Annotated in this window: 69 protein-coding genes and 1 tRNA gene (2 of these 70 running past the window's edge); 47 read left to right on the forward strand and 23 right to left on the reverse strand. The window is 72.2% G+C overall.

What is annotated here, in order from left to right; translation table 11 throughout:
* Both BZB76_RS11225 and BZB76_RS11230 read right to left on the reverse strand, forming a co-directional pair.
* On the reverse strand, positions 1-233 hold the beginning of the coding sequence (locus BZB76_RS11225) for an aminotransferase family protein (RefSeq protein ID WP_121434197.1). The gene continues 1,108 nt to the left of window position 1, outside the view; the window shows 233 of its 1,341 coding nt (coding positions 1-233); it begins with the start codon at positions 231-233; the stop codon falls past the left edge of the window.
* Between the two features lie 51 nt (positions 234-284).
* Positions 285-1,733, reverse strand: coding sequence for an NAD-dependent succinate-semialdehyde dehydrogenase (locus tag BZB76_RS11230; protein ID WP_121434198.1), 1,449 nt, complete (start codon positions 1,731-1,733; stop codon positions 285-287).
* Between the two features lie 135 nt (positions 1,734-1,868).
* Here BZB76_RS11230 and BZB76_RS11235 point away from each other — a divergent pair, with 135 nt between their 5' ends.
* The 8 genes from BZB76_RS11235 (at position 1,869) to BZB76_RS11270 (ending at position 9,865) form a co-directional block, all read left to right on the forward strand.
* The gene (locus BZB76_RS11235) at positions 1,869-2,360 is read left to right on the forward strand and encodes a MarR family winged helix-turn-helix transcriptional regulator (protein WP_121434199.1); all 492 of its coding nucleotides are present in this window, start codon (positions 1,869-1,871) and stop codon (positions 2,358-2,360) included.
* Between the two features lie 111 nt (positions 2,361-2,471).
* Positions 2,472-3,443: a hydroxymethylglutaryl-CoA lyase gene (locus BZB76_RS11240; protein WP_121434200.1), complete on the forward strand. Its 972-nt coding sequence runs from the start codon at positions 2,472-2,474 to the stop codon at positions 3,441-3,443.
* Positions 3,436-4,176 carry an enoyl-CoA hydratase/isomerase family protein gene (locus tag BZB76_RS11245; RefSeq protein ID WP_121434201.1) on the forward strand — a complete coding sequence of 247 codons (741 nt, stop codon included), beginning with the start codon at positions 3,436-3,438 and terminating at the stop codon, positions 4,174-4,176. The genes BZB76_RS11240 and BZB76_RS11245 overlap by 8 nt, the downstream gene beginning before the upstream one ends.
* Positions 4,173-5,360 carry a CaiB/BaiF CoA transferase family protein gene (locus BZB76_RS11250; RefSeq protein WP_121434202.1) on the forward strand — a complete coding sequence of 396 codons (1,188 nt, stop codon included), beginning with the start codon at positions 4,173-4,175 and terminating at the stop codon, positions 5,358-5,360. Before BZB76_RS11245 ends, BZB76_RS11250 begins: the two co-directional genes overlap by 4 nt.
* Positions 5,361-5,362: 2 nt before the next feature.
* Entirely contained in the window at positions 5,363-6,154 is a 792-nt protein-coding gene (locus BZB76_RS11255) for an enoyl-CoA hydratase/isomerase family protein (protein WP_121434203.1), read from the forward strand.
* A 39-nt stretch (positions 6,155-6,193) separates the two neighbouring features.
* On the forward strand, positions 6,194-7,804 hold the full coding sequence (locus BZB76_RS11260; RefSeq protein ID WP_246006879.1) for an AMP-binding protein: 1,611 nt from the start codon (positions 6,194-6,196) through the stop codon (positions 7,802-7,804).
* On the forward strand, positions 7,801-8,835 hold the full coding sequence (locus tag BZB76_RS11265) for an NAD(P)H-dependent flavin oxidoreductase (RefSeq protein ID WP_121434205.1): 1,035 nt from the start codon (positions 7,801-7,803) through the stop codon (positions 8,833-8,835). The genes BZB76_RS11260 and BZB76_RS11265 overlap by 4 nt, the downstream gene beginning before the upstream one ends.
* Positions 8,836-8,899: 64 nt before the next feature.
* A complete protein-coding gene (locus BZB76_RS11270) occupies positions 8,900-9,865 on the forward strand; it encodes an alpha/beta fold hydrolase (protein WP_211342941.1) in 966 nt (321 codons plus the stop codon).
* An 82-nt stretch (positions 9,866-9,947) separates the two neighbouring features.
* On the opposite strand, the gene BZB76_RS11275 is transcribed toward BZB76_RS11270, so the two are convergent.
* Together BZB76_RS11275 and BZB76_RS11280 are read right to left on the reverse strand one after the other, a co-directional pair.
* Complete coding sequence (locus BZB76_RS11275; RefSeq protein WP_121434206.1) at positions 9,948-10,859, reverse strand: LLM class flavin-dependent oxidoreductase; 912 nt, start codon at positions 10,857-10,859, stop codon at positions 9,948-9,950.
* A gap of 9 nt (positions 10,860-10,868) precedes the next feature.
* Positions 10,869-11,504, reverse strand: a complete 636-nt coding sequence (locus BZB76_RS11280; protein ID WP_121434207.1) for a nucleotidyl cyclase domain-containing protein — start codon at positions 11,502-11,504, stop codon at positions 10,869-10,871.
* 311 nt (positions 11,505-11,815) lie between these two features.
* On the opposite strand from BZB76_RS11280, the gene BZB76_RS11285 reads away from it, so the two are divergent.
* Both BZB76_RS11285 and BZB76_RS11290 read left to right on the forward strand, forming a co-directional pair.
* Complete coding sequence (locus BZB76_RS11285; RefSeq protein ID WP_147449406.1) at positions 11,816-12,940, forward strand: DUF5753 domain-containing protein; 1,125 nt, start codon at positions 11,816-11,818, stop codon at positions 12,938-12,940.
* Positions 12,941-13,062: 122 nt separating this feature from the next.
* Positions 13,063-13,905 (forward strand): SAM-dependent methyltransferase, encoded by an 843-nt coding sequence (locus tag BZB76_RS11290; RefSeq protein ID WP_121434645.1) that lies wholly within the window; start codon positions 13,063-13,065, stop codon positions 13,903-13,905.
* A 65-nt stretch (positions 13,906-13,970) separates the two neighbouring features.
* Here BZB76_RS11290 and BZB76_RS11295 read toward each other — a convergent pair whose 3' ends face one another.
* Positions 13,971-15,614: a carboxylesterase/lipase family protein gene (locus BZB76_RS11295; RefSeq protein WP_121434209.1), complete on the reverse strand. Its 1,644-nt coding sequence runs from the start codon at positions 15,612-15,614 to the stop codon at positions 13,971-13,973.
* 537 nt (positions 15,615-16,151) lie between these two features.
* Between BZB76_RS11295 and BZB76_RS11300 the strand changes: the two genes are divergently transcribed.
* From BZB76_RS11300 to BZB76_RS11350, 11 genes are all read left to right on the forward strand, one after another.
* Entirely contained in the window at positions 16,152-17,984 is a 1,833-nt protein-coding gene (locus BZB76_RS11300; protein ID WP_211342942.1) for a CocE/NonD family hydrolase, read from the forward strand.
* Between the two features lie 363 nt (positions 17,985-18,347).
* Positions 18,348-18,629 (forward strand): FmdB family zinc ribbon protein, encoded by a 282-nt coding sequence (locus tag BZB76_RS11305; protein ID WP_121434210.1) that lies wholly within the window; start codon positions 18,348-18,350, stop codon positions 18,627-18,629.
* Between the two features lie 9 nt (positions 18,630-18,638).
* Complete coding sequence (locus BZB76_RS11310; RefSeq protein WP_121434211.1) at positions 18,639-19,268, forward strand: AmiS/UreI family transporter; 630 nt, start codon at positions 18,639-18,641, stop codon at positions 19,266-19,268.
* 105 nt (positions 19,269-19,373) lie between these two features.
* Positions 19,374-20,621: a formamidase gene (gene fmdA, locus BZB76_RS11315; RefSeq protein WP_121434212.1), complete on the forward strand. Its 1,248-nt coding sequence runs from the start codon at positions 19,374-19,376 to the stop codon at positions 20,619-20,621.
* Between the two features lie 222 nt (positions 20,622-20,843).
* Positions 20,844-21,839, forward strand: coding sequence for a selenide, water dikinase SelD (gene selD / locus BZB76_RS11320; RefSeq protein ID WP_121434213.1), 996 nt, complete (start codon positions 20,844-20,846; stop codon positions 21,837-21,839).
* A 131-nt stretch (positions 21,840-21,970) separates the two neighbouring features.
* Positions 21,971-22,975 carry a permease gene (locus BZB76_RS11325; protein WP_211342943.1) on the forward strand — a complete coding sequence of 335 codons (1,005 nt, stop codon included), beginning with the start codon at positions 21,971-21,973 and terminating at the stop codon, positions 22,973-22,975.
* A 103-nt stretch (positions 22,976-23,078) separates the two neighbouring features.
* A tRNA-Sec gene (locus BZB76_RS11330) sits at positions 23,079-23,171 on the forward strand.
* A gap of 63 nt (positions 23,172-23,234) precedes the next feature.
* The gene (locus tag BZB76_RS11335; protein ID WP_121434215.1) at positions 23,235-24,206 is read left to right on the forward strand and encodes a carbohydrate ABC transporter permease; all 972 of its coding nucleotides are present in this window, start codon (positions 23,235-23,237) and stop codon (positions 24,204-24,206) included.
* Between the two features lies 1 nt (position 24,207).
* Positions 24,208-25,053: a carbohydrate ABC transporter permease gene (locus tag BZB76_RS11340; RefSeq protein ID WP_121434216.1), complete on the forward strand. Its 846-nt coding sequence runs from the start codon at positions 24,208-24,210 to the stop codon at positions 25,051-25,053.
* A 2-nt stretch (positions 25,054-25,055) separates the two neighbouring features.
* Positions 25,056-26,231 (forward strand): ABC transporter ATP-binding protein, encoded by a 1,176-nt coding sequence (locus BZB76_RS11345; protein WP_121434217.1) that lies wholly within the window; start codon positions 25,056-25,058, stop codon positions 26,229-26,231.
* Positions 26,228-27,181: an NAD(P)/FAD-dependent oxidoreductase gene (locus BZB76_RS11350; protein ID WP_121434218.1), complete on the forward strand. Its 954-nt coding sequence runs from the start codon at positions 26,228-26,230 to the stop codon at positions 27,179-27,181. Before BZB76_RS11345 ends, BZB76_RS11350 begins: the two co-directional genes overlap by 4 nt.
* Positions 27,182-27,435: 254 nt before the next feature.
* Here BZB76_RS11350 and BZB76_RS11355 read toward each other — a convergent pair whose 3' ends face one another.
* Positions 27,436-28,719 carry an ABC transporter substrate-binding protein gene (locus BZB76_RS11355; protein ID WP_121434219.1) on the reverse strand — a complete coding sequence of 428 codons (1,284 nt, stop codon included), beginning with the start codon at positions 28,717-28,719 and terminating at the stop codon, positions 27,436-27,438.
* Between the two features lie 51 nt (positions 28,720-28,770).
* Entirely contained in the window at positions 28,771-30,441 is a 1,671-nt protein-coding gene (locus tag BZB76_RS11360) for a UGSC family (seleno)protein (protein WP_420534771.1), read from the reverse strand.
* Positions 30,442-30,630: 189 nt separating this feature from the next.
* Between BZB76_RS11360 and BZB76_RS11370 the strand changes: the two genes are divergently transcribed.
* A complete protein-coding gene (locus BZB76_RS11370) occupies positions 30,631-31,428 on the forward strand; it encodes an IclR family transcriptional regulator domain-containing protein (protein WP_121434222.1) in 798 nt (265 codons plus the stop codon).
* A 53-nt stretch (positions 31,429-31,481) separates the two neighbouring features.
* Positions 31,482-33,269 (forward strand): selenocysteine-specific translation elongation factor, encoded by a 1,788-nt coding sequence (gene selB, locus BZB76_RS11375; protein ID WP_121434223.1) that lies wholly within the window; start codon positions 31,482-31,484, stop codon positions 33,267-33,269.
* An 854-nt stretch (positions 33,270-34,123) separates the two neighbouring features.
* Here the strand turns inward: selB and BZB76_RS11380 are convergent.
* Positions 34,124-34,819 carry a GntR family transcriptional regulator gene (locus tag BZB76_RS11380; protein ID WP_121434224.1) on the reverse strand — a complete coding sequence of 232 codons (696 nt, stop codon included), beginning with the start codon at positions 34,817-34,819 and terminating at the stop codon, positions 34,124-34,126.
* Positions 34,820-35,165: 346 nt separating this feature from the next.
* On the opposite strand from BZB76_RS11380, the gene BZB76_RS11385 reads away from it, so the two are divergent.
* Positions 35,166-35,498 carry a hypothetical protein gene (locus BZB76_RS11385; RefSeq protein WP_147449407.1) on the forward strand — a complete coding sequence of 111 codons (333 nt, stop codon included), beginning with the start codon at positions 35,166-35,168 and terminating at the stop codon, positions 35,496-35,498.
* 149 nt (positions 35,499-35,647) lie between these two features.
* Here the strand turns inward: BZB76_RS11385 and BZB76_RS11390 are convergent, their stop codons facing one another.
* The 3 genes from BZB76_RS11390 to BZB76_RS11400 all read right to left on the reverse strand — a co-directional run bounded on the left by BZB76_RS11390 (position 35,648) and on the right by BZB76_RS11400 (position 38,770).
* Complete coding sequence (locus tag BZB76_RS11390; RefSeq protein WP_121434647.1) at positions 35,648-36,553, reverse strand: PhzF family phenazine biosynthesis protein; 906 nt, start codon at positions 36,551-36,553, stop codon at positions 35,648-35,650.
* Positions 36,554-36,617: 64 nt separating this feature from the next.
* Positions 36,618-37,121 (reverse strand): pyridoxamine 5'-phosphate oxidase family protein, encoded by a 504-nt coding sequence (locus BZB76_RS11395; protein WP_121434226.1) that lies wholly within the window; start codon positions 37,119-37,121, stop codon positions 36,618-36,620.
* Positions 37,122-37,219: 98 nt separating this feature from the next.
* Positions 37,220-38,770, reverse strand: coding sequence for an alpha/beta hydrolase (locus BZB76_RS11400; RefSeq protein ID WP_121434227.1), 1,551 nt, complete (start codon positions 38,768-38,770; stop codon positions 37,220-37,222).
* A 230-nt stretch (positions 38,771-39,000) separates the two neighbouring features.
* Here BZB76_RS11400 and BZB76_RS11405 point away from each other — a divergent pair, with 230 nt between their 5' ends.
* The 4 genes from BZB76_RS11405 to BZB76_RS34725 all read left to right on the forward strand — a co-directional run bounded on the left by BZB76_RS11405 (position 39,001) and on the right by BZB76_RS34725 (position 42,286).
* The gene (locus BZB76_RS11405) at positions 39,001-40,269 is read left to right on the forward strand and encodes a sensor histidine kinase (protein WP_147449408.1); all 1,269 of its coding nucleotides are present in this window, start codon (positions 39,001-39,003) and stop codon (positions 40,267-40,269) included.
* Entirely contained in the window at positions 40,266-40,967 is a 702-nt protein-coding gene (locus tag BZB76_RS11410) for a response regulator (RefSeq protein ID WP_121434229.1), read from the forward strand. Before BZB76_RS11405 ends, BZB76_RS11410 begins: the two co-directional genes overlap by 4 nt.
* Before the next feature lie 678 nt (positions 40,968-41,645).
* A complete protein-coding gene (locus BZB76_RS11415) occupies positions 41,646-41,927 on the forward strand; it encodes a hypothetical protein (protein ID WP_121434230.1) in 282 nt (93 codons plus the stop codon).
* 191 nt (positions 41,928-42,118) lie between these two features.
* The gene (locus BZB76_RS34725; protein ID WP_170180585.1) at positions 42,119-42,286 is read left to right on the forward strand and encodes a hypothetical protein; all 168 of its coding nucleotides are present in this window, start codon (positions 42,119-42,121) and stop codon (positions 42,284-42,286) included.
* Positions 42,287-42,398: 112 nt separating this feature from the next.
* Here BZB76_RS34725 and BZB76_RS11420 read toward each other — a convergent pair whose 3' ends face one another.
* The gene (locus BZB76_RS11420) at positions 42,399-42,809 is read right to left on the reverse strand and encodes a VOC family protein (RefSeq protein WP_121434231.1); all 411 of its coding nucleotides are present in this window, start codon (positions 42,807-42,809) and stop codon (positions 42,399-42,401) included.
* Positions 42,810-43,046: 237 nt separating this feature from the next.
* Here BZB76_RS11420 and BZB76_RS11425 point away from each other — a divergent pair, with 237 nt between their 5' ends.
* Complete coding sequence (locus tag BZB76_RS11425) at positions 43,047-43,496, forward strand: hypothetical protein (protein ID WP_147449409.1); 450 nt, start codon at positions 43,047-43,049, stop codon at positions 43,494-43,496.
* A 152-nt stretch (positions 43,497-43,648) separates the two neighbouring features.
* Here BZB76_RS11425 and BZB76_RS11430 read toward each other — a convergent pair whose 3' ends face one another.
* The 5 genes from BZB76_RS11430 to BZB76_RS11450 form a co-directional block, all read right to left on the reverse strand.
* Positions 43,649-45,382, reverse strand: coding sequence for a glycoside hydrolase family 9 protein (locus BZB76_RS11430; RefSeq protein WP_246006880.1), 1,734 nt, complete (start codon positions 45,380-45,382; stop codon positions 43,649-43,651).
* A gap of 182 nt (positions 45,383-45,564) precedes the next feature.
* Positions 45,565-46,683, reverse strand: a complete 1,119-nt coding sequence (locus BZB76_RS11435; RefSeq protein ID WP_121434234.1) for an acetamidase/formamidase family protein — start codon at positions 46,681-46,683, stop codon at positions 45,565-45,567.
* 64 nt (positions 46,684-46,747) lie between these two features.
* Complete coding sequence (locus tag BZB76_RS11440; RefSeq protein WP_121434235.1) at positions 46,748-48,847, reverse strand: MMPL family transporter; 2,100 nt, start codon at positions 48,845-48,847, stop codon at positions 46,748-46,750.
* 101 nt (positions 48,848-48,948) lie between these two features.
* Complete coding sequence (locus tag BZB76_RS11445) at positions 48,949-51,600, reverse strand: LuxR C-terminal-related transcriptional regulator (protein ID WP_121434236.1); 2,652 nt, start codon at positions 51,598-51,600, stop codon at positions 48,949-48,951.
* A gap of 21 nt (positions 51,601-51,621) precedes the next feature.
* Entirely contained in the window at positions 51,622-52,755 is a 1,134-nt protein-coding gene (locus BZB76_RS11450) for a methyltransferase (RefSeq protein ID WP_121434237.1), read from the reverse strand.
* Positions 52,756-53,001: 246 nt separating this feature from the next.
* Between BZB76_RS11450 and BZB76_RS11455 the strand changes: the two genes are divergently transcribed.
* From BZB76_RS11455 to BZB76_RS11485, 7 genes are all read left to right on the forward strand, one after another.
* Positions 53,002-54,573: an MFS transporter gene (locus BZB76_RS11455; RefSeq protein WP_121434238.1), complete on the forward strand. Its 1,572-nt coding sequence runs from the start codon at positions 53,002-53,004 to the stop codon at positions 54,571-54,573.
* 240 nt (positions 54,574-54,813) lie between these two features.
* Positions 54,814-60,774, forward strand: a complete 5,961-nt coding sequence (locus BZB76_RS11460; protein WP_170180586.1) for a non-ribosomal peptide synthetase — start codon at positions 54,814-54,816, stop codon at positions 60,772-60,774.
* The gene (locus BZB76_RS11465) at positions 60,771-68,150 is read left to right on the forward strand and encodes a hybrid non-ribosomal peptide synthetase/type I polyketide synthase (protein WP_121434240.1); all 7,380 of its coding nucleotides are present in this window, start codon (positions 60,771-60,773) and stop codon (positions 68,148-68,150) included. The genes BZB76_RS11460 and BZB76_RS11465 overlap by 4 nt, the downstream gene beginning before the upstream one ends.
* Positions 68,151-68,166: 16 nt before the next feature.
* Entirely contained in the window at positions 68,167-71,370 is a 3,204-nt protein-coding gene (locus tag BZB76_RS11470) for a non-ribosomal peptide synthetase (protein ID WP_121434241.1), read from the forward strand.
* A gap of 11 nt (positions 71,371-71,381) precedes the next feature.
* Positions 71,382-72,590 carry an FAD-dependent monooxygenase gene (locus BZB76_RS11475; RefSeq protein WP_170180587.1) on the forward strand — a complete coding sequence of 403 codons (1,209 nt, stop codon included), beginning with the start codon at positions 71,382-71,384 and terminating at the stop codon, positions 72,588-72,590.
* Positions 72,577-73,725, forward strand: coding sequence for an acyl-CoA dehydrogenase family protein (locus BZB76_RS11480; RefSeq protein ID WP_121434243.1), 1,149 nt, complete (start codon positions 72,577-72,579; stop codon positions 73,723-73,725). The genes BZB76_RS11475 and BZB76_RS11480 overlap by 14 nt, the downstream gene beginning before the upstream one ends.
* A 614-nt stretch (positions 73,726-74,339) precedes the next feature.
* Complete coding sequence (locus BZB76_RS11485) at positions 74,340-74,726, forward strand: hypothetical protein (RefSeq protein ID WP_211342944.1); 387 nt, start codon at positions 74,340-74,342, stop codon at positions 74,724-74,726.
* Between the two features lie 12 nt (positions 74,727-74,738).
* Here BZB76_RS11485 and BZB76_RS11490 read toward each other — a convergent pair whose 3' ends face one another.
* The 4 genes from BZB76_RS11490 to BZB76_RS11505 are packed head-to-tail and all read right to left on the reverse strand — an operon-like array spanning position 74,739 to position 78,978.
* Complete coding sequence (locus BZB76_RS11490) at positions 74,739-75,404, reverse strand: isochorismatase family protein (protein ID WP_121434244.1); 666 nt, start codon at positions 75,402-75,404, stop codon at positions 74,739-74,741.
* A gap of 7 nt (positions 75,405-75,411) precedes the next feature.
* Entirely contained in the window at positions 75,412-77,031 is a 1,620-nt protein-coding gene (locus BZB76_RS11495) for a (2,3-dihydroxybenzoyl)adenylate synthase (RefSeq protein WP_121434245.1), read from the reverse strand.
* The gene (locus BZB76_RS11500) at positions 77,031-78,200 is read right to left on the reverse strand and encodes an isochorismate synthase (protein WP_246006881.1); all 1,170 of its coding nucleotides are present in this window, start codon (positions 78,198-78,200) and stop codon (positions 77,031-77,033) included. Before BZB76_RS11500 ends, BZB76_RS11495 begins: the two co-directional genes overlap by 1 nt.
* Before the next feature lie 19 nt (positions 78,201-78,219).
* Positions 78,220-78,978 (reverse strand): 2,3-dihydro-2,3-dihydroxybenzoate dehydrogenase, encoded by a 759-nt coding sequence (locus BZB76_RS11505; protein ID WP_121434246.1) that lies wholly within the window; start codon positions 78,976-78,978, stop codon positions 78,220-78,222.
* 174 nt (positions 78,979-79,152) lie between these two features.
* Between BZB76_RS11505 and BZB76_RS11510 the strand changes: the two genes are divergently transcribed.
* The 10 genes from BZB76_RS11510 (at position 79,153) to BZB76_RS11555 (ending at position 109,462) form a co-directional block, all read left to right on the forward strand.
* Positions 79,153-79,383: a phosphopantetheine-binding protein gene (locus tag BZB76_RS11510; protein ID WP_121434247.1), complete on the forward strand. Its 231-nt coding sequence runs from the start codon at positions 79,153-79,155 to the stop codon at positions 79,381-79,383.
* 38 nt (positions 79,384-79,421) lie between these two features.
* On the forward strand, positions 79,422-80,387 hold the full coding sequence (locus tag BZB76_RS11515; RefSeq protein ID WP_121434248.1) for an ABC transporter substrate-binding protein: 966 nt from the start codon (positions 79,422-79,424) through the stop codon (positions 80,385-80,387).
* 5 nt (positions 80,388-80,392) lie between these two features.
* Positions 80,393-92,455, forward strand: a complete 12,063-nt coding sequence (locus BZB76_RS11520) for a non-ribosomal peptide synthetase (protein WP_121434249.1) — start codon at positions 80,393-80,395, stop codon at positions 92,453-92,455.
* Positions 92,452-102,357 (forward strand): non-ribosomal peptide synthetase, encoded by a 9,906-nt coding sequence (locus tag BZB76_RS11525; RefSeq protein WP_121434250.1) that lies wholly within the window; start codon positions 92,452-92,454, stop codon positions 102,355-102,357. Before BZB76_RS11520 ends, BZB76_RS11525 begins: the two co-directional genes overlap by 4 nt.
* A complete protein-coding gene (locus BZB76_RS11530; RefSeq protein WP_147449410.1) occupies positions 102,354-104,003 on the forward strand; it encodes an ABC transporter ATP-binding protein in 1,650 nt (549 codons plus the stop codon). Before BZB76_RS11525 ends, BZB76_RS11530 begins: the two co-directional genes overlap by 4 nt.
* Complete coding sequence (locus BZB76_RS11535; RefSeq protein ID WP_121434252.1) at positions 103,996-105,765, forward strand: ABC transporter ATP-binding protein; 1,770 nt, start codon at positions 103,996-103,998, stop codon at positions 105,763-105,765. Before BZB76_RS11530 ends, BZB76_RS11535 begins: the two co-directional genes overlap by 8 nt.
* Positions 105,708-106,532, forward strand: a complete 825-nt coding sequence (locus tag BZB76_RS11540) for a siderophore-interacting protein (protein WP_121434253.1) — start codon at positions 105,708-105,710, stop codon at positions 106,530-106,532. The genes BZB76_RS11535 and BZB76_RS11540 overlap by 58 nt, the downstream gene beginning before the upstream one ends.
* 74 nt (positions 106,533-106,606) lie before the next feature.
* Positions 106,607-107,584 carry a FecCD family ABC transporter permease gene (locus BZB76_RS11545; RefSeq protein WP_246006882.1) on the forward strand — a complete coding sequence of 326 codons (978 nt, stop codon included), beginning with the start codon at positions 106,607-106,609 and terminating at the stop codon, positions 107,582-107,584.
* Positions 107,581-108,621 carry a FecCD family ABC transporter permease gene (locus BZB76_RS11550; protein ID WP_121434255.1) on the forward strand — a complete coding sequence of 347 codons (1,041 nt, stop codon included), beginning with the start codon at positions 107,581-107,583 and terminating at the stop codon, positions 108,619-108,621. Before BZB76_RS11545 ends, BZB76_RS11550 begins: the two co-directional genes overlap by 4 nt.
* The gene (locus tag BZB76_RS11555; protein WP_121434256.1) at positions 108,614-109,462 is read left to right on the forward strand and encodes an ABC transporter ATP-binding protein; all 849 of its coding nucleotides are present in this window, start codon (positions 108,614-108,616) and stop codon (positions 109,460-109,462) included. The genes BZB76_RS11550 and BZB76_RS11555 overlap by 8 nt, the downstream gene beginning before the upstream one ends.
* Positions 109,463-109,500: 38 nt before the next feature.
* On the opposite strand, the gene BZB76_RS11560 is transcribed toward BZB76_RS11555, so the two are convergent.
* Both BZB76_RS11560 and BZB76_RS11565 read right to left on the reverse strand, forming a co-directional pair.
* Positions 109,501-110,304 carry an SAM-dependent methyltransferase gene (locus BZB76_RS11560; RefSeq protein ID WP_246006883.1) on the reverse strand — a complete coding sequence of 268 codons (804 nt, stop codon included), beginning with the start codon at positions 110,302-110,304 and terminating at the stop codon, positions 109,501-109,503.
* Positions 110,305-110,373: 69 nt separating this feature from the next.
* The gene (locus tag BZB76_RS11565) at positions 110,374-114,510 is read right to left on the reverse strand and encodes a Pls/PosA family non-ribosomal peptide synthetase (protein ID WP_211342945.1); all 4,137 of its coding nucleotides are present in this window, start codon (positions 114,508-114,510) and stop codon (positions 110,374-110,376) included.
* Positions 114,511-115,143: 633 nt separating this feature from the next.
* Between BZB76_RS11565 and BZB76_RS11570 the strand changes: the two genes are divergently transcribed.
* Positions 115,144-115,343, forward strand: partial view of a M28 family peptidase gene (locus BZB76_RS11570; protein ID WP_211342946.1) — the 5' end (the start) only. Its footprint extends 745 nt past the window's final position; only the first 200 of its 945 coding nucleotides appear in the window; its start codon is at positions 115,144-115,146; its stop codon lies off the right edge, out of view.

Raw genomic sequence — 115,343 nt, forward strand, 5'->3', positions numbered from 1 at the left:
CCGACGGGGCACTGCCAGAGGCCGCAGGTCCCGTCGATGTAGGCCTTGCCGGTCACGTCCCAGACCACGGCACCGTCCCCGCGTTCGAGGATCAGCGGTTCCTCCGGGGCGCCGATGACGCTGTGCGGGTGGATGACCGTCCGGACGTCCAGCTCCGCGAGCCGCCCGGCGCGGTCGTCGTGCTCCCGTCCGGACGGCCCGGTCGAGGTGGTGGTCTGCTGTTCGATCGCCATGGTTTCGCCTTCAGAGTTCCTTCAGCGCGATGTCGTCGGGGACGGCCCGCTTCAGAGCCGGACCGCCACGGACTTGGTCTCCAGGTAGGCGTCGATGCCCTCGCTGCCGCCCTCGCGTTCCAGCCCGCTGTTCTTCACACCGCCGAAGGGGAGTTCGGGACGGACGGGGAACGCCTCGTTCACCGACACCACGCCGAAGCTCAGCCGGTCGACGGTCCGCCACACCCGGGCGAGACCGCCGCCGAAGACGTAGGCGGCGAGCCCGTAGTCGGTGGCGTTGGCGCGTTCGATCGCCTCGTCGTCATCGTCGAAGACGTAGATCGGCAGGACGGGGCCGAAGGTCTCCTCCGAGCTGATCAGCATGGTGTCGTCGGCGCCGGTGAGGACGGTCGGCTCGTAGAAGGCGCCGGTGAGTTCGGCGTTGTCGGGCGTCCAGCGTCGTCCGCCCGCCGCGACCGTGGCGCCGCGCTTCACCGCGTCGGCGACATGCCGTTCGACCTTGTCCAGCCCGCCGAAGTCGATCAGTGGCCCGGTGGTGGTGCCCTCGGCGGCGCCGTGCCCGAGGCGCAGGGCCGCGACCTTCTCCAGGAGCAGCGCCAAGAACTGGTCGTGCACCGCCCGGTGCACGAAGAGCCGGTTGATCGCGATGCAGCTCTGGCCCGCGTTGGCGAACTTCGCGGCGGCGACCGCCGCTGCCGTGGCGGATACGTCGACGTCGTCGAACACGATGGCGGGGGAGTGCCCGCCCATCTCCAGCGACGTCCGGCGCAGGTGGTCGCGGGTCGAGGCGAGCAGGCTGAGGCCGACCTCGGTGGAGCCGGTGAAGCTGACCTTGCGGAGCCTGCGGTCGGCGAGCAGCGCGCCCGCCACCTCGCCGGGACGGGACGTGGTGAGCGACTGGAGCACCCCGGCGGGCAGCGCCCCGGCCTCGTTGATGATCCGGACGAGTTCGGTGCCGACCAGCGGGGTCTGTTCCGCGGGCTTGACGATCACGGGACAGCCGGCGGCGAGGGCGAGGCCGGCCTTGCGGACCAGCATGCTCGCCGGGAAGTTCCACGGGGTGATCGCCAGCGTCGGGCCGATCGGGACGCGCAGCACCATGCCGGGGCCGCCCGGACCGTCCGGCGTCGTCCGGCCGTTGGCCCGCCGGCCCTCCTCGGCCGCCCATTCGAGCATCCGGGCCGAGCCCAGGACCTCGCCCTTGGCCTCGGCGAGCGGTTTGCCGTTCTCGCTGGTCATCAGGGCCGCGAGGGAGTCGGCCTGGGCGCGGATCCGGCCCGCCGCCGCGCGCAGCGCGTTCGAGCGCTCCTCCGCGGTGGTGCGCCGCCAGGTCTCGGCGGCCTTGTCGGCGGCGTCGAGGGCCGCGAGTGCCTCCTGCGGTCCCGCGTCGGCCACCTGGGCGATGACCTGGAGCGTCGCGGGATCCGTCACGTCGAAGGTGGCGGTTCCCGATCGCCAGGTTCCGTCGATGAGCAGAGTGGCGGACGGGTCTGCGGGCATGTTGCGGACCTCCCTGTGCCTTCTGTTGCGCCGACCGTAATCCATTTCGCAGCAGTCTCATCGCACGGTGTTGTGTTTGTCAACACCTTCCCATGGGGGAGCGTCGGATTGCTTTCTCCGCCTTACAGTGGGGGCATGAACGCCCTACCGTCACGCTCGGCGGACCCCGCCGCCGAGGAGTCCGAGCTGATCCCGATCAGGGAGTTGCTGTCCTACCGGTTGCACCGGGTGGCGAACGCGCTGTCCCGCAGCGCAGCCGTGCGCTACCGGCGGGAATTCGACGTCAGCCTCCAGGAGTGGCGCACCATCGCATTGTTGGGAGCGGACGAGCCGCTCACCGTGAATCGGCTGGCTCGGCTGGCCGGGCTGGACAAGGCGCAGATGAGCCGGGTCGCGGCCAAGCTCGCCGAGGCCGGTCTGGTCGAGCGTGAGCCCGGTCCGGGCCGCACGACCCAGCTCACCCTGACCCGTAACGGACGCTCCCTCTACCGGGGTCTCATCGCCGCCGCCAACGAGCGGAACAACGCCTTCCTCGTCTGTCTTACCCCGCTTGAGCAGGAAGTTCTCGACTCGGCTCTGCGTAAGCTGGCCACGCTGGCCAAGGCGCTGGAGCGCTCCGAGCGCTAGTTTCGGCCCGCCGTCGGGAGTCCGTCACCGAGGCCGGGTGTTGATGTTGTCAACAGTAGGTTATATTCCTTGCTGTGATGACCTCGACGCTCCCCTGGGAGGCGGACTCGCATGGCTGACCGCGTCACGATCTGCGAATGCTTCGCCCGTGACGGGCTCCAGCACGAGGAGACCTTCGTCCCGACCGAAGTCAAGATCGACCTGATCGGCGCCTTCGCCGCGGCCGGTTTCACCCGGATCGAAGCGACCAGCTACAGCCATCCCGAGCGCGTGCCCGCCTTCCGCGACGCCGGCGCGGTACTGGCGGGACTGCCCCGTCCCGCCGGCGTGGCCTACAAGGCCACCTGCCCCAACCCCCGCGCGGTGGAACGTGCCATAGCCGACCTCGACGCCGGGCACGGCGCCACCGAACTGAGTTTGCTGGTGTCGGCGACCGAGTCCCACACCGAGCGGAACATGCGCACCACGCGCGCCCGCCAGTGGGAGCGGGTCGCCGAGATGGTACGGCTGGCCGCCGGCCGGTTCCGGCTCGTCGGCGTGATCTCCGTGGCGTTCGGCTGTCCCTTCGAGGGCGCCGTGGACCCCGGCGTGGTCGCCGACGACGCGGCCCGGTTCGCCGACCTCGGCGTGGACCTCGTGACCCTCGGCGACACCACCGGCCTGGCCACCCCGACGACGGTCAAGGACATGTTCCGGCGGGTCACCGGACGGATCGCCACGACGGGCGCGCGGGCCCCGGCGATCGTCGCGCACTTCCACAACACCCGCGGCGGCGGGCTGGCCAACTGCGTCGCGGCGCTGGAGGCCGGCTGCCGCGACTTCGACAGCTCCCTCGGCGGGGTCGGCGGCCACCCGGCGCAGATCCACTACGGCGGCGGCATGACCGGCAACGTCTGCACCGAGGACCTGGTGAACCTCCTGGAGTCCGAGGGCATCGACACCGGCCTCGACCTCGACGCGGTCATGGCGGCCTCGCGGCGGTGCGAGGAGGCACTCGGCCGTCCACTGCACAGCATGGTCGCCCGCGCCGGATTCGGCCTGGTCGGCGGGAAGACGGAGGAGAAGGTGGCGCACGATGCCTGAGCCCGGCGTACTGATCGTCGAAGACCACGGCGCGGTTCGGCTGCTGCGGCTGAACCGGCCCACCAAGCTCAACGCGCTCAACACCGAACTCACCCGCGCCCTGCACGACGCGCTGCGCGCCGCCGACGAGGACTCCGCCGTCCGCGCGGTCGTCCTCACCGGCGCCGGCCGCGGGTTCTGCTCCGGCGCCGACCTGTCGGAGTTCGCCGACCTCACGCCCGCCGACCAGCACGCCGTCATCCGGCGGGCCGAGCTGACCACCCGCACCCAGATGCTGCTGCAACAGCTCACCAAGCCCATCGTGTCGGTGGTGCGCGGCCCGGCCATGGGCGGCGGCGCCGGGCTCGCGATCGGCTGCGACATGATGGTCGCCGCGACCGACGTGAAGTTCGGCTACCCGGAGGCGCGGCACTCGATCGTCCCGGCGATCGTGATGACCGGGATCCAGCGCAACCTCGGCCGCAAGCTCGCCTTCGAGCTGATCAGCACCGGCCGCACGCTGGGCGCGGCGGAGCTGGCCGAGTACGGCCTGGCCAACCGGGTCGCCGAACCGGACAAGGCCGAGGCCGTCGGGCTGGAGATCGCGGCGGGCTGGGCCGAGGTGAACCCGCTCGCCATGGCGGCGGCCAAGGACCTGTTCTACCGCGTCGCCGACCTGCCGTTCCCGGAGGCCATGCGGACCGGCGGCGACATCAACACGATCATGCGCGGATTCCGGGGGGCCGGCGCATGAGGCCGCTGGACGGGATCACCGTCATCGAGTTCTCCCGCGTCCTGGCCGGTCCGTTCGCCACCCAGATCCTCGCCGACCTCGGCGCCGATGTGATCAAGATCGAGCGGCCGGGCGGCGGCGACGAGTCCCGAAGTTTCGAACCGCGCCTTCCCGGCGGCGAGAGCGCCTACTTCTTCGCCTTCAACCGGGGCAAGCGGTCGGTGACGCTCAACCTGCGGACCACGCGCGGGCAGGAGGTCGCCCGCGGTCTCGCCGCCGGCGCCGACGTCCTGGTCGAGAACTTCATGCCCGGCACGATGGACAAGTACGGGCTCGGCTACGAGGCGCTCGCGACGCTGAACCCCGGCCTGGTCTACATCTCCAGCACCGGGTTCGGCCAGTCCGGGCCGTACGCCGACCGCAAGGGATACGACACGGTCTTCCAGGCCCTGTCCGGGATCATGTCGCTCACCGGGCACCCGGACACGCCGCCCGCCAAGGTCGGCATCCCGGTCTCCGACATGACCTCGGGCCTGTGGATCGTCATCTCGGCCCTGACCGGGCTGTTGGAACGGAACAACAGCGGCCGGGGCGGGCATGTCGACCTGGCGATGATGGACGTCCAGGCGAGCCTGCTGGCCCTCGCCGCCGCCCGGATCTTCGCCCTCGACGAGGACCCCGGACGCACCGGCACCGCCCACCTCGGCCGAGTGCCGTCGTCGGCGTTCGAGTGCGCGGACGGAGGCTGGCTCCACATCAGCGCCAGCGACCAGCACTGGAAGCCGCTGTGCGAGGTCCTCGGCCTGGACGAGCTGGCCGCCGACCCGGCGCTCGCCGCCAACGAGGGCCGCCTCGCCCAGCGCGAACGGGTGACCACCGCCCTCGCCGAAGCCGTCGCCCGCCGGCCGCGCGACGAGCTGGCCACCGCGCTGCGCGCCGTCGACGTCCCGGCGGGCGAGGTCAAGACCGCCCGCGAGGCGCTCGCCGACCCGCACACCGTCGCGCGGGGCATGGTCGGCCACTTCGACCACCCCACCGAGGGGCGGTTCTCCGCGCTGCGGACGCCGCTGCGCCTGGACGAGACCGAATACCCCGAACCCGGCGTCCCGCCGCTGCTCGGGGCCGACACCGAGGACGTGCTCACCGAACGGCTGGGACTGGACCGCGACGAGCTGGCCCGGCTCCGCGAAGAAGGGACGATCTAGCGTTGAGCGACGACGATCCGGTGCTGGTGCGCGCGGCCGATGGTGTCGCGCACGTGGTGCTGAACAGGCCCGAGGCGCGCAACGCGCTGAACCTTCCCATGTGCCGCGGGCTGAGCGACGCGTTCGCGCGCCTGGACGCCGACGACTCCGTCGGTGTCGTCCTGGTGCGGGCGAACGGGCCCGCGTTCTGCGCCGGCGCCGACCTCAAGGAGCGCGAGGGCCGCGACGAGGCCTGGGTGCGCAACCGCCGCCTCGCGTCCTTCGCCGCCTACGAGGCCATCGAACGGTGCTCCAAGCCCGTGGTCGCGCTCGTGCACGGCCCGGTCGTGGGCTCGGGCGGGGAGATCGCCATGTCGTGCGACTTCATCGTCGCCGCCGACGACGCCACCTTCCGTTTCCCCGAGCCGCACTGGGGCACGGTCGGCGCCACGCAGCGGCTGCAACGCGTCATCGGCAAGCGGCGCGCCAAGGAACTGCTGTTCACGGCCCGGACGATGCCGGTGGACGAGGCCGCCGCCGTGGGGCTGGTGGCGCGGATCGTCCCGGCCGCCGAGCTGCTCGCCACTGGCGCGGAACTCGGCGCGACGATCGCGAGCGCGCCCCGGCTGGCGATGTCGCTGACCAAACAGGCGATCGACCTCGGCTCGGAGACCGACCTGGCCAAGGGCATCCGGATCGAGATGGCCGCGATCGAACGCTGCCTCGCCGACGGCGCGTGGCGCGGCGGCGTGGCGGACTTCGCGACCGCCATGCGGGAGAACCGGGCACGAGCGGCGACGCAGGAGGGGAACTAGTCGATGGAAGGGACCCACGGACCGGCCGGGGTGTGTCCGGTGACCCTCCACGACGCGCTGCGTCGTGCCGCGGTCATCGGCCCGGACGTCGAGGCGGTCGTCGCCTCGCACGGCCGGATCACCTATGCCGCGCTGGACGCCGAGGTCGCCGCGGTCCGTGCCGCGCTGTCGGCCGCCGGGGTCCGGCGCGGCGACCATGTCGCCGTCTGCCTGGGCAACGGCCCGGAGTGGGTCACGCTCTTCCTGGCCATCGGGTCGCTCGGCGCGGTGACCGTGCCGATCAACACCCGGTGGCGTCCCCCCGAGATCGCGTACGCGCTGCGGCAGTCGCGGTCCTCGCTGCTGTTCGTCGCCGACCGCTTCCTGAACATCGACTTCATCGCCATGCTCCGGGAGATCTGTCCGGGCGTCGACACCGGGCTGCCGGACGCCGAGCTTCCTGACCTGCGGTCGGTGGTCGTGCTCGGCTCCGGCGGTTCCGCCGCTCCGGCCGTCGTTCCCGAGGCGGCACGGTCGTGGGAGGACTTCCGGGCGGCCGGGACGACCCCGGTGGAGCCCTGCGGGACGCCCGACGACGTGGTGCTGATCCAGTACACGTCCGGCACCACGTCCCGGCCGAAGGGCGTGCTGCTGACCCAGCTCAACATGTGCGGGGACGCGTTCTTCTCCGGGGCGCGCCTCGGGCTGCGGCCGGGCGACCGGTTCCACAGCGTGCGGCCGTTCTTCCACGCCGCCGGCAGCACCCTGACGGTCCTGGCCTGCCTCCAGCACGTCGCCACGGTGGTGACCATGGACCGGTTCGAGCCGGGCGAGGCGCTGCGGCTGATCGAACGCGAACGCTGCACCCATTTCTCCGGCAACGACACCATCGCCCTGATGCTGCTGAACCATCCGGACCGGCCGCGGCGCCGGCTCCGGCTGCGCGGCGCGTGGGCGGCGGCGTCGGCCGCCGTCGTCCGGCGGATCATCGACGAGCTGGGCGCCACCGAGTGCGTCGTCGGCTACGGGCTGTCGGAGGCGTCGCCGAACGTGGCGCAGTCGGCGTGGTGGGAACCGGAGGACGTCCGGGCGAGCGGCCGGATGCTGCCCGAACCGGGCGTCGAGGTCCGCGTCCAGGACGCCGAGACCGGACGGGACGTCCCGACCGGGGACGTCGGCGAGATCTTCGTCCGCGGCTGGAACGTCATGCGCGGCTACTACGCCATGCCCGCCGAGACCGCCGAGACGCTGTCGCCGGACGGCTGGCTCCGCACCGGCGACCTCGGCCGACTCGGCGACGACGGCCGGCTCGAGTTCGTCGGACGGGCCAAGGAACTCATCCGCGTCGGCGGCGAGAACGTCTCGCCCACCGAGGTCGAGGACGTCCTGCACGGCCACCCCAAGATCAGGCAGGCGGCGGTGGTCGGGGTGCCGGACGAGCGCCTCATCGAGGTCCCGTTCGCGTTCGTCGTCCTCGCGGAGGGCTGCGCGGCCGACCAGGAGGAGATCACCGCCTGGGCCGCCGAGCGCCTCGCCCGGTTCAAGGTGCCGCGCCACATCCGGATCGTCGACGACTTCGAGCGGTTCGGGATGACGGCCAGCTCGAAGGTCCAGAAACGGCACCTCGCCGCCCACGCGCGGCGGCTGCTCGACTCGGTGGAGGCGGGATGACCGGCCGCGCGCGCGCCGGTCGGGCGCGCATCGACACGGCCGTCACCCGGCTGCTCGGCTGCGACCTGCCGATCGTCCAGGCGGGCATGTCCTGGGCGTCGTCGGACTCGCGGCTGCCGCTCGCGGTGTCCAATGCCGGCGGTCTCGGCGTGATCGCCGCCGGTCCCATGCGGATACCCGACCTGGACCGCTCCATCACCGAGGTCGCCGAGGGCACCGACCGTCCCTACGCGGTGAACCTGCCGCTGTACCGCAAGGGCGCGGACGAGGTCATGGACCTGCTCGTGGCCCGGCGGATCCCGATCCTCATCGCCTCGCAGGGCGGCCCGCGCCGCTACCTGCCGCGCTTCCGGGACACCGGGACGATCTGCCTGCACGTCGTGGCCACCGAGGAGCACGCGGCCAAGGCGATGGACGCCGGCGTGGACGGTCTCGTCGTCGTCGGCGCCGAGGCGGGCGGCCATCCGCCCGCCGGGCTGGTGTCCACGCTGGTCACGGTCCGGGCCGTCGCCCGGCGTTTCCCGGACGCCCCGATCATCGCCTCCGGCGGGTTCGCCGACGGCTCGGGACTCGCCGCCGCCCTCGCCCTCGGCGCCGGGGCCGCGCAGTTCGGCACCCGCTTCCTCGCCAGCGCCGAATCGAACCTGCACCCCGCCTACAAGGAGGCCGTCCTCGCCGCCGGCACCGGCGACACCCGGACCGTGGGCCGCGACCTCGGCATGATCCGGGTCCTGGCCAACGACTTCGCCGACCGCATGACCGAGCTGGAGCGCACCGGCGCCGACCTGGAGCGGCGCCGGGCGGAGTTCACCGCGACCAGCCTGCGGACGGCCGCCGTCGACGGCGATGTCACCGGAGGAAAGGTCGAGATGGGCCAGTCGGCCGGGTTGGTCGACGCGCTCCTGCCCGCCGCCCGGATCGTCGAGCTGCTCGTCGAGGAGTACGCCGCCACGCTCACCCGCCTGCCCGAGGTCCGCCCCGCCGAGGACCTGCCCGCCCGCCCCGCACCGACACCGCTTCCCGCCTCCTAACCCGCCACCCGCCACCAAGGACTCGGGGGAAAGTCAGCCGACATCAGGATCTGGGAGGTCTTGAGTGAGGACGAACGACACGGACACGCGGACGGCGTCCGGCCCTAGAATCGGGCGAAGAGGACTTCTAGGAGGTGCCACCCTGCTCGCGGCCAGCGGTGCGACATTCGTCGCCGGTGGCGGGACGGCCCTCGCCGGCGACCCGCGCACCGACTCGCCGCTGCCCATCATTCCGATCCCGAAGCAGGTCCCGGCCAAGGAGGGCTACGTGCCGGTGCCCGGCGGGCGCCTGTGGTACTGGGACACCGGGGGCCGCGGCACCCCGATTATCCTGATGCACCCCGGAAGCGGCAGCGGCGAGATTTGGCCGTACCAGCAGCCCTACTTCGCCAAGGCGGGCTACCGCGTCATCGGCTGGTCGATGCGCAGCAAGTACAAGTCGAGCGCGGCGGACCCGGACAACCCGGGAACCGGCGCGGAGGACCTGCACTCGCTGGTCAAGTTCCTTCGCATCGACAAGTTCCACCTCGTCGGCGTCGCGTACGGCGGCGGAGTCGCGCTCGACTACGCGCTGCTGCACGAGGAGAAGCTGCTCAGCCTTTCGATCAGCGGCAGCCTGACGAGCGTGACGAACCAGGACTACGTCGACATGCTCCGGCGGCTCCGGCCCCAGGGCTTCGGCGACATGCCGGCCAGCTTCATCGAGCTGGGGCCCACCTACCGGGCGATCAACCCGGCGGGCATGGCGGCCTGGGACGCGATCCATGACCGGGCCTCGCACAGCGACGTCGGGCAGCCGTACGCCACCAAGCCCACCTGGGCGGACGTGGAGCGGCTGAGGGTGCCCACCCTACTGCTGTGGGGCGACGGCGACCTCTACAGCCCGCCGTCGGTGCAGCGCATCATGGCGAGCCATTTCCGTAATGTCACCACGGTCGTCGCGAACGAGTGCGGTCACGCGCCGCACTGGGAGCGTTCGGACGTCTACAACCCCACCCTGCGCAAGTTCCTGCGCAGGCACTCGCGGTAACGACCGCCTGAGAAACCGGGGAGCCCGATCCCGTTCGAGGGCTCCCCGGCCCCGCCAATACGAGCGGGTCGAACAGCCCGTGTCAGGTCAGGTGGGGCATGACCTCGGCGGCGAGCCGCTCCATCTGCTCCGCGTCGTCGAACAGCGGAGTGAACAGGACCATCTCGGCGCCCGCGTCGACCACCTCGCGAACCCCCGCCACGCACGCGTCCGCGGATCCGCAGACGGCGACCGGGGTGAGATCGCTCCGTCCGTAGAACCGCTCCAGGGTGTCGGCCCCCCTCTTCCAGGCGCGGGCCTCGTCGTCGTCCACCCCGATGTAGACGCGTTTGGCGATCGAGAAGTCGGCGGCGTCCCGTCCCTGTTCCGCGAGCGCCTCCCGGACGACGCCCACCTGCTCGGCGAACTGCGCGGTCGTCGCCGACCCCGCGCCGAAGAACCCGTCGCCGAGCCGCACCGCGCGCCGCAGCGCGTTCGGGTGGCGGGCGCCGAACCAGACCGGCGGATGCGGCTTCTGGAACGGCTTGGGTTCCATCGCCGCGTCGTCGAGCCGCCAGAACCGTCCGTCGAAGGTGATGCGGGGACGCGTCCAGCACGCCTTCATCAGGTCGAGTCCCTCGGTGAGCCGGGCGACGAGTTCGTCCGGTTCGGCGCCGAACGCCGACAGCGACCGGTCACGGGCGCCGATACCGATGCCGACGTCGACGCGGCCCCGGCTGAGCTGGTCCAGCGTGCTCAGGCTCTTGGCCAGGTGGACGGGGTTGTGTCGCGGGGTGACGAACACCGCGCAGCCCAGCCGGAGCCGTTCGGTGCAGGCGGCGGCGTAGGTCAGGGTCTCCAGCGGGCTCGACCGCGCGGCCGTCCCGAGAACCTGCTCCTGCGTCCAGGCGCCGTCGAAGCCGAGCTCCTCGGCCCGCCGGAGGAAGGCGCGGAAGGCCGCCGGGTCGAACTCGCCGTCGTCCAGGTCCTGGGGGATGGAGATCGCGAACCGCATACCCCCAACTTATCGATCTTCCAGCCCGCTGACCAGGCCGGATGACAGCCAGAGCCAGGCCCGGACGTCCCTGACCTCCTTGCGGCTCACCCAGAGCCTCCGGTATGCGGAGGGCGGGACGGGACCGCCGCCGCGCAGCACCGCGTCGGAGTGCAGCGAGTCGGACGTGATCAGGCCGAGGTCGGCGTCCGACGCCCGCAGGACCTCCCGGAACGCGTCCGCGTCCAGCAGGCGGTAGAGGAAGATGGCGGCCGAGCCGAAGACGCCGTAGGCGTCCCGTTCCACGTCGCCGTGGTGGACGGCCACCCGCAGCCGCAACCTGTCGCCGTCGCCGGCCGGCCCGTTGTGCCGCCGCAGCGCGACCGTCAGGTTGTGCCCCAGCCGGCCGAGGAACGCGACGGGATCGACACCGGGCGGCGCGACGACCAGGACCCCGTCACCGCGGTCCCCATGGTCGCAGGTCGCCCAGGACACCCCGGCCAGGTCGAACGCCGCGCGGAGCATGCCGTACAGCTCGCGGCGCTCCCGCCGCTGGGACGCGGTGTCGGGGCAGCGCCGGCCGAAGTCGACGATGTCGACGGCGACCAGCGTCCTGTACGGCGACCACGACGGCTCGAGAGGCCGGGGCGGCGACAGGTCGAGCATGTGGGATTCTCCTCCCTCGGTTCTTCTGCACCGGAATGGCGCGCGGATACCACTGTGGCGGTGTTCCCCACACCTGCATACCGATTGGGATGAGTTGGGACGCCTTCCCCAGCGAAGATCGCTGGTGATAGGGAAACCCGGCTACATAATGGCGGTTGTCATATTTGTCCGGCTTGTCCCTACGGCATTTGTTGGGGCTTGGGCCTATGTGGAAGCATGTGAAATGTGTACGGTTCGCCGGTGTTGCGGCGGATGAGTGGCGGAGCGTGCCGTCCGTTGAAGATCATTAATTCGGCCGGGGTGAACGGATCATGAAAACATCTGGTAATGACCGAGCGGTCATTCTCCGTCGCTTCATCGACCGGCTCAACGACACTTGGATCAAGGCGGGCCCGCCCAGCCTTCAGGAGGTGGAGGCGCTGTCCCGGAAGTTCGCCACTCCGGTGGGGGGTCTGGCGGTACGGAGACTGGCGACCTCCACGCTCCAGGGCATCCTGAACCACCAGAGGAAGAGGTTGCCCCAATGGTCGTGGGTGGCCTCCTATGTGATCGTCCTTCGCGCGATCGCGGCCCGCAACGGAAGGGACCCCGACACCCTCGGCACCCTGGACGAGTGGAAGGCCACGTACGACGAGGCGTTGCGGCGGTTCGACGGAGCGCCCCCGAACGCGGCCGATGCCGAGGTGGAGGAGGAGGCCGCGGCGGCCGGTGCGGCCCGGCGCGCGAGGGCGCGCCTCGCGAGGCTTCCGGTCGCGGCCGGTGCCCGGGCCCCGCGCGGTGGCCCCGGCCCGGACGAAGCCCTCGACGCGTTGACGCGGCGTTTCGGGACGGCCGGCTGGTGGCGCCGTGACTACCGGGACGTCGTCGCCCCCTGGGTGGCGCCCTACCTGGAACTGGAGCAGGCGGCACGGGTGATCTGGTGCTACGAGCCCCAGTTCGTCCCCGGACTGCTCCAGACGCCCGCCTACGCCAGGGCGGTCATCGCGTACGAGTACGGAACATCCCCCGAGGCGCAGATGAGGCGCCGGGTCGGGCTCCGGACGCGGCGGCAGCAGCGGCTGTCGGGGCCGAACCCGCCGCGGCTGTGCGCGATCCTGGACGAGACGGTGCTGCACCGCGACCACGGGGGCGCCGAGACCATGCGCGCCCAACTGGACCATCTGCTGGAGGTCTCCCGCCATCCCAACGTCAGCATCCAGGTGATGCCGCTGGCCAGTGGCGGATACGCGGCGGCGGGCGGCCCGATCACCGCGCTGCGGTTCGCCGCGGCGGAACTTCCCGATGTGATCTATCTGGAACATCTCGGCAGCGCCGACTACCTCATCGACCCCGAGGACCGATTCTGTTTCGGTCAGGTTCTGGACCGGCTCAAAATCGAGGCCGCAACTCCCGAGCAGAGCCGTGACATGCTGCGCCGTCTTCGCACGGAGCACTGACCGCGCAGCGGGTTGTCCGGTGGTCGATGGACTGATTTCCTGTCCGCAGAAACTTTTTCCGTGAAGCGCGCCCTGCGCTTCACCGAGTGGAAGGCAGCGGGGCCGCACCGATGGAGGTCGTGATGGGTTCCGGCGATGCCTCGTACTCCTGGCGGGATGCCGAGAAAGATCTCATGGCGGGGATCGACACGTCCGTGCCGCACTCCGCCCGCATCTGGAACTACTGGATGGGCGGCAAGGACAACTACCCCATCGACCAGGAGGCCGGGGAGCAGTTCGCCGCGATCTATCCGGGCATCCGGGACATGGCACGGGTCTCGCGTTACTTCATCTCCCGTATCGTCCGCTATCTGGCGGGAGAAGAGGGAATTCGCCAGTTTCTCGATATCGGCACGGGACTGCCGAGCCATGACAACACCCATGAGGTCGCCCAGCGCGAGGCGCCCGACAGCCGCATCGTCTACGTCGACAACGACCCCCTGGTCCTCGCCCATGCGCGCGCCCTGCTGACCAGCAACGACGTGGCGGGCACCGACTATGTCGACGCCGATCTGAACGAACCGCGGGCCATTCTCGACATCGCGCGGACGAAGCTCGACTTCGACCGTCCGATCGCGCTGATGCTGATGGGCGTCCTCGGGCACCTGCCCATCACCGAGGACGACGAGCAGGCCCGCTCGGTCGTCGACCGGCTCAAGGCCGCGCTTCCCGTGGGGAGTCTCGTCGCCGTCTACGACGGTACGAACACCGACTACGCCTATGTCGAGGCCACCCGCCTGTACAACGAGGGCGGGTCCGTCCCCTACCACCTGCGCAGCCCGGTTCAGATCACCCGTTTCCTGGACGGTCTGGAACCGGTGGAGCCCGGCGTCGTGCGGCTCGACCGGTGGCGTCCGGACCCCGCCCCCCTTGGCCTGTCCGTGGCCGTGGACGCATGGGGCGGCGTGGCGAAGAAGACCGCCTGAACGCCCCTGCGGCGGCCCGTCGGGGCGCCCGGCGGTGGGGTCGGGCGCCCCGAGCGGGATGCGCGTCAGTCGTTGTACGGGGTGAGGCGGTCCCAGAAGCCGCAGTGGTGCTGGCGGCCGATCTCCCTGGTCAGCTGGCTGTCACCGGCCGGGGCCAGGGACATCACGTCCGGGTTGTGGCGGGTGAACCGGGGCCACAGCGGCGCGCCCTCGACGGTCGGGTCTCCGGTACGGGCGAAGCCGGTCCACTGGGCGGTGATCTGCGCGCCGAACGCCTGCTGGTTCGGGGTCAGTTGCTGCCCTGGGCGCGGCGAAAGGAACTGGTTCAGCAGGACGTGGTAGGCCCCGTTCGGTTTGGTCTGGTCGAGCCAGGTCGCCGGCGGGGCGTCGGCGTTGTCGGACTGGTAGGCGTACACCGGGATGTGGCGCGACATTCGCCTGTGGTTGAGCAGGGACGGGCAGACGGAGTTGGAGTCGGCCACGATCGTCCGGTAGGCGATGAACGCCGAGGGCGTCGGGAAGCGCTCCAGCGGGTAGCGGGCGAACACCTGGTCCGCGTACCGCCCGTACTGCTGCCGCACCAGCCTCCGGTAGTCGTCGGGGGTGTCGGCGGAGGCGAGCTGGGTCTCGTCGCGGTCAACGCCGTGCATGAGCGTGACGTCATTGACGCGGCCGGTGGCGAACGCCTTCGCCGGGGACATCGTCAGGGTCTTTCCGTCGACGATCGGCGCGATCGTGCCCTGGTCGGGGCCCATCCCGTCACCGGACTTGTCCAGCAGCGTCTTCACCGGCACCTTGCGCAGGCAGGCGGCGGTGTCGGCGGCGTCGCCGCAGCCGACCGCCGCGGCGAAGCGGTCACCGGTGCGGTGCGCCTCCTTCGCGGTGGGCAGTTCGGACTTGCAGTCCTGCGGCTGCCAGGACGTGTTCGTGCCCAGCAGCGAGTTGTACTCGCCGCTCTGCACGATTCCCTTGTGGAAAAGTCCCTTGGCGGTGGGGGAGACGGCGTTGGCGCAGACGCTCGACCCGCCGGCGGAAGCGCCGAAAATGGTCACGTTTCGCGGGTCGCCGCCGAATCGGGCGATATTCCGCTGCACCCAGCGCAGTGCCGCCTGCTGGTCCTGGAACGCGTAGTTCCCCGAGTTCCGGCCGAGGTCCCGGTGCGCCATGAATCCGAAGATGCCGAGGCGGTAATGAACCTCCACCGAGATGACGTTCCCGGACCGGACGAGGTGGCTGCCGTCGGCGGGGGTGCCGAACCGGAACCCACCGCCGTGGATCTGCACCATGACCGGCAGCCGCTTCGAGCCGGCGTTCTCCGGCGCCCGGACGTTCAGGTTGAGACAGTCCTCGATGGTCGATCCGGAGCCGAGACCGTCCGCCTGCGGGCAGTTGGCGCCCCGCTCGGTGGCCGGGAACGTCGAGGTCCAGGGGCGTGCGGGCGCGGGCGGCGCCCAGCGCAGGTCACCGACCGGCGGGGCGGCGTACCGGATCCCGAGCCAGGACGTGACGCCGCCGGTGACCGTTCCGCAGACGGCGCCCTTGTCCGTCCGGACCGTGGTGCCCGGCGCGCACTCGGGCGCCCCGGACTCCGGCGCGGCGAGCGGCGCCGAGCGCGGCGATACACGCGCCGCGGACGCCGGGGAGGTGAACGTCAACGCCGCCACGGCCGCCACGACCAAGGCGGGCCATCGCAGTTTCTTCGGCTCCATACCGACCTTCTCTCTCGCGGGAAAGGGAAAAACTCGCGGGGAAGTGGAGACGCCGTCGGGAGCACGGAAAGGCGCCGGGATCGTTGGCTTGCGGACGGCGACTACGGTGGCGCCGTTGATTTTCCGGATGGTGCGCACACCCATCGTGATCACGGATGAACCGAAGATTAAAATGGTCGTGTGGGGCCGCACAGAGTTCCCCGGCGCCGCGATCGGCCAGCGGCCTTGATCGCGCGGCGACCGGCGTGTGGGGTCGATGAGCGGTCGGATCTCTGCGACCGGCGGTCGGTGTTCCTCGCAGGTTCCCCACCCGCCCCACCAGGCACAGCAGAGTGCGACATTCGGCGCAAAGTCTCCTGTTCATCGTGTGTTTCGAACCATTCGCCGCAGGGCCCGGGGTTGCTCGACGCGTCGTGTCGGCGGTTCACCGCAGTGACCGGCCGGGCCCCCTGACCACCCGGCGTGATCATGTGATGCTCCGCCCGACGACGTCCGATGCTCGATCGAAGGGGAGCGGCGATGAGAACGAGACGGCGCATGACGAGACGGCGGGTGTCCCTCGGGGCCGCCGCGGTGGTACTGGCCGGCGCGGCGGCCGTCCCCGGGGCGAGCGCCGCGAACAGCGCCGGGACGAACGGCGACCGCTGCGAGTTCACCGTCCGGAAGGACGTCCCCACCACGATGCGGGACGGGACCGTCCTGCGGTCCAACGTGTTCACCCCGAAGGGGGACGACGACTTCCCCGTCATCCTGATGCGGCTGCCGTACAACAAGGAGCGGGCGGAGAACATCTTCTACGCCGACCCCGACTTCTACGCCAAGGCGTGTTACCTGGTCGTGGTGCAGGACGTCCGCGGCCAGTACAAGTCGGACGGAACCTTCTACGCCTACCGCGACGAGGCCACCGACGGGTACGACACCATCGAGTGGGCCGCGCGGTTGCCGCACTCGAACGGCAAGGTCGGCATGTACGGCTTCTCCTATCCCGGGCTGACGCAGTGGCTCCCGGCCACGCTCCGGCCGCCGCATCTCGTCACCATCGTGCCGGCGTTCACCTCGTCCGACATCTACGACGGCTGGACGTACGAGGGCGGGGCCCTGTACCAGTCGTTCACCCAGTCGTGGCCGCTGACCTCCCTCGCCAACAGCGCGGTCGACCGGCTGCCCGACGGCGAGAAGCTGAGCGCGGAGATGAACCAGGCGTCACGGGACCTGTTCCGCGAGTGGTACCGGTACCTGCCGCTGAGGAAGTTCCCGCCGCTGTACCCGAAGGACGAGCGCGTAGCGCCGTACTTCTACGACTGGATCAAGCACCCCAGCTACGACTCCTACTGGAAGCGCTGGGCGATCCGTGACCGGTACCCGCAGGTCCAGGTGCCGTCGCTGAACTACGGCGGCTGGTACGACATCTTCCTCGACGGCACGGTCGAGAACTTCGCCGGAATGCGCGCCAAGGGCGGCACGAAGACGGCCCGGCAGGGCACGAAGATGCTGATCGGACCGTGGACGCACGGCGGCTCCGGCCGCAGGACGGGCGCGGTCGACTTCGGTCCCGACGCCGTCGTGTCGATCGAGGAGGTCCAGCTCCGCTGGTTCGACCACTGGCTCAAGGGCGCCCGCAACGGGGTCGACAAGGATCCCGCCGTCAAGATCTTCGTGATGGGCGCGAACCGGTGGCGCACGTCCGACAGCTGGCCGATCCCCGGCACCGCGTACACGAAGTACTACCTACACAGCAACGGCGACGCGAACACCATCACCGGCGGCGGCACGCTCAGCACCAGCCCGCCCGCGGGGCGGGAGGAACCCGACCGCTACCGGTACGACCCGGACGACCCGGTGCCGAGTTTCGGCGGACGGTTCCAGGCCTCGGTGCCCGGCGGCCCCCACGACCAGCGGATCATCGAACAGCGGCCGGACGTCCTGGTCTACAACACCCCGGCGTTGCAGCAGGACACCGAGGTCACGGGGCCGATCTCGGTGACGCTGTACGCGTCGTCCTCGGCCCGCGACACCGACTGGACGGCGAAGCTCACCGACGTCCACCCGGACGGAAGTTCGATGCTGGTCCGCCACGGGATCCAGCGGGCCCGGTACCGCGTCTCGCTGGAGAAGCCGTCGCTGATCCGTCCCGGCAAGGTCTACAAGTACACGATCAAGCTGTGGCCGACCAGCAACGTGTTCAAGGCGGGCCACCGCATCCGGCTGGAGATCTCCAGCAGCAACTTCCCGATGTTCGACCGCAACCCGAACACCGGTCACGAGTTCGGCACCGACCACCGGACCAGGACCGCCGACCAGACGATCCACCACGACCCCGAGTACCCGTCGTCGATCACACTGCCGATCATGCCGCGTCCGATCGACTGAACGTCAAGCCGGCATCGGGCTGAAATCTTTACGCAGACAGTACTTAGCGAGTCGAACGACCTCCATGGCCGGTGCTCCGGCGGGCGCGTCACTCCAGCTGACGCCTGCCGGAGCACCGGCCGTGGCCACATCCGGACCGAGTTTCGCACTCGGTCCCCGGTCGCCGTCGACCTGCGGTCGGACGTCGGGGAACGCCGCCAGCCCCGGTGCCGTGGGCGGTTCGACCCCCCACCTCCGAATCCTCGGCAGGCGGAGGTTTAGCGCACACGGATCGGGAAGGTCCAGCAACACGTCATTGACGGATGCTTCCGGAAGAAATACTTTTCTCAGAAAGTAAGAGACCAGGTGGCCGGGAGGCCCGTCATGGTGACTTATCAGTACCGCTGCGCCCAGTGCGGACCGTTCGACCTCACGCTGCCGATGGGCGAGGCACGACCCGAACAGCGCTGCGCGCAGTGCGAAGGCACGGCCCGCCGTGTGTTCACCGCGCCGGCTCTCACCCGTCCCGGCGCCCCGCTGACCCGGGCGCTCGACGCCCAGCAGGCGAGCCGGCACGAGCCACAGGTGGTGACCGCGCCCCCTCCGGCGCGACGCAGTCCGGCGCCGCCGTCCGATCCGCGCCACGCGCTGTTGCCACGGCCTTAGGGGGATCTCATGGGAAGCGTGGGCCTGCTCTACGTCGGCGCGGTTCTCTTCGTCAACGCGATGATGCTGCTCGGACGCGTCGATGCGCGTGCGGCCGCACCCATCAACCTGTTCGTGGGCGCGATGCAGGTCATCCTGCCCACACTGCTGCTGGTCGCCGCGGGAACCGACGTGAAGTTGATCAGCGCGGCGGCGGGCATCTACCTCTTCGGCTTCACCTATCTGTACGTCGGCATCGGCCTGCTGGCCGGTCTCGACAACACCGGCGTCGGCTGGTTCTCGCTGTTCGTGTCCTTCTCCGCAATCATCTTCGCGCTCATCAACTTCTTCGACGTGGACGATCCTCCGTTCGGGGTCATCTGGCTCTCCTGGTCGTACCTGTGGTTCCTGTACTTCCTCCTCTTCGGACTCGGTCGTGAGGAACTGACCTCGTACACGGGATGGATGACCCTCGTCAACGCGCTGGGCACGGTCACGATGCCGGCGTTCCTGCTGCTCACCGACAACTACACGACGGACACCTGGTTCGCCGTGACCCTGGCGGTCTGCGTCGTGGTCCTCGCCGTCGCGCTGTGGCCCCTGTCGCGTCCCGGACGCGGCGGGACCCCCGCGCCCGGCCAACCTGCCACCGGTCCCTGACCGCCCGCCGCGCCGGGCGTCGCGCTCCGGCGCCCGCGCGGCCCGCGCAAATCCCGAGAACCCGCAATTCCGACAAGTCCAAGGCACCAATCTCTGGGAGGACTCATGCCCGAAGTCGTGTTCAGTGTCGACCAGGCCCGTTCGATGAAGGATCAGGACGTGCCCGGCCACAACCGGTGGCACCCGGACATCCCGGCGGCGGCGACCGTGCGTCCGGGATCGGAGTTCCGCGTCGAGTGCCGCGAGTGGACCGACGGCCAGATCGGCAACAACGACTCGGCCAACGACGTGCGCGACGTGAACCTCGCGCCCTGCCACATGCTGAGCGGACCCATCGCCGTCGAGGGCGCCGAGCCCGGCGACCTCCTCGTCGTCGACATCCTCGACATCGGCCCAGTCCCGCAGGAGACCGGGTCGGTGCCCGGGCAGGGATGGGGTTACACCGGCATCTTCGCCAAGCAGAACGGTGGCGGCTTCCTCACCGACTACTACCCGGACGCCTACAAGGCCATCTGGGACTTCCACGGTCAGCAGGCGACCTCGCGCCACATCCCCGGCGTGCGGTTCACCGGCATCACCCACCCCGGGCTGTTCGGCACGGCCCCGTCCCCTGACCTGCTGGGTCGGTGGAACAGCCGGGAACAGGCACTGATCGACACCGACCCGACCCGGGTGCCGCCGCTCGCGCTGCCACCCCTGCCGGACGGGACACTCGCCGGGACGCTCACGGGGGACGCCCTGGCGAAGGTCGGCGCGGAGGGGGCCCGTACCGTCCCGCCGCGCGAGAACGGCGGTAACCACGACATCAAGAACTTCACGCGCGGCGCCCGCGTGTTCTACCCGGTGCATGTCACGGGCGGCCTGCTGTCCGGCGGTGACCTGCACTTCAGCCAGGGCGACGGAGAGATCACCTTCTGCGGCGCCATCGAGATGGGCGGGTTCATCGACTTCCACGTCGACATCATCAAGGGCGGCATGGAGAAGTACGGCATCACCAACAACCCGGTCTTCATGCCCGGCAACGTGGAGCCGCGCTACTCCGAGTTCGTGTCGTTCATCGGCATCTCGGTCGACCACGACTCCAACACCAACTACTACAACGACGCCACCATCGCCTACCGCAACGCCTGCCTCAACGCCATCGAGTACCTCAAGACGTTCGGCTACAGCGGCGAGCAGGCGTACCTGCTGCTCGGCGCCGCGCCGATCGAGGGACGCGTCAGCGGTGTCGTCGACATCCCGAACGCCTGCTGCTCGCTCTACCTGCCCACCGAGATCTTCGACTTCGACATCCGTCCGACGGCCGAGGGCCCGCGCCGCGCCGACCGCGGTCAGTGCGCCGTCTCGTCCTGACACACACCTGGTGAGGGCGTGTGGCAGGTCCAGACGCCGCGCCGCCCTCCGTCATCGCGGCCCGGTCCCATGGGGGGGACCGGGCCGCTCCCTTGCTCCCGTCATTGCGGCGCGGGGCCGGTTGTGCTCCGCTGGAGACAGGGCGTCACCGTCAGCGACGCCTCGAATGCTGTAGGCTCCGAATTGTATTGAATATTTCCTGCATAAGATGTGGGGTCGGCAATGCGCGACGTACGGCGGCTCACCCAGTACGCGCACGGCGGCGGATGCGCCTGCAAGATTCCGCCCGGCGAACTGGAGGAGGTGGTCGCCGGGCTCGGCGCGGACGGCGCGGGCGATCGGAACGACCTGCTCGTCGGGCTGGACTCCGGCGACGACGCCGCCGTCGTGCGGATCTCCGGTGACACGGCGGTGGTGGCGACCGCCGACTTCTTCACCCCCGTCGTGGACGATCCATACGACTGGGGACGGATCGCCGCCGCCAACGCGCTGTCGGACGTGTACGCGATGGGCGGCCGCCCCCTGGTGGCGGTGAACCTGCTGGCCTGGCCCCGGGAGGTGCTGCCGTTCGACATCGCGCGCGAGGTACTGCGGGGCGGACGGGACGTCGCCGCCCTCGCCGAGTGCCATCTCGGCGGCGGCCACAGCGTGGACGACCCCGAACCCAAGTACGGAATGGCGGTCACCGGGATCGCGGAGGCCGCGCGCCTGCTCCGCAACGACCGGGGGCGGGCGGGAACGCCCCTGTCGCTCACCAAGCCTCTCGGGCTCGGGGTGCTGAACAATCGGCACAAGGCCACCGGTGAAGTGTTCGACCAGGCCGTCGCCGTGATGACCGAACTCAACCGGGCCGCCGCCGAGGCGGCGCTGAAGGTCGGCGCGACCTGCGCGACCGACGTGACGGGATTCGGACTCCTCGGCCACCTGCACAAGCTCGCGCGGGCGTCGGGCGTGTCGGCGGTGGTCGACGCCGCCGCCGTCCCCTATGTCGACGGCGCCCGCGAGGCGGTCCGCGACGGCTTCGTCAGCGGCGGGACCAGGCGCAACCTCGACTGGGTCGCGCCGCACACCGACTTCGGCTCGGCGGACGAGGACACCCGCCTGTTGCTGGCCGACGCGCAGACGTCCGGCGGGCTCCTGGTCGCCGGCGAGGTACCGGGCGCGCCGGTCGTGGGAGAGCTGGTCGAGGCCGGAGAACACAGCCTGCTGGTGCGCTGAGACTTCACCGCTCTTGCGGGTGCGCCGAGCGAACAGTCTCTCTCCCCGGGAGGTACCAGTTGGTCGGTCGGGACGCGGTACGGACTTCGAGTCGGTGGAACCCTTGGACGGCGCTCACGCTCTTCGCGGCGGTGGCGGCGGTGGGCCTCCTGTGGGCGAAATGGTGGCCGTACACCCAGAAAATCGACGGACTGCTGGACACGCCCACATGGTCCGGCGGCTCGATCCTCGACAAGGCGGGCGACCCCGGCGCGGGCCCCTCGCTGTCCGGTGGCCGGGAGTTCACCGAGATCTATGTCGTCGCGGTGTGGAAGGCGCTGGTCGTCGGCCTGGCCGTGGCGGCGGCGGTGGAGGCGCTGGTCACGCGCCGGTGGCTGCTGCGCGTGCTCGGCAGGGGACACGGCCGTTACCGTGACTCGTTCGTCGGCGGGCTGCTCTCCCTGCCGAGCATGATGTGCACGTGCTGCACCGCGCCGGTGGTCACCACCCTGCGGCGGCGCGGCGCGTCCACCCCGGCGGCGCTCGCCTACTGGGTGGGCAACCCGACCCTCAACCCGGCCGTCCTGGTCTTCCTGGCCTTCGTGGCGCCCTGGCAGTGGACGTTCACCCGGCTCGCCGTCGGCGCGCTGCTGGTGTTCGTGGTGACCGCGCTGGTGAGCCGGCTCGCGCCGCGCGACGCGCGGGCCCCGTTGCCCGCCGCCGCGCGGGAGGCGGACGACGACGTCGCGCTCCGCGACGCCCCGCGCCGGTTCGGGCGCGCGCTGCTGCGTATGTCAATCACGCTGGTGCCCGAGTACCTGGTCGTGGTGTTCGCGATCGGCATGTTCCGCGGCTGGCTCTTCCCGCTGGACGGCTCGGCCGCCGACTGGGGCGCGCTCGCCGTGCTCGTCGCCGCGATCGTCGGCACGCTGGTCGTGATCCCCACCGCCGGCGAGATACCGATCGTCCAGGGGCTGACGCTGGTCGGGGTGGGCGCCGGGGTCGCCGGGGCGCTGCTCATCGCGCTGCCCGCGCTGAGCCTGGTGTCGATCGTCATGGTGGGACGGGCGCTGTCCTGGCGCGTCACGATCGCCATGGCGGGCGCGACGGCCGCCTGCGCCGTGCTGGCCGGCGCCCTTCTCTGGACGATCGGCTGAACGAAGTTTCCGAGATCAGACATATTCTATTTTCTATTGACTTTTCTGATTTCGTATATGATCCTGGATCCAGGAAATTCCGCGGGTCGCGACGAAGCACCTGGGAGGCGAATCCGGTCTGGTGACCGGCCCGGTCTTCAAAACCGCGGAGGCCCGGACCACCGGGCCTGGCGGGTTCGATTCCCGTCCGCCTCCGCGATCGGCGACAGAGCCACCGAGAGAGCACCGAACAGCAGACTCCGGACGAAGGGCTCGCGAGATGAGCCACGAGATCGTCACGCCACCCGCCGCGAATCCGGGTTCCGAACTCCCACCGTCCGCGTCCACGCCCTGGTGGCGTCGGCGCCGGGCGGACGGCCCGGCGGGTGGCGCCCGCAAACCGCCCTGGACACTGGCGATGCTGGGCATCGCCCTGCTCATCGGAATGCATTTCGTCGCCCCGCTGGCGGGCGGCGTCTACGCGTTCACCGACTGGGACGGCTTCAACAGCGCCGAGTTCGTCGGGTTGGAGAACTTCCGTGAGATCTGGGGCTCGGACGTCCAGCGCGGCGCGCTGACGCACACGTTCGTGCTGGCGGGCTCGTATCTCGTGCTCGTCAATCTGGTGGGCCTCGCGCTGGCCCTCGGGCTGAACCGGACGCTGAAGTCCCGCAACCTGCTCCGGACGATCTTCTTCGCGCCCGCGGTGCTCAGCCCCCTGGCCGTCTCCTACATCTGGCAGTACATGTTCACCTACGACGGCGCGATCAACCGGATGCTCGGCGGGATCGGGCTCGGCTCGCTCCGCCACGAATGGCTGGGCGATCCGTCGACGGCGATCTGGTGCGTGCTGGTGGTCATGGTCTGGCAGCACGCGGGCCAGGCGATGATCATTTACCTTGCCGGGCTCCAGGGCGTCCCCGACGAACTGGAGGAGGCGGCCGTCATCGACGGGGCGCGGATGTGGATGCGGCTGCGCCGCATCACGCTGCCGCTGCTGGCGCCCGCGTTCACCATCGTCTCCACGCTGATGCTGATCTCCGGGCTACGGGTCTTCGACCAGGTGTTCGCGCTGACGGGAGGCGGGCCCGTGTACTCCACCGAGACCCTGGCGACCCAGGTCTACCAGCAGACGTTCGTCGAGGGCAGGTTCGGTTTCGGCGCGTCCATCGCGATGGTGATGACCGTGCTGATCTCGATCCTCGGCATCGCCAACATGATGTACCAGCGACGCCGGGAAAGGCGGATGTGAGATGGGTGCCTTCCGGTACACCTGGCGGTCCTTCGTCCGCGAAACGGTCATGATCGTGGCGGCGATGCTCTTCGCGCTGCCATTCTATTTCCTGATCATCATCTCTCTCAAAAGCGACCAGGACCTCACACTCGAACCGTTGACCCCACCACTGGCCGATCCGAACTGGGGCAACTATTCCGACGCCTGGTCCAGCGGCGGGACGACCGGCGGCATGGGGCGCGCGTTCCTCAACAGCGTGATCATCACGGTGGGCGGCGTGGTCGGCCTCGTCCTGGTGTCGTCGCTGACGGCCTACGTGATCGCCAGACGGACGTCCAAGGTGAGCAACGGACTCTACGTGCTGTTCGTCATCGGTTTCATCATGCCGCTCACGCTCGGGCTCGTACCGATCTACGTCGTGATGCGCAGCCTGGGGCTGCTGGCGACGTACCACGGGATCATCATCCTGCACACCGCGGGCATCCTCCCGTTCGCGGTGTTCCTGTACGTCGGTTTCATCCGCGCCCTTCCCACGGAATACGAGGAGGCGGCACAGGTGGACGGCGCCGGAATGTTCCGCACGTTCTTCAAGGTCGTCATTCCGCTGCTGCGTCCGATCACCGCGACGGTGGCGATGCTGTCCGGCTTGATCGTGTGGAACGACTTCTTCCTCGCGCTCATCTTCATGAGCGGCAGTTCTATCGGAACATTGCCGATCGCGCTGAACTCGTTCGTCAACGAGAACTACACGCAGTGGAATCTGGTGTTCGCGGGGGCGACCATCGCCATTCTCCCGATGCTGTGCGTCTTCATCGTCGCCCAGCGGCAGTTCGTCCGGGGGCTGGCCGGAGGAATCCGAGGCTGAACATGGGAACGATCGACATTCGCGGACTGGGCAAGGTCTATCCGGGCGGGACCCGGGCACTCCGCGACCTCAATCTGGAGATCGCCGACGGCGAGTTCATGATCTTCGTCGGTCCGTCCGGCTGCGGCAAGACCACCGCGCTGCGCATGATCGCCGGACTGGAGACGATCGAGGAGGGCGAGATCAGCATCGGCGGCACCGTCGTGAACAGGGTGGAGCCCCGCAAACGCGACGTCGCCATGGTGTTCCAGAACTACGCGCTCTACCCGCACATGACCGTCTACGACAACATCGCCTTCCCGTTGCAGTGCGAGGGACGGCGCAAAGCGGAGATCAAGGAGCGGGTCGAGGAGGCCGCCCGCCTGCTCGGCCTCGGCGAGCTGCTGCGCCGCAAACCCCGCGCCCTGTCGGGCGGCCAGCGGCAACGGGTCGCGATGGGACGGGCGATCGTCCGCAAACCGCAGGCGTTCCTCCTGGACGAGCCGCTGTCCAACCTGGACGCCAAGCTGCGCATGCAGATGCGCGCCGAGCTGTCCACCGTCCAGCGGACGCTGGGCGTCACGACGGTCTACGTCACGCACGACCAGGTCGAGTCCATGACGATGGGCACGAGGATCGCCGTGCTGCGCGGCGGCCTGCTCCAACAAGAAGGCACTCCCGAGCTGGTGTACTCCCGGCCCGCCAACATGTTCGTCGCGACGTTCATCGGCTCACCCGGCATGAACCTGCTGAGCTGCCCGATGGTGTCGGACGCCCCGGGCGACCTGCACTGCGTCGTCGGCGACCAACGAATACCCGTGCCGGCCAAGTCGCGCGGGTTGCTGGAGCGATTCGCCGGAAAGGAGATCGTCCTCGGCGTCCGCCCGGAGAAGCTCACCGACGCACCGGCGCGCGCGAACGGCACCGGCCGCCTGCGCGGCGAGGTCACCGTCGTGGAGATGCTCGGCCACGAACGTCTGATCCAGGTCGAGGTACCAGGCAGGCCGGTAGCCGCCGACCCGGAGATCGAGAACACCCGGCGCCCGGACAGGAACGGGAGCGCGACACCGGGCACGGTCACCGTGTACGCCCGCTTCTCACCTTCGTCCACGGTGAAACCCACAGAGACCGTCGACATTCCGATCGACCCGACCGACCTGCATTTCTTCGACCCCGAGACCGGTGAGGCGATCCGATGACCGGCGATGACTTCGAGATCCTGATCGCGGGCGGTGGCGTGGCCGGACTGACCGCCGGACTGTTCGCCGCCCGCGCCGGCCGCCGGACCGGACTGCTGCTCGGCGACGACATCGGCGGCGGCCACCTCCTCGGCGTCGGCCGGATCGAGGACTTCCCCGGCTTCCCCGAGGGCGTGCCCGGCTTCGACCTGTGCCCGATGCTCCAGGAGCAGGCCCAGGACGCCGGGGTGGAGTTCGTGCCGAGCGCGCTGAAGGGCCTCGAACCGTCCGGGGGCCGGTGGACCGCCACCACCGGGGACGGTGAGATCCGCGCCGGCGCCGTGATCGTCGCGACCGGTTCGGCGCTGCGGGAACTGGGCGTGCCCGGCGAGTCGCGGCTGCGCGGCCACGGCGTCTCCGACTGCGCGACCTGCGACGGGCCCCTACACCGCGGCAACACCGTCGCGGTCGTCGGGGGCGGCGACTCCGCGCTGCTGGAGGCGCTCGAACTGACCAACCACGTGGGCAAGGTGCTGCTGCTGAACCGCGGCGCGAGCCTCGACGGGCAGCGCACCTACGTCACCCGGGTCGAGGAACACCCCTCGATCGAGGTGCGCCACGCCACGATCGTCGAGGAGATCCTCGGCGACACGACCGTGTCAGGCGTCCGCGTCACCGACCCAAACGAGACCACGGAGGAGCAGGTCACCGGGGTGTTCGTGTACGTGGGCCTGCGGCCCCGCACCGACGTCCTGCGCGACCGGATCCCGCTGGACGCCGACGGCCGCGTCCCCACGGACGGCGCGCTGCGCACCGCCCTACCCGGCGTGTTCGCCGCCGGCGACATCCGAACCGACTCCGCCGCCCAAGCGATCACCGCCGCCGGCGACGGCGCGACCGCCGCCCTCGCCGCCCACCGCTACCTCACCGACCCGACCCACTTCTGGCCCGTCCCCCCACCCCCGACATGACACTCACCACCCACGGACCCGTGGCGCTGAGAGGAGCACCGCCGTGGAGACCGAACTCTGTCACCACGGCGGTCCTGTCGCCGCAACCCCGCGACAACCCCAACACTCGCGACCGCGTCCGAAGGCAGGTTCGAGCTTGCGAGAACCTGATCGCGCAACGAGCCGCGAGGCGAGTCGGAGCGATGCCGGCGATCGCATCGCGTTTCTCGACGATGGCGGGCCCTCCGGGCACGAAGGAGGAGAGAAATGCAGAACTAACTCGCGTCCCAGGCTTCGTCCATGGCCTTCAGGATGTCGTCTACCGTGCGGGTTTTGTTGTAGAGGCCTGCCATGACCTTGTAGGCGGCCTGGGCGGGGGCGTCCGACGGCCACATGGTGCCGGCGCCGAGGCTGTAGGCGTTCTGCTTGGCCAGTGGCTCCAGGGGCTTGAGGAAGTCGGGCAGCTCACCGCGTTGCATTTGTGCCGGGGAGATGGCGCCGGTCTTGTCGGCGTAGACGTCCCGCCGCTGCGCGACGAAATCGAGGAACTTGACGGACTCCTCGACGTGTTCGCCCCGGGCGGCGGCGGACAGGCCGCTGACCTCCAGTGGCAGGATGCTCTGCTTACGGCCCGGGACGGGGACGGCCGCCCACTTGCGCGCCGGGTTGCGGCTGGTGACGAAGGACGACGCGGTCGATGGTCCGATGCCCATCACGGCCTTGTTGCCCTTGATCTGGAGGTCCTTGCCCGCCGCGGTGGTGCGGCCCGCGCCGCCCGGGTAGTAGCAGTCGGCGTTGATCATGTCGACGATCTGCTGGAAGGTCTGCCGCCAGCCGGGGCTGGTCTGGAACTTCACCTGTCCGGCGGCGCGCTTGTCGTCCCACTTCGGGTCGACGCTGTAGACGTTGGCGCCGGAGAACGCCTGGAGGAGCATCCGGTTGCCCGCCTGGTCCGCCGCGCCCGGCACCAGCGCGTACGTGCCGTGCTTACGGATCTCCCCGCACAGTTTCAGCAGGTCGGCGAAGGTGGCGGGCGGCTGGAGGTTCCACTTCTTCAGGTCGGTGACGGTGTAGTCCATGAAGTGCGTGGACACTCCGACGAGCAGCGCGTACACCTTGCCGTCGTAGGTGATCGTGGGGGCGAGCAGTGGCGGGACGCCGTTCCTGGCCCACGGCTTTACGCTGAGGTCCTCCAGGCGCTTGGCCTTGGCGAGCTTGTAGAGCGGCAGCCCGGTCGCGCCGCCGCCCGATCCGGGGGAGATGTTGAGGATGTCGGGCGGGTTGCCGCCCTGCAGCTCGGTCGTGGTGGCCGGGCCGATCTTCGGCGCCGGGACGTACTGCACGGTCATCTTGATTCTCGGGGCGTTGGCGTCGTTGAACTCCTTGACGATGGGGTCGAGGCCCTCCTTGACGGCCGGGGACGCGTACATCCGCAGCGACACGTTCCCCGAGCCGCCGCCGGAGCCGCCGCAGCCGGCGGCCATGACCAGCGCGGAGGCCCCCGCGACCCAGGCGAGTCGCTTCCCGCCGCCCCGCCGTCCATGCTTCGTGCCTTTCATGGGTCCTCCTCTGTCCCATCTGCCGGTCACGGGCCTGCACACCCTCGGCGGTCAGCGCCACTCGTCGACGGACACGGTGCGGCCGGACAGGGACCGGTCGAGCCGGGTGCCGTTGGCCATGCCCTCAAGGACGCTCCAGGCGGACGTGCTCCGACCGCCGACGACGATGACGTGGACGTCCTTGGGCACATTGATGCGGACCCGCTCGTCGGGGTCGGCGGCCCGGTAGCTCGCCCAGGGCTCCTCGCCCGCGGCGGCCCGGTATCCGAAGAACAGTTCCTGGAGCCCCTGGCCCCACCAGCGGCGGGCGGGCAGCCGTCCCGTGTCGGAGATCCACTCGATGAGGTCCTCCTTGCGGGCGAACCCCTGGTGTTCGACGAGGTTCTGCGCGGCCAGCGGGTCGAGCAGCAGCACGACGCCGCCGGTGGCGCGGGTGGCGTTGAAGATCGACCGGGCGTTCTCGCGCCAGTTCGCCCCGATCCCGCTCGGTGCGGTGATCATGGTCCGGACGCCGCGGAACACGGTGGCCGTGCTGTCGCCGGGGGAGAAACCGTGCTGGACGTGGTACGGCTGCCAGGGGCTGCGCTCCTCGTTCTCGGCGAACGTGAGGTTGGTGAACGAGAACGGGTTGCCAAGCGACCCCATGTAGCTCACGCCGGGCGTCGAGCCGCCCTGGAGGTTCTGCGAGCCGATGCCGTACGCGCGTCCGATGGTGGCGTTGGCCCTGCTGTACGGGCCGAGGGCGCCGATCCCGGAGTTCATGCCGATCTCGTCCCGGATCGGCCCGTTGACGACGACGGCCTCCGACATGGAGGAGATGCTGCTGTGCCGCGCGGAGTAGCCGCTGCCGAGCAGCGCCAGGATGACCGGGAAGTACTCGGGCGCGGCACCGGCCACGACCGCGTTCACGGCCGCCTGCTCGACGGTGAACTCCCAGTAGTCGCGGGTGGACGCGGCGCGGAGCCTGCCGACGACCTTGTCGGGGGCGTGGCTCGTCCCGGCGAGCATCGCCGCGACGCGTTCCTCGGTGGGCAGGACGATCGGGAGGCTGTCGGTCCAGCCGTTCTCCAGGAAGAGGGCGTGCAGATCGTCCTCGGTGGCGGGCTCCAGCAGCCGGGATCTGGTCTGTTCGAACGTCGCGCCGGCCATGTCGGCGTCGTCGAGGGGCCTGGTCAGGCCGTCCAGCAGATCACTGGAGAACGCGTTTCCGGAGACGGGGTTGACGCCCTCGACGTAACCGCGCAGTTCACCGGCGGTTCGGCCGGGTACGGGCGAGGGGACGAACGCGTGCCGCAGCGTGGGAACGCCCGCGAGCCTGCTGGTGGACGCCACCAGCCGGGCGAAGGCGTCGGCGTGGACGGAGACGGTGGGGATGCGGTACTCGGACTCGAGCCGCGTGGCGTGGCCGGCGACCGCCGGCGCGCAGCCGCTTCAAAGACCGACGCCGAGGATGGCGGCGTCGCCCTCCTCCGCGATCCGCGCGTACAGCTCGGGGGCCGGGTCGAACGGGGAGGCGAGACGGGCGGTGACGGTGGTGACGTCGGGCCGGTGCTCCTCGAACGAGGCGCGGAGCTGGTCGATGAACTCGCCGGAGTTCTCGAAGCCCGCGTCGACGAGGAACACGGTCCTGCCGTCCAGGGTGGCGGGGCGCGGGGCGAGCGACTTGCCGCCGACGGTGGGCGCGTTGCCTTCGGGGTGGAGAACCGTGATCTTACGGGTCATGACGACCTCTTTCCCGGCTGCGGCTCCGCAGATGATGTTCGCGTCAAGAACACGTGTTCGTATGGTGATTCTCAGATACGGTGTTGAGGTTGTCAACAGGTATATTGATCTGAGAGTGCGATCGGACTAGTGTTCGGAAAGAGAACAGCTGTTTGGTATCCGAACGAACGGCCGGCTGGCGATGAGTCGATGACGGCACACGACACGACGAAGGACGAGGTCCGGGGGGCGCACTTCGTCCAGTCCCTCGAACGCGGCCTCAACGTGATCAGGGCGTTCGACGCGTCCACGCCCCGGCTGACGCTCACCGAGGTCGCCCAGGCCACCGGCCTCACCCGGGCCGCCGCGCGCCGGTTCCTGCTGACCCTCGTCGACCTCGGCTATGTGCGCCTCGACGGCCGGAAGTTCTCACTGACGTCCCACGTGCTCCAGCTCGGCTACGCCTACCTGTCCGCGCTGGCGCTGCCCGACGTGGCCGAGCCGCACCTGGAGATGCTCGTGGCGATGGTCAACGAGTCGTCGTCGGTGTCGGTGCTGGACGGCGACGACATCGTCTACGTGGCACGCGTCCCGACCACGCGCATCATGACGGTCGCGATCAACGTGGGCACCCGTTTTCCCGCCCACGCCACGTCCATGGGCCGGGTGCTGCTCGCCGCGCTCCCCGAGGACGAGCTGGACGAGCGCCTCACCAGGATGGAGCGGCAGCCGCTCACCACGCGGACGGTCACCGACCCGACCGCGCTCCGCGCCGAGATCAACCGCGTCCGCAGGCAGGGATGGGCGCTGGTCGACCAGGAACTGGAGGAGGGCCTGCGGTCGATCGCGGCGCCCGTCCGGGACGTGTCGGGCCGGGTGGTGGCCGCCGTCAACGTCTCCACGTCCGCCAGCCGCACCCCCACCGCGACGATGCGCCGCGAGATGCTCCCGCTGCTGCTCGACACCACCGCCAGGATCGAGGCCGACCTGCGCGCCGCGCGCGGCTGACCTCACCCCGCCGGCGAGGGTGGGGACCGCCCGGACACGGGGAGGACGAGGACATGCACGTGATCGCCACCGCCGGCCATGTCGACCACGGCAAGTCCACGCTCGTCGCCGCCCTCACCGGCATGGAGCCCGACCGGCTCGCCGAGGAGCGCAGACGGCGGCTCACCATCGACCTCGGATTCGTCTGGACGACGCTGCCCGGCGCCGGCGAGGTCGCGTTCGTCGACGTCCCGGGGCACGAACGGTTCGTCGCCACCATGCTCGCCGGGGTGGGCCCGGTGCCCGCCGTGCTGTTCGTCGTCGCCGCCGACGAGGGCTGGATGCCGCAGAGCGCCGAGCACCTGGAGGCGCTGGACGCCCTCGGCGTGTCCCGCGGCGTCCTCGTCGTCACCCGCTCCGACCTGGCCGACCCGGCGCCGGCGATCGAGGAGGCGCGCGAGTGGACGGCGGAGAGCACGCTGCGCGACCTGCCCGCCGTCGCCGTCAGCGCGGTCACCGGGGAGGGGCTCGACGACGTCCGCGCGGCGATCGTCGACCTGGTCGCGGACCTGCCCCCGCCGGACGTCGCCGCGCCCGTCCGGCTCTGGGTCGACCGGTCGTTCTCCATCCGCGGCGCGGGCACCGTCGTCACCGCCACGCTCGGCGCGGGCACGGTCCAACCCGGTGATGAGCTGCTCAACACGACGGGACGTACCGTCCGGGTGCGCGGCGTCGAGGCGCTGGGCGAGCCCCGCGACCGGGTGACGGCCACCGCCCGGGTCGCCCTCAACCTGCGCGGCGTCGACCGCGACGCCGTCCCGCGCGGCCTGCCGCTGCTCACCCCCGGCGCCTGGCGCCCGGCGGACTCGCTGGACGTCGAACTGCGACCCACCACGTCGACCCCGCTCCCGGAACACCTCGTCCTGCATATCGGCACCGCCGCCGTGCCCTGCCGCCTGCGCCCACTCGGCCCCGCCCACGGGCGGCTACGGCTCGACCGCCCGCTGCCCCTCCGATACGGCGACCGCGCCGTCCTCCGCGACCCGGGCCGCCGCCGGATCGCCGCCGGCCTCATCGTCCTCGACGTCGACCCGCCCCCGCTCACCCGGCGCGGCGCGGCCGGAACGCGGGCCGCCGAACTGGCGGACATGCGCACCGCCGGCGACGTCACCGTCTCCCACCTGCGCCGCGGCCCCCGGCGCGGCACCGAACTGGCCGCGATGGGCCTGCCGACCGTGGGCGCCCCCCGCCACGGCGACTGGTACGCCGACGACGAACGCTGGGCCGAGTACGCGGCGGAACTCACCGAGGCCGAACGACACCACCGCGCCGCCCACCCGCTGGAGCCGGGCATGCCGGTCGCCACCGCGGCCCGGCGGCTCGCCCTGCCCGACCCCGCGCTGGTGCCCGTCCTCGCCGCGGACGCCGGGCTCACCTGCGCGTCGGGCCTGCTGACCCCACCCGGCGACGCCCCCGGCCTTCCTCCCGCCATCGACCGGGCCGTGCAGATCCTGGAACGCGACCTGGCCGCCGACCCCTTCGGCGCACCCAACGCCGACCGGCTCGCCGAGCTGGGCCTGGGCAACGCCGAACTGGCCGCAGCCGAACGTTTCGGCCGGCTGCTACGCGTCGCGCCCGGCATCGTCCTGCTCCCCGACGTCGACCGCAGCGCCCTGGAGGTCCTCGCCGAACTGCCCCAACCGTTCACCCTGAGCGACGCCCGCCAGGCCATGCGCACCACCCGCCGCGTAGCCGTCCCACTCCTGGAACTACTGGCCGCCCGAGGCCTGACCCGCCGCACCGAGGACGCCCGCCACACCCTCCGCACCCCCGCCCGACCCACTAGCCCGGACACCGGGTAGGGCCCTTCGGGCACGCACACGTCCCGCTATTACAAGCGTTTCCGCAGTCCGTCCGGCCACGGGCCCGGGTCGTCCGCAGGGTCCGTCGCGCACCGACCGTCCTTGAAGGCCGATGGCCGCCTGAGGCCTGACCCGCCGTACCGAGGACGCCCGCCAGGCCCTTCGCACCCCCGACCGGCCCTCTAGCCCGGACACCGGGTAGGGCCCTTCGGGCACGCACACGTCCCGCTATTACAAGCGTTTCCGCAGTCCGTCCGGCCACGGGCCCGGGTCGTCCGCAGGGTCCGTCGCGCACCGACCGTCCTTGAAGGCCGATGGCCGCCTGAGGCCTGACCCGCCGTACCGAGGACGCCCGCCAGGCCCTTCGCACCCCCGACCGGCCCTCTAGCCCGGACACCGGGTAGGGTCCTTCGGGCACGCATACGTCCCGCTATTACAAGCGTTTCCGTAGTCCGTCCGGCCACGGGTCTGGGTCGTCCGCCGGGTCCGTCGCGCACCGACCGTCCTTGAAGGCCGATGGCCGCCGTGGACACCGAGTTCCACGGCCCCGCTGCACATCGCCCCGGCCCGCCGGAGGCTCCTGTACCTGACCAGCGAGGGCGGCCTCGGCTCGTACCTGTAGGCGGGTGCCTGTGCGAGCGGGTACGACATAGGTGGCGTCCCCGCCTGCTGGAGGCCTGCCATCGGCGCGTCGTTCCGACCGCCGCGTTCGCAGAATCCATAGACGGAGGGGCGGGATGCGGGCGGCCACTGAGCGGCCGGACCCTGCCGGCCGATCCGGCGCGCCGCAGCGCCGGTTTCTGCCCGCGGACGCGCTGGTCGTGCTGCTGCTGGTGGGCGCTGGCGGGGGCCGGTCAGTTCGACTGGGCCGGCTGGGCGGGGGAGTCGTCGACGTTCTGGCGCAGCCGGGCCGCGTGCAGGATGTGCTCGGCCATGAAGCGGCGGGCGTCGTAGGGGTCGCCGCGATCCAGTGCCTCGATGATCCGGTCGTGGTCGTCGGACAGCGACTGCGCGTTCTTGGCGTCCTTCCAGATGGTCATCCGCGGTGGGATGAACGCCCACAGGGACGCGGCCTGCAGCGCCACCAGCGACGAACCCGCCTCGTAGATGGCGAAGTGCAGCGTGCGGTTCAGCACCGAGAGCCGCGACTCGTCGCCGGCCTCGACGGCGGCCAGCAGGTCCGCGTGGGCGGCGCGGATGCGCTTCATCGCCGCGCCGTCCATCCGCTCCACGGCGAGGGCGGTGGCGAGCCCCTCGACCTCGGAGCGTAGAAGATAGAGGTCCTCCACCTCCTGCGGGGACATGTCCTTGACGGTGGCGCCGCGGTGCGACTGGTACTCCAGCGAGCCCTCGGCTTCCAGCAGACGGAACGCCTCGCGCACCGGCGTCGGGCTGACTCCGTATCGCTTGGCGACATCGGTCTGCCGCAGGTTCGTTCCCGGCTTGATGATCCCGTCGGCGATCTCTCGACGGAGCCGCTCCAACACGTACGCCGTCTTGCTGAGCGGCGGGCCGATCTCCCCGGCGCCGGGTTCGAGTGGTCTTGACATCGGGTTTCCTCCGGGAGTCAGCCAAGCTATCTAGATAATAGTCTATTGACTCTCCGGACCCGCCGTTTGCCCAACGTCCACGGCACCCTCTTCCGATTCTTCGGTGCCCAGCGTCACGCAGCCCGGCTCATCAAGCCTCTGCTCCATGAAGTAGATAGAAAATATTCTAGAGATTAGAGGAGAGTTCTAGAGGGGATTGGGCTCCCGAGCCTCGGTGCGAGGGCGTGGGGCGCCCGCTGCCGGCTGGGCGCCGTCCAGGGGACGGCTGACCGTACCGAGGGGTTGCCGCGCCCGTTTGCGGTTACCCAAGGAGTGCATTTAGTCACTCTCGGTCATGGAGGTTGTCATGCGTGTTCGTTCACGGGCGTGGGTCGTTGCCGCCGTCACGGGGGCGGTGGCCTGGAGTGCGGGGAGCGGTCCTGCCCTGGGGGCGGTCGGCTCCGCATCGGCCATCATCGTCTATGACTGCGCCAGCGTCGTTCTCAACCCGGTCACCGCCGAGGCGACCGGTCATGGTTGCGCCCGCGGCGCCGACGGCGCACCCGGCCTCACCGGGTACGCCCTGTACGACCAGGCGCAGGAAGAAGAGTACGCGTGCGACAACGTGAGCACCGCCCCGGACCCGAAGGGCGGGCTGATCGTCTCCGGCACCGGATGCGAGCGGGTCGTCGCCCCGTAAGTCGTCGCGGACGGCCCTGCGCGGCATCGCCAAGGGTGGGGCGTTCGCGCCATCGAGCTTGCGAACTCGCCGAGCCGGTCCGACCGGGTCGGTGTTATGGCGTCTACCTGGGCTTCATCTTCGACGGCGGGTGAGTACTCGATCCTCTTCTACGTGTTCGTGGTGCCGCTTCTGGTGCCGGCGCGCGTGTTCCGTGTCGGGATGCGGACTGCGGCGCCTGAGACGCGGACGCGGGGGTCGCCGTCGCGGAGTTCGACCGTGAGGAGTCCGGGGCGGCCCATGTCCTCGCCCTGGTGGAGCGTGAGCGTGGCGGCGGGGGCGATTTCGCCCAGTTCCCGGAGGTAGGCGCCGAACGCGGCTGCCGCGGCGCCGGTGGCCGGGTCTTCCACCACGCCGCCGACCGGGAACGGGTCGCGGACGTGGAAGATGTGCTGCGACGCCCGCCACACCAGCTGGACGGTGGTCAGGTCGTGCCTGGTCATGTAGGTGGTGAGGCGGTCGAAGTCGTAGTCCAGATCGGCCAGGCGTTCGCGGGTGGCGGCTGCGAGGACCAGGTGGCGGGCCCCGGCGTAGGCGAAGCGGGGCGGCAGGGTGGGGTCGAGGTCGTCCTCGCCCCAGTTCAGGATGTCCAGGGCTGTGGAGGTGTCGGAGGCCTCTTCCAGGTACGGCTCCACGCTGGTGAGTGTCGCGTGGAGGACGCCGTCGACCTCGGCGACCTCGACGGGGACGAGGCCGCTCTTGGTCGCGAACGTGAAAGCGCCCGGCCCTAGCCGTTCCGCCAGGGCGACCGCGGTGGCGACGGTGGCGTGGCCGCAGAACGAGACCTCGGCTTTGGGGCTGAAGTAGCGGAGGGTGAAGGCTCTGCCCGGCTCGGTGAGGCCGTCCGGTGGTGGGGTGAGGAATGCGGTCTCCGAATAGCCCAGGTCCGCCGCGACCGCGAGCATGGCGGCGTCGTCCAGGGCGGAAGCGTCCAGGACGACGCCGGCCGGGTTGCCTTCCGCCGGGTCGGTCGCGAAGGCGGTGTAGTGCAGTACGTCGCTGCTCAGGTCGGTCATGCCCGCCATCGAACACCAGGGACCGATCAGCTGGTCAAGTGGGCGATTCGCTTCGGACGCGCCCTCAGAAGCGCCAGCGGGTCGCGCTGAATCCCTTCTCCTTGCCGAATGCGAAGACCACCGCCGGCTCGACGGCGAAGATGTGCCGAGGATGGGCCATCTCGGTGTCGTCGGGGGTGTAGAACTCGCCGTCCTGGACGAATGGACGCCACCACGGATATTTGGTCGGGAACAGGTCCGCGACGCGTTGCAGCCGGTCGGCGTCCCGGACGATGTGCGCGGTTCCTTCGACCACCAGGTCGATGTCGTCGGCCGGGACGGTGATGGCGCAGCTGTCGTTGTGTTCGAGGTAGCGGGCCTTACGCGCCTCTCGGTGTGTGTTGAAGCAGACGGCGCCCTCCAGCCAGACGGCCAGCACCGGCACGACGTGCACGCGCCCACCAGGGCCGGACGTCGACACCAGATAGTCATTGCTTCCGGCTAACCGTGCCCGCGCGTCCGCCCAGGTGAGGGACGTCAGAGGACTGCCGCTGGGGCTGGACAACGGCTCGGCGATCGGCTCCGTCATGACCGCTCCTTCGATTCTCGGAACTCCTGGACACACGGTAATGCTGTGCGGCGATGAGAGCACCGAACCGATTGAGCCACCACCGGCCCGATCGAGCCTTAGAAGGGGTCCGGGCAGTCGATGTCCTCGGCGGGCAGGGTTCCGTCGCGCAGGTAGGCGTTGACCGCTTTGTCGGCGCAGGGGCTGGGACGCTGGCCCGCGGCGCCGCGGCCGTAGACGCCATGGGCTCGCATGTGCGCGGTCACCAGGCGGGAGCCGGTGAGCCTGCGGTGGAGTGCCTGACCGTCCGGGTACGGGGTGTTGTTGTCGCGGACGGCCTGAACCATCAGCAGGGGAACCGTGTTGCCGATTTCGGTGGCGGGTTCGCGGGGCGGGGTCCGCCAGAACGCGCAGGGCGAAATGGTGTTGTTCAGCGGGCCGAAGACAGGCTGGCTGCGCTGGATGTTGCGCCAGTACCGTTCCGGGTCGCGCGGCCAGCCACCGGCGGGCCAACCGGCGTCGGCGCACATCGCCGCGGTGACGCCCGGCACCAGCGCGCTCACCTCGGCGCCGGTGAAGAGTGTGAGGAAACCGGCCAGTTCCGGCTCGGGCGTCACCGATGCGCCGTTGGCGGCGTCGGCCAGGCCGCGCACCGAGCGGGCCAGTACGGCGTTGTCGTCCTCATGGTTGACCATGGTGCGGAGGAAGACCGGGAACAGGTGGTGGTCGAGCCGGTGCTCGCCGATCTTGATCGGTTGCCGTTCGGCGCGTGCGAGCACGCGGGTCAGGGAGCGGCGGACCTGCGCGGCGGTACGGCCGAGCCGGTAGTGGTGGGAGCGGCGGGCGGTCCAGGCGGCCCATTCGTCCAGCGCCGCCTCCTGGTGCGCCGCCACGCTCCGCATCAGCGCGTACTGCGTCTTCGCCGGGTCGGTGGAGCTGTCGAGGACGATGCGGTCGGCGTTGCCGGGGAACATCTGGGTGTAGACGGCGCCCAGATCGGCACCGTACGAAGCCCCGTAGTACGACAGTTTCGGCGCGCCCAGCGCGGCCTGGATCACGTCCATGTCCCGGGCGACGTTGCGGGTGGACGCGTGCGGGAACAGCGCGGCGTTGTCGCCGTGGTCCTGGCAGCGCCGCGCGATGTCGCGCACCATGTCGACCGCCTTGTCGAAGTCGGAACGCCGGAACCCGGGCGACCGTAGCCACCAGGGGATCTGGCCGCAGGTCAACGGGGAGCTGCGACCGACGAAGCGGGGATCGAACCCGATCAGGTCGTACCGGTCCGCCACGTCCTTCATGGCCGACTTGAGTGCGATACCGAAGTCCAACCCCTGCCCGCCCGGTCCGCCCGGGTTGGCCAGCAGGATGCCGCGGCGGTGGACGGGGTCCCCTTCGATCCGAGAGATCGCCACCTTCAGGGAGCGGCCGCCGGGCGCGGTGTAGTCGAGCGGCACCCGCACCTCGGCACAGCGTGCGCCGATCTCGTCCAGTCTCTGGCCGATCTCGTCCTCGGCTCCCCGCGCGCAGTCCTTCCAGAAGACCTGCTGCCCCGTGTACCGGTCCAGCCCGCGCTCGGTGGCGCCTGGCGACGACGCGAGCGCCGCCGGGGTGAACGCCGCCAATCCGGCGACGACCACCCCTCCGGCCACGGTCAGTCTGAGTGTGCGCACCTTTCCTCCTCTTCATGCCGTCGCCGGAGCGTTTCCGGCGGGGAAGGTCCGACGCTAGAAAGGCGGGCCGCCGGGCCACATCCCGCGGCAGGGGGGCGCGGGCAAACTTTGGATGCGCCCGGACGTCAGAACGGGAGGCCACGACACGGCGAGATGATCGTGCCTACGCTGGCTCTCCGGCACCGGCCGCCCAGGATGGACTCCCTCGACATCGGTGGGTGATGCACTCCATGGACGTTTCGCCGCGACGGTACTTCGCCGTCCGCCCGCGGGCCGCCGACGTTCTGCTCGCGTCCGCGCTGGCCGCGTTCGCCCTGTCACTGCGGCTGGTCCAACCGCCGCCCGCGGGCGTGGCCGGCGCCGTCGCCGTGGCCGCGTTCTCGCTCGTGGGAAGCCTGCCGCTGGTGTGGCGGCGGTCGCATCCCTGGCCGGTCCTCGGCGTGGTCTGCGCCGCGTACATGACCTGCGAGCTGGTCGACCCCGCAAGCGAAGGGGCGATGGCGGTGGCGTTCGCCTGCTACGCGGTGGCCCGCCATGGGCGCCCGCCGAGGACGCTCGTCGCCGTCGGCGCGCTCCCCGTCACGTTGGGCGCACCCGAGCTGGCCGGACGGCTGAGACTCGGCCAGGCGCCGGTCGGCCGGCCGGGCGACGTGTTCGTGATCTCCGCCGTGGCGGCGGCCATCTGGCTGCTCGGCGTCCATCAGCGCCGTATCCACGCGGACGCGGCCCGGTTGCGGGAACTCGCCGATCGGCTCCGCGCCGAGCAGGAGCTCAGCGCCCGGCGTGCGGTGGCCGCCGAGCGCGCGAGCATCGGTCGTGACCTGCACGACATGGTCGCCCACCATGTCAGCGCCATAGCCATGCAGGCACGGGCCACCGCCACGGTGCTGCCCGCCTCCGCCGAGCGGGCCCGCGCGGGGGTGACCGAGATCGGGACGACCGCCGACACCGCGCTCAACGACATGCGCGCCCTGCTGCGACTGCTCGCCGACGACCGTGACCCGGCGGAACCGCGTCCCGAGCCGTCATTGCGCCATCTCGACGGCCTCGCCGACAGCGCCAGAGCCGCCGGATGCCGGGTCATGGTGACCGTGGACGACACCGCCGCGACGGCCCCGCCCGCGATCCAGTTGTCGGCCTACCGGATCGTGCAGGAGGCGCTGACCAACGTCCTCAAGCACGCCGGAGCCACCGACGTCCGGGTCGATGTGACCGTGGAGAACGACATGCTGAGCGTCACGATCGTCAATGGCCCGCCGGAGGTCTCGCACACGCCGATCCCCGGGTCCGGACGCGGCCTGGTGGGCATGCGCGAGCGTGCCGCGATCTTCGACGGCACGATCCGCGCCGGGACGTGCGACGGCGGCGGCTGGCGGGTGGCGGCCGACCTCCGGCTGCCGGGACCGCCCTGCCCCACGGGTGACCGGGCCCATCCCGCCCGGCAGACCGGTATGACCACGACGTGCGTCGACGGCGGCCCAGGCCCGGAGCGGGCATGACGGCCATCCGCGTGCTGATCGCCGATGACCAGAAGATGGTCCGGACCGCGCTGCGCACCGTGCTCGGTCAACGGGACGAAATGGTCATCGTGGGAGAGGCCGAAGACGGCCCGCACGCCGTCACCGCGGCCATCGACCTGCGGCCGGACGTCGTCCTGATGGACGTGCGGATGCCCGGCATGACCGGAGTCGAGGCGACGCGCCGCATCCTGGGGGGCTGGCCCCATCCCGGCCCGCGACCGCGCGTGCTGATGCTGACCACGTTCGACCTCGACGAGTACGTGCACGCCGCCCTGCGCGCCGGGGCCGACGGGTTCATCCTCAAGAACAACACCCCCGAGCAGCTCGTGGAGGCCATCAACGCGGTCGCCGCCGGGCAGGCGATGCTCGCCCCCACCGTCACCCGGCGGCTCATCGCCACCGTCGCCGCGCTCCCGCCCGGTCTTCTCACCGGGCCACCACGCCCCCTGGACGACCGCCCGCACCCGCTCGACACCCTCACCGATCGCGAACGCGGTGTGGTGCTCCTCGTCGCCCGCGGCCTGTCCAACGGTCAGATCGCGAGACGCCTCGACCAGTCCGAGGCCGCGGTCAAGAGCAGCGTCAACCGCATCCTCACCAAGCTCAACCTGGAGAACCGCGTCCAGGCCGCGCTCCTCGTCCACGGCGCCGGCCCGCTCACACCACCGAACCGGTGACTCGGTGAGCGCCGAAGGCGGGCGCGATCCGGCCGACGGCCGGGAGACCTGTGTGATCGACTGGTCGTTCGTATGCCGGGGGCGGAATGGATCGATGCCGCGTTGTTCGTTCCGTGACTGGTTGAGGTGGGGCACACCGCGGCGGAAGTAAAAGCGTTCGTCGCCGCGGGCACTGGTTCGGAAGAACGCTTCGGGTGATGCGGTTACGGGCGCAGTGCGTTCTGGACGGTGTTCCGCGGGTGCAACGCACTGTATGGCCCGGAACCTGCACGCGGATTCAGGGCCAGGGCCGCACTGGCGGGCCGCGCTTGGATTATCTACCGAGCGCGGTGATGTGGTGTGCGGCGGGCGGCGCCCGTCTGGCCGTCGCCGTGGAGGGATTGCCGGGGGCGGACGTTCAAAATTGAACGGTGGCGAACTCGCCGACCTGATCCGGCCGACTCGCCCGCTCGCCATCGAAACGGAATCTCTTGCTTTCTGCGGGGTTGTGCTCCCCCCTGCCTCGGGGAACTCGCCGAAGAATTCATTGAGGCGACTCCGTGTAGGGCGGCGGCTTCTCACTGTGATCGCCATTGGGGTGGTCGGCGGAATGCTGATCTCGTTAATTCTGTGAGCTCGTTGTCTTCCCTGCGCTATAGTCCTGCCGTTTTCCATCCCATCCCCCGCGTAAGGAAGCAGATGAACCTCGACTTCAGTGCGGATCCCACGTTCTCGTGGTATGTCGTCGCCCTGCTGGTCTCCGGCTTACTGATGACCGGTGCGGCGGCCTTGCCCGGCTCCAAACCGCTGGAGCGGCTCCTGTACGTCGCGCTGGGCATCGCGATGCTCGGATATGGCGTCTACCTGGGCTTCGTTTTCGACGGCGGTGAGTACTCCATCTTCTTCTACGTGTTCGTCGTGCCGCTTCTGGTGCTGGCGCGCGCGTTCCGTGCCGTGACCGGCCGAGCGGAAAGCGCCTGACGGAAATCACCACCGCCCATGGACGGCTGTGGAGCTGGTCGCTGACGATGTCGGCGGCCGGCTCCACCGGTACTCCGGGTCTATTCGTGGAAGAAATGCCGGAAGGCGCGGAACTGTTCCGTGCGAGAGGTGTGAAGATTCTGGCGCGGTGAAGAGTGGTCTGGCCGGGAGGTACGGGGCATGATGGTCGTATGAGCGACGAACAGCGGCAGGAGAGCCCGGCGGACCGGTGGCGGTCCCTCCCCCCACGCATTCCCCTTGAAGACACGGTGGCCGTGCAGGAGGTTCCCCCTAAACCGCAGGTCGTCGCGGAGCCGGGAAACGTCAAGCTCGCCGAGGCCACCCGCTACCCCGTTTGATCCGAGACAGATAGACGCCGGTGGTGAGCCTGGTGGCGCGAACAGTCACCGGCCGCCGGCCACGGCCGCCGGGTCGAGTTCGCTGATCTGACGTTGGCTGTTTCCGCCGGTCTTAGGGCCGGGTGAAATCGGCTGCGGTCATGCCGGGCGGATGGCCGGGGGGCCACTGGACGAGTTCGATCCTGTAACCGTCGGGGTCGGTCAGCCATGATGTGCGGATTCCCGGGCCCGGTTCGGCCGGCGGCTCGGCGGTGATGCCGTTGGCCGCGAGGGCGGTGATCGTGGCGTCGAGGTCGTCCACCTGAATGACGAGGTGGTTGACGGCGCTGGTGTCTTCCACTGGTTTCGCGGGGTCGTGCACGAGTTCGAGGCTGACGAACGGATCGTCGGGTAGCTGGAGCATGGTCAGGCTGCCGAATTCCGACTCGGGGACGCCGCCCAGTTCGGTGTATCCGAGCGCGGTGTAGAAGGCGAGCGAGCGTTCCAGGTTGGTGACCCTGAGCCCGAGGTGCAGCATGCGCATGCTCGGCACACTAGTGCCGGAACGAAGGGTTGTCCGGGAGGTGCCGCGCGTTCGGTCGGTCGGGGGAGCGGGCTCACCCGTGGGAGGGAGGCTCTCGGGTGGTGGCCTGGCGAGGATTCGGGCATGGCAACGCTCACTGTTCCTCGGCCCCCCACTCGTAAATCCCCGGCTCCTCTTGAGACCTGGCCTGTCACGGCGGTGACATGGTCCGTCGGCGCTTTCATCGCGCTGTGTGTCGTGTTGGTCGCGAGTAAGCCGCTGCGTGGTGAGAGCTTCAACGGCACCGATGGTGTGATCGCCCTCGCGTGCGGGCTGCGCGGGCTGACGATTCTGATGGCGCAGGCGACCATCCGGTCGTGGGGGCGCCGGGTGCCCGGCTGGTTGCTGCTCGGCGGGCTGGCGGGCGCGGCGGGGCTTCAGGCGTTCTACCCGTTCGCCGAGCTGGTGATCAAGCTGGCGGTGGTGGTGGGGCTGGTGGACGAGACCGGTCTCGGCGCGACGCATACGGACGCCACGGCCTGGTTCAACCTGGTGATGACCGCGCTGATCTGGGGTGTCCCCGGCGCGCTGCTGGGACGGACCGCGATGCAGTATCGGCGCCGGGCGGGTGTGCGGTTCCGGTGGGTGCTTCTCGGCATCGGTGGAGGCCTGGTCTTCCTGGGCTCGCTCGGCGTCGTGATCGGCTGAGGCCCATGCCGCATGCGCTGGATGCGCTGGGATCTCGAATGGGACTTCTGCGGCGCTCAACGGGCTGGAGGCGGTGGTCGTATCGGCGATATTTTATGGATGTGGCGGGCGGACGGGCCCGCGTCCGCCCGCCCGCCCACGGTCAGGGGCGCTCAGCCGATCGCGACGGCGTTCATGTACCAGCTGGTGTGGGGGAGCCACTGTTCGCCCCAGCGCCAGTCGTCGTCCTTGCCGGTCTTGGCGAAGCCGTGGTCCCAGAGGATCCCGCTGCCGTCCTCGTTCTTGCCGGTGATGCCGTTGACGACGCCGCCCGCGGTCTGGAGGAACTGCCACGACCCGAGCCACAGGTACTGCGGGTTGTTCTGGCCGGAACCGTCGAGCATGCACACGTCGTAGGGGTTGGCGCCGAGGATCCAGTCGAGCTGGTTCGCGGCGTACGAGCGCAACTTCGCCGCGAACGTGCGGTCGTCGGAGAAAGCCCGCGCGGTGAGACGCGCCGCCGTCGCCAGGGAGGCGATGCGCGCGTTCTCGCCCTGCCACCACTGGTCACGGGCGCGCGGTGTCACGTTGTGCGGGAAGAAGAACTGCGCGGCACGGTTGCCGTTTCCGTCCTGGACGAGCTGACGGGCGTAACCGAACGGGTTGGTGACCTCCGCGGTGACCGACAGTTCGAACAGCATCGATCGGCGCACGGTGTCCAGCACCCGGTCCTTGGCGTCGCCGTCGGCGATGCCCGCGTAGGTGAGGAGCGCGACGACCGGGAGACCGGCGTCGGACGGGTGGAAGTACGGGCGGTCCTTGTCGTCGGCCCGCCAGTAGTCACGGTGGTCGCGCCAGGTGACCAGCCGGGAAGCAAGGCTCGCCGCGCGTTTTTCGGCGCTCTTTCTGTAGGTGTCGTCATCGGTGGCCCGGTACAGTTCGACGGCCGCGAGCAACGCGTTGTAGTCGTCTTGGATGTTCTCCTTGCCGTCATTGGTGAGCCGGACGTTGTTGGCTTCGAGATAGGCGAAGGCGTCCTTGGCGGTCGACAGGTACTCGGCGCTTTCGTAGTCGCCCGACACGTCGTGTGTGCTGGCGATGGCCAGTGCGGCGATCGCTATTCCGCCGCCCTCGCGGAAGCAGACCTGTTCGGTGCCCAGAGTGCGCTTTAGGGGGTCCTTCGGGGGTCCGGGCTGGCGGACACTGCTGTAGAAGGACTGCCCGGGGACGTGCACGCGCCGGATGTAGTCCGCTCCGTACAGGCCCTCGTCCTGCATCCAGGTGCGCAGTTGTGTGAAGTTCTCGTCCTTTCGCGCGGTCAGTTCCCGATACGAGACGAACAAGGACCATGCGGTGAGCGGGAGTTGCAGCGTGTTGAAATAGGAGAGAGGCGACAACTGTGTGAAATGCTTACCGAAATCGCCGGTCGCGTCGTACCAGCCGCCGTGCGCGTCGTACGTCCTTCCGGTTCTTCCGAGCGGCACATGGCGGTCGAACTTGTCGTACTGGCCGGAGCAGCGCCAGCCCTTGAAGTGGTGGACGACGTGCGAGAGCGTATACCGCTCCAGCACCGTCGGCTCGATCTTGAACGGTGCCGACCGGGCCGACCCCACGGCGACGAAGTAGTCGCCTGGCCGCTCCACCCGGGAGAAGTCGGCCGTCCAGTAGCGGCGGTCGTCCCAGTCCGCGACCCGGCCCGCGTCGACGAACGGTCCGCTGAGGACGGTCTCACCGGTGGTCGTGTCGATGAGCCGGAACCCTCCCGGCGGCGAACTCGCCGTGACGACGACGCGTTTCGGCGCGCCCGGGTCGAAACCCACGTTGTTGAGGAGGACCCGCGTCGTCGTGCCGTCGGGTTCCCGAGGTGCCGTCCCGGTGTCGGCTACCGCCTCGCCCGGGGCGCCCACGACTGTGCCGGCTCCTACCGTGGCCGCTCCGAGCAGGAAGCGTCGGCGGTCGTACCCAGATCTCATGCTCGCACCACCCTGGTGTCGCTTTGATCCCCCGAAACCGTTATTTGTCCGATTTCTCGGTATCACGGTGAGGGACGGCGTCAACCCCGGATGCGCTGTCCGGTGATCAGGATGCGTTAGTCGGTGAAGATGTCCAGGGGCAGGAACGCCGACACCAGGAAGTTCGGCACGTTGACCACCTGACTGATCCTGAGGTCGACGGCGACGCTGCAGATCGCGTACGCCTGCTGGCGACTCCAACCCCGCTCGCACAGATGGTCGACCATGTTCAGCACCGCGTTGCGGGCGGCGAGGGACACGTCCTCCGGCACCACCGTGGCGCCGTCCCGGCTCATCGACAGGCCCGTGGTGGCGTAGAACCGGCGCGGAGCCGCGAACTCCGGCGCCACCCAGTACTCGTCGCGGGAGAACCTCGGGCCGGTGATGCCCCTCTCCCTCGCCTCGCCCTTGTGCACCGCGAACCGGACCCGCAGCGTCGCCCGCATCTCGATCGCCGTGCCGCACGTCTCGCCGTCGCCCTGCGCGAAGTGCGCGTCCCCGGCGCTGAACAGGGCGCCGGGGGCGTCCACCGGAAGGAACAGGCGGCTTCCGGCGGTGAGCTGCTTGATGTCGACGTTGCCGCCCTGCTCCCGCGGCGGAACGGTGCGCAGGCCCGTGGTCGCGATCTCCGGCTTGGACGGCACCGCGCCCATCGCCGACGGCGGCAGCGCCGGAGCACCGAGTTCCTGAACCGTCCGTTCGCGTTCGGTGATCCGCCGCAGCGTGTCGGGCCCGGGGGCCAGGCCGATCGTCCCCATGAACGGGGCGCCCGGGATACGGACGCCCGGCAGGTCGGACGACGTCGCCCAGCCGTCCGCGATCGTCCAGCGCACGAGGAACGGATCCGGGAACCGGTCGCTCAGGAAACCGACCCCCGGCGCCTGCGCGGTGAAGCCGAACGCGTCCGGCGTCACCTCCAGGATCTCCACCTCGAGGAGGTCGCCGGGCTCGGCGCCCTCGACGAACACCGGGCCGGTCAGCGGATGCACCACGCTCAGGTCGGCGGCGGCCACCGACTCCGCCGTGCTGGACATGTCGAACTGCCCGTCGAACGCGTCTCGCGTCTCCAGCACGACCTCGTCGCCCGGTGCGCAGGACACCACCGGAGGGATGTCCGGATGCCACCGGTTGTGACCGGTGCCGGGCTCTTCCCGCAGGGACAGCGCCGGGTCGATGCGGATCTCATGTACGGCCATCCGGACATTCTCCACATAGGAGTCTGTGGATGGTCGTGAGGGTCCGCGCCGACCCGGCGCGGTGTCAACCGCTCTCGCCGAGCCGGAGCCGGTGGTGCAGCCTGCGGAGTGGCCGTGGCGCCCACCAGGTGGACTCGCCGAGCAACGTCATCGCCGCAGGGACGAGCAGGCAGCGCACCAGCGTCGCGTCCACGGCCACGGCGACGGCGAGCGCGACGCCGAGCTCCTTGATGCCGAGCAGCTCACCGGTTGCGAAACCGGCGAACACGATGATCATCAGAAGGGCGGCGGAGGTGATGATCCGCGCGGTCCGCTGGAGGCCGTGTTCGACGGCGAGGTCGGTGGGGGTGCCCTGGTCGTACAGCTCCTTGATCCGGGACAGCAGGAACACCTCGTAGTCCATCGACAGCCCGAACGCGAAGGTGAACACCAGCACCGGCACCCAGACCTCGATGCCCCCGGAGGAGGTGAAACCCAGCAGGCCCGCGCCGTGACCGTCCTGGAACACCCAGACCAGCACCCCGAAGGACGCCCCGAGCGACAGCGTGTTCACCACCATCGCCTTGATCGGGACCAGCAGCGAACCGGTCATCGCGAACAGCAGCACGAACATCGCGACCGCGATCCAGCCCGCCGCCCACGGCAGCGCGCGTCGGATCTCGCTCATATGGTCTTCCAGGACGGCGGCGCTCCCGGTCACCCAGGTCCGGAAGTCCGGACGCTCGGCCCGCAACGTCTTCACCAGGTCGCGCGCGACCTGCCCCTGCGGATCGCCCGCCACGTGCACCTCGATCAGCGACCAGCCCGGCGACAGCGGCTCCGGCGACCCGACCGCCGTCACACCCCGCTCGGCCCGCACGGACGCCGCGTACGGCGCGGCCTTCTCCGGCGGTGCCGCCGCGACGATGAGGACGGGGTCGAGGGTCCGGCCCGGGAACCGCTTCGCGACGGTCTCCTCGAACCGGCGTGGACCGGCGTCGGCGGGCAGCGCCTGCACACGCGACAGCCGTGGCTCGGCGTCGACGAACGGCACCCCGGCCAGCAGCAGGACGGCGGCGACGCCGACCAGGGTGAGCACCGGCCTTCTGCGGGTCGCCCGCGCCGTCTTCGCGAACAGGCCGTCGTCGGCGCTGCCCGAGCCTTCGGTCGTCCGGCTCGGTTTGATCCGCCTGCGGGCCAGGCCGAGCAGGGCGGGGACGAGCGTCAGCGACACGACCAACGCGACCAGGACCACCGAGAGCGCCGCCGCGCCGAGGGCCTGGAACGTGGGAATGTCGAAGATGAACAGGGCGGCGACCGACGCGCAGACCGTCATCGCCGACCACGCGACGGTCCGTCCCGCCGTGGCCATCATGCGGCCGACCGCGTCCTCCGCGGCGAGACCGGCGCCCCGCTCCTCCCGGTAGCGGTTCACCATCAGCAGGGCGTAGTCGATGGACACGCCCAGCCCGAGGACGGTCGTCACCGACGCCGAGTCGGGATCGAGGTCCATGAGGTGGGAGAAGCCGTAGAGGGCGGCGAGCCCACCGGCGATCGACCCGAGGGCGGCGAGGATCGGCAGCCCGGCGGCGATCAGCCCGCCGAACACGAACACCATGACGAGCAGGGTCAGCGGCAGCGCCACCGTCTCGCCGTGCTCGACGTCCGCGCGGGACTGCTCGGCGAAGGCGCGTCCGACCAGCTCGGAGCCGCCCAGGTGCACCTCGGCGCCGGTCCGGCGGAGGTCTTCGAGGCGCGCGGCCACCGCGTCGACCGTCTCGCGCTCCGTGCCGTCGGACAGGTTCTTGGCGAGGTCGACGTGGATGAGCAGCGCCCGCCCGTCCGGGGCGACCAGGGACCGGTCGGACGAGCCGTACGGCCCGCGCGCCACCGCCACGTGCGGGATCCGCCGCACGTCCGTGACGGCCTGGTCGACGGCCCGCCGCACCCCGGGATCGTCGACCGGCCGACCGGCCAGGACGGCGCTGACCCGCGGCCCCTGCGGCCTGGCGGCCGAGAGCCGTTCGCTCCCCGCGACCGACTCCATGTGCGCGCCGTGGAACTCGGTGCTGAACCGGTCGAAGACCCGGTTGCCGACGACGAACAACGCGATGGCGGCGACCAGCCAGGCCAGCGCGACCGGTCTGCGATGCCGGTGACAGAAACGTCCGAGGCGTTCGAGCACCCCACACCCCCTGGTGGTTCCGAGCTTTGGTGACGTCCAACGGCAGCCCGCCCACCGGAGCGGGGCGTCGCGGTCACGGCGCCGCGGGATCTGAGTCGGGCTCAGTCGTGCGGGAGGCAGTGGTCGCGGAGGGCCCGTGGCAGTTGGCTGCGGCTAGTGATGCCGAGCTTACGGTACGTGTGCGTCAGATGTGCCTCAACGGTTCGACGCGTGATACAGAGACGCCGGGCGATCTCCCCGTTGGTGAGCCCCTCACCGGCGAGGACGGCGACCCGCTCCTCCGCGTTGGTGAGCAGGTGAGGCGGCGGACGCCGCAGCCTGCCGCCCGCGACGATGAGTTCGTCCTCCGCGCGGGCGACGAGTTCGTCGGAACCGCAGACGACACCGAGCGTGAGACCTTCCCGCAGGTGGTGCCGCGCCTCCCGGTTCTGGCGACGGCGGCGCAGCTCGGCGCCGAGGTCGACGTGCGCCTGCGCGGTGTCGAGGCGGGCGCGGGTTCCGGCGAGCAGGCGGGTCGCGCGCAGCAGCGCGTCCGGGTCGCCGTGGACGACCCCGAAGGCGTGCAGGGCCAGGCCGAGATCGAGGTGACCGCCGGACGGTCCCGCCGCCGCCCGGTCCGTCGCCCGGTCGGCCGTTCCGTCCGCCGCCCGGGCCACGTCGAGGGCGCGGGACGCGAACCGGCGGGCGTGGTCGCCGAGGCCGGTGCGGTGGGCGAGCACGGCCGCGCGGGCCCGCCGGGACGAGATCAGCGCCGGGGCGTCGGACCGGCCGTCCAGCCAGTCATGGAAGTTCAGCAGGTCGGACCGGGCGCGGTCGACGTCGCCCGCCGCGACCCGGACCTCGGCGCGGGTGACGAGCAGCACCGCGTCCCACCATGCGGAGGTGAGGCGGCCGAAACCGTCCGCTGCGTCCAGGGCGCCGGCGGCCGCGGCGGTGTCACCGGACCGGACGGCGGCCTCGGCCTGACCGGCGAACGCCAGCCGGAGCAGCGCGGAGGTCCGGGCGGCCCCGGCCTCGACCAGCCTCGCCTGGGCCTCGGCGAGCCCCCTGCGGGCCACCGCGAGCCGCCCGGCGGACAGCGCGAGATGGCCGCGCATCAGCAGCGCCACGGCCTCGTGACACAGGTCGCCGCGCTGGCGGGCGCGCGCCGCCTCCCGGTCGCACGCCTCCTCGGTCAGCCGGCCGGCGCGGAGCTTGCCGAGGGAGTCGACCAGCAGGTCCAGATGCCCGAGACCGGCCCGGGGGACCCAGCCCGCAGGGACGGGCGAGGTGGTGAACAGCGACCGCAGCGGCCCGCTGTCGGCGACGGGTTCGAGGGCGCGGCGGGCCTCGTCGTGGCGGCCGAGATGGAACAGGGCGGCGGCCTTGCCGATCGCCGCGTCCGACAGCAGCCGGGGAACGGCGGTCAACGCCGACGCCCGGTCGAAGCAGGGCGGCGCCCCCGCGATGTCCCGCCGCAGGAACGCCCGGCCGAGTTCGATCACCAGTTCCGCTCCGGTGGAGGCCGGCAGGTTCTCCCGCAGGGCCCGGTCGATGAGGGGCGCCGCACCGGGACCACGGTGGATGATCTCGGCGTGGGCCGCCGACAGCAGCGTCTCGGCCGCCCAGGGCCGGAAGCCGGGGGAGACGTGCAGCAGATGCCGCGCGATCCGCTCGACCGGGGAGCGGCGGCTGCGCAGCCGGCACGCCGCCGAGCCGTGCAGCGCCGCCCGGACCGTGGCCGAGGTGTCGGCGACGACGGTGGCCCGGACCAGCGGATGGACGAGCCCCGCCCGGTCGGCCCGCACGAACCCGGCGGCGGTCAGGGCCCGGACGGCGTCCTCGCAGTCGTGCTCCAGCAGCCCCGTGACATGGGACAGCATCTCCCGGTCGGCGGCGTCGCCGAGTTCGGCGATCGCCGCGACGACCGCGCGGGGGGCGAGCCGCTCCAGGTCGGCGGTCAGGCGGGCCGCCAGTTCCGGACCGGCCGCGGTCTGGTCGGTGAGGGCGACACGGGCGTCCAGCAACCGGATCGCCTCGCGGAGCAGCAGCCGGTTGCCGCGGGTGAGGCGCCAGCAGACCTCACCCGCGGACGCTGCGGCGAGATCGGGCACGCCGGGAGCGTGGCGGCGCGCGACCTCGACGGTCTCGTCGTGCGTGAGCGGCCTTAACGTGACGACGCCGTGGCACACGCCGCCGTCGGCCAGTTCCGCGACGACGGCCGGGTCGGACGCCGGTTCCCCCTCCCGGACGGCCGCCACGATCAACAGCGGCAGGTTCTCGATGCGCCTGGCCACGTAGCCGAGACACGACAGGGACGCCGGATCGACCCACTGGACGTCGTCCACGCACAACAGCACCGGACAACGGCGGGTCAGATCGCGCAGCACCCGGTACAGGGTCGGCCCGCAGTCCGGGAGCGACCTCGGGCGCCCGTCCAGGCCCTCCAGCGCGTCCACCAACTGTGCGGCGAGCCCGAGGGAGACGTCCCGCTCGGCGAGATGGCCGAACATGCGCAGCGTCCGGAAGCCTCCCTTCTCCGCGTGCGAGGCGGCGGCGCGCAACAGGGTGCTGCGCCCTGACCCGAAGCTGCCCCGGACGAGCAGCGTCCCCCCTTCTCCACGACGAGCGCGCCACACCGCCGTGGTCAGCGCGTCGAACGGCCCTCCGTCACCCCAGTCCCACCGCGGCCCGGCGAACGAAACCCTCCCGGCGGTGACCTCCCGCGCGGGCGCCCCCGGATGCAGGACGGGGCGCCCCGACCTCTCGGACATCCCGTATCCCCCCGGTACCCCTCAGGCCGCGGCGGCCTCGATCGCGCTCTCCGCGCGCGGATCCGGCACCGGTGCCGGGTGCGCCGCCACCATCTCGAAACCGGAGCGTTCGAGCAGCTCGCGGTATTCGGCCTCGGTGCGGTCACGGCCGGTCACCATGACGAGCATCAGCAGGTCGACGAGCTTCGCGGGGCTGAACCCGGGACCTTCCGGGATGAGCTTCTCCAGGACGATCAGGCGGCCCCCGGGCTCCATCGCGGCGCGCACCGTCCGCAGGATCCGGACGGCCTCGTCGTCGGACCAGTTGTGCAGGCAGCGGGCGAGCACGTACAGGTCGCCGCCGGACGGCACGTGCTCGAAGAAGCTGCCCTCGACCAGGTCGACGCGGTCCAGCACTCCGGGACCGGCACCGGCGAGCCGCTCGCGCGCCTGCTTGACGGCCTCCGGCAGTTCCAGCAGCACGCCGCGCATGCCGGGGTGCGCGCGGAGCGTGTCGGCGAGCAGGTTGCCGGTGCCGCCGCCGACGTCGACGAGGGTGCGGACGCCGTCGAGGCCGCAACTCGCGGCGAGCACGGCGGGCGTCTCGCGCAGCCCGCCCATGGCCGCGTTGAACCTGCGGCCCGCCTCGGGGTCGGCGTCCAGGTACTCGTAGAAGCCCATGCCGTAGGCCTTGTCGAAGGCGGGCCGTCCGGTGCGCGCGGTGTGCATGATCTCCGCGAAGGAGCGGAACACCTCCTCCCCGTACATGATCGCGCCGAGCCGGGCGGACCGCGCGGCGTCCGAACACAGCAGGGCGGAGGCGTCGGTGAGGCCGAAGGTGCGCGGGCCGGGCTCCTCGAAGAGGCCGACCGCGGCCAGCGCGCGCAGCATCCGGTGCAGCGCCTCCGGGTGGGCGCCGCAGGCCGCGGCGAGTTCGTCGACGGTGCGCGGGCCGTCGTTCAGGAGGTCGGCGACCCCGAGCTTGGCCATGGCGTAGCCGGCCTGGGCCAGCCAGCCGCCGGACAGGACGCTCAGCAGCACCATGCGGTCGACGCCCCCGACGTCGCCCCCGGTGCCCGCGTCGGTGGCCGCGTCGGTGCCCGCGTCGAGGGCCGCGTCCGTGGCCGGGTCGATGGTGGGTGTGTCGGTGGTGGGTGTGTCGGACGGTGGATTCACGGCGGTACCCCCGGTGGAATATATGTGCACGGACTGATCAGTACGGGCAGGGAGCGGTCAGGCCCAAGTCGATCAATTTCGTCCTTACCTACACGATTCTGTAATGCCGCGCGAGCATTATGCAAGGGCGAAGTAGGGAGCATTGTCTAGCATTTTGTAGCAGGCGAGATATCGCGCTTGACAGCGCACCGGTGCGCGCAGACACTCCTACTGACCACCGGCCGGCAACAATTGGGGGAGCTCCCGTTGGCCCGTCGCGCATCGCGTCGCGGACACCGCGCCGCGCCGCTGGCGGTCCTGTTCCTCAGCGCCTTCATGGCCCTGCTGGACGTGACCGTGGTGACCGTCGCCGTCCCCGACATCGGTGCCGACCTGTCCGCCGGGCTGTCCGCCCAGCAGTGGGTCGTCACCGCGTACACGCTGTTCTTCTCCGCGTTCCTGCTGACCGGCGGAACCCTGGGAGACAGGTACGGCCGCCGCCGGGTGCTGCTGGTGAGCGTGGCGGCCTTCGCCGTGACGTCGGTGCTCTGCGGTCTGGCCCGGTCGCCCGGCATGCTGATCGCCGCCCGCGCGTTGCAGGGGCTGGCCGCGGCGGCGATGCTGCCCGGCACGTTGTCGCTGATCGCGTGGATCTATCCAGACCCGAAGGAGCGCGGCCGCGCGATCGGGATGTGGAGCGGGGTGGCCGGTCTGGCGCTGGTCGCCGGTCCGGTGCTCGGCGGCTGGCTGGTCGGGGCGTACGGCTGGCCGGGCATCTTCTTCCTCAACCTGCCGGTCGCCGCCCTCGTCCTGGCGGTCGGGCCGCGGGCGCTGCCCGAGGCGCGCGGCGGTCGCGAAGGGCTCGACGTTCCGGGGCAGCTCACGTTCGTCGTGGGCGCGGGCGCGCTGGCGTACGCGCTGATCGAGGGCGGGACCGAGGGCTGGACGTCCCCGCGGATCCTCGCCGCGTTCACGGTGGGCGTCGTGGGCCTCGCGGCCTTCGGGGTCGTCGAGACCCGAATCGCCGAACCGATGCTGCCGCCGGCGCTGTTCCGGCGGCGGCCGTTCCTGGTCGGCAACCTGGTCTCGTTCCTGCTCGGCTTCGGCCTGTTCTCGATGTTCTTCTTCCTGTCGCTCTACATGCAGCAGGTCAGGGGCGAGTCGGCGCTGCACACCGGGCTGGCGTTCCTGCCGGGCTCGGTCGCCATCGTGCTGACCGCGCCGCTGTCGGGCCCGGTGGCCGCGCGGCTCGGGCAGCGATTGACGATCGGCCTGGGGCTGACCGTCGCGGCCGTGTCGTTGCTGACCATGCACCGGCTCACGGTGGACGCCGACTACGGGCACTGGTGGTGGAGCCTCGTGCTCATGGGCGCCGGGATCGGGTTGGCGCTCAGCCCGACGACGGCGCTGGTGCTGTCGTCGGTGCCGCGGCAGCGGTCCGGGGTCGGGTCGTCGATCGCCAACGCGCACCGGCAGTTCGGCATCGTGTTCGGCGTCGCCGTGCTGGGCGCGCTGCTCGCCGAGCGGTTCACCTCGCAGGTGCGCACGCGGCTGGACGGTCTCGGCCTGCCGCCCGCCGAGCGCGACCGGGTCGCCGACGTGTTCCTGCGCGAGGGCGGGACGGCGGCTCACGCGTCCGGTTCGTCGCGGCTGCCCGAGGGGGTGGTCGCCGCCGCCGAGAACGCGTTCGTCGCGGGGCTGCACGACGTCCTCACCGCCGGAGCGATCGTGCTGCTGGCGGGGGCGGCGGTCGCGGTGGCGCTGCCGTCCCGGGGGCGGGGGTGGGCGGTCTCGGACGCCGACGAGGTCCGTCCGGTGTCCACGCCGACCACCGAATAATTCCGACAAGGCCGACCAATCGGAATTCTTTGTCCCGTCCGATGAACGGCTGTACCGTGCGAATGCATTTGCATTCGGTGGGCGGCGCCGGGTGACGCGGGGCGGGCCTTCTTAGCGTGACGGACCTACCCCGGTAAAGACCACGGTACCTTCCCTGATGCGTCGATGAGCCGCGATTTTCACAATTGACGGTGAGTGGGGCGAACGGCCCCGGTGAACCGACGCTTGGGAGTGATCCGATTGGGGCGGCATCCGACGACTCCGCACCGTGCGATCGACCTCGTCGAGGGCGCGCGCGCCCTGGCGGACCTCGACCCGGACGGCGTCGCGTTCCGGTACGCCCCCGACGGCCGCGCGGTCACCGCCCTGCTCACCCGGGGCGACCTGGACCGGCGCGCCCGGGAGGTGGCCGCCGCGCTCCAGGCCGTGGGCGCCGTCCCCGGTGACCGGGTGCTCCTGCTCACCGGTCCCGGGCCGGAGTTCGTGGCGGGCTTCTACGGTTGCCTCTACGCGGGGGCGTGCGCGGTTCCCTGCCCGCCGCCGCGTTCGGCCCGCCGCCGGGGACGGCTCGAAGCGGTGGCGGCCGACGCGAGACCCGCCGCCGTCCTGGTCACGCGCGGTGTGGAGCCCGCCCTGGACGTCCCGGTCCTGATCATCGAGGACGCCGCCGACGCCGCGTCGTGGCGGCCGTGTCGCGTCCGTTCCGACACCCCGGCCCTCATCCAGTACACCTCGGGTTCCACCAGCGCCCCGAAGGGCGCCGTGATCACGCACGGGAACCTGGTCGCCAACATCGGCATGATCAGCGACGCGGCGGGCCATGCCTCGGCCGGGGAGCCGCTCAGCGCGGTGTCCTGGCTTCCCGTGCACCACGACATGGGCCTGATCGGGTGCCTGCTGGCGCCCCTGTTCTGCGGCGGCACCGCCACCCTGCTGCCGCCCGAGGCGTTCCTCCAGGACCCGGCCTGCTGGCTCCGTCTGATCGGGGAGTCCGCCGGTCTCCTCTCCAGCGCCGCGCCGAACTTCGCGCTGGACATGTGCGTGGACCGCGTCTCCCTCGACCGGCTCGCGGACGTGCGGCTGGAGCACTGGCAGGCGCTCGTCTGCGGCGCCGAACCGGTGCGCGCCGCGACCGTCAACCGGTTCGTCCGGCATCTGCGACCGCTGGGCCTGCGGCGCGAGACGCTGCTGCCCGCCTACGGCATGGCGGAGACGACCCTGCTCGCGACGGTCGACCGCCGGGGCCCCCGCATGCGGTGGGCCGACGCGGCCGACCTGGAGCGGGGACGGTTGACACCCGTGCCCGCCGGAAGCGAGGGCGGGGTCGAACTCGTCTCGTGCGGCGCGCCGCCCGCCGGGACCCGGATCGCCATCGTCGACCCCGACACCGGTACCCGGTGCCCCGACGGCGTGGTCGGGGAGATTCGCGTGACCGGCGCGCACGTGACGCGCGGGTACTGGGGCGACGTACCGAGCCCGCTCGCCCCGCTGCGGGACGACCCGGAGCGGCGGGCGTGGCTGCGCACCGGCGACCTCGGCGTCGTCCACGACGGTGCCCTGTACGTGACCGGCCGGCGCAAAGACCTGATCATCCTGGACGGCCGCAACCTGCACCCGCACGACATCGAGCTGACCGCCGGACGCGACGCCCCGGTGGTCCGCCCCGGGCTCAGCGCCGCGTTCTCGGTGCCCGGGGACGACACCGAGCGGCTCGTGGTCGTCCGCGCCGTCGATCCGCGCGTCCGCGCCACCGACACCGAGACGCTGCGCGAGATCGCCGAACGCGTCCGCCGCGCCGTCATCGCCGACCACGACGCCGAGCCGCACGCCGTGGTCCTGGTCCGGGCCGGGGAGATCGAGCTGACGACCAGCGGCAAGGTGCGGCGGCAGGAGATCAGACGCCGCCACCTCGCCGGGGAACTGCGCGCCGTGTACGTCCACACCGCACCCGGCGACCGGGCCGCACAGCCCGCCGGGGGCCGGTCGCCTGACCGGAGAGGGCTGACGGGCCTGGCCCCCGGCGCCCGCCCGGGAGCGGTGGAGGCGTGGCTGCGCGACCGGGTCGCCGCGCTCGCCCACGTCGAGCCCTGGGAGATCGATCCGGGCCTGCCGCTGCCCGCCGCCGGGCTGGACTCGCGGCGCGTCGCCCGGCTGCGCGCCGAGATCGTCGACGCGACCGGTGTCGCCGTCCCGGCGGGCGCCGACGACCTGCGGGCGCTGGTGGACGCCGTCGTCTCCGGCCTCGACGACCCGCCCGCGGACGGCGCGCCGCCGCTCGTCCCGGCGCCGTCCGACCGGCACGAGCCGTTCCCGCTCACCGACATCCAGCACGCCTACCTCGTCGGACGCGGCGTCGAGCAGGAGTACGGCGGGGTCGCGGCGCACGCCTACCTGGAGATCGACGCCGGTGACCTCGACCTGGCGCGCCTGGAGGCGGCGTGGCGGCGGATCGTCGCCCGGCACGACATGCTCCGCGCCGTCGTCACCGCCGACGGCCACCAGCGGGTTCCCGCCCAGTCGCCGCCGGACGTCGGCGGCTTCGACCTGTTCGACGTGCGCGGGGTCCCGCCGGAGGAGGCGCGCGCGGCGCTCGACCACGAGGTGCCCGACCCGTACGAGGGGCCGATGCACCGGATCGCGGTCACCCGCGGTTCGGACGGGCGGGCCCGGCTGCACCTGAGCGTCGACCTGCTGGTCGCCGACCTGTGGAGCCTGTACGTCCTGTCGCGGGAGTGGCGGCGTTCGTACGAGGACCCGGCCGCCGACCTGCCCGATCCCGCCCTCGGGTTCCGGGACTGGGCGGTCGCCGAGCGGTCCCCGCGTCCCGAGGACGTCGCCTACTGGCGGGACCGGCTGCCGGATCTCCCGTCCGCTCCGCGGCTTCCCGTTTCGGCGTGGCGTCCCGGCGAACCCGCCCGGTTCGCCCGCCGGGAGCACCGCGTCGACGCCGCGACGTGGGCGCGGCTGGTGGACCTGGCGCGGTCCCATGGCGTGACGCCGTCGGCGACGCTCCTGGCCGCCTATGGCGCCGTGCTCGGCGCCTGGAGCAGCGGCCCCCGGTTCACGGTCAACGTCACGCTTTTCAATCGGCCGGACGCGCACCCCGAACTCGCGGACGTCGTCGGCGACTTCACGTCCGTCGACCCCCTCGCCATGGACTGCGCCGCGCCGGGCCGGTTCGCCGACCTCGCGCTGAACGTCCAGCGTCGTCTGTGGCGCGACCTGGAGCACGCGTCGTACTCCGGCGTCCAGGTGATGCGGGACCTCGCCCGCCGCGACGGCGCGGCCGGAGGCGCGATCCTCCCGTGCGTCTTCACCAGCGGCCTGGGGCTCGGCGACGGCGAGCCGCCGTTCGCCTGGCTGGGACGGGCCGTCCACGGCATCTCCCAGACACCCCAGGTCCTGCTGGACCACCAGGTCTTCGAGGACGGCGGCGGCGCGACGCTCATCTGGGACGCCGCCGCCGACTACTTCCCGCCGGGGGTCCTCGACGACATGTTCGCGACCTACCGCCTCCTGCTGGACGAGTTGGCAGCGGGCGGTGACCGGTGGGAACGGCCGCCGACCGTGCCGCTTCCCCCGCATCAGGCCGAGATCCGGGCCCGGGTGAACGAGACGGCGGGGCCGGTGCCCACCGGCACGCTGCCCGACGGGGTGTTCGCGCGTGCCGCCGAACGCCCCGACGCCCCCGCGGTGATCGCCGTGGACCGGACCCTCACCTACGGCGAACTGGCGCGCCGCGCGGAGACCCTCGCCGCCAACCTGCTCGCCGCGGGCCTCGGCCGCGGCGATGTCGTGGGGGTGAGCCTGCTGAAGGGGTGGCGGCAGATCGTCGCCGTCCTCGCGGTGACGCGGATCGGCGCCGCCTACCTGCCCGTGGATCCCGGTCTGCCCGAGGAGCGGCGGCGGTGGCTGCTGGAGTCGGCGGGGGCCGCGATCGTGCTGCGGGACGTGCCGGACGAGACCGGAACCGCGCCGGTGGCCATGGTCGCGGACGCCCGGCCGCGTGCCGAGGACGTCGCCTACATCCTGTACACGTCCGGTTCGACGGGGACGCCGAAGGGGGTGGCGGTCAGTCATCGGGCGGCGTTGAACACGTGCGTCGACATCGTCGAACGGTTCGGGATCGGGCCGGACGACCGCGTCCTCGGCGTCTCCTCGTTGAGCTTCGACCTGTCGGTCTTCGACATCTTCGGGGTGCTCGGCGCGGGCGGCGCGCTCGTCCTGCCCGACCCGACCCGACGCGCCGACCCCGCCCACTGGACGGACCTGGTCGACGAGCACGGCATCACCCTGTGGAACTCGGTGCCCGCGCTCATGGAACTGGTCGTCGACCACGTGGAGCGGACGGGCTCACCGAAGACGCTGCCGTTCGGCCGTGTGCTGCTGTCGGGTGACTGGATTCCGGTGTCGTTGCCGGATCGGTTGCGTGCGTTGGCTCCGGACGCGTGGGTGGTGAGTTTGGGTGGTGCGACGGAGGCGGGGATCTGGTCGATCGCGTATCCGATCGAGCGGGTGGATGCGGGGTGGGAGTCGATTCCGTATGGTCGGCCGTTGCGGAACCAGTGGTTCGAGGTGCTCAACGAGCGGTTCGAGCCGTGTCCGACGTGGGTGACCGGTGAGCTGTTCATCGGTGGTGTCGGGCTGGCGGAGGGGTACTGGCGCGACCCTGAGCGCACCGACGCGCAGTTCGTGACCCATCCGGCTGATGGGCGTCGGTTGTATCGGACGGGTGATCTGGGTCGGTATCTGCCGGACGGGACGATCCAGTTCCTGGGCCGGCACGACCACCAGGTCAAGGTCGGCGGGCACCGCATCGAACTCGGCGAGATCGAACACGCGTTGCGCGCCGCGCCCGGCGTCGGTGAGGCCGTCGTCATCGCCCACGGCGACCGGCACCGCAGGAGGCTCGCCGCGTTCGTCACCCGGACCTCGTCCGCGCCCGGCGACGCCGTCCCGTCCCTGCCGGGCGCGGACGAACTCGCCCTCCTCGACGGCGACCTGGAGGGCGTGCTGCTCGATCCGGCGGAACGGCTGGAGTTCACGGCCGCCCGCCCCGGGCTGCGCGCCCTGCCCGCCGACGGCGCGATCACGCTGCCCGAGGTCGAGTCCGCGCCGCGCCGGACGAGCCACCGCCGGTTCACCGCCGACCCCGTCCCGCTCGACGCGCTGTCCCGCCTGCTCGAAGGGCTGCGGGACGGCGACCGGCACGCCTACGGGTCCGCCGGAGGGCTCTACCCCGTCCAGGTGTGTCTCGACGTCGCCGACGGCGGCGTGGACGGCCTCCCCGGCGGCGCCTACCACTACGGCCCGGACGGTCACCGCCTCTTCCCCCTCGACACCGAGCCGCTCCCGGCGCGTCCCGGCTTCACCTCGGTGAACGCGCCGCTCGCGGCGGGCGCGCCGTTCGCCGTCTACCTGGTGGCGCAGTCCCGCGCGATCAGACCGCTCTACGGCGGCCTGTGGCGGGACTTCAGCCTGATCGAGACCGGGCTGATCGCCCAGCTTCTGGACGGCGCCGCGCCCGCCGCAGGGCTCGGCCTGTGCCAGGTCGGCGACCCCCACTTCGGCCCCGAACTGCGGGCCCGGTTCGACCTGGACGACGGGCACGAACCCCTGCACGCGCTCGTCGGCGGCGTCCCCGACACGGCCCCGGCGGCGCCGCGTCCGACCCGCGCCGGACTGCGCCGGGCGCTCGCCGAACGGCTCCCGGCGGCCCTCGTCCCGTCGACGATCGTGATCCTGGACCGGCTGCCGCTGACCGCGATCGGCAAGGTCGACCGGAGCGAGCTGGAACGGCTCGCCGGTGAGGCCGCCGCCGCGGGCGAGGCGCCGGTGCCGCCCGCCACCGACCTGGAACGCGCGATCGCCGCCGTGGTGGCGGCCGAACTCGGCACCGACCGGATCAGCGTCACCGACGGCTTCTTCGACATGGGCCTCGACTCGGCGATGGTCACCCGGATCTGCGGCACACTCCGCACCCGCCTCGCCGACGCGGACCTGCCGGGCGCCGACCTGCCGCTGCCGCTGATGTTCGAGGCCCCGAGCGTCCGGGCGCTCGCCGCCCGGTTGGACGGCAGCGCCGACCTCACCGCGGCGGCCCGCGAGGGCCGGTCCCGCGGCGCCGCGCGGCGCGCGAACCGCAACCCGACCCGGAACCGGCGCCATGCCTGCGCCCAGTGGAAGGACGGAGAGGAATGAGCACTGGTGACATCGCCGTGATCGGCATGGCCTGCCGCCTGCCGGGCGCGCGCACCCCCGAGGAGTTCTGGACGAACCTGGCCGGCGGCGTGGAGTCGATCGGCGAGGTGGAGGCCGCCGATCTCGCCGCCGCGGGCCTCGACCCCGACCTGGCGCGGCGGGACGGCTACGTCGGGGCGTGCTCCGCCCTCGACGGCATCGAGGAGTTCGACGCCGCCTTCTTCGGCTTCGTCCCCCGCGAGGCCGCGTTGCTCGACCCGCAGCAGCGGGTGTTCCTGGAAATCGTGTGGGAGGCGCTGGAGGACGCGGGCCGTCCCCCCGCCGCGGCCCCGGTCACGGGCGTCTTCTGCGGATGCAACGCCCCCAGCTACCTGATGAGCAACCTCGTTCCCGGGGGCCCGCTGCTGCCCGGCGGTGAGGCCTTCGACGTGCTCATCCACAACGACAAGGACTACCTCGCGACCCGGACGGCGTACCGGCTCGGCCTGACCGGACCCGCCGTGACCGTCCAGACCGCGTGCTCGACATCGCTGGTCGCCGTCCATCTCGCCTGCCAGTCCATCCTGGACGGCGAATGCGAGCTGGCCGTCGCGGGCGGCGTGTCGATCCGCGTGCCGCAGCGCACCGGCTACCTCCACGAGGAGGGCCTGGTGTTCTCCCCGGACGGGCACTGCCGCCCCTTTGACGCCGACGCCGCGGGCACCGTGTTCGGCAACGGCGCGGGAGTGGTCGTCCTCAAGGACTTCGACCGTGCCGTCGAGGACGGCGACCGTATCGAGGCGGTGATCCGCGGCTCGGCGGTCAACAACGACGGCGCCGCCAAGGCCGGCTTCACCGCGCCCGGCGTGGACGGCCAGACCGAGGTGATCAGCGCGGCGCTGGCCGTCGCGGACGTCGACGCCGCCACGGTCACCGCCGTCGAGGCGCACGGCACCGGCACGCCGCTCGGCGACCCCATCGAGATCACCGCGCTGACCCGCGCGTTCCGCGACTACACCGCCGAGACCGGATACTGCGCGATCGGTTCGGTGAAGTCCAACGTCGGTCATCTGGACACCGCGGCCGGGATCACCGGGCTGCTCAAGGCGATCCTCCAGCTACGGCACCGGCGGCTCGCGCCGAGCCTGCACTTCCGCCGTCCCAGCCCGCACATCGACTTCGACAAGTCGCCGTTCTGGGTCGTCACGGAGGAGACCGCCTGGGACGCGCCGGGCCCGTTGCGCATCGGCGTCAGCTCGTTCGGGATCGGCGGCACCAACGCGCACGTCGTCCTGGAGGAGCCGTCCCCGGCCGAGCTGCGCCCGGAGCCGTACCCGCCGCGTCCCGCGCAGATCGTCGTGGCCTCGGCGCGGACACCGGACGCGGCGCGCACGGCCGCGGACCGAACCGCCGTGGCCGTGGCAGCTGCGCGGGACACCGGGGTGCTGGCCGACATAGCGGGCACCACGCAGTCGGGTCGCCGACATTTCCGCTACCGGCGCTTCGCCGTCGGAACCGACGGGCCCGGCCTGTCCGCCGACCTGCCCGGCCCGGTGTTCGACGCGGGCGAGGCCGAGCCGCGCGTGGTGTTCCTCTTCCCCGGTCAGGGGAGCCAGTACGCGGGGATGGCGCGCGGCCTGTACGAGTCGGAGCGGGTGTTCCGCGACGAGGTCGACGCGTGCGCCGAAGTCCTCCGGGACGTCGCCGACCTCGACCTGCTGGGGCCCCTGTACGGCGGAGACGGCGATCTCACCGCGACCGGTCTGGCGCAGCCCGCCCTGTTCACGGTGGGGTACGCGCTCGTCCGGTTGTTCGCGTCCTGGGGTGTGCGGCCCGACGCGATGGCCGGGCACAGCGTGGGCGAGCTGCTGGCGGCGTGCGTCGCGGGCGTGCTCTCCCGGGACGACGCGCTCCGCGCCGTCGCGGCGCGGGGACGGTTGATGCAGCGGTGCCCGCCCGGCGCGATGCTGTCGGTCGGGACGGCCGCCGACGCGGTGCGCCCCCTGCTGACCGGTGGGCTGTCGCTGGCGGCGGTGAACGGGCCGGAGCTGTGCGTGGTGTCCGGCCCGGCCGAGGAGGTCGAGGCGTTCGCCGCCGGGCTCGACGTGCCGCACCGGACGCTGCACACCTCGCACGCCTTCCACTCGGCGATGATGGACGCCGCCGTCGCGCCGTTCGCCGACGAGCTGCGCGGCATGTACCTCTCCAGCCCGCGGCTGCCGTTCGTGTCGAACGTCACCGGGACGCTGATCACCGACGAGCAGGCCCGCGACCCCGCCTACTGGGGACGGCAGTTGCGCGCCCCCGTCCTGTTCGCCGACGGACTCCGGACGGTCGCCGGGGACGGCCGGACCGTGCTGGTCGAGATGGGCCCCGGCGACGTCCTCGGCCGGTTGGCACGGCACGGCCTCGACCCGTCCGGACGAACCGTCGTGACCTCCACCGTCCCCGGCCCGGACGGCGACGGCGACGGTCATGGCGACGACGTCTCCACGGCCCTGACCGGCCTGGCCCGAGCGTGGGCGGCGGGCGTCGAGGTCGACTGGGAGCGACTGCGCGGCGGCCCGTTCCGCAGGGTGAGCCTGCCGACGTACCCGTTCCAGCGGCGCCGCTACTGGGTGGACCCCGTGCCCCACGGCGGCGGACCCGTGTCGGGCGGTCTCGCGGCACGTCTCGACCTGCCGCCCGCCGACACCCTCTCCGCCGACGACGCCGCCGACCTCCGCGAGGGGCTGTCCACCGCGTACGTCGCGCCGCGCGACGAGACGGAGGAACGCGTCGTCGCGCTCTGGCAGGAGTTCCTCGGCCGCGGCCCGATCGGCGTCCACGACGACTTCTTCGAGCTGGGCGGACACTCGCTGGCCGCGGCCCGGCTCGCCGCGCGGCTCCGCGACGAACTCGGCGTCCCGGTGGCGCTGCGGACGCTCATGCGTCACCCCACCGTCGCCGGGATGCTGGCCCACGCCGGGGACGCCGAGCCCGACACCGCGCCGCCGGACGCGCTGCCGGAGATCGTCCCCGACCCGGCCGCCCGGTACGAGCCGTTCCCGCTCACCGAGATGCAGCAGGCCCAGTGGCTGGGTCGGTCGGCCGTGTTCGAGGGCGGCGACGTCGCCGCGCACGTCTACCTCGAGACGGAGGGCCGCGACCTCGACCTCGGCCGGCTGGCCCGTTCCTGGCAGCGGCTCGTCGACCACCACGACATGCTCCGCATGGTGGTGCTGCCCGACGCCACCCAGCGGGTGCTGCCGCCGCCGCTGACCTACACACCCGAGGTCATGGACCTTCGGAACGAGCCGGATCCCGAGGCCGTCCTGGCGGCGGTGCGCACGCGGATGCGCGCCCAGGTCCGTCCGGCCGATGAATGGCCGCTGTGGGAGCTGCGGCTCGCGCTGCTGCCGGACGGCCGGGTCCGCGCCCTGCTCAGCTTCGACCTGCTGGTGGCGGACGTCGCGAGCCTGTTCTTCGGGCTGCTGCCCGACTGGCGCCGCGCCTACGAGTCACCGGACGAGGAGACCGGCGGCCTGGAGCCGTTGACGCTGACGTTCAGGGACTACGTCCTCGCCGAGACGGCGCTGCACGACACCCCCGGCTACGAGCGTTCCCTCGACTACTGGCGGGAACGCGTCCGTGCACTGCCCCCGGCGCCACGGCTGCCCACCGTCCGGGCGGACGCCGACGACACCGAGTTCGACCGCTACACCGCCCGCTTCGCCCGCGACACCTGGGACCGGGTGAAGAGCCGCGCCGCCGCCCACGGCCTGACCCCGTCGGTGACGCTCGCGGCGGCGTACGCGTCGGTCCTCGCGACCTGGAGCGCGAGCCAGCGGTTCACCGTCAACGCCACCGCCGTCAACCGGTTGCCGCTGCACCCGGAGGTCGGCGCGCTGGTCGGGGAGTTCGCCTCGTTCGGGCTGCTGGAGGTGGACGCCGCCGCGCCCGCCACCTTCCGCGACCTCGCCACCGCGATGCAGGAGCGGAGCTGGACCGACATGGAGCACCGCCTCGTCAGCGGCGTCCGGGTCCTCCGCGAACTGGCCCGCGTCCGCGGCGGCGTGCGGGACGCGATGATGCCGGTCGTGTTCACCAGCGCGCTGGCGCGGGAGGGCACGGACTCGCCGTTCGCCTGGCTCGGCGACATCGTCCACACGATCTCGCAGACGCCGCAGGTCACCCTCGACTGCTTCGTCGTGGAGGCCGAGGGGCAGCTCGACGTGAGCTGGCACGTGCTCGGCGCGCTGTTCCCGGACGGCATGGTCGCCGACATGTTCCGCGCGTTCACCGCGCTGGTCGAGGGACTCGCGGGCGACGACGGCTGGACGGCGCCCGCCGCGGCGCCCGCGCCGGAGGAGCACCTGCGGCTCCGCGCCGAGGCGAACGACACGGCCGGGCCGGTCCCGGACGGCCTCCTGCACGATCCGCTGCTGCGGCAGGCGGCGGAACGTCCCGACGCGCCCGCGGTGATCGCCGAGGACCGGACGCTGACGTTCGCGGAACTGCGCGGCCGGGCCGCCGCCCTCGCGACCGCGCTGCGCGAGGGGGGCGTGGGCCCGGGGTCGCCCGTCGCGATCGGCGTCCGCAAGGGCTGGCGGCAGGTCGTCGCCGTCCTCGGCGTGGCGCTGGCGGGCGGCGCGTACGTGCCGGTCGACCCCGACCTGCCCGTCGAACGGCGCGCGTGGCTGCTCCGCGAGTCGGGCGCCGCGTGCCTGGTCGTCCCGTTCGGAAGCCCGCAGGGCGCGGACGTGCCCGTCGTGGAGATACCCGAGGACGCCGACTGGCGGACGGCGGAACCGACCTCCGTTCCGCGTGACCCCGGGGACGTCGCCTACATCCTGTACACGTCCGGTTCGACGGGGACGCCGAAGGGTGTGGCGGTCAGTCATCGGGCGGCGTTGAACACGTGCGTCGACATCGTCGAACGGTTCGCCATCGGCCCCGACGACCGCGCCTTCGGACTGTCGTCGCTGAGCTTCGACCTGTCGGTCTTCGACATCTTCGGGGTGCTCGGCGCCGGCGGCGCGCTCGTCCTGCCCGGCCCGGACGCCCGCACGGACGCGGCCGCCTGGACGCGGATGGTCGTGCGACACCAGGTGACGGTGTGGAACACCGTGCCCGGCCTGGCCGAGATGCTCGTCGAACAGGCGTCGGCCGACGCCGTCGACCTGCCCCTGCAACTGGCGCTGCTGTCGGGTGACTGGATTCCGGTGTCGTTGCCGGATCGGTTGCGTGCGTTGGCTCCGGACGCGTGGGTGGTGAGTTTGGGTGGTGCGACGGAGGCGGGGATCTGGTCGATCGCGTATCCGATCGAGCGGGTGGATGCGGGGTGGGAGTCGATTCCGTATGGTCGGCCGTTGCGGAACCAGTGGTTCGAGGTGCTCAACGAGCGGTTCGAGCCGTGTCCGACGTGGGTGACCGGTGAGCTGTTCATCGGTGGTGTCGGGCTGGCGGAGGGGTACTGGCGCGATCCCGAGCGCACCGACTTGCAGTTCGTTACCCATCCCGGTGATGGGCGCCGGTTGTATCGGACGGGTGATCTGGGTCGGTATCTGCCGGACGGGACGATCCAGTTCCTGGGCCGTCACGACCATCAGGTCAAGGTCGGCGGGCACCGCATCGAACTCGGTGAGATCGAGCACACGCTGGAACGCCACCCGGACGTGCGCCGCGCCGTGGTCACCGCGACCGGCGACCGGTCGCACCGGCGGCTCACCGCCTATGCCGTCCCGGACGGCGCGGTCGACCCCGACGAACTGCGCGAGCACCTGGCGCGCTGGCTGCCCGCCTACATGGTGCCGCGCGACGTCGTCCTGCTGGACGCCCTGCCGCTGACCGCCAACGGGAAGGTCGACCGGGCCGCGCTGCCCCGTGCCGAGACCCGGTCCGCCGACGCCGCCGGGCTCGCCGCCGAACTCGACCCCGACCAGCGCGCCCTCGCCGAACGCATGGCGGCCATCGTCGCGCAGGTGCTCCGCCTCGACCACGTGGATCCCGACCAGAACTTCTTCACGCTGGGCGGCGACTCCATCCTCGGCGTCCAGGTGATCGCGCGGGTGACGGCGGAGGGCATCGACGTCACCCCGCAGGACCTGTTCGCCCACCAGAGCATCGCGGAACTGGTCCTGGCGCTCGCCGCCGAGGGACGCCTGACCTCCGGGCCCGTTCCCGACGCGGACGGCGGCGACCTGGCGTCGGTCCCGCTCACGTCCGGGCAGCGGGCGGTGCTGGGGGGCGCCGTCCCGGCCACCGGCCGCCTGGTCCTGGACCTCGCGGGCGAACCGGACATGGCACGGCTCGAACAGGCCATGGCCAGGGTCGTCGCGCGGCACGACGCGCTGCGCCTGCGGATCGACGAGGCGACGGGCACGCAGCACGCCACCGAGCCCGGGGACGTCACGCTCCCGGAACTCGACCTGACGGCGCTCCCACCGGACCGGCGCGCCGACGCGGCCGACCGCATGGCGGACGAGATGGCCGACGAGATCGACCCCCGCACGTCCCCTCCCACAAAGGCAGCGGTCATCCGGGTCGGCGAGGACACGTCGCGGCTCGTGTGGGTGGCGCACCGGGCCGCCGTGGACGCCCGCTCCTGGCGGACGCTCGTCACCGACCTCGAGGCCGCCTGCACCGGCCCCCTCGACGGCCCCGCCCCCTCGTTCCTCCGCTGGGCGTCCGGCCGTCCCGAACCCGAAGCCGACGAGGTCGCCGCCGCGCCGCCAACGGCGACGGCCGGAGGCGACCTCGTCTCAACGTGCTTCGAGCTGTCGCCCGAAGAGACCGCCCGCTTCCGGACCGACCTGGAGACCGCGTACCGGCTGCGTCTCGGCGACGGGCTCCTCGCCGCCCTGGCCTGGGCGTTGTGCGCCGACGCCCGCCACGGCGACGCCCGGGTCGTCGCCGAGGCCCCCCTCGGCGGCGACGGCGTGGGCTGCCACATCGCGCCGCGCCGGCTCGCCCTGCGCGCGGACGACGCCGAGACCGCCCTGGCGGCCGTCAAGGACGCGCGTCCCGGGAGCGGCCCGCCGACCGCCGTGCTGACGGAGGTGGACGACGGGAGCTGGACCGACGACCGTCCGGGCGACGGCCCGTTCCGCGTCCCCGACGACTTCGCCGGCCCGGAGACGCCGTTCCCCGCCGGGGCGACGCTCCTCGTCCGGGCGGCCGTCGTCCAAGGCGCGCTCCGGGTCCGCTGCACGCACCCGACCGATCCCCGCGGGACGGTCCCGCTCGCCGTCGCGGCCCTCGCCGACCGGCTGCGCGCGGTCGCCGCGCACTGCGCCGCACCCGAGACCGGCGTGGTGACCCCCGGCGACTTCCCGCTCGCCGACCTCGACACCGACGACCTCGCCGACCTGCTCGCCGACGACGCCGACGAAGCCGACGACCCGTCGCGGCGCTGACGAAGAAGGGCTACCCGTGGCCACCCCACGTGACATCGAGGACATCTACGAGCTCTCCCCGATCCAGGCCGGGCTGCTCTACGAACTGACCCGCAGCCCGGACACCGGAACCTACGTCGAGCAGGTCAGCGTCACGCTCGCCGGTGAACTGGACCCCCGGCACTTCGCGCGGGCATGGCAGCGCGTCGTCGACCGGCACCCGATCCTGCGCACCGGCTTCCGCTGGCGGCGCGGCGGGACCCCTCTCCAGATCGTGCACCGCCGCGCCGCCCTGCGCATCGAACAGCAGGACTGGCGCGACGTGCCCGACGACGAGTGGGACGCGCACTACCAGGCGTGGCTGGACGCCGACCGGATGCGTCCCTTCGACCTGAACCGACCGCCGCTGATGCGTGCCACGCTGATCCGCCGCGCCGCCGACACGTGGGTGTTCGCGTGGAGGTTCAGCCACCTGGTGATGGACGGCTGGTCGTTCGGCATAGCGATCGCGGACTTCCTGGACGGCTACCGCGCGCTCCGCCGAGGCACCGCGCCGCTGAACCTGCCGACCCGCCCCTACAGCGACTATGTCGCCTGGTGGCGCGAGCATCCCTCGGACGACGACTCCGCCCGGTACTGGCGCGAGACGCTCGCCGGTGTCGAGCACGGCGACCCGCTGGGCCAGGGCGGCGGAACCGTGACGGCCGGTGAACCGAGCCACCACTTCGTCCATCTCACCCTTCCCGGCCTGGCCGACCGGATCCAGCGCGTCGCCCGGGAGCAGCGGCTCACCGCCGCCACCATCGTCCAGGGCGCGTGGAGCGTCGTCCTGGCCCGGCACCTCGGTACCGGCGAGGTGGTGACCGGCAGCACCACCGCGCACCGGCCCCGCGACCTGCCCGGCGCCGCGGGCGTCCTCGGCCCGTTGATCGTGACGCTCCCGGCCCGCGCCCGGATCGACCCGCGCCGCCCGGCCGCGCAGTGGCTGCGCGACTTCCAGGCCGCGCAGGCGCGCGGCCGGGAACACGACAGCGTGCCGCTGGTGGAGGTCCAGCGGCTGGCGGGCTGGGACGCGTCCCCCATCGAGAGCAACGTCGCGTTCGAGAACGCGCCGATGCCCGAACTGGACCTCGCCGACATCCGGCTCAAGGTCCTCGGCTACTCCTACGACGGCCGTCCCCATTTCCCGCTGACGCTGGTGATCCTCCCCGGGGACGACATGCCGCTACGGCTGGTGTACGACCGTCGCCGCTTCGACCGGCCCGGCGCGGAACTGCTCGTCCGGCACCTGAGGGCGCTGCTGGAGTCGTTCACCGCCGCCCCGGACACACCGCTGCGCGAACTGCCGATGCTGTCCGCCCCGGAGAAGCGGATCCTCGACGACCACGCGAAAGGCGACCTGGCGGAGCCCGTCGCCGACACGGTGTTGCACCGGTTCGCCGACCAGGTCGCGCGTGCCCCGGACGCCGTCGCGGTGACCTGCGGCCCCGACCGTCTCACCTACGGGGAGCTGGACCGGCGCGCCGCCCGCATCGCCGGACGGCTCACCGCGCTCGGCGCCGGGCGGGGCGGTCTCGTCGCGCTGTGCCTGAACCGGTCCGCCGACATGATCGCCGGAATCGTCGGGGCGTTGCGCAGCGGCGCCGCCTACCTCCCGCTCGACCTCGCCAACCCGCCGGACCGGCTCGCGTACCTGGTCGCCGACTCCGGCGCCGACGTGCTCCTCACCGACGGCGACCTGGTGCCGTTCCTGCCGGAGAACGCGCGGCGGCTGCCCCTCGCCCGCATTGACGCCCTGGACGACTCCGACGAGGACACCGGCGCCGAACCCGAGGCGATCACGGGATCCGACCGCATGTACGTCCTCTACACCTCCGGCTCGACCGGGCGGCCGAAGGGCGTGCCGATCCTGCACCGGGACGTCGCCCAGTTCATGACCGCGATCCTGGCGGAGATGGACATCGGCCCGGACGACGTCTGGGCGATGTTCCACCCCTACGGCTTCGACCTGTCGGTGTACGAGGTGTGGGGAGCGCTGACCACCGGGGCGCGGCTGCGCGTGCTGACCGAGGAGGAGGTGCACTCGCCCGCGGCCCAGCTCCGGGTCATCGAGGACGAGGGCGTCACCGTCCTCAACCAGACGCCGTCCGCGTTCGACCTGGTGGTCGAGGCGGACGGGCTCCGACCGCCCGGTGAGCCCGCCGGGCCGTCGCCCCTGCGGTACGTGGTGCTCGGCGGTGAACGGCTGGACCCGTCACGGCTGCGTCCGTGGGCCCGGCGCCACGGCGTCACCGCGCCCCGGCTGGTCAACGGCTACGGAATCACCGAGACGACCATATTCACCACGTGGTACGAGCTGACCGAACACGACGTGTTCACCGGCGGCGGCAGCCCCATCGGCCGGGCGCTGCGCCACCAGCGGGTCCTGGTGACCGACGACGCCGGACGGCAGTTGCCGATGGGCTGCGTCGGCGAGATCCGCGTCTCCGGGGCCTCCATCGCCAACGGCTATCTCGGCCGCCTCGATCTCACCGCGGAACGGTTCGTCCCCGACCCGGCGGGCGGGCTCCAGTACCGGACCGGCGACCTGGGAAGGCTCCGCGCCGACGGCACCCTGGAGTTCATCGGCCGCAACGACCACCAGGTGAAGATCCGCGGATTTCGGGTGGAGCCGGGCGAGGCCGAGGCGGTCCTGGCGGAGCAGCCGGGGGTGACGGGCGCGGCCGTGGTGGCGCGTCCCGGCCCGGACGGCGACGCGCGCCTGGTCGCCTACGTCGTCGCCGACCCGGAGACGGCCGCGGGTCTCGGCGAGCGGCTGCGCGCCCGGTTGCCGTCCTATCTCGTGCCGTCCGCGCTCATCACCATGGCGGAGCTGCCCCGTAACCCCAACGGCAAGGTCGACCGTCGCGCGCTGCCCGAACCCGGGCGGGCGGACCGACGGAACGTCCCGTACACCGAACCCCGCACACCGGCCGAACACGAGGTCGCCGAACTCGTCCGGGAGGTGCTGAACACCGAGCGGATCGGCGTCCTGGACGACCTCACCGACCACGGCCTGCACTCGCTCGGCGCGATGCGGATCGCGATGCGGCTGCGCGCCGAGCGGCACGTGGACGTGCCGCTGACCCTGATGCAACAGGACGCGACCGTCGCCTCGCTGGCCGAACTGATCGACCGGAGCCCCGACCCGAGGGAACCGACCGCCCCGACCACCTCGACCGCCTCGCAACTCACCGGCTGACAGGAGAGAACGTGACACGGCAACGGATCGTCATCGCGGGCGCGGGCATCGGCGGGCTGGCCGCCGCCGCCGCGCTCGCCCGCAACGGCGGCGACCACGACATCGACATCTACGAGCGCGCCGACGCGGTACGCGGCCTCGCCGGATCGGGCCTGACGATCTGGGGCAACGCGGTCGCGGCGCTCGGCCGCATCGGCCTCGGCGACGCCGTCAAGGCACTCGGGTCGCCGCTGGAGAGCCAGGTGGTCGTGACCGACACCGGTTCCACGCTCACCGAGGCGCCGATCGGACGGTTCCAGCGCGAGCACGCCGACATCGGGGTCGGGATCCGCCGCCAGGCCCTCCTCGACATGCTGCTACAGGCCGTCGGACCCGACCGGGTCCGCTACGAGGAACGCGTCGTCGGCTACCGCGCCACCGGCGACGGTGTCGACGTCCTCCTCCAGAGCGGCGGCGCCGTCCACGCCGACGTCCTGATCGGCGCGGACGGGCTGCGGTCGGCGATCCGCAGGCAGATGCTCGGGGACGGCGACCCCACCCCGCTGAAGCACATGGTGTGGCGCGGCATCAGCGACAGCAGCGCCCACTTCCCCGCCGAGACCGTCCTGATGGTGTACGGCGCGCACGCCACCCGGATGGTCGCCTGGCCCGTCGACGACGACAGCGTCTGCTGGTCGATCGGCCGGAACGGGGCGCCCGCCCGGGACAGCGGGAGCCCCGCCACGCTCAAGGAGCAGCTCCTGTCGTTCATCGAGGGCTTCCCGAAGGCGAACCGGCACATCCTGGAGAACACGCCCGCCGAGCGGCTGATCCGCACCGACCTGTTCGCCCGCAAACGCCTGGACCGGCTGGTGGACGGGCGGGTGGCGCTGCTCGGCGACGCGGGCCACGCGATGCCCACGGTCTTCGGCCAGGGCGCCTGCATGGCGATCGAGGACGCCGTCGTCCTCGCCGACTGCCTGGCCGACTCGCCGTGCGACCAGACGCCGGAGGGCGGGTTGCGGGAGTACGAGCGGCGGCGCCTGCCACGGCTGGAGTGGGTCCGCGAGCAGGTCTTCAAGGTGAGCCGCTACCAGGAATGGGAGAGCCCGTTCCTCGTCACGATGCGCAACACCGTCATGCGGACCATGCCCGCGTCCCGGCAGGAGGCCATGTGGCGGCGGTTGTTCGCGTTCGACCCGGCCGGCCCGGCGCAGGAGCACGCCGATGCCGGGCGTTGAGACCGGTGGTCCCGGCGCGTGGCGGGCCCGCGTCCGCGCCTTCGCCGAGGACGCCGTCGCGCCGCTCGTCGACGACATGGACCACAAGGGCCGCCTGGACGACGGTCTCGTCGCCGCGCTGTTCGCCGAGGGGCTGATGAGCGTGGAGACGCCCGCCCACTACGGCGGGCAGGGCCGGACGTTCCTCGACGTCGTCGCGACCGTCGAGGAGATCGCCCGGATCTGCTCCGGCGTCGCGGTCGCCGTGGACGTCCACAACATCCTGGTGACCGGCGCGATCCTGCGGGACGGCGACGGCGACCAACGCCGCCGCCACCTGCCGCGGCTGGCGTCCGCGGCCATGGGCGCGTTCGCCCTGTCGGAGGAGGGCGCGGGCAGCGACGCGTTCGCGCTCGCGACCGCCGCCGAACCCGACGGCAGAGGATGGCGGCTCGTCGGACGCAAACGCTGGACGAGCAACGCGCTCGCCGCCGACCTGTTCCTCCTGTTCGCCCGAACCGGGCCGCACTCCGTCACCGCGTTCCTCGTCGAACGCGACGCGCCCGGCCTGACGGTGACCGAGCCCGCCGACCAGCTCGGGGTGCGCGCGGCCCGCACCGCCGACGTCGTCCTGGACGGCGTGCCCGTCCGCCGGGACCAGGTGCTCGGCGGCGTCGGGCGCGGTGAGCTGCTGGCGATGCGGGCGTTGACGCTCGGCCGGGTCGGCATCGCGGCGCAGCTGGTCGGCCTGGCGCGGGGCGCGCTCGACGTCGCCGCCCGGCACGTGTCCGGACGGTCGCAGTTCGGCCGCCCGGTCGCCGAGTACCAGGGCGTGCGGTTCCCGCTCGCGGAGTCCGCCGCCGAGGTCGCCGCGGCCGGTGCCCTCACCCGCCAGGCCGCGGACGCCTGCGTGAACGGCGCCGACGAACCCGAGCGGATCCGGCTGGCGGCCATGGCCAAGTACGTGGCGTCGCAGGCGGCGCAGCGCGCCGCGACCCGGGCGGTGGACGCGATGGGCGGCAACGGCACGCGGCGCGAGCATCGGGCCGAGAAGTTCTACCGCGACGCCAAGGTCGGCACGATCTACGAGGGCACGTCGAACATCCTGCTGAACACCATCGCGTCCGACCTGCTGTCCCCGGCACGAACCTCCTGATCACCGCCCCTTGACGGCGGTCGGTCACCGGACATCCCATTCTTCGACCTTGGCATCCGATAATTCGCAGTGGAACGAATCAAATCCGGATTGATGCCATCCAGCCGGAGAATGTCGGCCGCCTTCCGGAAGGGGGGGACTGACCGAACGCGGCCATCGGCACAGATGGTGAATGGCGCGAAGGTCGCCTAGGTTTGCCTCGACAATGCCGACCGGCGCCGTGCCCGTGGGCGCGGTCGTCACCGCGTGGACTCCGGTGCCGGGCGCGATCTTCCAGTCGGGTCGTGCCCGGCACCGGTCATGCCCGCGTTTCCATCGTTCCAGCCATTCGATTTCGCGTTCGCGGTAACGGGCTTGGCCGTCGCGCAATCGAAGTGTTCGACGATGGAAAGGGGCCATAATCGCACCGTTCCCATTAAGTGATCGTGAACTTTGGTTCGCCGAGAATCCGTCGTGGACGTGGAAGACGTGGGCCGATGATCATTACTGCGCTTCGGGTGTCGCGACACGGTGGCCGGGCGTGGCCGAAACGCGTGTTCGGCCAGGGACGGGAGCCTTTGGCGTGAGACAATCTCGCGCAGCAGCGGACGGTTCTTCCGGCAGGGGTGGTCTTGATGTACCCGGTTCCTTCGAACGATCTCGAACCCGTCCTGCTCCAGATCGGTGACATGGCACTGACCAGCACGCACGTCATCCTCCCGTACGGGCGTTACCCGCTGCACGGCGCCACCTGGACCGTCCAGGACTCGACCCAGGTCACCGACGGCATCCCGGTCGTGGCCATCGTCCTCACCATCATCTTCGTCTGGTTCTGCCTGCTGGGCCTGCTCTTCCTCCTGATGAAGGAACGCCGGTACCTCGGGTTCGTGACGGTCTCCGTGACCGGTCCCGGCTTCCACCATGCCGCGCAGTTCCCCCCGGGCCCCCAGTCGGGCGCCTGGGCCGCCCAGATGGTGGGTCAGGCCCGAGCCATCACCGCCAGCGCGCCCCCCGTCCTCTAGGACGCCCGTCCCCTAGGACGCTGTTCTCGATGACACGGAGGCGCGGTCGCGGGAGAGCGCGGTCAGCAGGTCGCTGGTGTTGAGGACGACGGCGCACCGTTCGGCGGCGTAGGTGATGGCCATGGCGTGGTGCTCGGCGGAGAAGTCGGCGGTCGCGTCGGCGGCGAAGAAGGTCTCGATGTCGCGCATGAACGCCTCGCACGCCGTCATCAGACAGCCGATATGGGCGTAGACGCCGGTGATGACGAGCTGGTCACGGTCCAACTCGGTGAGGATCCTCGCGAGCGATGTCCGCTGGAACGCGCTGTAGCGCCACTTGGTGAGCTGGATGTCGTTGTCGGCGGGCAGGAGCGGGTCGATGATCCGCGCGGCCGGGGGGTCGCCGGGCACGCCGTCGCCCCAGAAGTCCTGGAGCAGTCCGCGCTGCGCGAGGGTCTGCGCGCCGGGCTGGGCGGTGTAGACGACGGGGATCCCGAGCGTGGCGCAGCGCGACCGCAGCGCGAGGATGTTGGCGACCAGCTCCGGAATGGGGGAGGCGTCGCGCCGGTAGGCGTCCACGAAGTAGTTCTGCATGTCGTGGACGAGCAGGACGGCGCGCGCGGGGTCCGGGGTCCAGTCGACCCGGTTCGCGGGGAGGGTATCGGGCATCGGATACGGGGTGATTCCGGGCAGGCCCATGACGCTCCTAAGGGGTGGGGGCGAGGCGTGCCGCCAGGGCGCGGCGCAGCTCCCGCTTGCTGATCTTGCCGACTCCGGTGACCGGGAACTCGTCGACGATCTCGACCCGGTCAGGGATCTTGTACGGGGCCAGGCCCCGGTCGCGTAGATGGGCCCGCAGTTCGGCGGGGGTCGGCGCCTCCCCGCGCGGGACGACGACCGCGCAGGTGCGTTCGCCGAGGAACCGGTCGGGAACGGCGACGACGGCCGCGTCCCGTACCGCGGGATGGGTGAGGAGGTGGTTCTCGACCTCCTCGGCGGCGACCTTCTCGCCGCCACGGTTGATCTGGTCCTTCACCCGGCCCTCGACGATGACGTGCCCGGACGGAAGGCGGCGGACGACGTCACCCGTCCGGTAGAACCCGTCGGGGGTGAACGCGACGGCGTTGTGCTCGTCGGCCCGGTAGTAGCCGCGGATCGTGTACGGGCCCCGCGTGAGGAGTTCGCCGGGCTCGCCCGGCGGGACCTCGTTCCCGGCGGCGTCCACCACGCGGACCTCGTCGTCCACCGAGATCGGTCGACCCTGGGTGGTGAGATGGAACTCCTCGGGCTCGCCCGCGCGGGTGTAGCAGACGAGCCCCTCGGCCATGCCGTACACCTGCTGGAGGTCGCAGCCGAGCGCGTCGCGGACGCGGGCCGCGGCCGAGTCGGCGAACCGCGCGCCGCCCACCTGCAGGACACGCAGGCTGGACAGGTCGTGCGAGGTCGTCCTCGCCGTCTCCATCCACAGCAGCGCGAGCGGCGGGACGAGCCCGGTGAGCGTGACGCGCTCCGCCTCGATCAGCGGGAACGCGACGGTGGGGGAGGGCTGCGGCGCCATCACCACGGTCCCGCCCGCGTGCAGGACGCCGAAGACGCCGGGAGAGCTCATCGGAAAGTTGTGCGCCGCCGGAAGCGCCGCCAGGTAGACGGTGTCGGGTGTGAGCCCGCAGATCTCCGCGCTGGCACGGACGCTGTACAGGTAGTCGTCATGGGTGCGCGGGATCATCTTCGGCGTGCCGGTGGTGCCCCCGGACAGTTGAAACAGGGCCACGTCGGACGGGTCCGAGTCGGTGAAGGCGGAGTCACCGGCGTCGGCGTGAACGCTCTCCAGCGACGTGAACTCCTCGGCGTCCCCGGCGACGAGCACGTGCCGCACGCCGGGAACCTCGTCGCGGACCTGCCGGGCGAGCGTCCGGTAGTCGAACCCGGCGTGCTCGTCCGCCACCACGTAGGCGACCGCCTCCGCGTGCCGGGCCAGATGGACGATCTCGCTCGACCGGTGGGCGGGCAGCGTGAACACCGGAATCGCGCCGAGCCGGAACAGCGCGAACGCCGTCTCCACGAACTCGGCGACGTTCGGCAACTGGACGACGACACGGTCACGCGGCCGCACGCCGAGGGCGGACAGCCCGGCGGCGAGACGCGACGCGCGGTCGTCGAGTTCGCGGTAGGTCAGTCTGACCTTCCCGGCGACGACGGCGACGCGGTCGGCGTGTTCGGCGGCGAGCCGGGCGAGCAGCGCCCCGAACGTCTCGCCGCGCCAGTGACCGGCCGCGCGGTAGCGGGCGGCGGTCTCCTCGGGCCATGGTGTGCAGTGAGGGAGCATCACAGATCCTGGTCGATTCCGAGCGCACGCAGGAACGTGCGGAACTTCGCGGTCGTCTCGGCCAACTCCGCCTCGGGGTCCGAACCGGCGACGATCCCGGCGCCCGCGTAGCCGCGGATCTCGTTCGGCGCCACCTCCGCGCAGCGGATCGCGATCGCCCACTCGCCGTCGCCGGAGGCGTCCGTCCAGCCGACCGCCCCGCTGTAGAAGCCGCGGTTGAACGACTCCAGCTCCCCGATGGCCTTGCGGGCCGGCTCACGCGGGGTGCCGCAGACGGCGGGCGTGGGATGCAGGACCGCCGCGAGCTGGACGGACGCGATGTCGGGGTCGATGATCCGGCCCTGGATCCGGGTCGACAGATGCCACATCGTCGGCGTCCGCGACAACGACGGCTCGTCCGGGACCTCCAGGTCGCGGCAGTACTGCCGCAGGCCCTCGGCGACGGCGTCCACCACCACGGCGTGCTCGTGCCGCTCCTTCTCCGAGGCGAGCAGTGCCTCTCCGACGCGGGCGTCGACCTCCGGGTCGGGGTCGCGGGGCGCGGACCCGGCGAGCGGGTTGGCCGTGACGACGCTTCCGGTGCGCTGGACGAGCAGTTCCGGGCTGGCCCCGAGCAGCGTGTGACCCCGCAGCAGGTCGACCGCGAAGACGTAGCCGGTGGGGTTGCCGTGCGCCAGGCGGTGCAGCATCGCGGGCACGTCGGCCCGGACGACGTCGTCGAGGTGGAAGGCGCGGGCGAGCACGACCTTGCGGAGCGTTCCTTCGTCCAGCCGGTCGAGGGCCGCGGCGACGCTCCGCTTGTACGCCTCAGGGGAGGGCGCGTGTCGCAGCGACCCGAACTCGACGGGCGGCTTGCCCGAGGGCGGGCCCGTCCAGGACGGTCCCGTCCAGTGCACGGACTGCGGGACGAGCAGCCGGGCGGGCGTCGTCGGCTGGAACGGCAGCGCGCCCACCACGATCGGACGAGGCTGCCCCGCCGCCCGCGCCTGTGCCAGCGTCTCCCGCACCCGACGCGTGAGCGTCTCGACGGGGTTGCCGACGTTGCAGGTGGGCACGGTGGCGGCGGTGCCGCGCGCGAGGATCGTGTGCCCGGGGGAACGGAAGAAGAAGGCGTCGCCGGGCCGGTAGTCGCTGAGGAGGTCGGCGTGGGGCTCGGTGAGGATCGTCAAGGGGATCGGCTCCGGGTGTTCAGGCGCGCAGGGTGGCGCCGCCGTCGACGTACAGCTCGTGCATGGTGATGTGGCGGGCCCGCTCGGACAGCAGGAAGAGCACCGCGTCGGCGATGTCGGCGGGTTCGGCGACACGGCCGAGCGGGATGCCGGTGCGGAACGCGGCGGCGTCCCCCGCGATGACGTCGCCGGCGCCGAGGGCGCGCAGCATGGGGGTGTCGGTCGAGCCCGGCGAGACGATGTTGCAGCGCACCCCGTGGGGTGCCATCTCCAGGCCGAGGCAGCGGGTGAAGTGGGCGGCGGCGGCCTTGGACGCCGCGTAGGCGGCCATGCCCCCGCGGGGGACGCCGCCCGCGTTGGAGCCGACGGTGACGATGGCGCCGCGGCGGCGTCCCCTCATCCGGCGGGCCGCCGCGCGGGAGACGACGAACACGCCGGTCACGTTGACCGCGAAGGTCGCGGCCCAGTCGGCGTCGGTGGTGTCCAGGACGGTCGCCGGACGCAGCAGCCCGGCGACGTTGACGACCTCGGTGACGGCCCCGAGCTCCGCCTCGATCTTGTCGAAGGCGGTCTCGACCGCGGGCGCGTCGCCGACGTCGACGGTGTGCGCGGTAACGTTCAGCCCCTGTTCGCCGGTCCGTTCGACGAGGCCGCGCAGACCCTCCTCGTCGAGGTCGAGCGCGGTCACGCGTTGGCCGGATCCGGCCAACGCCTCGACGATCGCGGCGCCGATTCCACCGGCACCGCCGGTCACCACCGCAACACCTTCGCGTCTCATCGTCGTCCTCTGAATTAGGCCTACCTAAGTTAGGCAAGCCTTGCCTATCGTTCAGAGATCGCACAACCCCCCTCGGGGGGCGGCGATCGCCCGACGGGCGGGCTTGACAGATCATGGAGCACCGCGCCATCTTAGGCAAGCCTAACCTAACTTGATCTTCCAAGGGAGTACAGCATGGAGCGGACTCGGCTCACCCCGGACCGCATCCGCGCCGATGTGGCCGAGGTGCTGAGCGTGGGCCCGGGGGACGTCGCCGACGACGTCCCGCTCACCGACCACGGCATGGACTCGATCCGGCTCATGACCCTCGTGGAGCGCTGGCGTGCCGAGGGCGCCGACATCGATCTCATGGACCTCGCGGAGCAACCGACGGTGGCCCGGTGGCTCACTCTGCTCGCCCGCTGACCCCCTGATAACCCCCTGAACCACTGCACGGGAGAATCATGATCCACGTCCTTCGGAGATCACGGCCGCTGGTCGCCGTGGTCGCGGCCCTCGTCGCCGCGCTCACCCTCGCCGGATGCGGCGACTCCGACGACGCCGGCTCCGACGGGAAGGGAGCGTCCGCGGAGAAGCGGACGGTCCAGGCCACCAACGGGTCCGTCACCGTCCCGGCGAACCCGAAGCGGATCGTGGCGATCAGCTACGCGGCGGGCGCCCTGCTGGACGTCGGCGTCGTCCCGATCGGCACCACGAAGGTCGAGGAGCCGCTGGAGCTGACGCCCGAGCAGACGGCGCAGATCTCCAAGAGCACCGAGATCGGCGCGGGCGACCAGATCAACCTGGAGAAGGTGGCCGAGCTGCGGCCCGACCTGATCATCGTCGAGGGCGCCGACTTCGGCTGGCCGATCGACAAGCTCGGCAAGATCGCGCCGACGCTGTACTTCGAGGTCGCCAAGCCCAGCGAGCTGGTCGGCGCCGCCGAGAAGATCGCCCAGGCGGTGGGCAAGGAGGCCGAGCTCAAGCGGCTCAAGGACGCCTACACGGCCAAGATCGACCAGGTCAAGGGCGCCTACGCCGGACCGCTGAAGGACAACAGGTTCGCCCTGGTCTCGACCTACGGGGACGGCAAGTTCTACATCGGCACCCGCACGTCCTGGATGGGGCAGGTGCTCCACTCCCTGGGCGCGGGCTTCGCCAAGGAGTCCGACCGGACCGACACCCACGAGAACGAGTACTCGCAGGAGAAGATCTCCTCGCTCGCCGACGCCGACGTCGTGCTCATCGGCAACTCGGGCGGCAAGCTCAGCCCGGCGACCGAGGAGATGCTCGCCACGTCGCAGTGGAAGCTGCTGAAGGCCGCCAAGAAGAACCAGGTCCACGGCGTCAACTTCAGCTTCGCCGACCGTTACACGACGCTGACCGCCGTTCTCAGCCAGATCGAGACCCTCCTCAAGGGCCTGGGCTGACCGCGATGTCCGACGCTTCTCACCTCGGGCTGACCGGAGCCCAGAAAGGGGTCTGGTACGCGCAGCGCATCGACCCCGCCCATCCCGGCTTCAACGTCAGCCAGTACGTCGAGGTGCGAGGCCCGCTGGACACCGCCGCGTTCCGCGCGGCGGTCGTCCGGGCGCTCGGTGAGGCGGACGCGCTCGGCGTCCGCTTCACCGACGGCCCGCACGGCCCGTACCAGACCGTGGGCGCGGCCCCGGCCTGGCGGGTCGAGCTCGTCGATCTGCGCGGTGAGGCGGACCCGTCCGCCGCCGCGCACCTGCGGATGCGGGCCGACCTCGCCCGGCCGGTCGACCCGTGCGGGGACGACCTCGGCGCGCAGGTGCTCTTCGTGCTGGGCCCGGACGAGCACCTCTGGTACCAGCGCTACCACCACCTGCTGATCGACGGGTACTCGGTGACGTTGATCACCCGGCGGGCGGCGGAGCTGTACACGGCCGCGGTCCGGGACGCGCAGCCGCCGCCGTGCCCGTTCCAGCCGCTGCGCGTGCTGCTGGCCGAGGAGGCCGCGTACACGGGATCGGCGGAGCAGGCCGCCGACCGGGAGTTCTGGACGGCCTACCGGGGCGCGGCGCCCGATCCGGTGCCGCTGGCCGCCGTGCCGCGTCCCGCCGCGCACACGTTCCTGCGGGAACGGATCGCGGCGCCCGAGGAGACGAACGCCGCCGTCCAGGCCGCCGCCAAGGCCTGCGGCGCCACCTGGGCGGAACTGGTGACCGCCGCGTTCGCCGCCTACAACCACCGGATCACCGGCGCCGACGACGTCGTCATCGGCCTGCCGTTCATGGGACGGGTCGGCACCACGGCCGCCCGCGTGCCCGCGATGGTGGTCAACGTCCTGCCGCTCGTGGTCCCCGTCCGGCCCGGCGGGACTCCCGCCGGACTCGCCGGGGAGACCGCCGCGCAGATCGCGCGGGCGCGGACCCACCAGCGGTACCGCAGTGAAGACCTGCAACGCGACCTCGGGCTTGTGGGCTCCGACCGGAGGCTCACCGGCCCGACCCTCAACCTCAAGCCCTTCACCTACGAACTGCGGTTCGACGCCGCGACCGGCCACGCCTTCAACCTCGCCGCCGGTCCCGTGGACGACCTGGAGGTCAGCGTCTACCAGCGGGCCGGGGCGCTGACGTTCGAGTTCGACGCCAACCCCGACGCGCACACGCCGGAGGCGCTGCGCGGGCACCGCGACCGCTTCCTGGGGTTCCTGCACGCCTTCGTGGCCGGGCACGACGCCCCGCTCGGCCGTCTCGACCTGGCCCTGCCGCACGAGCGGGCGCCGCTGACCGGGCCGCCGGCCGGCGCGGGCCACGACACGGGCCACGACACCGCGCCGGGCGAGCCGCTGACCCGGGTGTTCGAACGGCAGGCGGCCCGCACACCGGACGCGGTCGCGCTCGTCGCGGCGTCCGGGAGTCTGACCTTCCGCGAACTCGAAGCCCGCGCGAACCGGCTGGCGCGGCTCCTGCGCGCGCGGGGCGCCGGGCCGGAACGCGTCGTCGCGCTCGCGCTGCCCCGCGACGCCGATCTCGTCGTCGCGCTGCTCGCGGTGCTGAAGTCGGGCGCCGCGTACCTCGCCCTCGACCCCGAGCGGCCCGCCGCGCACACCGCCCAACTGGTGGACGAGACCGACCCGCTCTGCGTCATCTCGGACGGTTCCGTCCCGACACCCCCGGGCGTCACGGTCGTCCGGCCCGACGACGCCGCCGCGCACGGGCCGGACCCGCTGCCGGACGCGCCCGAGCCCGACCAGCTCGCGTACGTGCTGTACACGTCCGGGTCGACCGGACGGCCCAAGGGCGTCGAGGTCACCCATCGCGGCCTGGTCAACCTCTTCCACGACCACCTCGGCACGGTCATGGCCGACGCCGCCGCCACCCTCCCGGACGGCGCGCGGCTGAGAGTCGCGCACACCTTCCAGTTCGCGTTCGATTCTTCGTGGGACTCCCTCCTCTACCTGTTCGCGGGCCACGAACTGCACCTGGTCGGGGACGCCGAACTCCGCGAACCTCTGACCCTGGCCACCCGCGGCAACGACGTCCTGGACGTCCCACCGGCGCTGGCGCTGGAACTCCTGGACGCGGGCCTGCTCGACGACCCGGCCCGGCGACCCCGGCTGCTGGTGTTCGGCGGGGACGCCGCCACCCCCGAGCTGTGGGCGCGACTCCGCGACACCCCGGACGTGCTCGCCCACAACTTCTACGGCCCCACCGAGTACACCGTGGACGCGCTCGGCGCCCGCGTCGCCGAGCATGAGCGTCCGTCCATCGGAACGCCGATCGCCGGCACCCGCGCCCAAGTGCTCGACGCGGCGCTGCGGCCCGTCCCGCCGGGCGGCGTCGGGGAGCTGTACCTGTCCGGCCCGGGGCTCGCGCGCGGGTACCGGGGCCGCTTCGCGCTGACGGCGGAGCGGTTCGTCGCCGACCCGTCCGGCGCACCCGGAGAGCGCATGTACCGGACGGGCGACCTGGTACGCCGCGCCGCCGACGGAACGCTGGAGTTCGCCGGACGCGCCGACCGGCAGGTGAAGATCCGGGGCCATCGGGTCGAGCCCGGCGAGGTGGAGGCCGCGCTCACCGCCGAGCCCGGCGTCGCCCGAGCGCTCGCCGTGGCCCGCGACGGACGCCTCGTCGCCTACGTGGTCGGCGACGGCGAGCGACCCCTCGATCCCGCCGCGCTGCGGGACCGGGCCGCCGCGCTGCTGCCCGCCGCGTTCGTCCCCGCCGCCGTCGTCGTGCTGGACGCGCTGCCGCTGACACCCGCGGGCAAGATCGATGTGGCGGCGCTGCCCGACCCGGAGTTCACCGCCACCGGACGCGCCCCGCGCACCGGGCGCGAGGAGGCGTTGTGCGACGTCTTCGCGGACGTCCTCGGCCTCGCGTCGGTCGGCGCCGACGACGACTTCTTCGCGCTCGGCGGCGACAGCATCTCCGCCATCCAGGCCGCGACCCGTGCCCGGCGCCGCGGCCTGCTGATCGCCGCCCGGGACGTGTTCGACCACAAGACCGCCGCCGCCGTCGCGTTCCACGCCACCACGGCGGACGACCACGGCGAAGACGACGCCGCCGGAGCCGAGGACCGGTTCGGGCCGCTGCCGCTGCTGCCGATGGCCGCGTGGCTCCGCGACCTCGGCGGCCCCATCGGCCGCTACAGCCAGTCCGTGGTCGTGCCCGTCCCGCCGACGGTCGGGCCGGACCGCCTCGTCGCGGCGTTGCAGACGCTCGTCGACCACCATGACGCGCTCCGCCTGCGGGTCGGCGCCGACTGGACGGCCGAGATCATGCCGGTGGGCTCGGTCAAGGCCGCCTCGATGCTGTGGCGGGCCCCCGGGGCCCATGACTTGGACGCCGAGCTGGACGCCTCCGCCGACCGGCTCGACCCGGCGAGCGGCGTGGTCCTCCAGGCCGTGTGGTGCGGCGGGCGGCTCGGTCTGACCGTCCACCATCTCGCGGTCGACGGGGTGTCCTGGCGGATCCTGCTGGCCGACCTCGCCGACGCGTTGGCGGGGGCGGCGCTCGCGCCGTCCGGCACGTCCCTGCGCCGCTGGGCGGCGCGGCTGGCGGCGCACCGCGACCCCGACGCCGTCCCGTTCTGGACGCGGATGCTCGGCGGCGCGGACCGGCCGCTCGGCGGACGGCCCCTCGACCGGGCCGTCGACACGGTCGGCGCCGCGCGCACCTTGCGCCGTTCCGTGCCCGCCGCGCTCACCACCGAGCTGCTCGGCCCGGTCCCGGCCCGGTTCCGCGCCGGGGTGAACGACGTGCTGCTCGCCGGGCTCGGCCTGGCCGTCGCGGCGCGCACCGGCCACGACGACATGACGATCCAGGTGGAGGGGCACGGGCGCGAGGAGACCTTCGGCGGCGGACGGCCCGCCGACCTCGGCCGCACGGTCGGCTGGCTCACCAGCGAATACCCCGTCCGGCTCGAACTCGCCGGGGCGGACCCCGGTGAGGCGCTCAAGCGGGTCAAGGAGCGGCTGCGGGAACTGCCCGGCGGCGGGCTCGGCTTCGGCGTCGCCCGCCGCCTCGACCCGGTCGCCGGACCCGAACTCGCGGCCCTGCCCGCGCCGCAGATCCTGTTCAACTACCTCGGCCGGTTCGCCGGGGCGGAGGAGGACGCCTTCACCGTCCGGACCGAACCGGCGATGCCCCTCGCGCACGCCCTGGAGATCAACGTCTTCGTCCACGAGACCGCGTCCGGGCCGGTGCTCGACGCGCACTGGACCTGGGCGCCGGGCGTCCTGGACGAGGCGGACGTCACCGCACTCGCCGACGCCTGGCACACCGCGCTGAGCGACCTCGCCGGGGCCACCGGCGGGCTGACCCCCTCGGACGTTCCGCTCGCCGCCCTCGACCGCGCCGGGCTCGACGCGCTGCTCGCCCGGTACCCCGACACGACGGACGTGCTGCCGCTGTCCCCGCTCCAGGAAGGGCTGCTGTTCCACGCCGCGTACGCGCCGGACGAGGCCGACGTCTACACCTCGCTCGTCCATCTCGACCTGGCGGGCGACCTGGACGCCGCCGCCCTGCGCTCGGCCGTGTCGACCCTGCTGGCCAGGCATGACGGGCTCCGGGCCGGGTTCGTCCACGAGGGGCTCGACCGGCCGCTCCAGCTCGTCCCGGCGCACGCCGAGCCGGACTGGCGGGAGATCGACCTGTCCGAACTCACCGGGGCCGACCTCGCGGACCGGCTCACGGCGGTCGCGGACGAGGAGCTGGCGTTCCGGTTCGATCCGGCCCGGCCGCCGCTGCTGCGCTGCCTCCTCGTCCGGACGGGCCCGCACTCGCATCGCCTGCTCGTGACGAGCCACCACCTGATCATGGACGGCTGGTCCACGCCGACGTTCCTGCGCGAGTTGATGGCCGCCTACCGTGGCGAGCCGCTGCCCGCCGCCGTCCCGTACCGCTCCTACCTGCGGTGGCTCGCGGGCCGGGACACGGCGACGATGACGGCCGCCTGGCGGGACGCCCTCGCCGACCTGGACGGGCCGACGCTGCTCGCCCCGGACGCCGCCCGGACCGCGCCGGGGGAGGCCGCCGAGCTGACCTGCCCGCTGCCGGGCGCCGAGCTGACCGCGTACGCGCGCCGCCACGGGCTCACCCTGAACACCGTCCTGCAAGGGGTGTGGGCCCTGGTCCTCGGCTCCCTCACCGGACGGACCGACGTGGTGTTCGGCGCGACCGTCTCCGGGCGTCCGCCCGAACTCGACGGCGTCGAGGGAATGGTCGGGCTGTTCAGCAACACGGTTCCCGTGCGGGTCCGGCTCGACCCGGGGCTGCCGCTCCCGGAGGCGCTCGCCCGCCACCAGTCGGAGCAGGCCGCGCTCCTCGACCACGCCTATCTGGGGCTCGCGGAGATCCAGGCGGCGGCCGGGCCCGGCGGTGCCCTGTTCGACACGCTCCTGGTGTTCGAGAACTACCCGTCGAAGGACGACGCGTCCGGGGAAGGCGGGCCGCGCGTGACGGGGGTCGGCAACCGTGGCTACACCCACTACCCCCTCGCGCTGATGGTGTTGCCGGGTGACGACCCGAGGATCGTCCTGGAATACCGGCCCGACCTGCTGCCCGCCGCGACGGTCGAGGCGATCGCCGAACGCATCGGCTCCGTCGCCGCGCAACTCCTCGCCGACGACGGCCTCACCGCCGCCCGCGCCGACCTGCTCACCGCGCGGGAGCAGGCGGCCTTCGAGGCGGTGAACGCGACCGACCTCCCCGGGGACGTCCCGGACGTGCTGACCGCCTTCCACCGGCAGGTCGACGCCACCCCCGGCGAGATCGCGGTCGTCGCCGGGGCCGAGCGGCTGACGTTCGCCGAACTGGACGACCGCGCCGCCCGCCTCGCGACCGTGCTGGCCCGGCGGGGCGCGGGACCGGAACGCATCGTCGCGCTGGCGCTGCCGCGCACCGCCGACCTGGTCGTCGCGCTGTTCGCCGTCCTGAAGACGGGCGCCGCCTACCTGCCGCTCGACCCGGACCATCCGGCCGAACGGATCAGGCTGACGATCGAGGACGCCGCGCCCGTCCACGTGCTGACGGCCGACGACCTCGACCCTGCGGAGATCGCCGCGGCCGCGCCGCACCCGCGCACGGCTCCCGGCCCCGACCGGCTCGCCTACGTCATCTACACGTCGGGGTCCACGGGCCGTCCCAAGGGCGTGCTCGTCCAGCACGGGGGCCTCGGCGTCATGCTGGCCCACCACCGCGCCACGGTGTTCGCCCGCGCGGCCCGCGCGGCCGGCGGGCGGCGGCTGCGCGCCGCGCACACGGCGTCGTTCGCGTTCGACTCCTCGTGGGAACAGCTCCTCTGGCTGATCTGCGGGCATGAGCTGCACCTGTTCGACGACGTGACCCGCCGCGACCCGCAGGCCGTGGTGGCGGCGTGCGCGGAACACGCCATCGACACCCTGGACGTCACCCCGTCGTTCGCGGCGGAACTTTTCGCGTGGGGGCTGCTGGAGAAGGCGCCGCCGCGGCTGCTGCTCCTCGGCGGCGAGGCCGTGAGCGAGGCGGTGTGGACGCGGCTGCGCGACGCGGACGGCGTCCTCGGCCACAACTTCTACGGCCCGACCGAGTACACCGTCGACGCGCTCGGCGCCGACCTCGCCGAGTCGCCGGTGCCGGTCGTGGGCCGTCCCATCGCCCGGACCCGGATCCACGTGCTGGACGGCCTGCTCCGGCCCGTCCCGGAGGGGGCGGCGGGCGAGCTGTACCTGGCGGGTGACGGCATCGCCCGCGGCTACCTGAACCGGCCCGACCTGACCGCGCAACGGTTCGTCGCCGCCCCGTCCGGCGCGCCCGGCGAGCGCATGTACCGGACGGGTGACCTGGTCCGGCGGCTGCCCGACGGCACGCTGGAGTTCCTCGGCCGCACCGACGACCAGGTCAAGATCCGCGGGTTCCGGGTGGAGCCGGGCGAGACCGAGGCCGCGCTCGCCGCGCTGCCGGGCGTCGCCCGCGCCGCCGTCGTGGTCCGCGACGGGCGACTCGTCGGCTACGCGGCCCCCGGTGATCTCGACGGGGCCGCGCTGCGGGACGCGTTGACCGGGGTCCTGCCGGGGCATCTCGTCCCGGCCGCCGTGGTGGTGCTGCCGGAACTGCCGCTGAACGTGAACGGCAAGCTCGACCGGGCCGCGCTGCCCGAGCCGTCCGCCGTCACCGCCGACGACGGGCGGACGGCGCGCGACGCCCGGGAGGAACTGGTCGCCGCCGCCTTCACCGACGTGCTCGGCGTTCCGGCCGGCCCGGACGGCGACTTCTTCGCGCTCGGCGGGCACTCGCTGCTCGCGACCCGTCTCGTCGGCCGGATCCGCGCGCTGCTCGGCACGGACGTGGCCATCCGCGACCTGTTCGAGGCGCCCACCCCGGCCGGTCTGATCCGCCGGGCGACGCACCCGTCGAAGGACCGGCCCGCCCTGGTTCCGGCGCCGCGACCGTACCCGGAGCGTATGCCGCTGTCGGCGGCCCAGGCGCGGCTTTGGTTCCTGCACCGGCTCGACGAGGCCGCCACCGCCTACACGATCCCGTTCGCCGTCCGGATCGACGGCGAACTCGACGTCGCCGCCCTGGGCTCGGCATGGGACGACCTGATCGAGCGGCACGAGATCCTGCGCACGATCTATCCGGACGTGGACGGCGTCCCCTACCAGGAGGTGCTGCCGTCCGGGCCGACGCTCCGCATCGCCGACGCCGCCCCGGGCGACGTGCCCGCGCTGCTCGACGCGGCGGAACGGACCCGGTTCGCGCTGACGACCGAGCCCCCGGTGCGCGGTGTCCTGTACCGGCTCGGTGAGGGGACGTCGTCCTGGCTACTGTCGGTGGTGGTGCACCACATCGCGGGCGACGAGTGGTCGCAGGCCGTGCTGCTGCGCGACCTCGACGCCGCCTACCGCGCCCGCGCCGCCGGTCGGGCACCCGACCTCGCCCCGCCGCCGGTCACCTACCGCGACTACACCCGGTGGCAGAACGCGCTGCTGGAGGGGCCCGAGGGCGACCGGCAGGCCGCGTTCTGGCGGGACCGGCTGGACGGGCTGCCCGAGGAGATCCCGCTGCCCGCCGACCGGCCCCGTCCCGCCCGGCCCGACCAGGCCGGCGCCGCGATCCGCGTGCCGCTGCCGGCCGGCCTGCACCGTGACGTGGCCCGGCTGGCGCGCGCCGCCGGGGCGACGCCGTTCATGGTCTGGCAGGCGGTCGCGGCGGTCCTGCTGGGACGGCTCGGCGGCGGCTCCGACATCCCGCTCGGCGTGCCCGTCACCGGGCGCTCCGACACCGTCCTGGACGACGTCGCGGGACTGTTCGTCAACACGCTCGTCCTGCGGGTCGGCCTGGACGAGGACGCCTCGTTCGCCGACCTGGTGTCCCGGGTCCGCGCCGAGCAGCTCGCCCTGCTCGACCACCGCGACCTGCCGTTCGAGCGGCTCGTCGAGATCGCCGCGCACGAGCGCGTCACCGGACGGCACCCGCTGTTCCAGGTGATGGTGCTGCACCACCGCGACACCGGCGACGACGGCGACATGTTCGGGCTGCGCACCGCCTTGTTGGACGACACGTTCTCCACCGCCCGGTTCGACCTGGCGTTCGCCGTCCGGGAAGGGGACGACGGCACCGACCTGACCCTCATCTACGCCACGTCGAGGTTCGACGAGTCGACCGCCCGGACGCTCGCCGGACGGTTCGAGACGCTGGCCGGACGCCTCGTCGCCGCACCGGACGCGCCGCTGGCCGCCGCCGACGCGCTGACCCCGGGCGAACGCGACCTGATCACCGGCGCGTGGAACGCCACCCGCCACGAGGTCCCGGACGGCACCCTCACCGACCGGCTGGAGGCGCAGGCCGCCCGCACCCCGGACGCACCGGCCGTGCTGTTCGAGGACGAGACCCTCACCTACGCCGAACTGCACGCCCGCGCCGACGCCCTCGCCGCCGACCTGCGCTCGCGCGGTGCCGGACCCGACCGGGTCGTCGCGGTCGCCCTGCCGCGCTCGACACGGCTCATGGTGGCGCTGCTGGCCGTGCTGAAGGCCGGTGCCGCCTACCTGCCGGTCGACCCCGACGATCCGCCCGCCCGCCGCGCCGACATCGTCGGCGACGCGGACGCCGTCGCGCTCCTCACCGACGACCCGGCGGGCCTGGACGGCTTCGTCCCCGGCGGCGTTCCCGGCCTGTTCGTCCGGGAAGGCGTGCCCTCTCCTGACGGACAGGCCGAGACCGGGCGGGCGCGGCCCGACGACGCCGCCTACGTGATCTTCACGTCCGGGTCGACCGGACGGCCGAAGGGCGTGGTCGTGTCGCACCGGGCGATCGTCAACCGGCTGGCGTGGATGCAGGCCGAGTACGGGCTGCGCGCCGACGACCGGGTGCTCCAGAAGACGCCCGCGACGTTCGACGTGTCGGTGTGGGAGTTCTTCTGGGCGCTGTGCGAGGGCGCCTCGGTCGTCCTCGCCGTCCCCGGCGGGCACCGCGACCCCGCCTATCTCACCGGGCTGATCCGCGAACGCGGCGTGACCACGCTGCATTTCGTGCCGTCCATGCTCAAGGCGTTCCTCACCGACCCGGACGTGCCGCGCTGCCAGACCCTGCGCCGCGTCTTCACCAGCGGGGAAGCGCTTCCCGCCGACACGGCCGCCGCGCTGCACGCCGTCCTGCCGGTGCCGCTGCACAACCTGTACGGGCCCACCGAGGCGGCCGTGGACGTCACCCACTGGCGGTATCGTCCGGGCGCCGAGACCATCCCGATCGGCGCGCCCGTGTGGAACACCCGGGTGCGCGTGCTCGACGCGCGGCTGCGGCCGGTGCCCGTGGGCGTGCCCGGCGAGCTGTACCTGGCGGGCGTGCAACTCGCCCGCGGCTACCTGAACCGGGCCGGGCTCACCGCCGAACGGTTCGTCGCCGACCCGTCCGGCGCGCCGGGGGAGCGGATGTACCGGACCGGTGACCTGGTGCGGTGGAACGCCGACGGCCTGCTGGAGTACCTCGGCCGCACCGACCACCAGGTCAAGCTCCGCGGGCTGCGCATCGAGCCCGGCGAGATCGAGGCGGCGCTGCGCGCGCTGCCCGGCGTCGCCGATGTCGCGGTCGTCGTCCGCCGCGACGGCCCCGGCAGCGGAAGGCTCGTCGCCTACCTCACCCCGGCCGCGCTCGACGTCGACGCGCTGCGCGCCTCGCTGGCCGCGGTGCTGCCCGCCCACCTGGTACCGGACGACTTCGTGCCGTTGCCCGAGTTCCCCCTGACCTCCAGCGGGAAGCTCGACCGCAAGGCCCTGCCCGCCCCCGCCCGCCGGGCGCGGGCCCGCAGGTCACCCGACCGCCCGGCGCCCGACCGCCCGACACCCGCCCGCCGCACGCCGGTCGAGACGGTGTCCGACGACCGGACGTCCCTGCTGGCCGGGGTGTTCGCCGAGGTGCTCGGCCTGGACGAGGTCGCCGACGACCAGGACTTCTTCGGGCTGGGCGGCGACAGCATCCTGTCCATCCAGGTCGTCGCCAGGGCCCGCAAGGCCGGCCTGCGGGTGACGCCCCAGGACGTCTTCGAGCACCGCACCCCCGGCGCGCTCGCCGCGGTCGCCCGGCGCGAGCAGGAGGCGCGGCCCCGGAGCGGCACGGCCCTCGACCCGGTGGGGCCGCTGCCGCCGCTGCCGATCATGCACTGGCTCGCCGACCTCGGCGGGCCGATCGGCCGGTTCCACCAGTCGGTGCTGCTGCGCACGCCCATGCGCGCCGATCTCGGCTCCCTGACCGGTGCCCTGCGGAGCCTGGTGGACCACCATGACGCGCTGCGGCTCCGCCTCGACACCACGAGCGGCGTCTGGGCCCTCGCGGTCACCCCGCCCGGCACCGTTCCGGTGAGCGTCCGGCGCGTGGACGCCGCCGGGGCCGACCTCGACGGTCTCGTCGCCGCCGCGTCGCTCGCGGCGGCCGACCGGCTCGACCCGGAGGCGGGCGAGGTGCTCCAGGCCGTCTGGTTCGACACCGGGCCGGGGACGGCCGGGCGGCTCCTGCTCTGCGTCCACCACCTGGCCGTCGACGGCGTGTCCTGGCGGACGCTCCTGCCCGACCTGCGCACGGCGTGGGAGGCCGCGATGTCCGGCAGACCGGCCGCGTTGCCCGCCACGGGGACGTCCCTGCGGGCGTGGGCGCACCGGCTGCTGGCCGAGGCGCACGACGGTGCCCGGGTGGCGGAACTCCCGTACTGGAAGGGCCTCGCCGCCCCGGACGCGCCGCTGACCGCGCGGCGTCCCGACCCGTCCCGCGACACGGCGGCCACCCAGGAGACCCTGGTCGTCACCGTGCCGGAGTCCCAGGCCACCGCCCTGCTCACCGACCTGCCGCGCCTCTACCACTGCGGCGCCGAGGACGTTCTGCTCGCCGGGCTCGCCGCCGCCGTCGTCCAGTGGCGGCAGGGAGACCCGTGGCTGCTCGTCGACCTCGAAGGGCACGGACGGCACCTGCTCGACGGCACCGACCCGTCCCGGACGGTCGGCTGGTTCACGACCGTCCACCCGGTGAGGCTCGACCTCGGCGGCGTCGCCCCGGACGCCCCCGGCGCCGTGCTCAAGGCGGTCAAGGAACAGGTGCGCGGCGCCCCCGACCATGGCTTCGGTCACGGTCTGCTGCGCCATCTCAACGCGCGGACCGCCCGCGAACTCGACGGCGCGGCCCGCCCGCAGATCCTCTTCAACTACCGGGGCCGCGTCGACGGCCCGGCGACGGACGAGCACTGGCCGCACGCCGACGAGTCCGGTGCGCTGTCCACCGCGCCCCACCCCGACCTGCCCGCCCGCTACCCCCTGGAGATCGACGCCGCCGCACCGGCCGGCGCCGGGCTGCGCCTGGAACTGACCTGGCCGGCCCACCTCCTCGACCGGGCCGCCGTCGCGCGGCTCGGTGAGGGTTGGCGGACCGCGCTGGACGCCCTGACCCGCCATGCCGCCGACCCCGCCGCGGGCGGCCGCACCCCGTCCGACCTGTCGGTGTCGCTGCCGCAGCGGCAGATCGACCGGCTGGAATCCCTGCTGAGGAGCCGACGCAAGTGACCGAGGAATCGTTCGGATCCATGCTGGAGGACGTCTACCCGCTCTCCCCACTCCAGCGCGGTCTGCTGTTCCACGCCCTGTACGACGACGCCGAACGCGACGTCTACACCGTCCAGGCCCACCTGGACCTGGACGGGACGGTCGACGCGGCGCGACTCGGGGACGCCGTCGCCGCGCTGCTGCGCCGCCACCCGAACCTGCGGGCCGGGTTCTGGTTCGAGGACCTCGACGAGCCCGTCCAGTTCGTCCCCACCGACATCGACACGCCGTTCACCGCGACCACCGAGACCGACCTGGACGCGGTGCTGGAACGCGAGTGGTCGGTGCCGTTCGACGTGACCGGCCCGCCGCTGATCCGCTTCGTGCTCGCCTCCGCCGACCCGCGCCGCCACCGGCTCGTGGTGACCTCGCACCACCTGCTCATCGACGGCTGGTCGATGCCGGTGCTGCTGCGCGAACTGTTCGCGTGCTACGACGGGACGCCGCTGCCCCCGGCCCCCCGGTTCCGTGACTACCTGCTGTGGCTCGGCGAACGGGACCCCGCCAAGGCGGCGCAGGCGTGGCGGGAGGCGCTGCGCGGGCTGCCCGGCCCGGTCCTCGTCGACCCGGCGGGGACGGGCGGTGACCTGCGGGAGCTGCCCGTCGCCGTCCCGGACGAGACGGCGTCCGCGCTGACCGCCGCCGCGGCGCGTGCCGGGGTGACGGTCAACACCGTCCTCCAGACCGTCTGGGGGCTGACCGTCGGCGCGCTGGCCGGGACGTCCGACGTGGTGTTCGGCGCGACCGTCGCCGGACGGCCCGCCGACCTCGACGGCGTCGAGGACATGGTCGGGCTGTTCGTCAACACCGTGCCCGTCCGGGTGCGTCCGGCGGGGCCGGGCGACACGTTCGGCGACCTGACCCGAGCCGTCCAGGACGAGCAGGTCCGGCTGCTCGACCACCACTACTTCGGGCTCGCCGACATCCGCCGCGCCGCCGACGTCCCCGGCACCGGTCCGCTGTTCGACACGCTGCTGGCGTTCGAGAACTACCAGGGCGACGCGTCCACGCTCACCGCCGGAGGGCTCACGGTCACCGGGCTCGGCGCCCGCGACGCCACGCACTTCCCGCTCACGCTCACCGTCCAGCCGGGCCCCGGCACCCTCGGCCTGCTCCTCGCGCACCGCACCGGTGCCGTCGACGAGCCGCTCGCCGCGCTCCTCGCCGAACGCCTCACGCTCCTGCTGCGGGCCTTCGCCGCCGACCCGGACGGTGCCGTTCCCGCGCTGCCCGCGCTCGGCGACACCACCTTGCCGGTCATCGTCCCGGAGGCCGGGCCCGCCCCGTACCGGACGCCCGCGCAGGGCCGTGAGGCGCTGCTGGCGGAGCTGTTCGCGGACGTCCTCGGCGAGCCGGACATCGGCGCCGACGACGACTTCTTCGCCCTCGGCGGCGACAGCATCGTGTCCATCACGCTCGTCGGGCGGGCCCGCGCGGCCGGGCTGAACCTGACCGCGCGGCAGGTGTTCGAGCTGCGCACCGTCGCCGCCCTCGCCGAGGCCGTCACCGCCCTGGAACCGGCGCAGGACGACGCCACGGACTCGGAGACCCCGGCCGACCGGCCGCTGGTCGAGCTGACCGCCGACGAACGGGCGCTGATCCGCCCGGACGCCGAGGACGTCATGCCGTTGTCGCCGCTCCAGGCCGGGCTGCTGTTCGAGTCCACGTACGACACCTCGGGCCGCGACCTCTACATCACCCAGCTCGTCGTGGACGTCCGGCGCCCGCTCGACGCCGACGCGCTGCGCGCCGCCGGGAACGCCCTGCTGGCCCGGCACGCCAACCTTCGCGCCGGGTTCGTCCAGGAGGGTCTCGGCCGTCCCGTGCAGGTCGTGGCGCCCGCCATGCCGATGCCGTTCCGCGAGGTCGACCTGCGCGGCCAGGGCCCCGAGGCGCTCGACGCGCTGATGGACGCCGACCGGGCCGAACGCTTCGACCTCGCCGAACCGCCGCTGATCCGGATGACGGCGGTGCGCCTCGCCGACGACCGGCAGCGGATCGTCGTCACGCACCACACGCTGCTGTGGGACGGCTGGTCGTCCGGCCTCGTCGTGCAGGAACTGCTCGGGCTCGCGCACGAGCCGGACACCGTCCCGCCGACCGTCCCGTTCCGCCGCTACCTGGAGTGGCTCGACGGCCAGGACGCGGACGAGAGCGCCCGCGCCTGGGCCGCGACCCTGGACGGCGTCACCGAACCGACCCTGGTCGCCCCCGGGCACACGCTGCGCGGCGACACCCTGCCGGGCATGGTCCTCACCCCGGTCGGCGACGACCTCGCCGCCCGGCTCGGCGAGTTCGGCCGCCGCCACGGCCTCACCCTCAACACCCTCGTCAGCGGCGTGTGGAGCCTGCTGCTCGCGTCCCTCACCGGCCGCGACGACGTCGTGTTCGGCGCGACGGTGTCCGGCCGCCCCGCCGAGATCCCCGGCATCGAGAACACCATCGGCCTGTTCCTCAACACCGTGCCCGTCCGGGTGCGGCCCCGCCCGGACGAGACGCTGCTCGGCTTCCTGACCCGGCTGCAGGCCGAGCAGGCCGTACTGCTGCCGCACCACCATGTCGGCCTGGCCGAGATCCAGCGCGCCGCCGGGATCCCGCAGCTCTTCGACACGTTGCAGGTCGTCCGGAACACCCCGGTCGACATGACCGCCCGCGACCGGCTCACCGAGCACTTCGGCATCGACGAGGTCGACACGCTCGACGCCACCCACTTCCCGCTGTCGTTCACCACCAACACCGGCCGTGAGCTGTCGTTCGAGTGGAAGTACCGGCGGGACGTCTACGAACGCGCCGACGTGGAGGCGATGTCGGCGCGCGTGATGGGGCTCCTCGAAAGGCTCGTCACCGCACCCGACACGCGGCTCGCGGCGCTGGACGTCCTCACCGCCGACGAGCGGACGACCGTCCTCGACCGCTGGAATGCGACCGAGCGGCCGGTGCCGGAGGTGACGATCGCGGACCTGCTGGAGGAGCAGGCGGCCCGGACTCCGGCCGCGACGGCGCTGGTGTTCGGTGCCGAGCGGGTGTCGTATGGCGAACTGTCGTCCCGGGTGAACCGGTTGGCGCGGTTGCTGATCGCGCGTGGTGCGGGCCCGGAAGCTGTCGTGGCGCTCGGGCTGCCACGGTCGGCGGACATGGTCGCGGCGTTGTTCGCGGTGTTGCAGACGGGTGCGGCGTATCTGCCGTTGGAGTTGGACTATCCGGCGGAGCGGCTGGCGTTCATGGTGGACGACGCCCGGCCCGTGTGCCTGGTGACGACCCGCGCGGTGCGTTCCGCGCTGCCGGACGCACCGCATGTGGTCGTGCTGGACGATCCGGAAACGGCGGCTGAGCTTGCCGGGTTGCCGGACGGTCCGGTCACCGACGCCGAACGGACGGCCCACCTGAACCTGGACCGGCCCGCGTACGTGATCTACACGTCCGGTTCGACGGGTCGTCCCAAGGGCGTGGTGACCCCGTACCGGGGCCTGACCAACATGCAGTTCAACCATCGGGAAGCGATCTTCGCCCCGGTGGTCGAAGCCGAGGCCGGAAGGCGGCTGCGGATCGCCCACACGGTGTCGTTCTCGTTCGACATGTCGTGGGAAGAGCTGCTCTGGCTGGTCGAAGGCCACGAGGTGCACGTCCTCGACGAGGAAGTACGCCGCGACGCCGACGCGCTGACCGCCTACTGCGCCGACCACCGCATCGACGTCATCAACATCACCCCGTCCTACGCGCAGGAACTCATCGACTTCGGGCTCCTCGACGCCGCCCGCCACCGGCCGCCGCTCGTCCTGCTCGGCGGCGAGGCCGTCCCCGAGGCGCTCTGGACGACCCTCCGCGACACCGAGGGCGTCCTGGGCTACAACCTGTACGGGCCGACCGAGTACACGATCAACACCCTCGGCGGCGGCACCACCGACAGCGCCACCTCCACCGTCGGCCGCCCGATCTGGAACACCAAGGCGCTCGTCCTCGACTCGTGGCTGCGTCCCGTCCCCGTCGGCACACCCGGCGAGCTGTACATCGCCGGGATCGGCATCGCGCGCGGCTACCTCGACCGCCCTGACCTCACCGCCGAACGGTTCGTCGCCAACCCCTTCGGAACGCCGGGCGAACGGATGTACCGCACCGGCGACCTCGTCCGCTGGCGCTCCGACGGCCTTCTCGACTACCTCGGCCGCACCGACGACCAGATCAAGATCCGCGGATACCGGGTCGAACTCGGCGAGATCGAGGACGCGCTGACCCGCCACCCCGAGGTCGCGCAGGCGGCCGTCGTCGTCCGGGAGACCGGGGAGACCAGGCGGCTCGTCGGCTATGTCGTCCCCGCGTCCACCGGCGGCGACGGTGACGGCGACCTCGACCAGGTCGGCGAGTGGCGCGAGGTGTACGACGCCCAGTACGGGCAGGGCCCCGCCGACGCGTTCGGCGCGGACTTCGTCGGCTGGACGTCCAGCTACGACGGCGCGCCCATCCCGGTCGCGGAGATGCGCGAATGGCGCGACACGACCGTCGCGGCGATCCGCGCGCTGAACCCGCGCCGCGTCCTCGAACTCGGCGTCGGCACCGGCCTGCTGATGTCGAAGCTCGCGCCGGACGCCGACGACTACTGGGCCACCGACCTGTCCGCCCCGCTGATCGAGACGCTGCGGGGCCAGGTCGCCGCCGAGCCGTCCCTCGCCGGGAAGGTCACGCTGCGGGCCGCGCCGGCGCACGACCTCACCGGCCTGCCGCGCGGGCACTTCGACACGATCGTCCTGAACTCGGTCGCGCAGTACTTCCCCAGCGTCGCCTACCTCGCCGACGTGCTGCGCGGCGCCCTCGACCTGCTCGCCCCCGGCGGCGCGATCTTCGTCGGTGACCTGCGGAACCTGCGCGGCGCCCGCTGCTTCCACACCGCGATCCAGCTCGCCCGCGCGGGTGCGGGCGCCGACGCTCCCGCCCTGCGCGCCGCCGCGGACCGCGCGCTGCTCCTGGAGAAGGAACTGCTCCTCGACCCGGCGTTCCCCGCGACGCTGGACCTGCCGGGCGTCACCGGCGTGGACGTGCGGGTCCGGCGCGGCCGGGCCCACAACGAGCTGACCCGGCACCGGTTCGACGTCGTCCTGCACACCGGGCCCGTCACCGACGTGTCCACGCTTCCCGTCCTCGACTGGACGGCCGACGACGTCCACGACCTCGGCGGTCTCGCCTGGCGGCTCGGCTCCGACGCCGCCCCGATCCGCGTCGAGAACGTGCCGAACGCGCGGATGGTCGGCGAGAGCGCCGCCCGCCGCGTCCTCGCCGACGACGTCACCGCCGCCGCCGCGCTCCGCGCGCTCACCGCGCCCGGTGGCATCGAGCCCGAGGACCTGCACGACCTCGGCGACCGGCTCGGCCTGCGGACCGTCGTCACCTGGGGCGACACCGACGACACCGTGGACGTGCTGTTCCTGCCGCCCGGCGGCGGCCCGCTCGGCGGGGTCCGGCCCGCCGCCGCGCCGCCCGTGCCCGCGAACGAGCCCGGCCGCTCCCGGGCCGCCGGAACGCTGCCCGCGCTGCTGCGCGAACGGCTGCGCACCGCCCTGCCCGAGCACATGATCCCCGCGACGATCATGGCGTTGGACCGGCTGCCGCTCACCACCAACGGCAAGCTCGACCGCCGCGCCCTGCCCGTCCCCGACGCCGGAGCCGCCGCCGGGCGCCCGCCCGCCACGCCGGCGGAGGAGACGCTGTGCCGGCTGGCCGCCGAGGTGCTCGGCGTGCCGTCCGTCGGCGCCGACGACGACTTCTTCGCCCTCGGCGGGCACTCCCTGCTCGCCACCCGGCTCATCACGAAGGCGCGCGCCGCGCTCGGCGTCCAACTGTCCATCCGCGACCTGTTCGAGGAACGGACCCCCGCCGGGCTCGCCGCCCGCGCCGTGCCGAGCGTCCGCGACGACGGCCCGGAACTCGTCCGGCGGGTTCGGCCCGACCGTGTTCCGCTGTCGTACGCGCAGCGCCGCCTGTGGTTCCTGCACCAACTCGGGGACAGGACGGCCGCCTACAACATCCCGCTGGCGCTCCGCGTCCACGGCGACCTCGACCTGGCCGCGCTGCGCGCCGCGCTCGGCGACGTGATGGCCCGGCACGAGAGCCTCCGCACGGTCTTCGCCGAGCACGACGGCGTCCCGTACCAGCACGTCCTGGACGACGCCGAACCCGTCATGGAGATCCTCGACATCACCGAGGACCGGGTCGGCGCCGAGGTCGACGCGGCCGTCCGCCACCCGTTCGCGCTCGACCGTGAGGCGCCGCTGCGGACCCGGGTCCTCAGGATCGGGCCCGGCCACCAGGTCGTGGTGTTCCTGTTCCACCACATCGCCGGGGACGAATGGTCGATCCGTCCGTTCATGGACGACCTGACCGCCGCGTACCGGGCCCGCCGTGACGGCCGCGCCCCGGACTGGGAGCCGCTGCCCGTCCAGTACGCCGACTACACGCTCTGGCAGGCCGAACTGCTCGGCGACCCCGCCGACCCGGAGAGCCGCCTCGGCCGCCAGGCCGCGTTCTGGAAGGACGCGCTCGACGGCATCCCCGAGGAGCTGGCGCTCCCGACCGACCGGCCACGGCCCGCCGTCGCCCGGTACCGGGGCGGCACCGTCGAACGGGTCCTGCCCGACACGCTCGCCGCCCGGATCCGGGAGGTGGCCGCGCGCACCGGCGCGACCACGTTCATGGTCATGCAGGCCGCCGTCGGCGCGCTGCTGCACCGGCTCGGCGCGGGCGACGACATCCCGCTCGGCAGCCCGTCCGCCGGGCGCGACGACGACGCCCTCCAGGACCTCGTCGGGTTCTTCGTCAACACGCTGGTGCTGCGCGTCGACGTGTCCGGCGACCCGACGTTCGCCGAGCTGGTCGACCGCGTCAGGACGTTCGACCTGGCCGCCTTCAACAACCGGGACATGCCGTTCGAACGGCTCGTGGAGGTGCTCAACCCGCCCCGGTCGCGGGCCCGGCACCCGCTGTTCCAGGTCATGCTCGGCTACCAGAACCTCGCGAGCGGCAGCGACAGCCTCTTCGGCCTGCGGACCAGGACCGAACCGTTCGGCACGGCCGCCGCCAAGTTCGACCTCGACCTCAATGTCATCGAGTACACCGGCGGCGACGGCATGGAGTTCGAGCTGGAGTACGCCGAGGACCTCTTCGACGCGTCGACGGCGGAACTGCTCCTCGCCCGGCTCGAAGCCCTTCTCACCCAGGTCACCGCCGATCCCGGACGTCCGGTGAGCGAGGTAGACCTGCTCACCGCCGCCGAGACGGGCCTCATCGACCGGTGGAACGCCACCGGGCGTCCGGTGCCGGAGGTGACGATCGCGGATCTGTTGGAGGAGCAGGCTTTTCGTACTCCGGATGCGACGGCGTTGGTGTTCGGTGCCGAGCGGGTGTCGTATGGGGAGTTGTCGTCTCGGGTGAATCGGTTGGCGCGGTTGTTGATCGCGCGTGGGGCGGGTCCTGAGGCGGTGGTGGCGCTGGGGCTGCCGCGGTCGGCGGACATGGTCGCGGCGTTGTTCGCGGTGTTGCAGACCGGGGCGGCGTATCTGCCGCTCGAACTGGACTATCCGGCGGAACGGCTGGCGTTCATGGTGGACGACGCCCGGCCCGTGTGCCTGGTGACGACCCGCGCGGTGCGTCCCTCCCTGCCCGATGCCCCGCATGTGGTCGTGCTCGACGATCCGGCGATCGTCGCGGAACTGGCGGGAACGCCGGACGGGTCCCTGGATGAGGTTGAGCGGACGGGTCCCGTGCGGTTGGATCATCCGGCGTACGTGATCTACACGTCCGGTTCGACGGGTCGTCCCAAGGGTGTGGTGACCCCGTACCGGGGTCTGACGAACATGCAGTTCAACCATCGCGAGGCGATCTTCGCCCCGGTCGTGGCGGCGGTCGCCGCGTCCGAGGGGGAACGGCGGTTGCGGATCGCGCACACCGTGTCGTTCTCGTTCGACATGTCGTGGGAAGAGCTGCTCTGGCTGGTGGAAGGGCATGAGGTGCACGTCCTGGACGAGGAGGTGCGGCGCGACGCAGACGCGCTGACCGCCTACTGCGCCGACCACCGCGTCGACGTCATCAACGTCACCCCCTCCTACGCGCGGGAGCTGCTGGACCGCGGCCTCCTCGACGCACCCCGGCCGCCGCTCGTCCTGCTCGGCGGCGAGGCCGTCCCCGAGGCGCTCTGGACGGAACTGCGCGAGGCCGACGGCGTCCTCGGCTACAACCTGTACGGGCCGACCGAGTACACGATCAACACCCTCGGCGGCGGCACCACCGACAGCGCCACCTCCACCGTCGGCCGCCCGATCTGGAACACCCGCGCCCACGTCCTGGACGAGCGGTTGCGGCAGGTCCCGGTGGGAGTCCCCGGCGAGCTGTACATCGCCGGGATCGGCATGGCGCGCGGCTACCTCGACCGCCCCGACCTCACCGCCGAACGGTTCGTCGCCGACCCCTTCGGTGCGCCGGGGGAGCGGATGTACCGGACCGGCGACCTCGTCCGGTGGCGCTCGGACGGGCTCCTCGACTACCTCGGCCGCACCGACGACCAGGTCAAGATCAACGGCTACCGGGTCGAACTCGGCGAGATCGAGAACGCGCTCGTCGAACGCGCGGACATCGCGCAGGCCGCCGTCATCGCCGGGGAGCACAACGGGCTCAAGCGGCTCGTCGCCTACCTGGTGCCGAGCGAGGGCGCCGAGCCGGACACGGCGGCGGTCAGGGCCGCCCTCGCCGTGCGGCTGCCGAAGCACATGGTGCCCGGCGCGTACGCCGTGCTGCCCCGGCTGCCGCTGACCGTCAACGGCAAGCTCGACCGCCGCGCCCTCCCCGACCCCGAGCCCGTCGCGCCGTCCCGGCCGCCGCGCACCCCGCTGGAGACGTCCCTCTGCGCGATCTTCGCCGAGGTGCTGGGCGTCGCGGACGTCGGCGCCGACGACGACTTCTTCGCCCTCGGCGGCCACTCCCTGCTGGCGATGCGGCTCGTCGGCAGGGTGCGGACGGTCCTCGGCGTCCGGCTGCCCGTCGGCGCCGTGCTCACCGCGCCCACCGTCGCCGCGCTCGCCACCGTCGTCGCCGACGCGCCTCCGGACGCCGGTGCCGGCACCGGCCCGTTCGACCCGGTACTGACGCTGCGGCCCGGCACCGGCACACCGGTGTTCTGCCTGCCCGCCACGACCGGGCTGAGCTGGAACTACGCCGGGCTCGCCGAACAGTTGCCCGCCGACGTGCCGCTGTACGGGCTCCAGTCGCCGCGCCTGTCCGGCGCCTGCGTTCCCGCCGCGTCGATCGGCGATCTCGGACGGCACTACGCGGCCCGAATCCAGGCCGTCCAGCCGGACGGACCGATCCGCCTGCTCGGCTGGTCGTACGGCGGGCAGCTCGCACACGCGACCGCGACCGCGCTCCAGTCCGCCGGACGCGACGTCGCCCTGCTCGCGCTGCTGGACGCCTATCCCCGCGACGAGACCGCCCCCGAGGACGTGTCCGAAGGAGAGGCCGCCCGGTTCCTGCTGCGCCTGGCCGGGCATGCCGGGACGCATGCCGAATCGCTCACCGAGGCGGTCGCCGTGATCGAGGCGGGCGACGGGCCGATGTCCTCGTTCGACGCCGCGACGCTCGCCAGGGTCGCCGACACCGTCCACGAGTCGGTGACGCTGCCGCTCGACTTCGGGGTGTTCGACGGTGACGCCGTCTGCTTCACCGCGACCGCCGACGCCACCCTCAGCCCGGAGTTGTGGCTGGCGCATCTCACCGGCCGCGTCCGCCTGTACTCCGTCGACTGCGCCCACGACGCCATGCTCGACGCCGTCCCGCTGGCGGCGATCGGAACCGTCATCGCCGAGCGCCTCGGGGGGCGCCCGTGACGGACCTCCTGCGCTCCTGCGCTCGCGCCCGGTGGCGGACGCTGGTGTCCGCCACCACCGGCGGAGTCGTCCGGCAGGCGACCCTGCTCGCCATCCCATGGTGCGTGCAGCGCGCACTCGACGACGGTGTCGTCGCCCGGAACCCGGGGGCGACGGCACGGTGGGCGCTCGCCGCCGCCGTCCTCGCCGCCGTCCAGTTCGTCGCGCTGGCGACCTGGCAGTGGCAGGCGCGGATGGCGGAGGCGCGGACCGGCGCCGACCTCCGGAACCGGCTCACCGCGCATCTGGCCGGGCTCGACCGGACGGCGCTCGCCGGATACGGGCACGGCGACCTCGCGATGCGCGCCTCCCGCGACATCGACCAGATCCGCATGTGGGTCTACGGGCTGCCGGTCTGGGCGATCATCGCCACCACGTTCGCGATCGTGCTGCCCGGTGTCGCCGCCCTCGACCTCGTGCTGCTCGCGGTCACGGTGCTGATGGTGCCGCTGCTCGCCGCCGTCAACCTCGTCTTCCCCGCCCCCTACGAGCGGGCCGGGAAGCGGCTGTCGGACGCGCACGCCGCCCGCGCCGACGCCGTGGAGGACCTGCTGTCGTCCGGTGCCGCCGTCCGCGGCATCGGCGGCGTGCCCGCCCTGCTGGAACGCCACGACGCGCGCAGCGCCGAGGTGGAACGGCTCACCGGGGACGTGGCCCGCATCCAGTCGGCGTGGGCGGCGCTCGGTCCCGCCGTCCCACGGCTCGCGATCGCCGCCGGGGTCGCCCTCGGCGGCTTCGCGGCGCTGGACGGACGGATCACCGTCGGCGGGCTCGTCGCGTTCACCGTCTGGATGGGCACGTTCACGATCGCCGTGACGGTGCTGGTCGACCGGCTCGTCGACCGGGGCAACGCCGCCGTCGCCGCGCGCCGCCTCGACGAGATCTTCGCGCTGCGGCCGTCGGTGTGCGACCCCGCCGACCCGGTGCCGGCCGGCCGGCGCGGGACCCTCACGGCGTCCGGGATCACCGCCCGCCACGGTGGCCGCGTCGTGCTCGGCCCGGTCGACCTGAAGATCCGGTCCGGTGAGTTCGTGGCCGTGACCGGGCCGACCGGCTCCGGCAAGTCGACGCTGCTGCGGCTGCTGGCCCGGCTCGACGACCCCGACACCGGCACCGTCGTCTGGGACGGCACGGACGTGCGCCGCCTCGGACTGGACGGTCTGCGCGCCGCGCTCGTCACCGTCCCGCAGCGGCCCGTGCTGCTGTCGGGAACGGTCGCCGACAACCTCCGCGTCGGCCGCGACGTCGACCAGGCGGCCCTGGAGAAGGCATGCCGGGACGCCTGCGTCCACGACGACGTCATGGCCCTCCCGGACGGCTACGCCACCGAACTCGGCGAGGGCGGGTCGAGCCTGTCGGGTGGTCAGGTGCAGCGGCTCGCGCTGGCCCGCGCGTTCCTGTGCTCCGGTGAGCGGGCGGGCGGCGTGCTGCTCCTCGACGACGTCACCTCCGCGCTCGACACCGACACCGAACGGCGGATCCTGGAGCGCCTCGCCCGCCGCGACCCCGGCACCTCCGTCGTGTTCGTCACCCACCGGACTGCCGTGATGTCCGCCGCCGACCGCGTCGTCGAACTGTCCGGACCAGGAGGAGAGCGCCATGGCTGAGGTGGTGATGCTCGCCGAGCAGGCCCCGGAACGGCACATCTTCCGCCGCGTCCTGCCCTACCTGCGCCCGCACCGCGCCGCCCTCGTCAGGACGCTGCTGGTCGTGCTCGGCTGCGCCGGGACCGTCGCCGCGACACCGCCGCTGATCGGCCGCGCCGCCGACGCCATCGTCGCCCGCGACCGGGGCGCGCTCACCGTCACGGTCGTCGCCCTCACCGTCGTGGTCGTCGCGCAGATCGCGCTGGCCCGCTGGAGCGAGCTGATGCTGCTGCGCGCCGGTGAACGCGTCGTCCGGGACCTGCGCGACCAGGCGGTGCACCGGCTCGCGCACGCGCCGCTGCGGTTCCTGGAGGCCCACCGGTCCGGCGACCTGCTGCGCCGCACCACCGGTGAGGTGACGGAGCTGGCCCAGTTCGTTCGGCGGGACCTGCCGAACCTCGTCGTCATCACCGCGACGCTGCTGCTCACCACCGTCACCCTGCTGGTCTACTCGTGGCTGCTCACCCTCGTCGTCGCCGTGGTGTTCGTGCCGCCCGCGCTGGTGGCGCTGCGCACCTTCCAACGCGGCGCCGAGGCGGCGTTCGGCGGGCAGGCCGCGGCGGAGGCGACCGTCGCCGCCACCCACGGCGAGACGCTGATCGCGCGGGAACTCCTCCAGACGAGCGGGGCGCTGCCGTCCTGGCTGGACCGCGTCCGCCGGGAGAACGGCCATGTCGTCACCAAGGCGCGCCGCACCGCCCGCGTCGAGGTGAACCTCGAACTCGTCAGCCTCATCGAGGGCGTGGCCCTCGCCGTGCTGCTCGGCCTCGGCTCGTGGATGGCGGCGAGCGACCGGCTCGGCATCGGCGCCGTCGTGGTGTTCGTCCTCGCCAGCCGCACCCTCTTCGAGGGGCTCGGCGACGGCTCCCAGCTCATCGGCGAACTCCAGATCGCCCGCACCGGCCTGGCCCGGCTGCTCGACCTCCTCGAATCGCCCGGCTCCCAGCCCATCACCACACCTTCCAGCGGCTCGTCGAAGAGCGGTGGTCTGCCGCCGCGTGGGGAGCTGAGGGTGGAGCGCGCGACCTACGGGTACCTGGACGGGACGCCCGTCCTGCGCGGCATCGACCTGTCGTTCCCGCCCGGTGACCGCGTCGCGATCGTCGGCGTGACCGGATCGGGCAAGACCACCCTCGGCAAACTGCTGTGCGGCCTCTACCCGCCGGACGCCGGACGCGTCACCTACTGCGGCACCGACCTGCGGGAACTGTCCGGTCCCGCGCTGAGTCGCGTCGTCGCGCTCGTCCCGCAGACGGTCCACATCCTCACCGGGACCGTCGCCGACAACCTCGCGCTCGTCCCAGGCTCCCCGGGACGCGCCGAGATCGCCGACGCCGTCGACCGGCTCGGCCTGCGGCCCTGGGCGGACGGCCTCCCGGACGGCCTCGACACCCGTGTCGGCGTCCGCGGGGAACGGCTGTCGGCAGGAGAACGCCAGCTCATCGGCCTGGCCAGGGCCGCGCTCATAGACCCGGCCGTACTCGTCCTGGACGAGGCGACCGCCGATATCGACCCCGTGACCGCCGGATGGGCCGAACGGGCGCTGGGCGAACTGTGCGGCGACCGGACCCTCATCGTCATCGCGCACCGCCCCGCGACCGTCGAGTTGTTCCCACGCACCATCCGCGTCGCGGACGGAACCGTAACCGAAAGGACACCCCCGCCATGGCCACTACAGACCGCCTGGTCCGGATCGTCGAGCACCCCATCACCCCACGCCTGACCGAGGTGAAACGCGTTCGGCGCCTCACACCGAGAATGGTCCGTGTCACACTCGGAGGTGAGTGCCTGGACGGCTTCTGCGAGCAGGCGCCCGCCGACCACGTCAAACTCTATTTCGCGCAGGGCGACGACCCCATGCCCGTAACGCCGTACATACGCGTCGGTTATGGCCTCGACGATCCCCCCGAGGGCACCCCGCAGGCCGTCATGCGCGACTACACCGTCCGCCACTACCGGCCGGACGAGCGTGAACTCGACATCGACATGGTGATCCACGGCGACGGCCCCGGATCGTCGTTCGCCGCCGCCGCGCGTCCCGGTGACCTCGTCGGCGTGCTCGGCCCGCGCGGCTCCGAGGTCGTCCCGTACGTGTTCGACTGGTACCTGCTCGGCTGCGACGAGACCGGCCTGCCCGCCCTCGCCCGCTGGCTGGAGGCGCTGCCCGCCGGGGCCAGGGCGTTCGCGTACTGCGAGGTCGCCGACGCCGCCGAGGAGCAGGAACTCCGGTCGGACGCCGACGTGACCGTGACCTGGGTGCACCGCGACGGCGTGCCCCCGGGCCGCAGTGACGCCCTGGAGAAGGCCGTCCGGGCGTTCTCGCCTCCCGCCGGGGACGGGTTCGCGTGGTTCGGCGCGGAGGCCACCACCCTCAAACCCATCCGCCGCTACCTGCGCAACGAGGTCGGCATGCCGAAGGAGCGGGTCGACGTGGACGGCTACTGGAAGGTCGGCGCGGCCGACCACAACCATCACGACGGCCTGGACTGATGCCCGAGGCGAAGGTGACGGGGAACGATTCCCGGGGGGCGTGGAGGGGCGCCCCCCGCGGGGGACGGGCGCCGGTGGTGCTGGTCGGCCTGGTCGTGCTGCTCGCGGGGATCGCGGTGCTCAGCCTCGTGGTCGGCGCCAAGTCCATCGCGCCCGGCGAGGTGTGGCGGGTGCTGCTACACCGCGACGGCTCCGACGACGCGTTCGTCATCTGGGACCGGCGCGTGCCGCGCACCCTGCTCGGTGTCGCGGCGGGCGCCGCCCTCGGCCTCGCGGGCGCCCTCATGCAGGCGCTGAGCCGCAACCCGCTCGCCGACCCCGGTCTGCTCGGCGTCAACTCCGGCGCCGCGGCCGCCGTCGTCACCACCGGGACCCTGCTGCCGTCGGCGGGCGGCGTCGTCAACATCATGTTCGCGTTCGCCGGCGCGGGGCTCGCCACGACCGTCGTGTACGCGCTCGGCCGTGGCGGCGGGCGGCGCGCGACGCCCGTCCGGCTCGTCCTCGCCGGGATGGCGACGTCCGCCGTCCTCGTCTCGTTCACCGCCGCGCTCACCCTCCTCGACGACGACTCCGCCAACAGCCTGCGGTTCTGGCTGGTCGGATCGCTCGCCGCCGCCAAGGCGGACGAGGTCGCGCTCGTCACCCCCTTCATCGTCGTCGCCGCGGTGGCCGGGGTGGCGCTCAGCGCGCGCCTCAACGCGCTCGCCCTCGGCGACGAGGCGGGACGGGCGCTCGGCGTGCACCCGGGACGGGTCCGTGCCGTCACCCTCGTCGTCGTGACGATCCTGTGCGGGGCGGCGACCGCGGCGATCGGGCCGATCACGTTCGTGGGGCTGATGGTCCCGCACGCGGTCCGCATCCTCACCGGCCCCGACCTGCGGTGGCTGCTGCCGTTCTCGATGCTGCTGGCACCGGTGGTGCTGCTCGCGTCCGACGTGCTCGGCCGGGTCGTGGCACGCCCCGGAGAACTGGAGGCGGGCGTGGTGACGGCCTTCGTCGGCGCGCCGCTGTTCATCATGCTCGTCCGGCGACGGAAGGTGGCGGAACTGTGATCGCGCCACCCGTCGACGCGCCCGCCACGGCGATCCACCACCACCGGATCCAGGCCCGGCCGATCGCCGTCGCCGCGCTGCTCACGGTCGTCCTCGCCGCCGTCGTCGTCGCCGCCCTCGGCATCGGCGACTACCGGCTCCCACCGGACCAGGTCGTCGCGACGCTCCTCGGCGGCGGACCGCCCGGCGCCGAGTTCATCGTCATCGACCTGCGGCTTCCGCGCGTCCTCGTCGGCTGCGCGGTCGGCGCGGCCCTCGCGGTCGGCGGAGCCATCCTGCAGAGCCTCACCCGCAACCCGCTCGGCAGCCCCGACATCATCGGCTTCACCATCGGCTCGGCGTCCGGCGGCATCGCCGTCATCCTCGTGTTCGGCGGGGGAGCCGCGCAGATCTCGGCGGGCGCCGTCGGCGGCGGGCTGCTCACCGCACTGGCCATCTACCTGCTGGCCTTCCGCGACGGCGTGCACGGCATCCGCCTCGTCCTGGTCGGCATCGGCATCAGCACGATGCTCGAGGCGCTGAACGCCTACCTTCTCAGCCGCGCGGAGGTGAACGCCGCGCAGAGCGCCTCCGCGTGGCTCATCGGCAGCCTCAACGCCCGTGGCTGGGAGGACCTGGGGCCGCTCGTCGCCGTCCTCGCCCTCCTGCTGCCCTGTGTCGCGCTGCTCGGCCGTGACCTGCGGATGCTGGAACTGGGCGACGCCACCGCCGGGGGCCTCGGCGTCCGCGTCGAGCGGTCCCGGCTCGCGCTGATGGCCGTCGCCGTCGGGTTGACCGCCACCGCCGTGGCCGTCGCCGGGCCCGTCGCGTTCATCGCGCTCGTCGCCCCGCAGCTCGCCAAGCGGCTCACCCGCGCGCCGGGCCCCAACCTGCTCACCGCCGCGCTCATGGGCGCCGTGTTGCTGTCGATCAGCGACATCGCCGCGCAGCGGATCGTCGCCCCCACGCAACTTCCCGTCGGCGTCATGACCGGCGTGGTCGGCGGCCTGTACCTAGGCTGGCTCATGCTCACCGAATGGAGGGCCGGACGTGCCTGACCCCGAGACTCGGCTCGCCGCCCGCGACCTCACCGTCGGCTACGACCGCCGTGTCGTACTCGAACACCTCGACCTGGACGTGCCGGACGGCTCGTTCACCGTCATCGTGGGGCCGAACGCCTGCGGCAAGTCGACGCTGTTGCACACCCTCGCCCGCGTCCTGCGCCGCTCGTCGGGAGCGGTCCTGCTGGACGGCACCGACATCGCGCGGCTGCCGTCCAAGGAGGTCGCGCGGCGGCTCGGACTGCTCGCCCAGCAGCCCGTCACCCCCGACGCGATCACCGTCGCCGACCTGGTGTCGCGGGGCCGCCATCCGCACCGGCGGCTGCTGCGCGGCTGGTCGCGGGAGGACGACGAGGCCGTCGCCCGCGCGCTCGCCGCCACCGACGTCACCGGCCTCGCCGACCGGCATGTCGACGAGCTGTCCGGTGGCCAGCGCCAGCGGGTGTGGCTCGCCATGGTCCTCGCCCAGGACACGCCGCTCATGCTCCTCGACGAGCCCACGACGTTCCTGGACATCGCCCACCAGATCGACATGCTCGACCTGTGCGCGTCGCTGCACGAGGACCACGCCCGCACCCTCGTCGTCGTCCTGCACGACCTCAACCACGCCTGCCGCTACGCGACCCACCTGATCGCCATGCGGGACGGCGCGATCGTCGCGCAGGGACCGCCGGCCGAGATCGTCACACCCGAGCTGATCGAGAAGGTCTTCGGCCTGCCCTGCGAGGTGGTGCCCGACCCGGTCACCGCGACCCCGCTGGTCGTTCCCCTCTCCCGCCGGCACGGTGACCGCCTCAGAACAGTGACCGTCTCGGACGGCGACACGCTCGAACGGTGACCGACTCGAACGGTGACCGACTCGAACGGTGAGCGCGGTCATGGCTTGCGGGCGACGCCTCCGTAGATGGTGACGTGCGTGTCGTCGAGCTTGGCCGCCTCCTCGTCGGGGTGCCAGTGGTGGACGAGGACGACCCCGGGGTCGAGGAGTTCCAGCCCTTCGAAGAAGGGCTCCACCTCGGCCCTGGAACGCGCGACCGTCGGGATGCCGTGGGCGTTGTAGGCGGCGACGCCCGCGTTCACCTCCTCGGGGGCGCTGTCGGCGGTGGTCGTGGACAGCGCGAGGACGCTGCCCGGGGCCAGCGGTTCCATCAGCCGGTCGATGATCCGCCGCACCTCGGCGTCGTCGACGATGAAGTGCAGGATCGCGATCAGGCTCAGCGCGACGGGACGGTCCAGGTCCAGCGCCTCGCGCAGTTCGGGGGACTCCAGGATGGTGTCCGGGTCCCGGAAGTCGGCCTCCAGGTACCGGGTGGTGCCCTCGGGGGTGCTGGTGAGCAGGGCACGCGCGTGGACGAGCACGATCGGGTCGTTGTCGACGTACACGACCCGTGACTCCGGCGCGACGGCCTGGGCCACCTCGTGCAGGTTCGGCGAGGTGGGCAGGCCGGTGCCGATGTCGAGGAACTGCCTGATGCCGTGCTCGGCGGCGAGCCGGTGGGCCATCCGCGCCATGAAGTTCCGGTTGGCCCGCATGGAGATCGGCAGATGACGCCAACCCTTGACGATGTTCGCCGCGGCGGCGCGGTCGGCGGGATAGTTGTCCTTCCCGCCCAGCAGATAGTCATAGATTCGTGCTGAATGGGGGATTTCAGTGTTCAAGTCCACGTTGTCGCCGGTCACGTCCACACCCTAGGTATCTGCCGGTAATAGTGAGACCTGCCCGGGATGGGCAGGTCGTTCACTGGCATCCTAGTGTGCGGCGCGAGCCGGATTTCCCAGCCACCGATCGTCCGGAGGCACTTCCTCACCCTTCATGAGAAAGGAATCGGTGGCGAGAACGGAACCGTCCTCCATGGTCACGTCGTAGTGGACGAATGACTCGACGCCCAGGGTGCAACCCGCGCCGACGCTGGTCCGGCCGGATTTGAAGACGCCCTCCTCCAGAGAATGGCACTGGATGACGCTCCCCGCGTTCAGGGTGGCCTCGTCGCCAATGGTCACCAGGGTCTTCTCCGGAATGTCGCAGCCGTCGTCGAAGACCCGGCGGCCGAGGCGTACGCCCAGCATGCGCCATGTCAGGTTCTTGAACGGGGTGCCGTTGAAGAGGGCCCGTCCGCCCAGCTTCCAGAGGCGCTCGTGCCACCAGAAGTACGGATCGTAGATCGAGCAGATCCGAGGCTTGAGAGACCGGAAGCGCAGCAGGGCGCGCTCGACCACGATGCCATAGCCGACGGTGAACAACAGCGCGCCGACCGTGGCGACGACGATGGCCGTCACCGGATGTCCGCGAAGCTGGTCCTCGGCGATCAGCAGGAGCACCGTCACCGCGAAGAACTGGAACCACCGCACCAGAAGGAACAGGCCCATGCTGGCGATGTTGTAGCGGTTCTTGGCCGACAGGCGGCGACGGAACTCCTCACCTTCCTCCAGTTCGTCGAAGGCGTGGTCGCGCTCCACCGAACGCGGGATCTCGAAGCACGGTGAGCCGAGCAGTCCGATGTTCTCTCTGACCGGGCCGTCGACCGGGACCGCCACCTTCGTCCCGAGGAGGACGTTGTCGCCGACGGCCGCGTCCGCCGGGTAGGCGATGTTGTTGCCGAGATAGTTGTGCGACCCGATCTTCACCTCGGACACCTTGAACGAGCTGCTGGAGTAGTCCGCGTTCATGATCCACAGCGCGTCGGAGATCATCGTGCCACTGCCCACGGTGGTCAGGTAGGGCGTGTGGTGCGCCAGCTCGGTGCCGAAGTTGCTTCCGGTCTGCACGATCGGCTTCGCGAAGCGGTATCCGAGGGCGCGCAGGTACCCGACGACGTAGGAGCTGTCGCCGAACAGGTCCATGAAGAACTTCGAGTTGGTGAGGCGCTTGGTCGTCGTGAGCGCCCAGTAGTGTCGTCCGAAGAGCCGGTAGACCCGGTCGGGCCGGACGATCAGAGCGAGCAGGCGGGGGAGGGTGAGCACGAACGTGAGGGAGGCCAGGATGCCACCGAAGAACACCAGGCTCGAAAGTACCGCGGCCTCCTGGTACAGCTCCAGGCGCCCGATGCCCTCCGGCGTCTTGCGCATGATCTCGGCGAGCATCGGGACCTCGGTGAGCAGGGTGATCAGGACGACGATCCCCAACGGCCCGGTGATCACGAGCTGGGTGAAGAGTTGCGCCAGGCTGTAGGCGACGCGCCGCGCGGTGCCGCACTCCCTCGGCGGGACCTTCAGGTACGTGCTGTCGGTGGGCCGGGCCGGGCATCCGTGCCAGCGTTCGCCGGCCGGCACGACCTGTCCGGCGTGCAGGGACGAGGCGTGCCCGAGCTGGGTGTCGTCCTCCATCACGGTGTCGATGTCCAGGACGGTCCGGTCGCCCACGAAGACCCGGTCGCCGAGCGTGATCGGGCCCGTCCGGATGACGCCGTCGTCGGCCCGGTACCCCGACATCGCGCAGTGCTCCCGGACGACCGTTCCGGCGCCGACGGTGAGCAGGTCGGTGCACACCGGCGTCGTCGAGAAGATCACGGCGCCGCGGCCGATCCGCGCGCCGAGCGTCCGGAGGTAGAGGGAGTAGATCGGTGAGCCCGCCAGCAGCCGCATCGGGCTGGACCGGATGAACGCCTTGACCGTCCAGAAGCGGACGTAGTCCAGGCTCCAGACACGGATCTGCCGGGGTTTCCACCGGCCGATCAGCGTCCACTTCGCCACGACCGGCATCAGGCAGGTGAACGCGAACAGCCCGCAGCCCGCCGCCAGGCCCCTCAGGTAGAGGTCGACGGGGCCCGACGCGTCGACCGTCCACCGATAGCCGACGAGGAGGACGGCGGCGCCGAGGTAGGTGGTCGCGACGAACATCAGCAGCTGCAGGACGCCGCAGAGCACGTACTCGAAGCTCCGCCTGCGCGCCGGGGGTTTCGGTGGAGGCGGGGGAGTGTCCGGCGCGGGTTCAGGGGCCTTGGCGGCGGCCGTGGCCGCCGACCCGTCCAGCGCCGCGGCGAGCGACCTGATGTCGGGGTTCTGGTAGACGTCCGGCATCGACACCGGCAGTTTCGTGCGCTCGCGGATGGCCGCGCACAGGCGTGCCATCAGCAGCGAGTCGGCGCCCAGGTCGTCGAAGAAGTGGCTGTCGGCGGACACCTTCTCCAGCCGCATCACCTCGACCAGCGCGTCGGCGATCTGCCGTTCCGTTCCCGCCGCCGGGGCGACATGGCCGTTGGACGCGGCGGCGGCGCGTGGCGCCGTCGGTGCCGGGAGCCGGCCACGGTCGGCCTTGTCGCTCGGCAGCATCGGGATGGCGTCGAGTTCCTCGAAGTACGCCGGGACCATGTAGGGCGGCAGGTGCTCGCGCGCCTGCGCCCGGAGCCGGTCCCGGTCCACGGCGCCGTTCCGGCGCGTGTAGTAGGCCACCAGCTCGACCTTGCCCGGGTGGGACTCGTGGGTGCCGACCACCACCTGCCCGACCCCCGGCGCCTGTGACAGGACCGACTCGATCTCCGTCAGCTCGATGCGGTAGCCGCGGATCTTGACCTGGGTGTCGATGCGCCCCTGGTACTCGATCTCGCCCTCGGCGTTGATCCGGCCGAGGTCGCCGGTGCGGTAGATCCGGTCGGACGGGTTGTCGTCGATGCCGACGAAGTCGCGGATGAACTTGAGCGAGGTGAGGTCGTCCCGGTTCACATAGCCGCGCGCCAGCCCGATGCCCGCGATGCCGATCTCACCGGACTCGCCCGGCGGCAGGACCCTGGCCTCGTCCGGATCCAGGATGACCACCGCGTAGGTGGGCAGCGGGATGCCGATGGTCACCGGCCGGTCCGGGTGCAGCGGCGTCCACGTCGCGGTGACGGTCGCCTCCGTCGGCCCGTAGACGTTGAGGAACCGGCGCCCCGGGCGGTGCCATCGGACGACGAGGTCCTGCGGGCACGCCTCGCCCGACACCAGCAGAAAGCGCAGCCGCGGCAGGTCACGGTCGAGGGTCGCCAGCAGGGTCGGGACGCAGCACATCGCGGTGACCCGTTGGTCTTCGAGAAACGTCCGCAGGTCCTCGCCGACGAGGACCGTTCCGCTCGGCTTGGGGACGAGCGTCGCGCCCGAGATCAGCGGAACCCAGATCTCCTCGACGGAGAAGTCGAAGGCGATCGTCATGCCCTGGTACATGCGGTCGTCCGGCCGGATTCCGTAGACCTCGACGGCGACGCGGACGAAGTTGCAGATGGCGGCGTGCTCGATCGCGACGCCCTTGGGACGGCCCGTCGAACCCGAGGTGTAAACGATGTAGCACAGATCGTCGTCGGGGACGCCCTTCTCGTCGGACGTGAGCCGGTGGCCGGGTTCGGCGTCGACGTCCGCCTGCACCTCGTCGACGCAGAGCACCACCGCCTCGGCCTCCCGTAGGTGCTCGCGCAGATGGGTCAGGGACAGCACGGTCCGGACGCCCGCGTCCCCGACGATGTAGGAGAGCCGGTCGGGCGGGTATCCGGCGTCCAGCGGCACGTACACCGCGTTGATCTTGAGGACGGCCAGCATGGCGACATAGGAGTGCACGGCCTCGTCGAACAGCAGCCCGATCCGGTCGCCGGACCGCGATCCCCGTGCCAGCAGGTGGCGGGCGAGCCGGTTGGCGCGCTCGTCCAGTTCGCCGAAGGTGAGGACGGTCTCGCCGGTGTCGACCGCCGCCCGCCCCGGCAGTAGGTCGCATCGCTCCTCGAAGAGCCGTTCCAGGCGTTCGCCCGGTCGTCGGTGGAACTCCCATCCATGTCCCGTCGCGACCAGAACGTGGTCGGCGGTGATGCGTCGGCCCGTTTCCCCCGATGTGGTGAGCGCCTGGCCGGTGGCGTTCGTCGTCATCTTCTCTCCGCCCAGCAGAAAAGTCTCGAAATGCATGCACGGCAAGATCAGACCGCGCATGATGAGAGGTCAGGACCGGAAGATGATCCAACTTCCACCAATATGGGTCCAATGACCATGGCCGGAGTCGGTCATGGGCAAACCTGGCCAGCCTTTTCATTGACAGCGCCGTGACCCGGACTTAAACGTTTCATTTCCTGTGCCGTGCGTGCCATTGCCGGGTTATGGCCCCTGAAACGGGCTGACTTAAACGGCGCCCTTCGAGGGGAGCAAGTTCGCTCGTTCGGTCCGGCAGGTCAAAGCCGGAACGTTCCCACTATATCTGGACCGTTCCGCAAAATGAGGGCATCGCTCCGGTTCGGCGGCGGTTCGACCGGCCGGACCCGGCCAGTGACTTCGAACGTTCCAGCGCGCATGGGAGGGCGTGCCCCGATGATCACCGTCACCGGCCGCGAGGGGAAGACCGTCACACATTGCCATTTACGGCGCTGATCGACGCGCATAACATGCACGATGCTCCCCCTTCTGGTGCGCATGCGCCAGGGCCCCCGCAGGAGGGAACGACGAGTGCGCACGTTATCGGCCCGCTGATCGGCACCCGCCACCCGAATGGGCGGGCCGCAGCCGTGCCCGATGCTCCCAGCGCCCCTCGCACGCTCCCGCATGCAGACTCGATTGGTTAGGTCCCCCCGCATGAAGAAACACAGAAGCCTCCTCAGCGCCGCCGCGCTCGGCGCCGGACTCCTCGTGGCACTGACGGGCCTGCCCGGCGGCGCCTCGGCGCAGTCCGCGAAGCCGGCCGCGGCCGTCCTTCAGGCTCCGGAGATCCCACCGGCGAACGCGATGGCGCACGCCCGGCAGTTCCAGTCCATCGCCACCTCCAACGGCGGCAC

It is taken from the genome of Actinomadura pelletieri DSM 43383, assembly GCF_003634705.1.
GTDB classification, from domain to species: Bacteria; Actinomycetota; Actinomycetes; order Streptosporangiales; family Streptosporangiaceae; genus Spirillospora; species Spirillospora pelletieri.

Bases quoted from the DNA above. Each gene is read 5' to 3' on its own strand.
- BZB76_RS11495 (WP_121434245.1), bottom strand. From the start codon at position 77,031: ATGCTCCCTCACTGCACACCATGGCCCGAGGAGACCGCCGCCCGCTAC.
- BZB76_RS11535 (WP_121434252.1), top strand. From the start codon at position 103,996: ATGGCTGAGGTGGTGATGCTCGCCGAGCAGGCCCCGGAACGGCACATC.
- BZB76_RS11385 (WP_147449407.1), top strand. From the start codon at position 35,166: ATGCGTGTTCGTTCACGGGCGTGGGTCGTTGCCGCCGTCACGGGGGCG.
- BZB76_RS11465 (WP_121434240.1), top strand. From the start codon at position 60,771: ATGAGCACTGGTGACATCGCCGTGATCGGCATGGCCTGCCGCCTGCCG.
- selB (WP_121434223.1), top strand. From the start codon at position 31,482: ATGCACGTGATCGCCACCGCCGGCCATGTCGACCACGGCAAGTCCACG.
- BZB76_RS11515 (WP_121434248.1), top strand. From the start codon at position 79,422: ATGATCCACGTCCTTCGGAGATCACGGCCGCTGGTCGCCGTGGTCGCG.
- BZB76_RS11235 (WP_121434199.1), top strand. From the start codon at position 1,869: ATGAACGCCCTACCGTCACGCTCGGCGGACCCCGCCGCCGAGGAGTCC.
- BZB76_RS11230 (WP_121434198.1), bottom strand. From the start codon at position 1,733: ATGCCCGCAGACCCGTCCGCCACTCTGCTCATCGACGGAACCTGGCGA.
- BZB76_RS11510 (WP_121434247.1), top strand. From the start codon at position 79,153: ATGGAGCGGACTCGGCTCACCCCGGACCGCATCCGCGCCGATGTGGCC.
- BZB76_RS11290 (WP_121434645.1), top strand. From the start codon at position 13,063: ATGGGTTCCGGCGATGCCTCGTACTCCTGGCGGGATGCCGAGAAAGAT.
- BZB76_RS11395 (WP_121434226.1), bottom strand. From the start codon at position 37,121: ATGACGGAGCCGATCGCCGAGCCGTTGTCCAGCCCCAGCGGCAGTCCT.
- BZB76_RS11480 (WP_121434243.1), top strand. From the start codon at position 72,577: ATGCCGGGCGTTGAGACCGGTGGTCCCGGCGCGTGGCGGGCCCGCGTC.
- BZB76_RS11370 (WP_121434222.1), top strand. From the start codon at position 30,631: ATGACGGCACACGACACGACGAAGGACGAGGTCCGGGGGGCGCACTTC.
- BZB76_RS11335 (WP_121434215.1), top strand. From the start codon at position 23,235: ATGAGCCACGAGATCGTCACGCCACCCGCCGCGAATCCGGGTTCCGAA.
- BZB76_RS11305 (WP_121434210.1), top strand. From the start codon at position 18,348: ATGGTGACTTATCAGTACCGCTGCGCCCAGTGCGGACCGTTCGACCTC.
- BZB76_RS11540 (WP_121434253.1), top strand. From the start codon at position 105,708: ATGGCCACTACAGACCGCCTGGTCCGGATCGTCGAGCACCCCATCACC.
- BZB76_RS11380 (WP_121434224.1), bottom strand. From the start codon at position 34,819: ATGTCAAGACCACTCGAACCCGGCGCCGGGGAGATCGGCCCGCCGCTC.
- BZB76_RS11345 (WP_121434217.1), top strand. From the start codon at position 25,056: ATGGGAACGATCGACATTCGCGGACTGGGCAAGGTCTATCCGGGCGGG.
- BZB76_RS11310 (WP_121434211.1), top strand. From the start codon at position 18,639: ATGGGAAGCGTGGGCCTGCTCTACGTCGGCGCGGTTCTCTTCGTCAAC.
- BZB76_RS11275 (WP_121434206.1), bottom strand. From the start codon at position 10,859: ATGCGGTTCGCGATCTCCATCCCCCAGGACCTGGACGACGGCGAGTTC.
- BZB76_RS11435 (WP_121434234.1), bottom strand. From the start codon at position 46,683: ATGGCCGTACATGAGATCCGCATCGACCCGGCGCTGTCCCTGCGGGAA.
- BZB76_RS11390 (WP_121434647.1), bottom strand. From the start codon at position 36,553: ATGACCGACCTGAGCAGCGACGTACTGCACTACACCGCCTTCGCGACC.
- BZB76_RS11410 (WP_121434229.1), top strand. From the start codon at position 40,266: ATGACGGCCATCCGCGTGCTGATCGCCGATGACCAGAAGATGGTCCGG.
- BZB76_RS11355 (WP_121434219.1), bottom strand. From the start codon at position 28,719: ATGAAAGGCACGAAGCATGGACGGCGGGGCGGCGGGAAGCGACTCGCC.
- BZB76_RS34725 (WP_170180585.1), top strand. From the start codon at position 42,119: ATGAGCGACGAACAGCGGCAGGAGAGCCCGGCGGACCGGTGGCGGTCC.
- BZB76_RS11420 (WP_121434231.1), bottom strand. From the start codon at position 42,809: ATGCGCATGCTGCACCTCGGGCTCAGGGTCACCAACCTGGAACGCTCG.
- BZB76_RS11240 (WP_121434200.1), top strand. From the start codon at position 2,472: ATGGCTGACCGCGTCACGATCTGCGAATGCTTCGCCCGTGACGGGCTC.
- BZB76_RS11405 (WP_147449408.1), top strand. From the start codon at position 39,001: ATGGACGTTTCGCCGCGACGGTACTTCGCCGTCCGCCCGCGGGCCGCC.
- BZB76_RS11340 (WP_121434216.1), top strand. From the start codon at position 24,208: ATGGGTGCCTTCCGGTACACCTGGCGGTCCTTCGTCCGCGAAACGGTC.
- BZB76_RS11520 (WP_121434249.1), top strand. From the start codon at position 80,393: ATGTCCGACGCTTCTCACCTCGGGCTGACCGGAGCCCAGAAAGGGGTC.
- BZB76_RS11445 (WP_121434236.1), bottom strand. From the start codon at position 51,600: ATGTCCGAGAGGTCGGGGCGCCCCGTCCTGCATCCGGGGGCGCCCGCG.
- BZB76_RS11505 (WP_121434246.1), bottom strand. From the start codon at position 78,978: ATGAGACGCGAAGGTGTTGCGGTGGTGACCGGCGGTGCCGGTGGAATC.
- BZB76_RS11245 (WP_121434201.1), top strand. From the start codon at position 3,436: ATGCCTGAGCCCGGCGTACTGATCGTCGAAGACCACGGCGCGGTTCGG.
- selD (WP_121434213.1), top strand. From the start codon at position 20,844: ATGCGCGACGTACGGCGGCTCACCCAGTACGCGCACGGCGGCGGATGC.
- BZB76_RS11490 (WP_121434244.1), bottom strand. From the start codon at position 75,404: ATGGGCCTGCCCGGAATCACCCCGTATCCGATGCCCGATACCCTCCCC.
- BZB76_RS11250 (WP_121434202.1), top strand. From the start codon at position 4,173: ATGAGGCCGCTGGACGGGATCACCGTCATCGAGTTCTCCCGCGTCCTG.
- BZB76_RS11295 (WP_121434209.1), bottom strand. From the start codon at position 15,614: ATGGAGCCGAAGAAACTGCGATGGCCCGCCTTGGTCGTGGCGGCCGTG.
- BZB76_RS11300 (WP_211342942.1), top strand. From the start codon at position 16,152: ATGACGAGACGGCGGGTGTCCCTCGGGGCCGCCGCGGTGGTACTGGCC.
- fmdA (WP_121434212.1), top strand. From the start codon at position 19,374: ATGCCCGAAGTCGTGTTCAGTGTCGACCAGGCCCGTTCGATGAAGGAT.
- BZB76_RS11565 (WP_211342945.1), bottom strand. From the start codon at position 114,510: ATGCGCGGTCTGATCTTGCCGTGCATGCATTTCGAGACTTTTCTGCTG.
- BZB76_RS11350 (WP_121434218.1), top strand. From the start codon at position 26,228: ATGACCGGCGATGACTTCGAGATCCTGATCGCGGGCGGTGGCGTGGCC.
- BZB76_RS11485 (WP_211342944.1), top strand. From the start codon at position 74,340: ATGTACCCGGTTCCTTCGAACGATCTCGAACCCGTCCTGCTCCAGATC.
- BZB76_RS11265 (WP_121434205.1), top strand. From the start codon at position 7,801: ATGACCGGCCGCGCGCGCGCCGGTCGGGCGCGCATCGACACGGCCGTC.
- BZB76_RS11415 (WP_121434230.1), top strand. From the start codon at position 41,646: ATGAACCTCGACTTCAGTGCGGATCCCACGTTCTCGTGGTATGTCGTC.
- BZB76_RS11280 (WP_121434207.1), bottom strand. From the start codon at position 11,504: ATGCTCGACCTGTCGCCGCCCCGGCCTCTCGAGCCGTCGTGGTCGCCG.
- BZB76_RS11285 (WP_147449406.1), top strand. From the start codon at position 11,816: ATGAAAACATCTGGTAATGACCGAGCGGTCATTCTCCGTCGCTTCATC.